Below are 113,488 nucleotides of genomic sequence, written 5' to 3' on the forward strand. Positions count from 1 at the left end.
CCTGGTCCAGCTCGTAGTACAGCGGGATGCCGGTGGGGATGTTCAGGCCGGCGATCTCGTCGTCGGAGATCCCGTCCAGGTGCTTGACCAGGGCGCGCAGCGAGTTGCCGTGCGCGGCCACCAGGACGGTCTTCCCGGCCTTCAGGTCCGGGACGATCTGCTCCTCCCAGTAGGGCAGCAGGCGGTCGATGACCTGCTTGAGGGCCTCGGTGCGCGGCGCCTCGGGGCCGATGTCCGCGTAGCGCTCCTCGCCGGCCTGGGAGAACTCGGAGTCGTCGTCCAGCGCGGGCGGCGGGACGTCGAAGGAGCGGCGCCACACCATGAACTGCTCCTCGCCGAACTCCTCCTTGACCTGGGCCTTGTCCTTGCCCTGGAGGGCGCCGTAGTGGCGCTCGTTCAGGCGCCAGGAGCGCTTGACCGGGATCCACTGGCGGTCCGCGGCCTCGAGGGCGAGGTTCGCGGTGGTGATGGCGCGCTTCAGGAGGGACGTGTGCAGCACGTCCGGCTCCAGGCCCTCGGCGGCCAGCAGCTCGCCGCCGCGGGACGCCTCGGCGCGGCCCTTCTCCGTCAGCGGGACGTCCACCCAGCCGGTGAACAGGTTCTTCTCGTTCCAGTCGCTCTGACCGTGCCGCAACAGGATCAGCTTGTAGGTGTCAGCCATGGCCCCATCCTAGGCGTCGCCCCCGTGGTGGGCGCCACGACGGCGGCCACCACGGCACCCCATGGCTAGGCTGGCACCCATGGTCCAGAAGGCGCGACGGCTCGAGGGGTCCGCGCCGACCGGTCTGCGGGGTCGCGCCCGGGGCGGCCCCCGCGGCCATGTCACCCGCGGCACCACCGCGGCGCAGCGCATGCGGCGCGTGGACCGCTGGCTCGCGGACGTCCACGGCCCGCTGCTGCGGGGCACGGCGGCCCCCCTGGTGGTGGACCTGGGCTTCGGCGCCGAGCCGGTGACCGCCGTCGAGATGTTCACCCGCCTGCGGGCGGTGAACCCGGCACTCGAGCTGCTCGGCCTGGAGATCGACCCGGAGCGCGTGGCCCACGCCCGCGCCACCGCCCCCGCCCTGCCCGGCCTCGGCTGGGCCCACGGAGGCTTCGAGCTGGACGTGCCGCGCCCGCCCACCGTGGTCCGGGCGTTCAACGTCCTCCGCCAGTACCGCGAGGAGGACGTGCCGGAGGTGTGGGACCTGATGTGCTCGCGCCTCGCCCCGGACGGGCTGCTGGTGGAGGGCACGTGCTCGGAGGACGGCCGGCGCGCCGCGTGGGTCGAACTGGACCGCACGGGTCCGGTCTCGCTGACGCTCGCGCTGCGGCTGGGCGCCTTCGAGCGACCCTCCGACGTGGCCGAGCGGCTGCCCAAGGCCCTGATCCACCGACATGTGCCCGGGGAGGCGGTGCATCGCCTCCTGGCCGACGCCGACGCCGCCTGGGCCGTGCACGCGCCGCTGGGGGCCTACGGGACGCGACAGCGGTGGCTCGCCACGGTCAGCTCCCTGCGAGCGGGCGGGTGGCCCGTGCTCGGCCGTGAGCGCCGCTGGCGACGCGGAGAGCTCAGCGTCCTCTGGGACGCCGTGGCGCCCGGCGCGCCCTGAGCGCGGCAGGGCCGGGGGACGTCAGCGGCGCCCGCCGTAGAAGTCGAGGTCCGGTCGGGTGCCGGCGAGGTAGACGGAGGCCACGCACACGGCGGCCAGGCCGAAGAGGCCGAGCCCGCCACGGCTGGTCAGCACGCTCAGCACGCCGACGACGACGGCGATGCCCGTCAGCAGCAGCCAGAAGCTCTTGGGGCGGCCGCCGACGCGCTCGAAGGCCTGGGGGCTGCGGCGCAGCACGTCCGCGAAGGCCCACACCTCCACGAGGAGGGCCAGGACGGCGAGGGCGAGGAACAGCCAGTCACCGGCCATGACGGCGAAGGACATCGGGGCGCTCATGCCCTCCAGTCTAGGGACTCGGGCCGCCGGCCGGATGCGGTGTCCGGGGCGGCGTCTACGCTCGAGGGGTGAGACCCTCCCCCGCCTCCCCGCAGCGTCCCGCCCCCGCCGCCGGACCCGGCGTGTCCGCGCGTCGGGGACTGTTCCTCGCCCTCGAGGGCGCGGACGGCACCGGCAAGTCCACCCAGGCCCGCGCCGTCGCCGCCGCCCTGCGCGCCGCGGGCCACGAGACGCTCCTGACACGCGAGCCGGGCGGGTCGCCGCTCGGCGAGGCCGTGCGCGGGCTGCTGCTGGACCCCGCGCACGGGCCCGTGGACGCGCGCACCGAGGCGCTGCTGTTCGCCGCCGCCCGGGCCGCACACGTGGCGGCCACGGTCCGGCCGGCCCTCGAGGCCGGGACCGTGGTGGTGACCGACCGCTACGTGGACTCCTCGGTGGCGTACCAGGGCGCGGTGCGCGGCCTGGGGACCGCGTGGATCGCCGAGCTGAACGCGTGGGCCACCGAGGGGCTCGTCCCGGACCTGACCGTCCTGCTGGACGCGGATGCGGACACGGCGGGCCGGCGCCGGGCGTCCCGGCACGCGGGGGGCGGGCACGCACCCGACCGCATGGAGCAGGAGACCGCGGCGGCGCACGAGAGCCTGCGGTCGGCCTTCCGGGCGCGCGCCGCCGCCGAGCCGGACCGCTATCTGGTGCTCGACGCCGGGGTCGCCCCCGAGGCGCTCACCCGGACCGTCGTCGAGCACGTCCTCCCGCGGCTGGGGCGCCCGTGAGCGCCCCCGCCGTCCCGCCGCCGGGGCACGACGCCGCCCAGGACACGGACGTCTTCGCGGACCTCGCCGGACAGGACGCCTCCGTGGCCCGTCTGCGCCGCGCCGCCGCCGAGCCCGGCCCCGCCCACGCCTGGCTCTTCACGGGCCCACCCGGCTCCGGGCGGTCCTCCGCGGCCCGGGCCTTCGCCGCGGCCCTGCAGTGCGCGGAGCCCGACCCCGCACGGCGCGGCTGCGGCCGGTGCCACGCGTGCCGCACCGTGCTGGGAGGGACGCACCCGGACGTCACCGTGCTGGCCACGGAGGCCGTGCACTACCGGATCGAGGACGTGCGCGCTCTCGTGGAGGCCGCCCAGTCCACCCCCGCCACCGGCCGTTGGCGGATCTTCGTGATCGAGGATGCCGACCGCATGACCGAGCGCGCCACCAACGTGCTGCTCAAGGCCATCGAGGAGCCGCCTCCGCGGACGGTGTGGATGCTGTGCGCCCCCTCGCCCGCGGACGTGCTGCCCACCATCCGCTCGCGCTGCCGCGTGGAGACCCTGCGCATCCCCGCGGTGGAGGACGTGGCCGCGCTGCTGCGGCGCCGGGACGGCCTGGATGCGGACACCGCACTGCTGACCGCCCGGATCTCGCAGTGCCACGTGGGCGTGGCCCGGCGGCTGGCCCGCGACCCCGAGGCCCTGGCCCGCCGCGAGGACGTCCTGTCCCTGCCCCTGCAGACCACGGCGGTCTCCGACGCCATGGGCATGGCCGCCCGCCTCGCGCAGGTCTCCCACGCGGAGGCGGAGTCCTCGGCGGCCGCCCGCGACGCCGACGAGCTCGCCGCCCTGCATCGGCAGCTCGGCCTCGCCGAGGGGGAGGCGGTGCCGCCCAAGCTGCGCCAGCAGGTCAAGCGGCTCGAGGAGGACCAGGCCCGGCGGCGCAAGCGGGTCACCCGGGACGCCCTGGACCGCTCCATGCTGGACCTGATCGGCCTGTTCCGGGACGTGCTGCGCGTGCAGCTGGGCGCGCCGGGGGAGCTCGTCAACGAGCACCGCCGCGCCGAGGTGGAGCGCTACGCCGCGGGCGCTGCAGGATCGCCGGCGGAGGTGGTCGCGCGCATCGACGCGATCGGCGCCGCCCGCGAGCGCCTGGCCCAGAACGTGCCGGAGCAGCTGGCCCTGGAGGCCATGATGCTCGCCCTCCTGCCGGCCCGCGTCCGCACGCCCCGTCCGCCGCGCTGACCGGCCCGGGATGCGATTGCCGTCTCCGCCCGGGACACGGTAGGGTGGTCAGCCGTGGCCGACATGGCCGCGTGCCTCCTTAGCTCAGCTGGCCAGAGCAGCTCCCTCGTAAAGAGCAGGTCGCCGGTTCGAATCCGGCAGGGGGCTCCCCCGGACCCCGTCGCACCCCGTGCGACGGGGTCCTTCCCTGTGCGGGCCCTGCGGGTCCGGACGCCCCGGCCGCAGCGCTCAGAGCCCCGCGGCCAGCTCGACGGCGCGGTCGACGTGCCGCAGGGTCCGCTCGGCGTGGCGTCCCACGGCCGCCGTCCCCCCGTGGGACCGCCGGGCCATGGCGACCGCCTGTGCGGTGGCGGCCAGCTCGTGCGCGGCACGGGAGAGCTCGCGGTGCACCGCCGCGGTGGTCGGCGGGATGTGCTGGTCGTCGTCGCCGGGATGCGCGGCGTGCAGGCGCACGGCCAGGTCGCGCACCACCGCGAGGCGGTCCGTCAGCTCGTTGCCCGCGTGCACCAGGCCGTTGTGCTCGGCGTCGCTCAGCGATCCCGGGGTGCGCTCGTCCAGCAGGACCTGCCAGTAGCGGTCCAGGGCACGGGCGAACCGGTCGTGGCCGCGGCGCCACAGGCCCGTGCCGAGCTCGCGCTCGTCCGTGCGGCGCTGTCGGAGGCGGGAGAACGGGCCCCTCACCGGTCGACCTCCGGGCGGCGGACGTCGGCGTCGTCGGTGACCAGCAGGACCTTGCCCGTGCGGTCGTCGGCGTCGAAGAACTCCTGCGCCGCGGCGGCCTCCGCCAGCGGGAGGCGGGCCACCACGGAGTGGTGGATCCGGCCGGCGGCCACGAGCGGCCAGACCGCGCGCTCGGTCGCCGCCACGATCCGCGCCTTCTCCGCCACGGGCCGCGGACGCAGCAGCGACCCGGTGATCCAGCCCCGTCGCGCCGCGAGGCGCATGAGGTGGAAGTCCTCGGGGATCGGCCCGCCCTGCACGGCGATCACCACGATCCGCCCGTCCATCGCCAGCGCGCGCACGTTGGGCGCGAGGTAGGGACCCCCGACGACGTCGAGCACCACGTCCGCACCGTGCCCGCCCGTGACGTCCCGCACCCACTCCGCGAACGCGCCCGCCGGCGCGGCACGGTGGTCGAACGCGGCCTCGGCGCCGAGCTCGAGGGCGCGGGCGACCTTGGCCTCCCCGCCGGCGGTGCCGAGCACCCGCACGCCGGTGGCCGCGAGGTATTGGACGGCGAAGGAGCCGATGCCACCGGTGGCGCCGTGCACCAGCGCCCACTCCCCGGCCTGGACACGGGCGGCGGCCACGAGGTTCGAGTGGACCGTGCACGCGACCTCGGGCAGCGCGGCCGCGTCCACGAGGTCCACCCCGTCCGGGACGGCCATCAGCTGTCCGGCCGGGACGACGACGTGCTCGGCGTAGCCCCCGCCCACCAGGAGCGCGCACACCCGGTCGCCGACGCCGAAGCGCCCCTCCCCCGGCATGCCCGCCCCGGGGCCCACGTCCAGGACCGTGCCGGAGACCTCGAGGCCCGGGATCGCGGACGCCCCGGGCGGCACGGGGTAGTCCCCCGCCCGCTGCACCAGGTCCGCCCGGTTGAGGCCTGCGGCGGCCACCGCCACCAGCACCTCGCCGGGCCCGGGGGCGGGCACGGGCTCGCGCGCTGCGCGGATCACCTCCGTGCCCCCGGCGCCGTCGTAACGCACGGCCAGCATGTCCTGCGGGACCTGTCCCATTTACGTCTCCTCTCGCCTCGGGATCCGTCCCGCCCACGCCGGGCGGGGGACCCGCGGTTCCTCGGCGCCCATCCTCCCGCGCGGAGCCCCGAGCGGGCCACCGGCTAGAGTGGAACGGCGGATCCGCGCCGCACCCCGGCGCCGCGGACCCGCGAGGATGGTTGTCCGAGCGGCCGAAGGAGCCGGTCTTGAAAACCGGTGCGCGGTGACCCCGTGCCGCGGGTTCGAATCCCGCACCATCCGCGTCCGACCTGAGGGGATTCCCGGCCTGGCCACCCCGGGCCCGCCCTCCGTTCACCCGGCCGACACCCTGCTGTGGTGGGATGGGACACACGGTCGTCGCCGCCGGTGACGACCCCCGCCGCCCGCACCGTCACCGCCGCGGGACTCCCGGAGCCTCCGGGACCGCCGCGGCGTCGCACCCAGGGGAGTCCCATGTCCAGCCTGTTCCGCCGCCACACCCTCGCCGCCGCCGCGTGCACCACGCTGGTGCTCGCGCCCGCCGCCCCGGCCTTCGCCGTCGAGACCGCCGAGGGCACCCAGACCATCTCGATCCTGTCCTTCAACGACTTCCACGGCGCCCTGTCCGCCGACTACTCGGGCACGCAGTTCGCCGACACGGTGGAGGACTACCGCACCGCCTTCGAGGCGGAGCACGGCGCGGACAGCACGCTGCTGACCAGCGCCGGCGACCTGATCGGCGGCTCCGCCTCCGTGTCCAACGTGCAGCAGGACGAGCCGACCATCCGGATCATGAACGCCCTGGGCCTCGAGACGCTGGCTGCCGGCAACCACGAGTTCGACCGCGGGCTGGACGACCTGCGCGACCGCGTCCTGCCCCTCGCCGACTTCCCGGTGCTCTCCGCGAACTTCGTGGACCCGCAGACCCGGGAGCCCGTGCTCGCCGCCTCCGAGATCGTGGAGGTCGAGGGCGTCCGTGTGGCCGTGATCGGCGCATCGCCCAACGAGCTCTACGCCACCACCACCGGCGCCGGTCTCGAGGGCAACCTGGTCCTGGACATGGTCGAGGCCGTCAACGCCGAGGCCGAGGCCATCGCCGCCGCCGGCACCGCGGACGTCATCGTGGCCTCCTACCACGACGGGGCGGCCGGCTCCGGCGCCCTCGAGGACGAGACCGCCGCCAAGGCCCTGTTCGACCGGATGGTCAACGAGACCAGCCCGCTCGTGGACGTGATCTTCAACGGCCACACCCACCAGCTCTACCAGTTCGAGACGGACAACGACGGCGTCGCGCGCCCCGTGCTGCAGGCCGGCGCCTCCGGCAGCCACCTGGCCGCCGTCGAGCTGACCCTGGACGCGGACGGCACCGTCCTGGCGACGACCTCGAAGCTGCTGGAGCGCTCCACGCAGGACCCGGCCGAGGCCGCCGCCGAGTCGGCCGTGACCGCCGAGGTGTACGCCCTCGAGCAGGAGGCCGTGGCCGTCTTCGAGGACATGCAGTCCCAGGTGATCGCGGACCTCGACGGCTCGATCACCACCGACTACCAGAAGCGCCTCGACGCCGGCGGCACCTGGAAGGCCGGCGGCACGCGCAGCGCGGAGACCACCCTGGGGAACTGGGTGGCGAACTCCATCAAGCACTCCGTCTCCGCGGCCCAGCCCGAGGTGGACGTGGCCGTGGTGAACCCGGGCGGCCTGCGCTCGGAGCTGTTCGTGGACCGGTTCAACAGCAACGGCGTGTTCACCGAGAAGCCCGAGGACCTCGTGGGCCGGCTGACCATGGGCGAGATCATGGACGTCGCCCCGTTCGGCAACACCCTCACCTACTTCGACATCCCCGGCTCCTCCATCAAGCAGGCCCTCGAGCAGAACTGGCGGGACGGCGAGCGCGTCTTCACCCTCGGCTGGTCCGAGGAGCTCACCTGGACCTACGACGACTCCCGCCCGCAGGGGGACAAGGTCACCGGCGTCTGGCTGAACGGCGAGCCGCTCGAGATGGACCGCATGTACACCGTGGCCGCGCAGTCGTTCCTCGCGGACGACACGTGGGTCTCCCTGGGCGACCCGACCAAGGCTCCCGACGGCTACACCGCCTTCGCCGAGGGCCGGGAGAACTTCGTGGACCTGGGCGTCCTGGACACCACCGCAGTGGTCTCCTACGCCCGTGCGCAGGACGCGGCCGAGGGCGCGGTGTCCCCGGACTACGCGAAGAAGGGCGTGCCGGTCACCGGCGCCCCGGCCACTGTGGAGGCCGGCCAGGAGATCGTCCTGACACTCGGCGACCTCGTGATCGACTCCGACGGCGCCCCCGCCGCGACGTCCGTGGCGGTCTCCTTCGTCACCGCGGACGGCGAGACCGTCGAGCTGGGCACCGTGGAGGTCCCGGCGGGCGAGGAGTCCGTCACCCTCTCCGGCATCACGGCCCCGCAGGACGCCGGCACCGGTGAGCTCGTCATGACCGTGTCCTACGAGGACGGCACGACGACGGTGGTCCGCCACGCCCTGGAGGTCACCGCGGCCGCCGGCGAGGAGCCCGCCGAGCCCACCCACCCTGCGCAGCCGACCCACCCGGTCCATCCCACGCACCCGGGCCAGCCGGCCGACCCCGCCGACCCGGCGCACCCGGGCCAGGGCCACGGCCCCGTCAAGGGTGACGACCACCCCGGCCAGGGCCTCGGCCCGGTGAAGGGTGAGGAGAACGCCGACGAGGCGCACCACACGGTGCCCGAGAAGGTCCAGACCGGCGACGATGCCGCCTGGCCCGTGGCCGCCCTCGCCGCGCTCGGTGCCGGCGTCCTCCTGACGGCGCGCCGCCGCCTCACCACCGCGCGCTGACCCCGCACCGCCGGCCGTCCCCACGGCCGGTGTCCGGCGACGGCGGCGGGCCCGCCCAGGCCCGCCGCCGTCGTCGTGCTCCACCCCCGACCTCGCCCAGCCCCCTCCGAGAGGAACCCCATGCACGCGCCCCGCCTGCGCCTCGTCCGCACTGCCGCCACCGCGGCGGCCCTGACGCTGCTCGCCCCCGCCGTCCTGTCCGCCCCCGCCCAGGCCTCCCCGGCCGGGGACTCCCTCGTCATCAACGAGGCCTACACGAACGGCGGCTCCGCCAACGCGGTCTACACGCACAAGTTCGTGGAGCTGTACAACCCCACGGACCAGCCGATCAGCCTGGACGGCTGGTCGCTGCAGTACCGCTCCGCCACCGGCACGTCCTCTCCGACCAACACGGTGGCGCTCTCGGGTGTGATCCCGGCGAAGGGCCACTTCCTCATCTCCGGCGGCTCCAACGGCACCACCAGCGCCGCCCTGCCCGAGGCGGACCTCGTGGCCGGCGGCTCGTTCAACCCGGCCGGGACGAAGGGCACCATCGTGCTCGCCGACCAGGCCGGCACCGTCACGGGCCTGCCCGTCGGCTCGATCCTGACCGACGACGTCGCCGGGGTCGCGGACGTGCTGGGCTACGGCACCTCGAACACCTACGAGACCGCCCCGGCCGCCGCTCCCTCCGCCAACACGGATCCGAAGTCCATGACCCGCACCGACGGGGTGGACACGGACGACAACGCGGCGGACTTCACGCTCACCGACACCCCGACGCCGACCGCCTCCTCCGCCTCGGGCGAGCCGCCGGTGGACCCGGTCGATCCCGTGGACCCGGTGGACCCGGCGCCGACGGCCCCGGTGCTGAGCATCGCCGAGATCCAGGGCACGGGCTCCGCGACCCCCTACGACGGCCAGGCCGTCACCACCACGGGCGTGGTCACGGCGGTCTACTCCACCGGCGGGTTCAACGGCTACTACATCCAGACGCCCGGCTCCGGCGGGGTCGAGGACGCCACCCCCGGCGCCTCCGACGGCGTCTTCGTCTACTCCCCCGAGACCGTCGGCTCCGTGGCGCTGGGCGAGACCGTCACGGTCACCGGCACGGCCGGCGAGTACTACGGCCTGACCCAGATCACGGTGTCCGCCGGCGGCGTGCAGACCTCGGCCGCGGCCGGCACGGTCAGCCCCCGCGCGCTGTCCTTCCCCCTGACCGAGGCGGAGAAGGAGGCCCACGAGGGCGAGCTGCTGGCCCCCGCCGGCGAGTGGACGGTCACGGACAACTACGACGTCAACCGCTACGGGTCCCTGGGCATCGTCCCGGGCACCGACCCGCTGGACAACCCGACCTCGGTGGCCCTGCCTGGCGCCGAGGCCCAGGCCGTCGCCGAGGCGAACGCCCAGAAGCTGATCGTCCTCGACGACGGCGCCGCCACCGACTTCGGCCGCTCGCCGGGCAACCAGGGCACGCTGCCGTACCTCGACCTCGACGACCCGGTGCGTGTCGGCGCCTCGCTCGACTTCCGCACGCCGGTGATCCTGGACTACCGGTACGACGCCTGGTCCTTCCAGCCGCTCGAGCAGCTCACCGACGCGAACGCCGAGCGCGTGGAGCCCGTGTCCGTGGCGGACGACCGCCCGAAGGAGGCGGCGCCCGAGGCCGTGGGCGGCAACGTCAGCGTGGCCAGCTTCAACGTGCTCAACTACTTCACCACCCTGGGCGAGGAGGTCGCCGGCTGCGGCGCCTACCGCGACCGTGACGGCGATCCCGTCACCACGAACGGGTGCCTGCCCCGCGGCGCGTACGAGACCGAGGACTTCCTGCGCCAGCAGGAGAAGATCGCCACCGCGATCAACGGCCTCAACACGTCCGTGGTCGCCCTCGAGGAGATCGAGAACTCCGAGAAGTTCGGCCTCGACCGCGACCATGCGCTCGCGCACCTCGTGGACGCCCTGAACGCGCAGGCCGGTGAGGAGAAGTGGGCCTACGTCGCCTCCCCCACGGACCGCCCCGCGGTCGAGGACGAGGACGTCATCCGCTCGGCGTTCATCTACCAGCCGGCCGAGGTCACCCCGATCGGCGAGTCCGTCCTCCTGGACGACCAGGTGAACTTCGACAACGCCCGCGAGCCGCTGGCCCAGCACTTCCGCGTGGCGGACGGCACCCCCGAGGGCGTCGAGGGCACCGACTTCGTGGCCATCACCAACCACTTCAAGTCCAAGGGCGGGTCCGGCGCCACCGGCGACAACGTGGACTCCGGCGACGGTCAGGGCGCCTACAACGCCGACCGCGTGGCCCAGGCCGAGGCGCTCGTCGCCTTCGCGGAGGAGATGAAGGTGCGGGCCGGCACCGACCGGGTCCTGCTGCTGGGCGACTTCAACGCCTACGAGCAGGAGGACCCGATCCGGGTGATCGAGGCCGCCGGCTACATCTCCCAGGGCGCCAAGACGGACGAGTACTCGTACACGTACGACGGCGCCGTGGGCAGCCTGGACCACGTGTTCGCCTCGCCCGCCGCGGACGCCACGGTGACCGGCCAGGACATCTGGATGATCAACGCCAACGAGTCGATCGCCCTGGAGTACTCGCGGCACAACTACACCGCCGAGGACCTCTACTCGCCCGACCAGTGGCGCTCCTCGGACCACAATCCGATCCTCGTGGGCATGCAGCTCGACGGGCCCGCCACCGACCCGGTGGACCCGGTCGACCCCGTGGACCCGGTGACCCCGGCGCCGGGCGAACAGTGCGACGCCGCCTTCAACGCGGCCGCGTGGATGCGCTGCGCCGGCGTCCATCCGGGCCAGGGGGGCAACGGCAAGCCGGGCGTGCACCCGGGCCAGGGTGACCACGGCAAGCCGGGCGGCCACCCGGGCCGCGGCCGCGCGCACGCGCCCGGTCAGCAGCGCTGACCGGGCGGGGCGGCCGCCCACCCCGGACGACGACGGCGGGCCGTCGGGAGCGCGTCTCCCGGCGGCCCGCCGTCGTGCCCGGGGCCTCAGGCGCCGAGCAGGACCCGCGCGGCGGCGTCGGCGTCGGCCAGGAACAGGGCGCGGTCCCGGGCGTCGGCGCCGGCCTCCGCGGCGATGGCCGTGCCCCACTGCACGCCGGACAGCTGCAGTCCGAGCACCAGGATCCGCTCGTGGACGGCGCCGTCCGCGGACCGCAGGCGATGGGGCCGGGCGGTGACGTCGAAGCCCGTGCTGGGGCGCGGGGCGCCCTCCTCGTCCTCCCACGTGCCGGTGGCGGCGACCCCGTCGGCCAGCATCTGCCGGATCAGCGGGGCGGCCGCCGCGTCCACCCGGTTGGGCGGCATCATGGCCTCCACCAGCCAGGTGCCCTCCGTGACCGCCGGCTCCACGGCGTCCTCCGCGCCGACGCGCGGGCTGCGGACCCGGAACACGCCGGCCTCGGCGTCCGCGTCCACCTGCGGCGAGGGCCCCGCCCAGGTGAGCAGGCCCGCCCGGTGCAGGGCCAGCATCTGCTCGATCCGCACGAGCGGCGGGCCGGAGGCCAGCCCCTCCACCAGCGGCTCGAGCCACCCCTGGACGTCCCGGACGCGGGAGACCTCGGAGACCAGCCCCTGCGCCACCCATGTCTTGATGCGCAGCCGCCCCGCGTGCAGCGCGCCCACCGCCTGCATGAACGGGGAGTCCTCCCCGGCCGCCGCCTCCTCGCAGGCATGGCCCAGCAGCTCGGCGACCGCCCCCTGGTGCTCCGCGGCGCTCGGGAACACGGCGTCCCGGAAGGGTTCGGCCCACGAGCGGATGTCCAGGAGGCGCCGTTCGGGGGCGTAGCCCTGCAGGAGCTCCTCGGCGTGGCGGGCCGTCACGGGGGCGCCGCGGCCGGCGTCCTCGAACATGCCGACCAGCTCCAGCAGGAACCGCCCCGCGGCCACCGGTCCCCCGAGGGCCTCCGGGTGCACGCGAGCGAGCGTCGCGTAGTAGTGGCGCATCACGTCCCGGTGGAGCAGGGGCCACACGTGCTCCGCGACGTCCAGCTCGCCGTGCCGGTCCAGCAGGTCCGCGACCGCCGCGTCCGAGAGGTACTCGAGGCGCACCCGCCGGGGGACGAAGGCGTCCACCTGGGCCTTCGGGAAGTAGGGCACGCCGCGCCGGGACATCAGGTGCAGCCGCGGCTCCCGGCCGGAGGGCGCGTACTCCAGGGCCTCTCCGGCACCGGCCCCGGTGGGACGGAAGACGCCTCCCCGGCCCTCGGTCAGCCGGGCCTGGAGGTCGAACGCGTTCAACCCCATGCCGCGCACCAGCACCGTGTCCTCCGCCCCCACGGCGTCCACGTCCAGCTCCGCGGGCAGGTGCGGCCCCCGGTAGTGCAGGACGCCGGACTCCCGGGCCGTCTCGGCCAGACGCCGCTGGGCAGCGCTGAGCACCGCGTCCTGGTGGCCCAGGCACAGGACGACGGCGTCGGCCGTCAGCTCCTCGACGCCGGCCTCCACCCGCGGGGTTCCGCCCGGGTCGCACGGCCGCAGCGTCAGGCGCGCGTCGCCGTCGTCCGTCGGGTGGAGCGCGACCGTCTCCGCGCGGTGCACGACCACGTCCCGGACCTCCGGGCGTGCTCGCAGGGCGGCCAGGAGGGCGTCCGCCGTGTCCTCCAGATAGCGGCCGTACACGGCGCGGGGCGGGTAGTCCTCCCGCTCGAGGCCCCCCGCGGCGACGGGGTGGGCGCGGCGCCAGTCGTCGAAGGAGGCGGACACGGAGGACGGGCGCAGCCCGGGGTTGTCCGCGGCGCATGCGGTGGGGAAGAAGGCCGGGGTGTTCATGAGCAACAGGGGGTCCTGGTCCGGGCGCCACACGCGCCCGGAGCCGACCCGGTACGGGTCCACGAGGTGCAGGGTCCAGGACCCCGCGCCGGCCTGGTCCGACTCGAGTCGGGCCAGGAACCGGTCCAGCACCATGACGCCCCGTGGCCCGACCCCCACGACGGCGAGGGTGCGATGCGCCACGACGGTCCGGTCCACGGTGTACCTCCTCCGGGCGGCGGGTCCACCCTGGACAGCACAGCCTAGTGGTTCAGGTCAAGGGATGAAGACCTCCTGGGAGGCCGGGCAGCGGACCCGGTACGACGCATCCTGAACCGCGCGATTCCGCGGGTGAATGCAGTTTCCTGACAGCGGCCTGGGAATCGTCGTTCGAGCGCGCCGACGCTGTTGACGCCGCACCCCGCCGTGCGGAATGGTGAGCGATGTGACGGGGCGAAAGCCTCGTGAACGAGTTCAACAATCCCGATTCAAAAGGAGCACTCATCATGGATCGCAACGCTCTCGATCAGCTGCAGAACGGCGACGTCTTCTCCACCGACGGCGAGAAGATCGGCTCCGTCGGCCAGGTCTACCTGGACGACGTGACCAACGAGCCCACGTTCGTGACCGTCAAGACCGGCCTGTTCGGCGCGAAGGAGACCTTCGTCCCGCTGCAGCAGGCTCAGACCACCACCGACGGCATCACCGTTCCCTTCACCAAGGACTTCGTGAAGGACGCCCCGAACGTGGACGCCGACGGCTCCCTCACCCCGGAGGAGGAGCAGCGCATCTACGAGTACTACTCCCTGGAGTACTCGGGCGCTGAGACCGACCGTCACGCCGCCGCCGGCACCGTGACCACCGGCACCGACCGCGTCGAGACCGAGCGTCGCGACGTCGTCGACACCGACCGCCGCGCCGCCGTGGACAACGACGACGACTCGATGGTCCTGCGCGACGAGCACCTGCAGGTCGGCACCGAGCGCAAGGCCTCCGGCCGCGTGCGTCTGCGCAAGCAGTCCTACACCACCACCGAGACCGTCGAGGTCCCCGTGACCCGCGAGGAGGTCGTGGTGGAGCGCGAGTCCATCGACCCCAACTCCGCCGAGGCCCGCGTGGACGGCGACAACGAGGTGTCCGTGACCACCTACGAGGAGGTCCCGGTCGTCAACAAGACCGTGGAGGCCGAGAAGGTCTCCCTGGGCAAGCGTCACGTGCAGGACACCGAGACCGTCACCGAGGAGCTCACCCACGAGGACGTGCAGATCGACGGCGACGTCCGCAACGATCGCGACGGCCTGCGCTGATCGCACTGAGGGACAGCGCGGCTGACGCCGTGTGACCTCCCTTCGAAGGGCCCCGGACCCCTGGTGGATCCGGGGCCCTTCGTCGTTCCCTCCCGCGGGCGCAACGCGCACCCCCTTTGCCCGGGGCACCACGTGCACGGTAGGCTGATCCGGTCCGTCGCGCCTCGCGAGGCCGTGCGGACGGAGGGAGACGTGCCAGAGCGGCCGAATGGACTTCACTGCTAATGAAGGGCTCGCCGAAAGGTGGGCCGGGGGTTCAAATCCCCCCGTCTCCGCGAGAGAGGGCCCCGGATCCATGACGGATCCGGGGCCCTCGACGCGTCCGGGGCTGCGGCTCTGTGAGGCAGCGGGTCCCACTCCGGTCCGGTCGACGTCCTTTCGCGGGGTCGCCCGGAACCAGGGCGACCCCGCGAAAGGACGTCGACCCGGCGGGACTCAGCCCCCGCCGTCCCGACGTTCCTTCATGCGGCGGAGCAGCTCGAACGCCTCTGGGACGGACAGGCTCGAATGGCTCGAGAGCTGCACCGCCGCTGACTCCAGGTTGCCGTCGCGGATCATGGCGGAGAGCTGGTCCCGCAGCCAGGGCGGCAAGTCCTCCGAGGCCAGGCGCACCGACTCGTCCCCGCGCATCACCTCCACCTCGAAGTGCGGCTCCTCCGGGGTCGGCGCCGCGGTCCAGTGGTCGGGGATGGTCAGCGAGGTGAGCTCCTCCCGCTCCGCGGGGACCGGGGGGATGACAGGGCCGCCCGCGACGTCGTCGACCGCCGGCCCCTCCTCGGAGGCCCCGGCGACGGGGTTCGCGGCGTGCGCGCCGTGCGGACGCTCCGGACCGACGGGGCGGTCCTCGCCCACCGACGGGGCCCGGTCCTCGGCCTCGTCGTCCACGGCCGGCCCCTCCTTCGAGGGCGCCACCGACGTGTGCGACGTCGGCTCCTCCTCCGGTGCGGGCAGGGAGTAGACCTGCGGGTGCAGGGTCAGGGACTGGACGTCCAGGAGGGCGTCGCGCACGGAACGGCCCGTGTGCCGGCGGTAGTCGCGCACGGCCTCGAAGGGTCGCCCCTGGGCGATGTGCCCGTACACGGCCCGGTGGGTCTCCTCGTCCAGTCGACGAGCGGCCGCCCGGGCGCGTTCCGGTGTGGCCTCCCGCGAGATCTCCGGGGCGCCGGGGGAGTCCTCCGCGGCCGGGGACGGACGGCCGGAGAGCCAGCGCGTGACGAGCAGGGTGAGGACGCCGATCACCACCACGGCGAGGATCGGGACGAGGTATTCCATGGGTCCGAGTCTAGGGGCGAGTGCACCATCTCACCCCGGTCCGCACGGACGGCCCCGACCCCGCTCGCCCCGGCTGGCGTACAGTGAGAGGACAGGGGACCACCCGGGATCCGCGCCCACCCGTCCCGACGGATCGGCCGTGCCCCCAGGACGTCGGCCTCCTCGGAACCGCCTCGATACGACGCACACGAGCCGCAGACCTCGCAGACCTGACAGCGGAAGGACACCATGCCGCACCTCGCACGCCCCGCCCGCCCCGTCCCCGGATCCTCCCGGACCGGACGCCGGCTCGCGCTGACAACGGGCCTCGCACTGGTGCTGACCGCCTGCTCCGCGCCCGCGGAGGACGGCCTCACCGCGGTCTCGTCCCCCGCAGCGTCCGCGACGTCGGCCCCCACCACCGCGGCCTCGTCCCCGGCCGCGGCCTCTTCCGGTCCCGGCTCGTCGGACGCACCCGCCGCGCCGGACCCGGCCCCCGCCACGCCCTCCTCCTCAGCGGCCGCGGCGCCGTCGTCCGACGTCCCCCTGACGGCCCGCTCCCAGGAGGAGGTGCCCATGCGCGCCTTCACCGCGGACGAGCAGCCCCCGCAGTTCATCCTCTACTCCTTCGACGGCGGCTACCAGAACGACCGCTGGGACTACGTCCAGGACGTCGCGGAGGAGGCGGACGCGAAGTTCACCGTGTTCCAGTCCGGCATCCACCTCTTGGCCGACGAGAACCGGGAGTACTACCAGGCGCCCGGCAACAAGCCCGGCTACGTCAACAAGGAGCTCGGCGGGGACGAGGCCGAGATCGCGGCCCGCGTCACCAACATCAACGAGGCCTACGCGCAGGGCCATGAGATCGGCACCCACATGAACGGGCACCTGTGCGCCACCGCCGACTACGGCGGGGACAAGTGGTCCACCGAGGAGTGGCTGGACGAGCTGGGCCAGTTCCAGGACATGTTCGCGGACCCCCGCGGGGTCAACGGCTACGGCGACGACTTCCCGGAGATGGAGGTGCCGCTCTCCGCGATCCAGGGCACCCGGCTGCCGTGCCTGGACGGCACGTGGAAGGAGCTCGTCCCGGCGTTCGACGAGGTCGGCATCGAGTACGACACCTCCCGCGGCACCGGCAGCGTCGGCGTGTCCTGGCCCTACCAGGACGACGGCATCTGGGAGTTCGAGATGCCGATCGGCTACTCCCCCACCCTCGCGGACAGGGGCCACGACTCCCCCGTGGTGATGGCCATGGACTACAACTTCTGGATCTCCGGCAACGGGGGCGAGGAGGCCGACACGGCGGAGCTGCGGCAGTTCCAGCTGGACACGTACCGGTACATGTACGAGTCGGCGTACCACGGCAACCGTGCCCCGCTCGTGTTCCCCAACCACTTCAACACCTGGGCGGGCAACGCCTTCAACCCCGCCGTGGCCCAGTCCATGCGCGAGTTCTGCGCCGAGGCGGACACCCACTGCGTGACCTACCAGCAGCTGATCGACTGGCTCGAGCTGCAGGACCCCGCGGTCCTCGCGGCCTGGCAGGAGCGCGACGCGTCCGCGACCGGCGAGGACGCCGCCGAGCTCGGCTGGTGACCGGCCGCGCGTCGTGACGACGTGCTCCTCAGTGGCCGGCCTCGGGGTGGCCGCGCAGCACCACGACGGCGACGGCGAGCGCGGTCAGCGCGAGAACGACGACGAGCAGGACGGTGCCGGGCCACCCGAACGTCTCGTGGCCCAGCCCACCGAGCCAGCCGAACAGGCTCGAGCCGGCGTAGTAGGCCAGGGTGTAGAGGGAGGTGGACTGGGCCCGGCCGGTGGTCGCGGCGGTGCCCGCCCAGCCGGAGGCCACCGCGTGGGCCGCGAAGAAGGCTCCCGTGGCCACGACGAGCGCGGGCACCAGGACCGTCGGATGGGGCACCAGGGTGAGGGCCGCCGCGGCCGCCATGAGCCCCGCGGACCCCGCGAGCACGCGCAGCCGGCCCACCCGCATCGCCAGCCTGCCCGCGCGCGAGGAGGACCACGTCCCGGCGAGGTAGGCCAGGAAGACCAGCCCGGCGGCGGTGGGCGACCAGGAGAAGGGCGGAGCCAGGAGCGTGTAGCCCACGTAGTTGTAGAGGGCCACGAACCCGCCCATCAGCAGGGCGCCCTGCAGATAGAGGGCCACGAGCGCGGGCGTGGCCAGGTGGACGCGGACCCGCCGCGCGGTCTGCGCCACGGACGCGCGCACCGGCCGAAAGCGGCGCGCGCGGGGGGTGACCAGGAGGAACCCGAGGGTGCACGCCACGCCCACGGCCGTCACGACCAGCATGCCGGCCTGCCAGCCCGCTGCCTCGGCCACGGGCAGGGCGAGCAGCCGACCGGAGAGCCCGCCCAGCGTGGTCCCGGCGACGTACGTCCCGGCGGCGGCAGGCACGACGCGCGGGGCCACCTCCTCGGCCAGCAGGGTCACCGCGAGCCCGGCCACGCCGCCGTGGGCCATCCCCTCCAGCAGACGCATCCCGAGCAGCAGCTCGAGCGAGGGCATCAGCACGCCGGCGACCGCGAGGGCGGAGGCGGTGACCAGGGAGGCGGCCATCACGGGACGGCGGCCCCAGCGGTCCCCGGCCAGCGACCACGGCACCACGGACACCGCGAGCCCGAGGGTTGCGGCGGCCACGAGCAGCGCTGCCCGGTGCGCCGGGACGCCCAGGTCCGCGCTCACGAGCGGCAGAAGGCCCTGGGGCGAGTACAGCTGGGCGAACGTGGCCACGCCCGCGAGGAACAGGCCCGCCAGCAGGCGCCGGTAGGCGGTCGAGCCCGGCTCGGCGGGAGCGGGCAGGTCGTCGGTCACACGGCCACTGTAGTGAGGTGTCGGTATCATCGACCGGGTGACTACTGCACCCGGCGCCATCGACCTGCACGACTCCTTCAAGGCCTACGACGTCCGCGGGATCGTCGGCGAGACGATCACCGCCGAGACGGTGCGCGCCGTGGGCGCCGCGTTCGTGGACGTGCTCGGCCTCGCCGGACAGACGGTGCTGGTGGGCGGGGACATGCGCCCCTCCTCCCCGGAGTTCATGACCGCCTTCGCCGAGGGCGCCACCCGCCGGGGTGCGGACGTGCTGCGCCTGGGCCTGATCTCCACGGACATGCTCTACTACGCCGCCGGCGTGCAGGACGCCGCCGGCGTGGTGTTCACCGCATCCCACAACCCCGCCGAGTACAACGGCATGAAGATGGCCCAGGCCGGTGCCGTGCCCGTGTCCTCGGACACGGGCCTCTACGAGATCCGCGACGCCGCCCAGGCCTACCTCGACGCCGGGGAGATCCCCGCCGCGGGCGAGCCGGGCGCGGTCGAGGAACGGGACATCCTGCCGGCCTACGCCGAGTACCTGCGGTCCCTCGTGGACCTCTCCGGCATCCGGCTGCTGAAGGTCGTGGTGGACGCCGGCAACGGCATGGCCGGCAAGACCACCCCCGCGGTCCTCGGAGACGCCGCCCTCGAGGCGCTGCCGCTGACCATCGAGCCGCTGTACTTCGAGCTCGACGGCACCTTCCCCAACCATCCGGCCAACCCGCTGGAGTCCGAGAACCTGCGGGACCTCCAGGCGGCCGTGCGGGAGCACGGCGCGGACATCGGCCTGGCCTTCGACGGCGACGCGGACCGCTGCTTCGTGATCGACGAGCGCGGCGAACCCGTCTCCCCGTCCGCCGTGACCGCGCTCGTGGCGCGCCGGGAGATCGCCCGTGCCAAGGCCGACGGCGACGACGTCCCCGTGGTCATCCACAACCTGATCACCTCCCGGGCCGTGCCCGAGCTGGTGGCCGCCGACGGCGGACGCGCCGTGGAGACCCGCGTGGGCCACTCCTTCATCAAGGCCGTCATGGCCGAGGAGGGCGCCGTGTTCGGCGGCGAGCACTCCGCGCACTACTACTTCCGTGACTTCTTCAACGCCGACACCGGCATGCTCGCGGCCATGCACGTGCTGGCCGCCCTCGGCGGGCAGGAGCAGCCGCTCAGCGAGCTCACGGAGGAGTACGAGCCGTACTTCGCCTCCGGGGAGATCAACTCGCAGGTGGCGGACAAGGACGCGGCGGTCGCGGCCGTGCTGTCCCAGTTCGCCCCTGAGGCGGCCGCAGGCGGGACCGGCGCGGCCTCCGCCGCCCACGAGGACTTCGCCGGGGTGGCCACCACGGTGCAGCGCATGGACGGCACCACGGTGGCCGCCGCGGACGGCTCCTGGTGGTTCAACCTGCGCCCGTCCAACACGGAGCCCTTCCTCCGCTACAACGGTGAGGCCCGCACGCCGGAGACCATGGCGGCGATCCGGGACGCCGTGCTGGCGATCGTGCGCGCCGAGCGCTGACCCGCCGCGCGGCTCAGCCGTTCTGGGCGAGGACGAACGGCAGGACGCCCTGCGCTCCGGCTCCGCGCAGGACGCGGGCGGCCTCGGCCAGGGACCACCGTGAGTCCACGAGGTCGTCCACCAGGAGCACCGGGCCGTGCTGCCCGGCCTCGGGCGCGGTGCGGAGCATGTGCTCCATGGCCTCGGGCACCGCGAACCGGCCGTGGACCGAGGCCAGCCGGTAGGCGCTGTTGCCGCCGGGTCCCGCCGTGGGTCCGCCGCCGACCGTCTCCAGCGCACCGAGGAACGGCAGCCGTCCCAGCCGTGCGATTCCGCGGGCGAACGAGTCCACCAGCTGCGGCCGTCCCCGGGAGGGCATGGCGACGACGGCGATGGGACGGGCCTGCCACCCCCACGCGGCGAGCACGGCCACGGCCCCCTGCAGCACCTCCTCGGGCAGGGGGGCGTCCTCTGCGGCGAGCAGCTCCCGCAGGCGGGAGCCCCAGCCGAGGTCGGTGAGACGCGCCAGGGCCCGTCCCTCCTCCGCCTGCTCCCCCTCGGCGATCCGGCCCTTCACCGGCACGCCGAGGCGGTCCATGTTCGAGGGCCACATGCGCCGCGGCTCGATCGGCACGCCCGTGCGCCGCAGCGCCTGGTCCGCGCGCTCCCGCGCGGCCCCGTCCCAGCCCGTGGGGAACCAGGGGCCCGCGCACACGTCGCAGCGCCCGCACGGGGCGGCGGTGGGGTCGTCCAGCGTGCGGGCCAGGAATTCCATGCGGCACGTCTGCGTGGTCTGGTAGTCCAGCATGAGCCGTTCCTCCGCGCGGCGGGCCTCGGCCACGCGGGCGTAGCGTTCGGCGTCGTAGGTCCAGTCACGCCCTGTGGCGCGCCATCCGCCGCCCACGCGCTCCACGGCACCGTCCACGGCGAGGACCTTGAGCAGCAGCTCGAGGACGGTGCGCTTGACGGACACCACCGGCTCGAGGGCCGCCACGGACATCGCACCGCCGGACTGCTGGAGCGCATCCAGCACGGCGCGGGCCTGGGCCTCGTCCGGCATGGAGGCGGTGGCGAAGTACTCCCAGATGGCCCGGTCCTCCTGGCCCGGCAGCAGCAGGACGTCCGCGTGGTCCGTGCCGCGGCCGGCGCGGCCGACCTGCTGGTAGTACGCCACCGGCGAGCTCGGGGCGCCCAGGTGCACCACGAAGGTCAGGTCCGGCTTGTCGAACCCCATGCCCAGGGCCGAGGTGGCCACCACCGCCTTGACCCGGTTGGCCTTGAGGTCCTCCTCGATCCTCTCCCGCTGCTCCGGGTCCGTCCGGCCCGTGTAGGCCACCACCTCAACGCCGGCGTCCCGAAGCGCCCGGGCGGTGTCCTCCGCCGCGGAGACGGTGAGCGCGTAGACGATCCCCGAGCCCGGCAGCTCCTGGAGGTGCTGCAGCAGCCACGCCAGCCGCGCGGCGGGGCTGGGCAGGCGCAGCACGCCCAGGCGGAGGGACGCGCGCGCCAGAGGACCGCGCAGGACGAACACCTCCTGCCGGGACTCGACGTCCAGCTGCTCCACGACGTCCTGCACCACGCGGCCGTTGGCGGTGGCGGTGGTCGCCAGCACCGGCACGGCCCGCGGGCCGGAGGAGGGCAGCTGCCCGATCAGGTCCCGGATCCGCCGGTAGTCCGGCCGGAAGTCGTGCCCCCAGTCGGAGATGCAGTGCGCCTCGTCCACCACCAGCAGGCCCATGCGGGAGACGAGGTCCGGGAGCTGCTCGTCCCGGAAGCGGGGGTTGGTCAGGCGCTCGGGAGAGATCAGCAGCACGTCCACCTCGTCCGCGGCCAGGGCGCGGCGCACGTCCTCCCATTCGGTGGCGTTGGCCGAGCTCACGGACACGGCCCGCACGCCGGCGCGGGCGGCCGCGGCCACCTGGTCCCGCATCAGCGCCAGCAGCGGGGAGACGATCAGCGTGGGCCCGGCGCCCCGGGCCCGCAGCAGCAGGGAGGCCACGAAGTACACCGCGGACTTGCCCCAGCCGGTGCGCTGGACCACGAGCGCGCGGCGCCGGTGGGCCACGAGCGCCTCCACTGCCTCGTACTGGCCCTCCTTGAACTCGGCGTCCGGGCGGCCCACGAGGTCCCGCAGGACCTTCAGCGCCTCGGCGTGCAGGGCCGGGTCCTCGACGGCGGGCGAGGGGCTCGGGGCGGTGGAGGCCTGGGGGGTGCTCATGTCGGCCAGTCTGCCAGCGGGGGCGGACGCGGTACCGGGCCCGGCCGGCCGCAGGGGACGACGCGCGCACCTCGGAGGGCCTGTGCAGGAGCCGTCCGACCTGGTGCGCCGCACCGCGCCCCGCGCGACCGGGAAATGCCATATGGGCGGGTGGGACAATGGGCCCATGAAGCTCAACGCGTTCACCGACGTCTGCCTCCGGGTCCTGATGACCCTGGGTCGGGACGCGGGCACCAAGCTCACCACGCAGCAGATCGCGGACCGGATCGCCGTGCCCTACAACCACGTGGTCAAGGCCGTGGGCGAGCTGCGCCGTCGCGGGCTCGTCGACGTCGCCCGGGGGCGCACGGGCGGCGCCGTCATCACGGAGGCCGGCCTGGACCAGCGCATCGGCCGGCTGGTGCACGAGCTGACCACCCGCCCGGAGATGGTGGACTGCACCGGCCTCGAGAGCGGGGTCCCCTGCCCGCTGCGGGACGGGTGCGGGCTTCGCCTGGCCCTGGCCCGCGCCCGGGACGCGTTCTACGCGGAGCTGGACCAGTATCGGGTCCGGGACCTCACCGCCCACAACGAGACGTTCCTGGGCCTGCCGGCGGTCGGCCGCCCCGCGCCCGGAAGCCCGGCGGACCGACCCGACGCGATTCCCGCATGACCGCCGCGGAGCGCCTGTACTCCCGCCTGGTCCGGCGCGACGCCGACGCCGAGTCCGCCCTCGACCCCACCGTGCGCGCCGAGCTGCCGCCCAACGGCGTCCGGCTGGTCACGGCGCAGGCGCTGCAGTCTGCCGGGGACCAGACCGTCAACGCCTCCACCGTCCTGACCTGGCTCTTCCACGCCCTGGGCGTGCCGGCGGGGCTGGCGGGTCTGCTGGTCCCGATCCGCGAGTCCGGCTCCATGCTCCCCCAGGTGTTCCTCACCCCGCTCGTGATGCGCGTGCGCGGCCGACGGCACGTCTTCGCCGCCGGCGCGTGGGTGCAGGCGGCGGCGGTGGCTGTCATGGCGTTCACCGCGGCGGTCGGCACCGGGCTGACGGCCGGCGTCGTGATCCTGGCGGCGCTCGCCGTGGCGGCGCTGGGACGGTGCCTGTGCTCGATCGCCTCCAAGGACGTCCAGGGGCGCACCGTGCCCAAGGGCGAGCGCGGCCAGATCACGGGCGTGTCCACCATGGTGGCCGGCGCCGTCGCGCTCACGCTGGGCCTGGGCATCCGCCTGCTCGGCGGGGACGCGCCGGGCACCGGGGCCCTGGCGGCCCTGCTGGGCCTGGGCGCCGCGCTCTGGGCGATCTCCGCGATCGTGTACGGCCGGGTCCGCGAGCCGGAGCCGCCCGCCCCCACCACGGACGACGACGGCGCCCCCGGCGTCGCCGCCCGCCTCGCCTCCGCCTGCCGGGACGACCCCCAGTTCCGCCGGTTCGTCACGGCCCGCTCGCTGCTGCTGGTCTCCGCGCTGAGCCCGCCGTTCATCCTCGCGCTGGCCCTGGCCGCGGGAACCTCGGGGCTGTCGGGGCTGGGCGGGTTCATCCTGGCCTCCGGGCTGGCCGCGCTGCTGGGCGGCCGCGTGTTCGGGCGGCTGGCCGACCGCTCCTCCCGCCTGCTCATGACCGGCACGGCCCTCGCGGCCAGCCTCGTCCTCCTGGCCCTGCTGGGCGTGCTCGCCCTCACCGGCGGACCGGAGGCGCTCGGCTCCGGCCCGGCCACGGAGGCGCTGTTCGTGGGCGCGTACTTCCTGATCGCGTTCATCCACACGGGTGTGCGGGTGGGGCGCAAGACCTACGTGCAGGACATGGCGGAGGGAGACCGGCGCACGCTCTACGTGGCCGCCGGCAACACGACCCTCGGCGTCGTGCTCCTGGTGGTGGGCGGGATCAGCTCCGCCCTGGCCGCCGTGGATCCGCAGTGGGCGGTGCTGTTCCTAGCCCTGCTGGGCCTCGCGGGCGTGGTCACGTCGTGGAGCCTGCCGGAGGTCTCCCGGGGCTGAGCCGACGCGCGACGGCGCGCCGCCGTCACGCCGCCCCCGTGGCGCCGGCCCCGGCGCGGGTGTAATCTCGCACTCAGAATGCCACTTATCCCGACCAGGAGGACCCCATGCTGTCCGACAAGTCCCGCCCCGTGATCGAGGCGACCGCCGCCGTCGTCGCCGAGCACATGCCGGAGATCACCCCGAAGTTCTACGCCCACATGTTCGAGGCCCACCCCGAGCTCATGGACGGCACCTTCTCCCGCGCCAACCAGCGCAACGGCGAGCAGGCCCAGGCCCTGGCCGGCTCGATCGTGCACTTCGCCGTGCACCTGCTCGAGCACCCGGACACCCTCCCCGAGACGGTCCTCGCCCGCATCGCGCACAAGCACACGGCGCTGGGCATCACCGAGGACCAGTACCAGATCGTCTACGAGAACCTCTTCTGGGCCATCGCCCAGGTGCTCGGCGACGCCGTCACCCCCGAGGTGGCCGAGGCCTGGACCGAGGTCTACTGGCTCATGGCGGACGCCCTCATCACGCTCGAGAAGGACCTGTACGCGAAGCAGGCCAACGACAAGATGTGGACGGACTGGAGGGTCGCCTCCAAGGAGCCCACCGGCAATGCCGCCGTCACGTTCCGCCTCGAGCCGGCCGACGACACCCCGCAGACCCCCGGCCAGCCCGGCGGGTACGTGTCCGTCCGCATCAAGGTCGCCGACGGCCTGCGCCAGGCCCGCCAGTACTCGCTCTCCGGCGACGCCGCGGCCACCGACCACCGCCTCATCACGGTGAAGCTGGACGAGGCCGGCGAGGTCTCGCCCGTGCTCATCCAGAGCGTGGAGGTCGGCGACGTCGTGGAGGTGTCCAACCCCTACGGCGACATCACCCTGCAGGACTCCGCCGCCCCGCTGGTGCTCATGACCGCCGGCATCGGCATCACCCCGGCCGCCGCGATCCTCTCCGCCCTGGCCGAGCAGCGCTCCGACCGCGCTGTGCGTCTGCTGCACGGCGACGCGTCCTGGGACTCCGTGGCCCTGCGCGACCAGGTCCTCGAGGCCGTCCAGGCCCTGCCGGACGCGCAGGCCGACCTGTGGCTGGGCGTAGTCCCGGAGCAGGCCCCGGAGGGCGTCACCGTCCACGAGGGTCAGGTGGACGCCTCCCAGGTGGAGCTGCCCGCCGGCGCCGAGTACATCCTCTGCGGCCCGCTGGCCTTCATGCAGTCCGCGCGCTCCTCCCTGATCGACGCCGGCGTGCCCGCCACCTCCATCCGGTACGAGATCTTCGGCCCGGACCTCTGGCTGGCCGCCTGAGCGGCCTTCGCGCCCGCTGACGGCACGACGACGTCGGCCCCCGCCTCCTCGAGGGAGGCGGGGGCCGACGTCGTCCGCGGTTCAGGCCACCGGATCAGGCCTGCGCGAAGCGCTCCTTCTGGGCGGCGAAGCGGTCCCGGATGGACTGCGGCAGGGACTCACCGAACTGGCCGAGCCACTCCTCGATCAGCTCGTTCTCCTTCTCCCACTCCGCCGGGTCCACCTTCAGGGCGTCCTCGAGGTCCTCGTCCTTCACGGTGATGCCGGTCAGGTCCAGGGACGCCTTCGTGGGGATCACGCCGATGGGGGTCTCGACGCCCTCGCCGGTGCCCTCGATCCGCTCCACGACCCACTTCAGCACGCGGGAGTTCTCACCGAAGCCCGGCCACGCGAAGCCGCCGTCGCGATTGCGGCGGAACCAGTTGACCAGATAGATCTTCGGCAGCTTCTCCGGGTCGGCCTTGCCGGACTCCCTGACCCAGTGGGCCAGGTAGTCGCCGGCGTCGTAGCCGAGGAAGGGGAGCATGGCCATCGGGTCGCGGCGCACCACGCCCACGGCGCCGGCGGCGGCCGCGGTGGTCTCGGAGGAGAGGGTGGCGCCCTTGAGGATGCCGTCCTCCCAGTCCAGGGCCTCGGTCACGAGCGGCACGGTGGTCTTGCGGCGGCCGCCGAAGAGGATGGCGTCCAGCTTCACGCCCTCGGGGGCGAAGTACTCCTCCGCGAGCATGTCCGTCTGGTCGATCGGGGTGCAGAAGCGGGAGTTCGGGTGGGCGGCCTTCATCTCGGACTCGGGGGTCCAGTCGTTGCCCCGCCAGTCGATCAGGTGGTCCGGGGTGTCGTCCGTCATGCCCTCCCACCAGACGCCGCCCTCGTCCGTGAGCGCCACGTTCGTGAAGATCGAGTTGCCCTTGGAGATCGCGCGCATGGCGTTGGGGTTGGTGGACCAACCGGTGCCGGGGGCCACGCCGAAGTAGCCGGTCTCCGGGTTGATGACGCGGAACTCGCCGTCTTTGCCGGCGCGGATCCAGGTGATGTCGTCGCCCAGGGTCTCGGCCTTCCAGCCCTCCACCGTGGGGTCGATCAGCGCGAGGTTGGTCTTGCCGCAGGCCGAGGGGAACGCGCCGGCGATGTGGTACGCCTTGCCCTCCGGGGAGGTCAGCTTGAGGATCAGCATGTGCTCGGCCAGCCAGCCCTCGTCCCGCGCCATCACGGAGGCGATGCGCAGTGCGTAGCACTTCTTGCCGAGCAGGGCGTTGCCGCCGTAGCCGGAGCCGTAGGACCAGATGGAGCGGTCCTCGGGGAAGTGCACGATCCACTTGGTGGGGTTGCACGGCCACGGCACGTCCTCCTGGCCGGGCTCGAGCGGCGCGCCCACGGAGTGCACGGCGGGGACGTAGAAGGCCTGCTCACGGGACATCTTGTCCAGGACCTCGGTGCCGATGCGCGCCATGATGCGCATGGACATCACCACGTAGGCGGAGTCGGTGACCTCGACGCCGTACTTCGGGTCCTCGGCGTCGAGGTGGCCCATCACGAAGGGGATGACGTACATGGTGCGGCCGCGCATGGACCCGGCGAAGGCGTCGTCGAGGATGCCGTGCATCTGGCGCGGGTCCATCCAGTTGTTGGTGAACCCGGCGTCCTCCTCCTTCTCGGAGCAGATGAAGGTGCGGTCCTCGACGCGGGCCACGTCGGCCGGGTCGGAGAACGCGGCGTAGGAGTTGGGGAACTTCTTCTCGTTCAGCTTGGTCAGCGTGCCGGCCTCGACGAGCTCGGCGGCGAGACGGTCGTACTCCTCCTGGGACCCGTCCACCCAGTGCACGGCGTCCGGCTGGGTGAGCTCGGCGATCCCGGCGACCCAGTCGCGCAGCTGGGCGTAGTCCGTGGGCGCGTCCTGCGTGGCGAGGTCCGCGAACGGGGTGGTGGCGTTGTCGTCAGCCATGGTGGGGTGTCCTCCCATTGGGGTCCTGGGCCGTCCCGTACCCACCACGGGCGCGCACACCCGCAACGGGTGCACCACGTCCTTGTGGTCGCACGGTCTGGGGCCAGACTACCTGAGGCAGGCGTAGAATCCCCGGCCCAGCCGGGCCCGACGGCGGCGCCCGCCGGCCGATTTGCATCCCCCTGGGGACCGTATGTAGAGTTCTACGAGTTCGAGCCGCTCCGGCGGGTCGGCATCAGCGCCCATAGCTCAGCTGGATAGAGCGTCTGTCTACGGAACAGAAGGTCAGGGGTTCGAATCCCTTTGGGCGCACCACAGCGAAGGCCCCGCTCCTCACGGAGCGGGGCCTTCGTCGTCGGGAGCGGCCTCCGCCCCCGGGCGCGGTCAGCCGTGGGAGAGGAGCCGCCCCCAGGTGACGGGGCCGATGAAGCCGTCCGCCACGATCCGCTCCGCACGCTGGAAGGCGACGACGGCGGCCCGGGTCCGCGTCGCGAAGGTGCCGGTGTCCGGCACCCGGTGGCCGGCGGCCGTCAGCAGGCGCTGGGCGCGGCGGACGTGCTGGCCGCTGCTGCCCGGGCCCAGCACCGGCAGTGAGGCCGCCTCCTCCGCCGCACCGCGGCGCGCCCCGGCCGGATGCCCGGGGAGTTGGGAGACCGACAGGACGCCGGAGTCCAGGGTCCGAGCGACGTCGCGGCGCAGGGTGTCCAGCTGCGCGTGGAAGGCGTCCCCGGGGCACTGCGTGGCCCGGTGGTCCCGGTGGCCGCTGATGGCGGAGGGGCGGATCCCGTAGCGGCGGCAGATGTGGGCGGCCAGCTGCACGAGCGCGCGGTACTGCGCCGGGGTCGGCAGGGCCTCCGTGTAGGTGCCCTCGCACTCGACGCCGATCTTCCCGGTGTTGGCACCGCCCACGTGCGCACCCGTGACGTACCCGTCGCCGGCCCGCAGCGCCGCGAGCGAGCCGGTGCGTCCCTCGAGGCAGTGGCCGCCGCGCGTCACGGTGAAGTGCTGGCCGGAGTCGTCGAAGCCGGCCCGGTCCATGTGGTCCGCCTGGCACCGCCGCGCCAGGGCGAACGCGTGGGACAGCGACGTGGCGGACGTGTTCGGCGAGGCCATGTGGTGGATCACCAGCGCGGTGGGCCGCCCCGGGGTCCGCTCGGTGCGGACGCGGCGGGCCCCCCACGCCGCGGTCGTGTGCACCACCGGCCCGGCGAAGGCATGGGCCGGGGCCGCGCCGGCGACGGTCCCGGCGGACGCCACGGCGGCCGCGGCCCCGGCCAGGACGGCGCGGCGGCCGGCCGGCGTGGGACCGGCGGCCCGGTGACGGGGCAGGGGGGCGGGGCCGACGCCGAGGGCATGGCGCGGGCGGTGCGGGGGGCAGGGGGCGTCGGTCATGGTCGGGACTCCCGGTGGGTCGAAGGCCGTCAGCGGCCGGGGACGGCGAAGTGGGTCAGGGCGGCGTCGCGACCGTCCAGCTCGGCCCAGGGCTTGTCCACCCGGAACACCTGGAGGCCGAGGGTGGGCAGGTGCTCGCTCATGCTCAGCGCGGCCTCCTGGTCGGAGTCCAGGCTCATGAGTCGCATGCCCAGGTCCTGGAGCCACGGCATGTGGGCCACCACGATCAGGCTCCGCACGGTCTCCTCGGTCTCGTTGACCACGGCGAGGGCCCGCGCGGCATCGGCGGCGTACAGGCGACCGTCCAGGTAGGGGGTGGGGGCCGACTCGCCCAGCCGCTCGGCCACCCAGACCCACGTCTGGCGGGTGCGGAGGGCGTCGGAGACCACCGCCGCATCGGGCACGATCCCGTGCTCGAGCAGCCATTCGCCGGCGGCGGGCGCCTGTCGATGGCCGCGCTCGGCCAGGGGGCGGTCGTGGTCGTCCACGCCGCCCGGCCACCCCGCCTTGGCATGGCGGAGCAGGACGAGGGTCTTCGCGTCGGGGCCGCTCATGGCTCCCAGGCTACCGACGATGCCCCCGCCCCGGGGACTGAGACGGGGGCGGAGAGGCGGGCGCGACGACGTCGTGCCCGGTCAGCGCGGGACGGACCGGATCAGATGGAGTACTCCGGCGCGGCCCACACCACGACCTCGGGGTGGCGGTAGAAGCGGTAGCCCTGGCCGCGAACGGTGCGCACCGTGTTGGCCAGGCGGCCGAGCTTGGCGCGGAGGCGGCGGATGTGCACGTCGATCGTGCGCTCGTTGGGGACCTCGTCCGAGTTCTTCCAGAGGCTCTCCAGCAGCTCCTCGCGGCCCACCGTGCGCTCGCCGTTCTCCACGAGGTAGTTGAGCAGCTCGAACTCCTTGAAGGTGAGGTTGAGCGACTCGCCGTCCAGCTGCACCTCCCGGCGGGACAGGTCGATCAGCACACCCGGCTGACGCGTGGACACCGGCGCGGGGGCCTGCACGAGGTCGGGGCGGACGGCGCCCTGCACGGTGGGGTCTCCGAGCACCTGGCGGACGACCTCGAGGTCGCGGCCCGCGGCGCCCGCGGGGGCCAGGGCGACGGCGGCGTGGGACTCGGCGCCGGGCACGAGCGACTCGACGTAGTGGCGCAGCTCGTTCGCCAGCCGGGTCAGGGACGTGCCGGCCGCGGAGGCCATGAGCTCGTCCATGCCCACGTAGATCACGAAGCCGCGGGCCTCGTTCTCCCGTGCCACCGCCTGGGGGCCCGGCACGCCGTTGGGGGCCAGGACGGGGGTGGGGGCGGTGTGCGTCGACTCGGGCTCCTGGGCCAGGCGCAGGTCGCCGCGGCGTGCACGGGAGTGGTGGGCCCGGCGCTGCGCATTGCGCACCGAGATGTGGACGTAGCCGGCGGTCTCACCCATGACCCTCACTCCTCCTGTGATGGCTGCCCCGCCCTCGCACCGATCGCCGGGCGGCGGCGTCATGTGACAACAATGTGACGCCGCGCCTTCGGACGCAACCCCGACAGGGGTGGATGTCTCACCATACGGACGGAATGACGCTTTTTATGATGCAAATCACTATGCTCCACCCTGCATGCACTGGCGCATCATCATACGTGCTCATCCGCTCTCCCTTGCGCTGATCGTTCGATGCGGCAAGAGCCCAGCCGAATACTTCGCATATTTATGCCAGCTCGACTGCATACTCGTTCTCACTCGTGCACACAGCAGCCGCCGTCGTCACCGACGGGGACCGCATGTTCCATCAGATGGAACAGACTCTCCACACTGCGGAGAGGGTGGACGTCACTCCGCGAGGCCGTAGAGGCGGTCGCCGGCGTCGCCGAGCCCGGGCACGATGTACGAGCGCTCGTCGAGGCGCTCGTCCACGGCGGCGAGGTAGAGGTCCACGTCGTGCTCGCCGAGCGCCTCCTCGAGCCGGGCGACGCCCTCGGGCGCCCCGAGCAGGCAGATGCAGGTGACGCGCTCGGCGCCGCGCTCGTAGAGGAAGCGGATCGCCTCGATGAGGGTGCCGCCCGTGGCGAGCATCGGGTCCAGGACGAACACGTGCCGGCCGGTGAGGTCGGCGGGCAGACGCTCGGCGTAGGTGACGATGTCCAGGGTCTCCTCGTTGCGCGCCATGCCCAGGAAGCCCACCTCCGCCGAGGGCGCCATCTTGGTCATGCCCTCGAGCATGCCGAGGCCGGCACGCAGGATCGGCACCACCAGCGGACGCGGCCGGGCGAGGGTGGTGCCCGTGGTCGTGGCCACGGGGGTCTCGACCTGCACCGACTCCACGGCCACGTCCCGGGTGGCCTCGTAGGCCAGGAGCATCACGAGCTCCTCGGCCAGCTGGCGGAAGATCATGGACGGGGTCCGGCGGTCGCGCAGGACGGTGAGCTTGTGGGCCACGAGCGGGTGGTCGACGACGTGAAGGCGCATGGCGCCCACGGTACCGCCCGCCACGGCACGTAGCCTGGGCGCGTGCCCGCCGTCCCCTCCCCCGCGCCCACCCCCGAGCAGGAGCACGCCTGGATGGGCCTGGCCCTGGAGGCCGCCCGCGCCGCCGGGGCGGACGGGGACGTCCCGATCGGGGCCGTCTTGGTGGGCGGGGACGGCGAGGTGCTCGCCGTCGTCGCGAACGAGCGGGAGCGGCACCACGACCCGACGGCGCACGCCGAGGTGCTCGCCCTGCGCCGTGGCGCCGAGGCCCGCGCCGCCGCGGGCGCCGGCGACGGCTGGCGACTGTCCGACTGCACCCTCGTGGTGACCCTCGAGCCGTGCCCCATGTGCGCCGGCGCCCTGCTGCTGGCGCGCGTGCCGCGCGTCGTCTTCGGGGCGTGGGACCCCAAGGCCGGGGCGTGCGGGTCCGTGCTGGACGTGGTGCGGGACCCTCGGTTCAACCACGACGTCCATGTGCGCGCGGGCGTGCGCGGCGACGAGTGTGCCGCCCTGCTGCGGGACTTCTTCGCCGCCCACCGGGACTGATCGCCACCGGCCGGCGGCGGGTTTGGGCGCGCCCCGGCGGCTCGGGTAGGGTGTGCCGGTCTGGTGACGTGTCCGAGCGGCCGAAGGTGCAGCACTCGAAATGCTGTGTACGGTAACCCCGTACCGTGGGTTCAAATCCCACCGTCACCGCCAGAAGTGAGGAAGGGCCCGGCAGCACCGCTCCCGGGCCCTTCCTCGTGTTCAGGGGCGCTCGCGGCGGGCCGGAGCGCGCTCAGCCGGGCATGACCGCGTCCAGGAACGCGGCCACCGCCGCCCAGGACACGGTGGCGTGCACCGCGGTGCGCGGCAGGTGCGCGCGCAGCACGTCCGCGGGGCCCATGCGGCGCGTCATCATGCCCAGGTCGTGGCCCGCCCCCTCCACCGAGTAGAGGGCCGTGGGCACGCCGCGCTCGGCGAACACGGAGTAGAGCCCGCGGCTCTGCAGGTAGGGGACCTCGTGGTCGTCCCGGCCGTGGATCAGCAGGGTGGGCGGGGAGTCCGGCGTCACGTGCACCGCCGGCCGGGCGAGGCGGGCCAGCTCGGGGCGAGCCATGACGGGCGCGCCCAGCATGCGGGACTTGGTGCTGGCCTCGTCCAGGTGGCAGTGCTCCAGCCTCTGCCGCCGGTTGAGGGCGGCGCACGCCCCACGGGGCATCTGGACGTTCATCTGCAGGAAGTCGACGGGCGCGGCGCACTCCACGATCGCCTGCACCGCGTCCTCGGGCGGGATCGCGTGGCCGCCCGCGGGGACCTCGGAGCCGGGGAAGGGGACGCGGGCGCGGTCCAGGTCCCGGCCGCCGGTGAGCCCGGCCATGAGCGCGTTCCAGCCGCCCGAGGAGTTCCCGCCCACCGCGATCCGGCCGGGGTCCAGGCCGAGCTCGGCGGCGTGGGCGCGCACCCAGCGCACCGCCGCCGTCGCGTCCAGGACCTGGGCGGGGAAGGTGCCCTGGGAGGAGCTGCGCACGGAGAAGGCCGCCACCGCGTAGCCGGCCGGGACCATGCCGCGGGCCACGTCCCGGCCGCCCTGGAAGCCGCGGTCGGAGCGCCACCCGGAGCCGTCGTTCCACACGAGCACGGGGAACGGGCCGGGGCCGGGCGGGGTGTGGACGTCCACGCGGCCGGCCGCGCCGGGCAGGTCCGCGTACGTGTGCCCCAGGCTCGAGCGCATCCCGAACAGGGCGGCCGCACGGTCCTCCACCGGCGCGGGGACCAGGGACGTGTCCCGCTCCACCAGCGCCGCCGTCAGGGCCACGCCCGCGGCCCCGAGCCCCAGGCCCAGGGCGGTGCGCCGACCGAGGCGGCCGCCGTCGTCGTGCGTCCCCGCGTCCATGCCCACCCCCTCGATGCCGGTGCGGCCGAGCCTAGTGGAGCAGAAGGGGGCGTATCCCGTCCGCCCCCGGTGCCATGATGGTCCGCATGTCAGTGCGGGTGTTGGCCATCGGCAAGAAGCACGAGTCCTGGGTGTCCGAGGGGATCACCCGCTACGAGCGGCGCCTCAAGCGGCCGTACGACCTCACGTGGCAGCTGCTGCCGCACTCCTCCCGTCAGGAGGAGGCCGCGCGGGCCGAGGAGTCCGAGCGGATCCTCGCCAAGGTGGGCGCGGACGAGCACCTGATGCTGCTGGACGAGCGCGGGAAGGGCTTCGACTCCCCCGGCCTGGCCGCGCATCTGCAGGGCCGGTTCGACGTCGGCACGCCCGTCACCGTGGTGATCGGCGGGGCCTACGGGGTGGACGAGCGCGTGCACGCCCGCGCGGACCGCGTGTGGTCCCTCTCCGGGCTGGTGTTCCCCCACCAGCTGGTGCGCCTGATCCTGGCCGAGCAGGTCTACCGCGCCCAGGAGATCTCCGCCGGACGGCCGTACCACCATGCCTGAGGCGGGCGGCGGGGCCCCGCAGACCACCCCCACGCCCGAGGCCGAGACCGTGCTGGCCCGGTTCAGCGAGCCCACGCGCCGCTGGTTCACGGGCGCGTTCGCGGGGCCGACCGCCGCGCAGCTGGGCGCGTGGGACGCCGTGTCCTCGGGGCGGCACGCCCTGGTGATCGCCCCCACCGGCTCCGGCAAGACCCTCTCCTCCTTCCTGTGGGCCCTGGACTCGTTCGTCCGCGAACCCGCGGACCCGGAGACCTCCGCCACGCGCGTGCTCTACGTGTCCCCGCTCAAGGCGCTCGGCGTGGACGTGGAGCGGAACCTGCGCGCCCCGCTGATCGGCATCACCCAGACCGCGAAGCTGCTCGGTTCCCCGGTGCCGGAGGTGCGGGTGGGCGTGCGCTCGGGCGACACGCCCGCGGCGGAGCGCCGGCGCCTGCTGCAGGACCCGCCGGACATCCTCATCACCACGCCCGAGTCGCTGTACCTCATGCTCACCTCGAAGGCCCGGTCCGCCCTGAAGGGCGTGCGGACGGTGATCGTGGACGAGGTCCACGCGGTGGCCGGCACCAAGCGCGGGGCGCACCTCGCCGTCTCGCTCGAGCGCCTGGACGCGATCCTGGACGCCCCGGTGCAGCGCATCGGCCTGTCCGCCACGGTGGAGCCGGCCTCCGAGGTGGCCCGGTTCCTGGGCGGCGTGCAGCCGGTGAGCGTGGTCCGCCCCGTCTCCGCCAAGCGCTGGGACCTCACCGTGACCGTGCCCCTGCCGGACATGACGGACCTCGCGGCACCGCCCGCGGGCGCGGCGCAGGCGGGTGGGGAGCCGGCCACGGGCGGGTCCATCTGGCCCCACGTGGAGGAGCGGATCGTGGACCTCGTGTCCGAGCGCCGCTCCACGCTGGTGTTCGCCAACTCGCGCCGCCTGGCGGAACGGCTCACGGGCCGGCTCAACGAGATCTGGGAGGCCCGCCGGGAGGCCGCCGAGGCCGCGTGGGACCCGGACCTGGCCCCCGGGTTCCGGGACGCCCCGGACGCCCCACGGGACGGGGCTCCACAGGACCTCGGGCCCGACGACGTCGCCACGCCCCCCACCGCGGGCGACCTCGTCTCGGCGTGGCTGGGCTCGGCCACCGGAGAGACCCCCGCCGGCGCGCCCGAGGAGCGAGGGCGCTCCGGCGGCCGCGGTGACGAGCGCGGGCCGGGGCGCGGGCCGGCGTCGTCCCCGGTCCAGGTGGCCGGGCAGACGGGCACGGGCTCCGGCACGGTGTCCGACTTCGCGCGCGCCCACCACGGCTCGGTCTCCAAGGACCAGCGGGCGATTGTGGAGGAGGCCCTGAAGACGGGTCAGATCCGCTGCGTGGTGGCCACGAGCTCGCTCGAGCTGGGCATCGACATGGGCGCGGTGGACCAGGTGATCCAGGTGGAGTCCCCGCCGTCCGTGGCCAGCGCCCTGCAGCGCGTGGGCCGCGCCGGCCACCAGGTGGGCGAGGTCTCCCGCGGTGTGTTCTTCCCCAAGCACCGCGGGGACCTCGTGGACACCGCGGTGGTGGCCGAGCGCATGGCCGCCGGGCGGATCGAGTCCCTGCGCATCCCCCAGAACCCGCTGGACATCCTGGCCCAGCAGACCGTGGCCGCCGTCGCCCTCGAGGACGTGGACGCCGAGGAGTGGTTCGACCTCGTGCGCCGCGCCGCCCCGTTCTCGGCGCTGCCGCACAGCGCGTACGAGTCCGTGCTGGACCTGCTGGCCGGGCGCTACCCCTCGGACGAGTTCGCCGAGCTGCGCCCGCGCATCCTGTGGGACCGAGAGCTCGGGGAGCTCTCCGGCCGGCCCGGGGCCCAGCGGCTGGCCGTGACCAGCGGCGGCACCATCCCGGACCGCGGCCTGTTCGGCGTGTTCCTGGCCACCGAGTCCGCCGGGGAGTCCGGCGGGACGGCCTCCGCCGGGGACACCGGCGAGTCCGCCGCCGGCGCCGGGTCGAAGCGCTCGGGCGGGCGGCGCGTGGGCGAGCTGGACGAGGAGATGGTCTACGAGTCCCGCGTGGGGGATGTGATCCTGCTAGGCGCCACGAGCTGGCGGATCGTGGACATCACCGCCGACCGCGTCCTCGTGCTGCCCGCCTACGGCCAGCCCGGCAAGCTGCCGTTCTGGCGCGGGGACGCGGCGGGCCGACCCGCCGAGCTGGGCGACGCCGTCGGTCGCTTCCGGCGCGAGCTGGACGCGGACCCCGAGGCCGCCCGCGACCGTCTGGCCGCCGCCGGCCTGGACGAGTGGGCGCGGGACAACCTGCTGAAGTACCTGGCGGACCAACGGGAGTCCACGGGCCGGCTGCCCACCGAGCTGACCCTCGTGGTGGAGCGGTTCACGGACGAGCTCGGCGACTGGCGCGTGGTGCTCCACTCGCCGTACGGCATGGCCGTGCACGCGCCGTGGGCGCTCGCGGTGGGCGCCCGCCTGGCGCAGCGGTACGGGCTGGAGACCGGCTCGGGGGCGGCGATGGCGGCCGACGACGGGATCGTCCTGCGCATCCCCCTGATGGACGCCGAGCCGCCCGGCGCGGAGCTGTTCGAGTTCACGGCGGAGGAGCTGGACGAGATCGTCACGGCGGAGGTCGGGGGGTCGGCGCTGTTCGCCGCCCGGTTCCGCGAGAACGCCGCGCGCTCGCTGCTGCTGCCGCGGCGCAACCCGGGCAAGCGCACGCCCCTGTGGCAGCAGCGGCAGCGCTCGGCCCAGCTGCTGGACGTGGCCCGCAAGCACCCGCAGTTCCCGGTGATCCTGGAGACCGTCCGCGAGGTGCTGCAGGACGTCTACGACCTGCCGGCGCTCAAGGATGTGGCCGGGCGGATCGCCTCGCGGGCCATCGGCATGGTGGAGGTCACCACCTCCGCCCCGTCCCCGTTCGCGCAGTCCATCCTCTTCGGGTACGTGGCACAGTTCATCTACGAGGGCGACTCCCCGCTGGCCGAGCGCCGCGCCGCCGCGCTCTCCCTCGACCCCGCGCTGCTGAGCGAGCTGCTGGGCACCGAGGAGCTGCGCGAGCTGCTGGACCCGGCCGTGATCGCCCATGTGGAGGAGGAGCTGCAGCGCCTGGCTCCGGACCGGCGCGTGCGCGGTGCCGAGGGGCTCGCGGACCTGCTGCGGATCGTCGGGCCGCTCACCGTGGCCGAGGCGGCCCGCCGCACCGAGCGGACGCCGGGCGCCGGGCAGGACGGCGCGGACGGCGCCGGAGGCGACGCCGACGACGACGCCCACCGGGACGCCGTCGCCGCCCACCTCACGGAGCTGGAGCGCTCGGGCCGGGCGTTCCGGTTCCGGCGCGAGGGCGAGGAGGCGTTCGCCGCCGTCGAGGACGCGGCCCGCCTGAGGGACGCGCTCGGCGTGCCGATCCCCATGGGCGTGCCCGTGGCGTTCCACGAGCCCGTCGAGGACCCCGTGGGGGACCTCGTCTCCCGGTACGCCCGCACGCACGGTCCCTTCACCGCCGCCGAGGCGGGCACGGCGCTGGGACTGGGCGGCGCCGTCGTGCTCCCGGTGCTGCAGCGCCTGGCCGCCGAGCGGCGCGTGTCCCAGGGCGCGTACCGGCCGGACGGGACGCCCGGGGCCACGGGCCTGGAGGCGGAGTGGATCGAGGCGGACGTGCTGCGCAAGGTGCGGCGGCGCTCGCTGGCCGCGCTCCGCGCCGAGGTGGAGCCGGTGGAGCAGGCCGCCTACGCCCGGTTTCTCGCGGACTGGCAGCACCTGCGCCCGCGGCCCGGCCGGCCGTCCCCGGCCACGCTCGAGGGCGTGGACGGCGTGGCCACCGTGCTGGACCAGCTGGCCGGGATGCCCCTGCCCGCGAGCGCATGGGAGTCCCTCGTGCTGCCCGCGCGCGTGAAGGACTACCGACCGGGCCTGCTGGACGAGCTGCTGGCCACGGGCGAGTACCTGTGGTCGGGCACGGCCGAGGGCTCCGGCAACGACGGCTGGGTGGCCCTGCACCCCGCCGACGCCGTGGACCTCACCCTCCGCGTGCCCGAGCCGCGCACCGAGGACGTCTCCGCCGCGCGCCTGGCCACGCGGGCGCACGTGCTGGCCGTCCTCTCCGCGGGCGGGGCGTGGTTCTTCCCACAGCTCGTGGAGCGGGTGCGCGCCGAGGCGGCCCGGGCGGCCGAGGCCGGTGCCGGCAGCGGCGGGACGGAGGGCGACGACGGCGCGCGCGCCTCCCGCGTGGACCTGCCGCGCGCCCCGGAGATCCTCGAGGCCCTGTGGGACCTGGTGTGGGCCGGGCGCGTGGGCAACGACACGTTCGCGCCCCTGCGCGGGCTGCTCTCCCTGGGCAAGACGGCCCACCGGACCGGGCGGCAGACCCCCCGCGCCCGCACCGCGCGCACGGGCGGGGCCGGACGCGCAGGCGGGGGCCGCGGGCTCGGCGGTCGGCTGGCCGGGGTGCGCGGCCGGGGCCGGTACGCGGGCCTGAGCGCGTCCGACGGCAGCACGTCCGCCGCTCTCGGCGCCCCCGCCCCCGGCATGGGCGGGCTCTCCGCCGCGGAGGAGGCCCGTGCGGCCGGGCGCTGGACCCTGCTGCCCGCCCCCGAGCCGGACCCGACCATCCGCGCGCACGCCGCCGCCGAGGTCCTGCTGGACCGGTACGGCGTGATCACCCGCGGCTCCGTGGTGGCCGAGGAGATCCCCGGCGGGTTCGCGGGCCAGTACCAGCTGCTCACCCGTATGGAGGACGCCGGGCAGGTCCGGCGCGGGCACTTCGTGGACCGGCTCGGCGGCGCCCAGTTCTCCACGGGCGCCGTGGTGGACCGGCTGCGGTCCTTCCAGCGGGACGAGGACGCCGACACCGACGGCACGACTACGGACGGAGCGCCCGACGACGGCGCGACCGAGGCCACCCCTCACCTCGACGCGTTCGGCCTGCCGATCGCCGAGGGGCCGCGCACCGACTGGTCCACGTGGACCCCCGAGGGCGGCGCCGCCCCGGAGGCCTGGCCGCCGCCCGTGCACGACGCCTCCCCGGGCCGCGGCGTGAGTCCGAGCCGGCCCGGCGCGCCCGGCGGCCCCCGGGAGGACCCACCGCCGCCCGCACTCGCGCTCGCGGCCACGGACCCGGCCAACCCGTACGGCGCGGCCCTGGACTGGCCGGACGTGCCGCCGGGCCCGGACGGCGTGCCCCCCACGGGGCACCGGCCCGGCAGGAAGGCGGGCGCCGTCGTCGTGCTGGTGCACGGCGAGCTGACCCTCTACATGGAGCGCGGCGGCAAGACGCTGCTGTGCTTCACGTCCGATGCGCTGCGGCTGCGCGCCGCGGCCGAGGCGCTCGTGTGGGCGCTGCGCGCCGCGCGGACGGAGCGACTGAGCCTGGAGAAGGTCAACGGCGCCCCGCTGCTGGGCACGCCCCTGGCCGAGGCGATGCTCGCCGCCGGGTTCTACTCGAGCCCCTCGGGGATCCGGTTCCGCAGCTGAGGCCCCCGCCGGACGGCGCGGGGTAGGTTCGGGCGCATGAACGCGTCCGAGACCCCCGCCCCGCAGCCCGCCGCCGTCCCGCACCTGATGTTCGAGGGCGACGCCGGTGCCGCGATGGACCTCTACCTCGCCGCGTTCGCGGACCGGGTCCCCGTGCGGGAGGTGCTCCGCGAGCGCTTCGACGCGTCGACCCCGCGGGGCGAGGAGTGGGCCGGGAAGGTGGCGCACGGGCGGATCGAGGTGGCCGGTCAGCCGCTGCGGTTCTTCGACTCGTTCGTCTCCCACGGCTTCTCCCGCCGCTTCGCGTGGGTCGGGGACCGCTTCGGCGTGACCTGGCAGCTCAACGCAGCCTGAGCGGGGTCCGGATCCCATGCCCGAAGGCGACTCCCTGGTCCGCGCCGGCCACCGCCTGCGCCCCGTCCTGGCCGGCCGTGTCCTGACGCATGCGGACCTGCGCGTGCCGCAGCACGCCACCGCGCGCCTCGAGGGGTGGACGGTGGCGGAGGTGGTGCCGCGCGGCAAGTGGCTGCTCATGCGCCTGACCCCGCCCGCGGACCGGCCGGACGCGCGGCCGCACACCCTGGTCTCCCATCTGAAGATGGAGGGCCGCTGGCTGGTCACGGACCTCGACGCGCGGTGGGGCGCCCCCGGCTGGCAGGTCCGCTGCGTGCTGGAGACCGCCGAGCACCGGGTGCTGGGGGCACAGCTGGGACGCCTGGACCTCGTCCCGACAGCCGAGGAGGACCGCCTCCTGGGATACCTCGGCCCGGACCTGCTGGACCCGTCCTGGAACGACCCCGCCCGGGGCGCGGAGCTGCTGGCCGAGGGCGTCCGCCGCCTCACCGCTCGGCCGGAGCGGCCCGTGGGCCTGGCGCTGCTGGACCAGCGCACCACGTGCGGGATCGGGAACGTCTACCGGTGCGAGGTGCTGCTGCTGGCGAGTCTGGACCCGCACCGGCCGGTGGGGGCGGTCCCGGACGTGCCGGGGCTGCTGACGATCGCCCGGGACCTGTTGCGCGCCAACGTCCCGCCGTCCGCGCCGTACACGGGCTGGGCCCGCACCACCACGGGGGTCAGAGGGAACTCGGGGCGCCCGTACGGGATCGAGGTGCTCGTCCCGGACCGCGGCTTCCCCGGCGGGCTGCCCCGCCCGCTCGGCACGGGCGCGGTGGACGGCGGCGCCGACGTCGACGCCGCGGCCCCCGACCCCTCCGACGCGCACGGCCGTGCCAGCACCTCCGGCGCCGGGCCGCGACGGCCCGGGGATGCGCCCCGCCCGCGCGGTCCGCATTACTGGGTCTACGGGCACCGGACCACCCCGTGCCTGCGGTGCGGCGGCCCCGTGACGTTCGAGGAGTACGGCTCCCCCGAGGACGACGAGCGCCAGCTGTGGTGGTGCCGCACCTGCCAGCGGTGAAGCTCACGCACCCCACCCCTGACACGCAGGCCACCGGGCCGGATAGATTCACCCCACTCCGCCCCTGACCTGGGAGCGGGAGCCGACCTCGAAGGAGACCACACCATGGCCGATCCGTTCCCCAAGGACCCGGAGGGCGACGTCGTCGCCCTCGTGCTCGCCGGCGGCCGAGGCAGCCGCCTCGACCCGCTCACCGCCGCCCGCTCGAAGCCGGCGATCCCGTTCGCGGGCCAGTACCGGCTGATCGACGTGGTCCTGTCCAACCTGGCCCACTCGGGGCTGCGGGACGTGTGGATCGCCGAGCAGTACCGCCCGTTCACGCTCAACCAGCACCTGGCCGGCGGTCGGCCGTGGGACATGGACGGCACCCGCCACGGGTTGCGGATCCTGCCCCCGGCCCAGGGCCGCGAGGAGGAGGGCTTCTCCCAGGGCAACGGCCACGCCCTGGCCCAGCAGGTGCCGATCCTGCGCTCGTTCGGCGCGAAGACCGTGATCGTGCTCTCCGCCGACCACCTCTACCAGCTGGACCTGCGCCGGGTGCTCGCCGCGCACGAGGAGTCCGGCGCCGAGCTGACCATGGTCACCACCGTGACGGACGAGGACCCCTCGCGCTTCGGCGTCGTGCAGGTGGACGACGACGGCGCCGTCACCGGGTACGACTACAAGCCCGAAGATCCGGAGGGCGACCTCGTGGCCACGGAGATCTTCGTGTTCGACGTCGAGGCGCTCTCGGAGGTCGTCGTGGAGCTCGTCGAGACCGAGGAGGACGCCGACCGGGACGCGGAGGACACCGACGAGGACGGCGACCCGCTGGCCAGCTCCCTGGGCGACTACGGGGAGACGATCATCCCGGCCTTCGTGGACCGGGGCACGGTGCGCGAGTACCGCCATGACGGCTACTGGCGGGACATCGGGACGATCGAGGCGTTCCACCTCGCCCACCGCGAGATCCTCGCCGGCGAGGGCCTCCGTCTGGACGAGCCGGGCTGGCCACTGCTGACCAACCCGCCGGTCGAGCCGCCGGCCCGGATCGACGACGGCGCCCGCGTCTCCGCCTCGCTGATCGCGCCGGGCACGCGGATCGCCGGCACAGTCGCGGACTCGGTGATCGGCCCGGGCGTGACCGTGGAGGCCGGGGCCGAGGTGCGCAACGCGATCCTGTTCGGGAACGTCACCGTGCCCGCCGGCGCCGTGCTGGACACCGTGATCGCGGACGTGGGCGCCACGATCCCCGAGGGGGAGACGACCGGCACGCTGGACGAGGAGGACGGGATCGTCATCCTCACCCCGGACACGCGCGCGCCCAGCTCGGAGGACGAGACCACCGGCGGCGGCGTCCCGGCCGTGGCCGGCTGAGCTGCGGGGATGGACGGTCCGGGCCTGCAAGGATGGGCTTGTGGCCGTCCCCTCCCCGCTCCCCCCGCGCGACGGCGTCAACGCCACCCGCCTGCGCCTGCCGCCCGCGGGCGCGGCGGCCTCCGGCGGGCCGGCGACCGTGCAGGACCACGTCCTCCACCGCTTCGGCCACGTGGACCCGGACGGCATCCGCGAGCGCTTCGCCCGCGGCGAGGTGGTGGACCGCCACGGCCGGCCCATCCCGGCGGACACCCCGCTCGGCGTGCACGAGGACCTCTGGTACTACCGGGACGTCCCCGACGAGCGGCCCCTGCCCGTGCGCCACACGCTCCTGCACCGGGACGAGCGCCTCGTGGTCATCCACAAGCCGCACTTCCTGCCCACCACCCCCGGCGGGCGGTACGTGCAGGAGACGGCGCTGGTCCGCCTGCGCAACGAGCTGGGCATCGACGACCTCGTCCCCCTGCACCGGCTGGACCGGGCGACGGCCGGCGTCGTGATGTTCTCTTGCGACCCGGCGACCCGCGGCGCCTACCACCTGCTCTTCGAGCGGCGCGCGGTGACCAAGCGCTACGAGGCGGTCTGCGCGCTCCCCGAGGCCCCGGACGGCGTCGGCGACGACACCCCCGACGCCGCCCGGGCCGCCGGCCTGCTCGCCCGGTTCCCGCTGGTGATGCGCAGCCGCATCCGCAAAGACAAGGGCGTGCTGCGCTCCGTCACGGAGGAGATCCCCGCGGCCGCTTCCGGGCGCGCCGCCGGGGCGCGGGTGCGGACGAAGAAGTCGAACCTCTCCCACGCCGGGGCCAACGCGGAGACGCGGATCGAGGTGCTCGACGTCGGCACGTCCGCGGGCACGCTCGCCGGCCGCCCCGTGGTGCGCTTCGGCCTGAGCCCGCGCACGGGGCGCACCCACCAGCTGCGGATCCACCTGGCCGCGCTCGGTCTGGGGATCGCGTTCGACCCCTTCTACCCGGACCTGCGGGACATCGCCCCGGACGACCTCGCCCGCCCGCTCCAGCTGCTCTCCCGCTCGCTGGCGTTCACGGACCCGGTCACGGGAGAGGCGCGGGAGTTCGTCTCCCCCGCCCAGTTGCAGGAGCGTCCAGCGTGACGGACCTGACGGACCTCGCCGACGCCGACGGCCTGCTCTCCTCCCTGGGCTCCTGGTTCCACCCCCTCACCGCCCTGCTCGTGGCCCTCGACGCCCCCATCCCTCCCGTGCCCTCCGAGGTGTTCGTGATCGGCTCCGGCGCGCTCGCCGCGGCCGGCCGCGCCTCGCTCCCGCTGTCCGTGGTCACGGCCTGGCTGGGCTGCTGGCTCGGCGACGTGGGCCTGTACGCGCTGTTCCGGTTCCGCCTCACCGGCCTCCTGGACCGGTGGGCGTGGGGCCGCGCGGTGCACCGCGGGATCCGCCGCGTGCTCGCGACGGCGGGCCCGGCGTCGTCGCTGGCGGGGCTGTTCGTGCTGCGCTTCGTCTCCGGGGGACGCACGGCGTCGATGGCCGCGGCGGGGGTCGCGGGCCTGCGGTGGCGGCCGTTCCTGTGGCTCTCCGGCACGGGTTCGCTGACGTGGAGCGGGTACCTGGTGGGGCTGGGCTGGGCCACCGGGAGCACCACCGGTCTGCCGTGGTGGGCGTCGGCGGTGGTGGGCCTCGTGTTCGGTACGCTTCTGGGGTTGGCGGTGGCGGCGGCCATCGCGTGGAAGCGGCGCGGAAAGGGGCGGGCATGAGCGAGCGGGACTCCGACTCCTCGGCCGCGCTGACGCGTCTGCGCGGGGACGCCGCGGACGAGCACCCCCCACGCACCGGCGATGCCGACGTCACCCCCGACGGCGCCCCCGCCTCCCCCCGTCCGCGGCGGGCCGCACGCCCCCGGCGCGCCCTCGCCGCCCCCGGCCGGCTCACCGCCGAGCAGATCGCCCGTCACGCCCGCGCCCTGCGCGGCGAGGCGGACGCCGCCGACGCCTCGGTGGCCGCCCCCGACGCCGAGCCCCACGCCCGGGCCGACCTCAGCGACCTGCTGGACCGGCTCGGCAGCCCGCACCTGGGCCGCGTCACGGCCCCCCTGGCCGGCACGCTCGGCCGCCTGCTGCCCGCCCGTTCCTCGGACGAGCGCCGCGAGGCGGTGCACCGCCGCCGTCGGGAACGGGAGGAGCGACGTCGTCGGGAACGGGAGGAGGGCCGCCGTCGGGCTGCGGAGGCCGCGCGCCGACGTGCCGAGGAGACCGCCCTGCGGGAGCGCGAGTACGCCGAGCGCCTGCAGGCCGCCCGCAGTGCCGAGGAGGTCGAGGCCGAACGCGCCCGCGCCGAGGACGCCCGCCGCGCGGAGCGCGAACGTCACCGGCAGGAACGGCTCCGCGAGCGCCGGGCGGAGTCGCAGGCGGCCGCCCTGGACCGCGCCCGCCGGCTCGCGGAGGCGCGCGACCTGGCCCGTGCGGCCGAGCTGCGGGCCGCGGAGCACGAGGTCCACGCGCACGAGCGCGAGGTCGTTGCCGCCCAGGCGCGCCTCGACGAGGAGGAGCGGCGCCGTCAGGAGCGCGCCGAGGCCGCGGAGCGGCGCCGCCAGGCCGCCCTCCTGACCCGACGCCGCCGCCAGGAGGAGCGCCGACGTCGACACCGGGAGGCCGAGCGGGCCCGCCGGGAGGCCGCGGAGGCGAAGGAGCGGCGCGCGCGCGAGGAGGCCGAGCGCCGGGAGGCGGAGCGGGCCCGCCGGGAGCGCGAGGCCTCGGTGGCCGCCGAGCGCGCCCGTGTGCAGGCCGAGCGCCGCGCCCGGGAGGAGGCGGAGGCCGCCGAGCGGGAGCGGGCACGCGCCGCCGCCGAGGCCGAGCGCCGCCGGGTGGCGGCCGAGGAGGAGGCCCGCCGACTCCGCGAGGAGGCCGAGCGTCGCCGCGCCCAGCAGGAGGCCGCGGAGGCCGAATGCCGCCGGCGGGCCGAGGAGGAGGAGCGCCGCCGGCGGGCCGAGGAGCTCGCCCGGCAGGAGGTCGAGCGTGCGCGCCGGGAGGAGCTGGTCCGCCGCCGTCGGCTGCCGGCCGCGGCGGCGGAGCGTCAGCTGGCCGTGGGCGTGGCGGTCGCGCACCGTCGCCGCGCCGAGGCCGACCGCGTGGCCGCCGCCGAGGCGGAGGCCCTGCGCGCCCACCAGGCCCGGGAGACCCGCGCCCTCATGCTCGCCGCCCGGGAGCTGGACGGACCGGAGCTGGTCCCCTCCCCGGAGCGCCGTCCTGCGCTCGCCTCCCCCGAGGAGGGGCTCGACGACGACGCCCTCCTCGCCCGCGCCCGTCAGGCGCTGCCGGAGTGGCGGCGCCGCGAGCGCCTGGCCACCAAGGCCGCGGCCGTGCAGGCCCTGTCCGCGGACGCGCGGCGAGCGCCGTCGTCGGGCCCCGCGACCGGTGCGTTCCCCCTGGTGCCCGGCTACACGCCGCCGTCCGGGCCGGCCGAGCAGGTCGGCCGCGCCACGGCCCGAGACCGCCTGGCCCAGCTCGGCGTGACCGCCGCGTTCGCCCTGTTCGTGCTGGCGAGCGCCTGGGGCCTGGGCCTGGCCGGGCTCGTGCCCGGCCTGGAGGCCCTCGACGCCGGCTCCTACCGCACCGCCCAGGAAGGCCGGTACCGGGCGGACGCCACCGTGCTCTCCCTGTTCTTCCTGCACCCGGCGGTGTGGCCCGTGCTGTGGGCGCTGCTGGGGCTGTACGCGCTCCACCAATGGGCGCCGCGACAGGGTGCGGCCGCCCGCCAGCGGAGCACCCGGTGGCCGGTGGCCGCCGTGCTCGTCCTGACGGCCGCGTGGTTCCCCCTCGCCGTCCTGGTGCCGTGGGGCCTGGACAGCCTCGTGTGGCTGGCCGCCCTCGCGCTGATGGTGGTGGTGCTGCGCCGGCTGACCGCCGCGCCGGCCCGCACCGGCGCGGCCCGGTTCTGCACCGACGGCACCCTCGGGACGCTCGCCGGCCTGCTGCTGGCCGCCGCCCCCACCACCGTGGCGACGGCGTTCGCGGGCCTCGGGGCGGCCCTGCCGTGGCTGCCGACGGCCCTGCTGGGCACGCTCGCCGTGTGGGCGGTCCTGCTGGCCGGCTTCCGTCTGGCGCTGGAGGACCGCGGTCGCGTGGGTCTCGCCCTGGGGATGTCCTGGACCCTGCTGTGCCTGGCCCTGCCGCGCCTGCTGCCGGCCCCCGTGGGCTCGCACACGAGCGCCGGGGTGGGGCTGTCCGCCGCCTTCGGCGCGCTCGCCCTGCTGCTGGCCGTGATGCTCCGGCGCACGTGGGTGCGCGAGCTCGAGGAGGACGCGGCCGGCCCCCGACCGACCGCCTGAGCCCGGTCCGCCGTCAGCGGTCGACGGGCACCGGCAGCCATCGGCCGCCCTCGCGCCGCAGCACGTCCAGCCGCCCGGTGGTGGCGACGCCGCCCACCGCCTCCGCCATGCGCGCCCCCACCGCGGCGGCCTCCTCGTCCTCGGCGCGGCGGTGCGAGGCCGGGACGGTGAAGCGCACCACGATCCGCGGCACGCGGGCCACGACCTCCACGTCCTTGGCCGCGACCTCGTGGGTGGCCCCGACGGCGGCCTCGGCCGTGTCCAGGACGTCCTCCGGGCGGTGGCCCGGGAGGACGTCGCCGATCTGCAGGCGCGCGCGGAAGGAGGGCATGGTCTCCAGGGTAGGCGGGGGCGCCGTCGTCGGTGCGGCGGGGCGTCGTCGTCGGACGGCGGTGCGCGGTGGGCGGAGCGGCGCGCACCGGACGTGCCCCGGGCGGGTTTCTCCGGTAGAACAGAGGGCATGAGCGTGCGCACCCCCGACCCGAATCCGGGCTGGCTGTCCGAGGAGGACCTCTACGAGGCCCGCCGGCGGCTGCCCATGGTCTACGTGGAGGCCATCCCGGTGCGGCTCGACGCCCTCGGGTACGTCTCCGAGATCGGCCTGCTGTACGTGGCGGACGAGACGGGGCAGTTCCAGCGCACGTTCGTGTCCGGGCGCGTGATGTACCGGGAGACCATCCGGGCGGCGCTGATGCGCCACCTCGAGAAGGACCTCGGGCCGCTCGCGTTTCCGCAGCTGCCGCCGTCGATCGTGCCGTGCGCGGTGGCGGAGTACTTCCCGGCCCCCTCGGAGACCGGGCTGACGGACGACCGGCAGCACGCCGTGTCCCTCGTGTACGTGATGCCGGTGACGGGCGAGTGCAGCCCGCGCCAGGACGCGCTCGAGCTGACGTGGCTGACGCCGGAGGAGGCCCTGGGCGAGGACGTCCAAGCGGAGTTCATCGGAGGCCGCGGGAACCTGGTGCGCCAGGCCCTGGCCCACGTGGGATGGGGACGCTGACATGGCACCGATCGCGGGCGGGTACCTCCGCCATCTCAAGGCCCAGGACGTGCAGCCGGGCGACTCGTTCCTCACGCGCCGCGGCGAGCCCGCCCCGGCCGTGGCGTCCACGCGGGTGGTGCGGGACGACTTCGGCACGCCCGCGCTCGTGATCGCCACGCTGCACGGCGGGCGCGAGGTGCGGATCGCGCACGGCTCCGTGATCCGCGTGCGCACGGACCGGCCGGAGGAGGTCAAGGCCGCCGCGGACGCCTCCTTCTCCCCCGTGGACGCCGGCTCGCCCGAGTCCCGCGTGGTGGCCGTGGGCCAGCGCCACCTCGACGACGTCGAGCTCACCGCCACCGCCGCGCGCCTGTCCCACGGGCTGAACCTGCGCTCCGGCTCCCAGCTCGAGGACCTGTTCGGGATGGCCGAGCGGATGTACCTGCTCCACGAGGACACGGAGGGCACGCTGAGCACGCTCGGCCTGCTGACCAACCTCCCGTGGGACGGGGCCGTGGGCCGCTGGAAGTCCATCCAGGCCGCGCTCGGGCTGGCGTCCCAGATCCTGCGCGAGGAGGGCGACCCCATCACGGCCGCGAACCTCGGTGCCCGGCTCAGGGAGGCGGACGAGGTCCCCTCCGAGCCCGGCCGCGCCGCCCGGGTGCTCGAGGTGCGCCAGCGCCAGCTCGACGCCCCGCAGCTGTACGAGCGGGAGATCTCCAAGGCCCTGCAGTCCCGCGACCAGGAGGCCGAGTACCGCTGGCGCCGCGCCCGCTTCGCGCAGCTGCTGTACCTGCGCGGCCGCGGCGGCTCGCAGACCTTGACCGACGCCGACCTCGACTCGCGGATCGCCCGCGAGCTCGGGACCCTGCGCCAGCTGGCCCAGGAGCTGGACGCGAAGGCCGGGCAGGCCGCCCAGCGCTGACCGCCGGACCGCGCCCCGCCGCCCGCGCCCGGCCGTCGCCGCCCGGCCGTCGCCGCCCGGCCGTCGGCGCGAACTGGTGAGGACACGCCGTCATCCGGTCTCGTCGGAGCACCTTTAGGGTGTGTCCTCACCAGTAACGCCGGGGCCTGGAGGGGGTCGAGTCCTCGGCGTCCGTGCAGGTTGTCCACAGCATCGACGATGGCCGGGCGGGCGCACCGCCGTCGGGAGCAGGGTGGCCCCATGGCCAGACCGCCCCTCCCCCTGCCGCCCCACCTGCACGGCGTCGTCTTCACCCTGGACGACCTCGACGACGTCGGCGTCTCCCGCCATCGCGTGCGCGCCGCAGACGTCGAGCGGGTGGGACGCGGGCTGTTCCGCCTCCGTCCGCAGGGCGGGCCCGCGCCTGCCCGCGCGGTCGACGTCCCCTGGGACGCCGGCGTCGCCGCCGCCCTGCTCCGGGACCGCCTGGACGCGGCGGTCTCCGACGTGTCCGCCGCCCAGCTGCACGGCCTGCCCCTGCCCCCGTGGGCGGAGGCGGACGCTCGCCTGCACGTGACGGCCGCCCGGGGACACCGGATCGACCGGCCGGGGGTGCGCACCCGGCGGCGCCCGGTGGATCGCCGACACCTGGTCACACGGCGCGGTCTGCGCTGCACGTCGCCGGTCCGGACGCTGTGGGACCTGTGCGCGCCGTCGTCGGGGCTGACCCTCGAGGATCTCGTGGTGGTCGCCGACGCGCTGATGCCGCAGGAGTGGGTGGAGGGGTTCGGGCTAGGGGAGGTGCGCGTCGGAAGACGGGACCTGACGGCGGTGCTCGAGCAGATGGGGCGGTTCCGCGGCGTGCGGCGGGCCCGCGAGGTCGCCGCGCTGATGCGGGAGGGCGTGGGCTCGCCGCAGGAGACGCGCACCCGGCTCGCCCTGCTCGACGCGGGACTGCCCGTCCCGGAGGTGGCGGCGGTGCTCACCGACGACGACGGCGTGGCCGGCCCGACCGTCGACCTCGCCTACCCGCAGTGGCGGATCGTGATCCAGTACGAGGGCGCCCGCCACCGCTCCGTCCGGCAGCAGGAGCGGGACGTCGAGCGGGACCGGTGGTGCGAGCGGCACGGCTGGCTGGTGGTGAAGGTGACGGCCCGCGACCTGCGGGACGGCCTGCGGCACGTGCTGCCGATCCTCCACGCCCGCATCGCGGGGTGCGGGTGACCCCCCGTTACCTTTCTCGTGGCTCCTCCATCGATCAGGATGAGCAGGTGCCGGCCAGCCGGTCCTCGGCATGATCGTTGCCCCCAGTCGACTGCATGATCCGGGGGGTGTTGTCACCGAGGACCGGTCTGGTGACCACGGATCGCTAATAGAGGCGCGAGCCCCTCACCGGGGCCCTTCGTAACGTGGATGCCGAGCGTGATCACCACTGGAGCTGGCCAGCACACTCATGGCCCCCGCAAGCCCAGGAGGACGACCGCGATGACAGTCCAGCCCCCAGCCGTGTTCATCGGCCTTGACGTCGGCAAGGCCGAGCACCACGCCGTGGCCCTCACCGCGGCCGGGAAGAAGGTCTACGACAAGGCCCTGCCCAACGACGAGACCCGCCTACGCGGCATCCTCGCCGAGCTCACCACCACCTACGGGCCGGTGCTGCTCGTGGTGGACCAGCCGGCCACGATTGGGGCCCTGCCCGTGGCCGTGGCCCAGGCCTGCGAGGGCGTTGAGGTGGCGTACCTGCCCGGGCTGGCGATGCGACGGATCGCTGACCTGCACCCCGGCTCGGCCAAGACCGACGCCAAGGACGCGGCGATCATCGCTGAAGCAGCCCGCACGATGCCCCATACGCTGCGCTCCATCCGAGTCGATGAGGAACAGATCGCAGAGCTGGCCATGCTCGCCGGTTTCGATGACGACCTCGCCGCGCAGATCACCGCGACCTCGAACCGGCTGCGCGGACTCCTCACCCAGATCCACCCGGCGCTCGAGCGCGTGCTCGGGCCCAGGATCACCCACCCCGCCGTGGCAGACCTTCTCGGCCGGTACCCCACCCCGGCGCAGCTGAAGACCGCCGGGGCGGGGAATGTGCGTGCCCGGCTGCGCAAGCACGCCCCACGACTGGCGGGCTCGCTCACGGAGCAGATCTTCCAAGCCCTGGACGAGCAGTCCGTGGTCGTGGCTGGCACGCAGGCCGCGGCCACCGTGGTGCCCATCCTGGCCGAACAACTCGCCGGACTGACCCGTCAGCGGGCCGGACTGGCCTCCCAGGTGGAGGCTGTGGTGGAGGCCCACCCTCTTCACCCGGTCCTGATCTCGATGCCCGGAGTAGGGATCAGGACCGCCGCACGCATCCTCACTGAAGTTGTGGGCAAGGACTTCGTCGATGCCGGGCATCTGGCCTCATACGCCGGGATCGCCCCGGTCACCCGACGCTCAGGGACCTCGATCCGCGGAGAGCACGTAGCCCGGGGAGGAAACAAGCGCCTGAAGCGGGCCCTGTTCCTCTCAGCGTTCGCTTCGCTGTCACACCCGCCTTCCAGGGCGTACTACGACCGCAAACGAGCCCAGGGCAAACGCCACAACCAGGCGCTGATTGCGCTGGCCCGGCGCCGCACCGACGTGCTCTACGCGATGCTCCGCGATGGCACCCTGTATCAAGATCCGACCGCCCCGCCAGCACCATCATCAGTCGCTCTCGCGGCTTGACGAAAACCATAGAGGCACCCCCCCCCCCCCCCCCGACCCGTCGCGCCACCCTGCCGTCCCGCCCCCGCCCCCCCCCGCCGCATTTCTTGGTGAGGACACACCCTCACGAGGCCGTTGCGGCTCCGGATGAGGGCGTGTCCTCACCAGTTCGCACGGGTGGGGGCGGCCTGGACGCCCCGGCGACACGCGGCGCCGCGGACGGTGATCCACGTTTCCTCACGCTCTACTCTGGCGCGATGACCAGCACCGCCCCCGCCCGCTCCGACGACGACGCGCCCCGCCCCTTCCTCCTCGTCCAGACCCGGCCCGAGGAGGACGCGGCCACGGCCGAGGAGGAGTCGGTCCGCCGCCTCGGCGGCTACGCGGGAGGCCGGCTGAGCGTGCTGCGCCTGGACCGCCGCGTGGCCGAGGCCGGCACGGACCGGGTGGTCGCGGACGCCACGGACGGCGCCGCCGCCCTGGCGGGAGAGGGCACCGAGGCGGGGGGCGGCGTCGTCGACTGGGAGGCCGAGCTGGACGCCGTGGCCGGAGTGATCCTGCCGGGCAGTCCGTTCACGGGTTCGGACCCGGAGGAGTCGAAGTCGGACCTGCAGAAGGCGGTGGAGGCGGAGCTGGGACGGCTGATGGCGCTCGTGATCGAGCGGCAGACCCCGTTCCTGGGCTGCTGCTACGGCGTGGGCACGCTGGGGCGCGCGGCGGGCGGCGTCGTCGACACCACGTACCGGGAGCTGCCCGGGCCCATCCCCGTGACCCTCACCGAGGCGGGCGCCGTCGACCCGCTGCTGGAGGGCATGCCCGGCGAGTTCACCGCGTACGTGGGGCACAAGGAGGCCGTCCGCGAGCTGCCCCCGAAGGCCGTGCTCCTGGCGAGCGGGCAGGCCTGCCCCGTCCAGATGTTCCGCGTGGGCGAGCACCTCTACGCCACCCAGTTCCACCCCGAGCTGGACCAGGCCGGGCTGCTGGAGCGCCTGGCCATCTACTCGCACCACGGCTACTTCTCCGAGGACGAGGCCGAGGGGATGTTCTCGGCCATCCGGAGCCGGGAGGCCCCGATTCCGCCACGGATCCTGGAGAACTTCCGCCGCGTGTACGGGTGAGGGGCGGCTCTACATTGGACCCATGAGTCCTCCCTCGGCGCTGCTCTCCTCCTTCCGCGCGTGGCTCCCCGCCATGCGGCCTGAACTCGACCCGGACGACACCGTGGCCACGGTGGAGACCCTGCTCCGCCTCAAAGCCGAATACCTGGACTCCCCGTCGCCGAACCTCTGGACGGAGCCACTGCTGCGCACGCTCCTGACGGAGGTGCACCCCCGCAAGGCCATCGCGGCCCGCGAGGAACGCATGCTCCTCGTCCCCCAGTTCGCCGCCTTCTGCGACTTCCTGATCGTGGAACGGCTCTGGGACAGCTCCTCGTTGCGCCCCGCAGAGCTGCGCCGGGCGCTGGCGGGACTGGAGTTCGACGTCGTGGAGGCCGCCGACGACGCCTCGCGCCGCTCCGCCGGCGGCAACATCCTGCACTATGGCCTGGAGCACGGACTGGACCTGTCCTCGCAGGAGGGCGTCGCCGCTCTCATGGAATGGCACAACGGCCTCACGCATGCCGAGCGGATCGAGCTCACGGACACCGGTCGGTTGAGCGCGCCGCCGTCGCGCCCACTGCCGATACCGGGCCGAGGTGGGGCGGACGGGAGAGCCTCCGGGGCCCGGCCTGACGATGTCGGACCGGAGGGCAGCCCCGGCGGTCCCGGCAGCCAGTACACGCCGTGGTTCCTTCCGCCGCTCCGCGCTCCCGAGCCCGGTGCATGCACCGCTGCTGACGAGGAGGCGGCCGCCGAGCGCGAAGCGAAGGCCCTGCCGTTCATCCAGGCCGCCCGGGCGCTGCTCACAGCGCTTGCCGAGGGCCCGCTGCCGGTGACGGACACGGAGGCGCTTCGGCGGAAGGATGTCAGCGGCGTCCTCACCGCGCTGGGGCGGCCGGCGTGGGTGCGCAGCATGTGGGACGACCCCCTGCTGGAGGCCGCGTGGACCGCCCTGCTGTTCTCGCATCGGGTGGAGATCGCCGGGCGGCGCGCACGGCTCGGCGAGCCCGCCGACCTCGATGACATGGACGACATCTACCAGCTCGTGCTGTTCGGCGTCTCCACGTGGCTGGTCGGCCGCGGTGAGGTGACGCATCCGGAGGTCGGCCCCGACGCGGTGGCCGCCCTGATCGCCGGCCACCAGAACGGCGCGCTCACCCTGCCCAGTGTCCGGCAGGCCTTCGAGCGGTTTCCCACCCCGCAGCGTCCGGCTGCCGCCCCCCGGGCCGAGCTGAGGGAGTTCCTGGCGGTGAGAGAGGCGCTGCACCGCCTGCACCACGCCGGTCTGCTGGAGGGCGCGCCCGCCGAAGGCCCGGACGGGCAGGCGACCTACCGCTGCACCTCGGTGGTGCTGTTCGCGGCCATAGCCGCGTCGGAGCGGCTCCACCGGTCTTGAGGTGGGTGACGCTCGTGGCCGCAGCATGGTCCGCCGTGGAGTCCTGGCCATTCCGTCAGGTGGAGAAGCGCCGGAACGTGCGGCAGGGCACCCGTGAGAAGCAGGAACAGGCGTGGCAGCTCGCCGCGTGGATGTGTGTCGCTGGACAGCATCCCTCAGCATTCCTACGTCTGGACACCTTGACCGTCGAACACACGAGACCCCCGCACATCGGCGGGGGGTCCGGTTGGCCGGAAGACGCCGTAGCGCGTCCGGTGGTCTCCAGTGGACTCATCTCGGAGGCCACCCGACAGGGACGTCCCGTCCGCACCCACATCGCTCCCCTCTGCGCCTCTCGCCGGGCGCCCCCACTACCCTGGACCCCATGCCAGACACCCCCCAGCCCCCCGCCGCCCCCGCGCACCCGGACCACTTCGGCTTCGAGGTCACGCACCGCCTGGAGACCTCCGGGCACGACGGCGCCGGGCTCGGCCGCACGGGCGTCATCACCACGCCGCACGGGACGATCCAGACGCCGGCGTTCATCCCCGTCGCCACGCAGGCCACGGTCAAGGCGGTGCTGCCCGAGTCCATGGCGGACCTCGGCGCGCAGGCCCTCCTGGCCAACGCCTACCACCTGTACCTCCAGCCCGGCGACGACCTCCTCGACGAGGCGGGCGGGCTCGGCGCGTTCATGAACTGGCCCGGCCCCACCTTCACGGACTCCGGCGGCTTCCAGGTCATGTCCCTCGGCTCGGGCTTCAAGAAGGTCATCGACATGCAGGGCCCCGCCGCGCCGGAGGGTGCGGGCGCGGACGACGCCGTCGCCCCCGGCAAGGAGCGCCTGGCCAACGTGGACGACGACGGCGTCTGGTTCAAGTCCCACCTCACCGGGGATCGGCACCGGTTCACCCCCGAGCGCTCCCTGCAGATCCAGCACAACCTGGGCGCGGACGTGATGTTCGCGTTCGACGAGCTGACCACCCTGCACAACTCGCGCGGCTACCAGGAGGAGGCGCTCGAGCGCACGCGCCGGTGGGCGCAGCGCTGCCTCGACGAGCACGCCCGCCTCACCGCCGCCCGGGCGCACCGGCCGTACCAGGCGCTGTTCGGCGTCGTGCAGGGGGCGCAGTACGAGGACCTGCGCCGGAAGGCGTGCCGGGACCTGGCCGCCATGGACACGGAGTTCGCGGGCGACGACGCCGTGCGCCGCGGCTTCGACGGCTACGGGATCGGCGGGGCGATCGAGAAGGCGAACCTCGGGACGATCGTGGGCTGGTGCGCGCAGGAGCTGCCCGAGGACCGGCCGCGGCACCTGCTGGGGATCTCCGAGCCGGACGACCTGTTCCTGGCCGTGGAGAACGGCGCGGACACGTTCGACTGCGTCTCCCCCACCCGCGTGGCCCGCACCGGAGCGTTCTACACCCGCGATGGTCGGTTCAACCTGCCCGGCGCGAAGTACAAGCGCGACTTCGGGCCGCTGGACCCCGAGTGCGACTGCTACACGTGCGCCCACTACTCCCGCGCCTACATCCGCCACCTCTACAAGGCGAAGGAGATGGTGTCCCACACGCTGATCTCCATCCACAACGAGCGGTTCACGGTGTCGCTCGTCGACCGCATCCGCGCGGCAATGCAGGACGGCACGTACGCCGAACTCAAGGCCGAGACCCTGGGTCGGTACTACGCACCGAAGGGCTGAGGCGGCCGGCACCTGCCAACCGGCCTCAGCCCCGGCCGGGGCCGTCCGCTCAGGCGAACGCGCCGGTTCCGGTGATGTCGCGGCCCACGATCAGGGCCTGGACGGTCTCGGTGCCCTCGTAGGTGTGGATCGCCTCGAGGTCGGCGAAGTGCTTGCCCACCTCGTTCTCGATCAGGATGCCGTTGCCGCCGAGCAGGTCACGGGCGTTCGCGGCGATCGAGCGGGCGGTGCGGGTGGCCGAGTACTTGGCCAGGGAGGCCTGCGGACCGGTGAGGCGGCCGGCGTCCTCGAGCTGGGCGGCGCGGAGGACCAGCAGCTGGATCTGGGTCAGCTCGGAGAGCATGCGGGCCAGACGCTCCTGGACGATCTGCGACTCGGCCAGCGGACGGCCGAACTGCACGCGCTGCTGCGCGTACTGCACGGCGGCCTCGTAGCAGCCGACCGCATGGCCCACGGCGGACCAGGCGACGCCAAGGCGAGTGGCGAACAGCACCGCGGCGGTGCTCTTGAAGGAGGTCGCCTCCGGCAGGACGTCCGCCTCCGGGACGAACACGCCGTCGTAGGTGATGAGGGCCTGGTGGATCGCCCGCAGCGCCATCTTGCCGCGGATGACCTCGGCGCTGTAGCCCTCGGCGTCCTGCTGGACGATGAAGCCCTTGACCTGGCCGTCCTCGGTGGAGCGGGCCCAGGTGACGGTGACGCCGCCGGCGGCGCCGTTGCCGATCCACTTCTTGTGTCCGTCGATCCGCCAGCCGCCGTCCACGGGGGTCGCGGTGGTCTGCAGGGAGACGGAGTCGGAGCCGTGGGTGGGCTCGGTCAGCGCGAACGCGCCGAACAGCTCGCCCGCCGCCATCGCGGGCAGGTACTTCTGCTTCTGCCCCGCGGAGCCGCACATCTGGATGGAGCGCATGGCCAGCCCGCCCTGCACGCCGACGATCGTGGCCAGGGAGCCGTCCACGCGGGACAGCTCCATGGAGGCCAGGCCCGAGGCCAGGCGGGACGGGGTCGCGCGGCCGTCGATCTCGACGCCGTCGCGCAGCAGGTCGGCCTCGGCCAACCCGGCGATGAGCTGGGTCGGGTACTCGCCCGTGTCCCACGCGTCCTGCAGGGTCTTCTGCACCTCGGGGGTTAGGAACGCCCGGGCGGCCCTCTGCAGGGCGAGGTCCTCCTCGGAGAGGTCGGCGAAGACGGCGTAGGCGTCGGTGTCCAGGGGACCAATGACGTCGTAGGCGGGCTCGGCGGTGGGCAGCTGCTCGGTCATGGTGGCCTCCGGGTCGCGGCGGGAGAGGGGTCGTGACCCAGGCTACACGAGAGCTGACACCGCGTCTCACCTCTGTCGCACCCCGTCTCATCCCATCCCGGCGGCGTGACACCATGGCCCGCATGACCCCCGCCGAGGACACGCTCACCGCGCTCATCCACCTGCTGGACCGGGAGGGCTACGACGCCGTCACGGTGGACCAGCTCGCCCGGGAGGCGGGGATGAGCCGCGCCACCTTCTTCCGCCACGTCGGCGGCAAGGAGGAGGTGGTCTTCGCGGACCACGCGGCCCTGCTCGAGCGCCTCGACGCGTTCTTGCGCGGCACGGCGCTGCCCGTGGACGAGGTGCTCGCCGAGGCGGTGCTGCAGGTCTTCCGCCACCACGTCCAGGACCCCGAGCGCGCCCGGGCCCGCGCCCGTCTGCTGCGCGGCTCCCAGGCCCTGCGCACGCGCGAGCTCCTGACCTCGCACCGCTACGAGGTGCTCTTCTCCGACTGGCTCTCCCGCACCCTCCCGGACGCCCCGGAGCGGGGCGGGGTGGCGGCGGGGCTGGCGGCCGCCGTCGTCGCGGTGCACAACCGGGCCCTGCGCGCCTGGCTGCGCACCCCCGACGACGACGCCGAGGCCGCCCTGCGCGCCGACGTCACCACGGTGGTCACCCGGCTCACGCACGCCCCCGGCGAGGCGGAGCGGACCCTGGCCGCGGTGCGCCGGCTGCTCGCCTGACCGGCGCTCAGGAGCGGCCGGCCACCTGGGCGTTCTCCGCGCCGAAGGCCGGCGGGTAGCGGAACTCGCCGGAGGGGGCCTCGACGCCCTCCTGCAGCACGAGGACCTGGAGCGCCTCGGGCTGCGTCGCGAAGGACGCGGTGATCCCGGCCTCGGCGGCGGGGCGGAAGCCGAACCGGGAGTAGTACTCCGGCCAGCCGTAGACCACCACGACCTTCTCGCCGTCGTCGCGCGCGGCCTGCAGCAGGCTCTCCACGATCGCCGTGCCGGCGCCCTGGCCCTGGTGCTCCGGGAGCACGGCGTGCGGGGCGAGGGCGAGCACGGGATCGGTGCCCACGTGGGCGCGGACCAGGAGGCCGTGGCCCTCGGGTTCGGAGTGCAGGTCGGTGCCGGGCACGGCACCGATCATGACCACGTGGGAGTACTGCGGCAGCCAGCCCTCGCCGCCGGCGGCGAGCTCCTCCACCAGGTCCGCCTCCGCGGACGAGCTGAAGGCCAGCTCCGAGAGCACGCGGATCGCGCGGCGATCCCCCGGGTCGGTGTGGTCGGCCGTGCGGGTGGCCCAGCGCGGACCGAGGTCCTGGCCGGACGGGATGGACGGGGTGGGGGTGTTCTGGCACTCGGTGCTCATGGCCCCACGCTAGCCCCGGATGTGACGCGCACGACAGAGACCGATCCCCGCGAGTCCGGACATGACGGGGCCGGGCCCGCGTCCCGGACCCGGCCCCCGCCGTCGTCGCGGCGGCGTCAGTCGATCTGGATCTCGCCCATCGGGCCGAAGCCCTCGGCGCCGATCTGCTCGGAGATGATCTGCGGGGTCTTCGCCAGCAGCGGGCGCATCGCGTCGATGCCCTCCTGGAAGTGCGGGGACTCCACGTGGGCCTTCGCGCCCTCGTCGGTGAAGCCCTCGAGCAGGAAGTACTCGTTCTCCCCGCCCTCGACCGGCCGGTACCACTCGAAGAACAGGTTGCCCTCCTCGGACCGGACGTCCGCGGTGTACTGCGCGACGGCGTCCATCCACTGGTCGGCGAGCTCGGGCTTCACGGTGAACTTGAGATTGATCAGGATCATCTCCCCATCATGACGCCCCGACTCCGGCCTGCGCACGTGTCTGCCGCCGCCCTCGGGTGGGGGTGCCCCGGCCATGGTGTCCGCGGGAGGGGAGCATTAGCGTGACCGGGCCGCTGGATCCCGCCGGTGACGACACCGTCCGGCGTCCGAAGAAGATGAAGGAGCAGTCATGAGCACCACGGTCGAGAAGGACATCGTCGTCGACGTCCCCGTGCGCACCGTCTATGACCAGTGGGCCCAGTTCGAGGAGTTCCCCCGGTTCATGGGCGGCGTCCAGCAGGTGACCCAGCTGGCCGACGACCGCCTGGAGTGGGTGGCCGAGATCGGCGGCGTCCGTCGCCAGTGGGTGGCCCGGATCCTCGAGCAGACGCCGGACCGCAAGGTGGCATGGGCCGCCACCGAGGGCGCCACCAACGCCGGCGCCGTGACGTTCCAGGACCTGGGCGACGGCCGCACCTCCGTGCGCCTCGAGCTGGAGTACGAGCCGGAGGGCTTCGTGGAGCAGGTCGGCGACACGCTGAACGTGGTGGAGAACCAGGCGGAGAAGGACCTGGAGCGCTTCAAGGAGTTCATCGAGTCCGAGGGCCGGGCCCCCGGCTCGTGGCGCGGCTCCGTGGGAGAGGGCACCACCGTGGGCACCCCCGGCGTGGAGGACGCCGCGGCCTCCCGCGCGGACCGGCGACTCCGACGCCGACGCGGAGCAGACGACCGCCGACCGCACCGTCGAGACGGTCCGCAGCGGGGACACCACCCCGCCGAAGGTCGTCTACGCCGACCGCACGGAGGACTCCACGGTGGAGGACGCCGACGCCCGCGAGCCGCGGGACCAGGACCGCGACGCCCGCGGTCTCTGACCCTGCTCCCGCGTCGGCGGGGCATGGCCCCGCCGTCCATGGCGTGGGTTCGCGGCGAGGCCCGTCGGCCGGGACACTCCGTCCCGGTCGGCGGGCCTCGTCCTACGATGGCCCCATGACCCACACCCAGCACACCCCCCGCGCCGCCTCTCCCGCCCTCGCCCTGACGGTGGCCGGCTCGGAGGCCACCGGCGGCGCCGGCGCCCAGGCGGACCTCAAGACCCTCCAGGAGCTGGGCGTCTTCGGGATCGTCTCCCTGACCTGCATCGTCTCCTTCGACCCGGCGGCCGACTGGGACCACCGGTTCTTCGCGGTCCCCCAGGACGTCCAGCGGGCGCAGCTCGAGGCGATCCTGGGCGACTACCCGGACGCGCTGCGCACCGTGAAGCTCGGCATGCAGGGCTCCCCGGAGACCATTCGCACCACGGCCGAGGCCCTGCGCGGCCACACGTGGGACCACGTGGTCCTGGACCCGGTGCTGATCTGCAAGGGCCAGGAGCCCGGCCACGCCCTGGACACGGACCAGGCCCTCAAGGCCGAGCTGCTGCCGCTGGCGACCTTCACCACCCCGAACCACTTCGAGACCGAGCAGCTCTCCGGCATGAGCGTGGAGACCGTGGGGGACCTGATCGCCGCGGCGCAGCGGATCCACGAGATCTCCGGCGCCGCCGTGCTGGCCAAGGGAGGCATGCACCTCGAGGGCCCCGACGCCGTCGACGTGTTCGTGGACGGGGACACCGTGGAGGTGCTCTCCGAGCCGAAGATCGGCGAGTCCGGCGTCTCCGGCGCCGGCTGCTCGCTGGCCGCCGCCGTGACCGCCGAGCTGGCCAAGGGCGCCACGCCGCTCGAGGCCGCGCGGCGCGCCAAGGAGTTCGTGACCGCCGGCATCCACCAGGCCGTGTCCGGGCAGACCCCGTTCGCCGCGCTGTGGCAGGGCGGCCTGCGCGCGTGAACGCCGCCCGACCGGCCCGCCGCGGCGCCTGAGGGACGCCGTCGTGAACCCCGCCCCGCCGCCGCCCCTCGAGGGGCTGGACCTCGCCGTCGCCACCGCACTGCAGGTGGACCCTCGGGCCAGTTGGCGCAGGATCGCCCAGGTGCTGGCAGCGCCCGAGCGCACCGTGGCCCGCCACGGCGCCGCCCTGCTGGAGTCGGGGGTGGTCCAGGTGGCCGGGATGCCGACGAAGGCGGAGACGGCGCTGCTGACCGTCCGGTGCGCTCCGGGGACCGCCCGGGTGGCCGTGGAGGCGCTCTCCCAGCGGGCCGACACCACGTTCGCGTACGCCGTCACCGGCGCGGGGGACGCGGTGGCCGAGCTGCTGTTCGACGCCGGCCGCATGACGCCCGTGCTGCTGCAGGAGATCCCCACGGTCGTGGGGCTGACCCAGGTGCACACCGCGCCGATCCTGCGGTACTTCCGCACCATCCGGCGGTGGACCTCGGGGGCGCTGACCGCCGCGCAGGTGGCCGCCCTGCGCACGGCGGACGGGCCGGAGATGGCCACGATGGGCCATACGGAGCCCCTGGGGCCGTTGGACCGGCGCCTCGTCGAGGCGCTCGTGGCGGACGGCCGGGCCACGGTCGAGGCCCTCGCCCGGGCGGCGGACGTCTCCGAGTCGACGGCGGCCCGCCGCCTCACCGCGCTGCTCTCCTCGGCCCGGGTGCAGGTGCGCGCCCTGGTGGAGCCCGCCCTGCTCGGCCTGCCGGTGGAGGCGATGCTCTGGATCAGCGCCGCGCCGTCCCAGATGGACCGGTTGGGCGCACTGCTGGCCGAGGACCCCCGGGTCCGGTACGCGGCCGCGGTGGCCGGGCCGCACCAGGTCGTGGCCGACGTGACCTGCCGGACCACCGCGGAGCTGTACGAGCTGACCACGGCCTCCCCGTGGGTCGAGCACACCTCCGCCGTGGAGACCTCCCTGGTGCTGCACGCCCGCAAGCGCGGCGGACGGCTCCTCCCCTGGACGGAATGATCCGGCCGAGTCCCTCACCGGTGGGGGTATGTCCCACTTCTGCACCCCCGGAATGATGGAATCAGCCACATTCATGTCAACTTCCGGCGATGGTTGCCAACATCCGTGATCCGCGTCACGCTGGAGGGCAGTCGCAACCGCGGCGTCCCACTCCGCACCGGGAGGCCCCCATGCCCATCCCCGCCCTCGCCGGCACCGTCGACCCGGAGTCGACGGACATCCTCGCCGTCGCGAACCACCCCCTCCTCTGGACCTTCGCCCTGGGGGTGTTCGCGATCATCCTCGTCCAGTCCTTCCTGTACGTCCGCGCCGCCCGCACGGCCGCCCCGGACCTGGACATCCCCGCCTCCGAGCTGAAGACCGCCTTCCGGTCCGGCGCCATCGCCTCGGTGGGTCCGTCCCTGGCCGTGGTCATCGTGGCGATCTCCCTGCTCGCCCTGTTCGGCACCCCCGCCGTCCTCGTGCGCATCGGCCTGATCGGCTCCGCCGCCTTCGAGACCGGCGCGGCCACGATCGCCGTGGGCTCCACGGGCGCCCCGCTCGGCGGCGCCGGGTACGACCAGCAGGTCTTCGCCCTGGCGTTCATCACCATGTCCCTGGGCGGCGCGGGCTGGATCCTCGCGACCCTCCTGTTCACTCCGATCCTGCGCCGCGGCTCCGCGAAGCTCTCCGAGGTCAACCCGGTGGTCCTCACGGTGATCCCGGCCGCCGCCGTCCTCGGCGCGTTCGCCGGCCTCACCTTCGGCGAGCTCGCCAAGACCACGCCGAACGCCCCGGTCATCTGGATCACCACGGGCGTCTCCGCCGCCGTCATGCTGCTGCTCCTGTCCACGGCCCGGGCCCTGCGGGCCGACTGGCTCAAGGAGTGGGCCCTCGGCCTCGCCATCCTCGTGGGGCTCGTCGCGGCGTACCTCGCCCACATCGCCCTGGTCCCGGCCGCCTGACGCGCCCCCCTCCCCCGCACCCCGCAGCACCTCAGGAGCCCCCATGAGCACCGCAGCCACCACCACCGCCGCTCCCGGCCCGGCCCACCAGGCCGCCCTGGACGGATTCGTCCGCAGCACCTCCCGCACCGGCACCTGGACCATGCTGGTCGGACTGCTCCTGTCCCTTGCCGGCCCCGCCTGGCTCTACTTCTTCACCGATCTCGGCGTCACGGGTCAGCAGATCCTCACCGCCTGGCTCCTCGTGGCCACCACCTTCGGCGTCCTGTGGATCGTCGAGCCCATCGCCTACTTCCCCGTCCTGGGATCCTCCGCGATGTACCAGGCGTTCCTGATCGGCAACATCTCCTCGAAGCTGCTGCCGGCCGCCGTCGTCGCCCAGGACGCCGTCAAGGCCAAGCCGGGCACCGCCCGCGGGGACATCGCCGCCGTCATGGCCATCTGCGGCGCCGCCATCGTGCACCTGACCAGCCTGTTCGTGTTCGTGGGCCTGCTGGGCACCTGGCTCGTCTCTCTCCTGCCGGCGGACGTCATGCTCGTGGTGAGCACGTACATCCTGCCCGCCGTGCTCGGCGCCGTGCTCGTCCAGGCCATCTGGTCCTACAAGGCCCCGCGCACCACGATCGTGGCGCTCGTGATCGGCGCCGCGGTCGCGTTCCTGCTGGTGCCGGCCCTCGCCCCGCTGTGGAAGCCCCTGGCGTTCCTGGGCACCCCGATCACGGTGATCCTCACCGTGGTGATCGCCTACCTCGTGCGGAGCCGGTCCGTGGCCGCCGAGCCCGAGACCGGCGAGCTCCACTACTGAGACCCTCGTAAGACCATCCCCGACCGATCGGAGGACCCGATGACCGACGTCCGCACCGCCCCCGCCCCCCTGCCCGCGTCCCTGCGCCTGGACGAGGCGCTCACCCAGACGCTCCACGAGGACTACGTCCACCTGCACCGCAACCCGGAGCTGTCCATGCAGGAGCATCGGACCGCCGCATGGATCGAGGCCCGGCTGGACGAGCTGGGGATCGAGCACGAGCGCGTCGGCGGGACCGGCGTCGTCGGGATCCTGCGCCATCCCGAGGGCGCCGAGGGGCGCACCGTGGCCTACCGTGCCGACTCGGACGCGCTGCCCGTGAAGGAGGACTCCGGCCTGGACTACGCCTCCACCGCCCGCGGCACCCTCCCGGACGGCACCGAGGTGCCCGTGATGCACGCGTGCGGCCACGACACCCACGTGGCCATGGGCCTGAGCGCCGCCCGCGTCCTGGCCCGCCACCCCGAGGCGTGGGCGGGCACCGTGGTGTTCGTCTTCCAGCCGGGCGAGGAGACCGCCGCGGGAGCGAGGGCCATGCTGGAGGACGGCCTGTGGGACCGGGTGCCGCGGCCCGAGGCCGTGATCGGTCAGCACGTGATGCCGGCCCAGGCCGGCACCGTGACGTACGTGCCCGGGGACGCCATGAGCCTGGCCGACTCGTTCAAGGTCGTCTTCACCGGCAAGGGCGCGCACGGCTCCATGCCGGACCGCTCGATCGACCCGATCCTGCTGGCCTCGCACGCCGTGACTCGCCTCCAGGGGATCGTCTCCCGCGAGGTGGCCCCCTCCGACCGCGCCGTGGTCACCGTGGGCACCTTCCATGCGGGCCTCAAGGAGAACGTCATCCCGGACACCGCGGAGATCGCCCTCAACGTGCGCACGCCCACCCCGGAGGCCCGGGAGAAGGTGTCGGCGGCCATCCACCGGATCCTGACGGCCGAGGCCCTCGCCTCGGGCGCGCCGGAGCCCGTGATCCAGCGCTACAACTCCTTCCCGCGCACCCACAACGACGTGGCGGCCACCGGCGCGGTCATGGCGGCCCTCGCCGCGGAGCTGGGCGAGGAGAACGTCACGGAGACGGCACCGCTGATGGGCTCCGAGGACGTGGGCGCCCTCGCCGACGCGCTCGGGGTCCCGCTCGTGTACTGGTTCCTCGGCGGGTTCGAGGGGGAGGGCTTGGCGGACAACCCCGCGAACCACACCCCGCAGTTCGCCCCGCTGATGGAGCCGACCCTGACCACGGGCGTGCACGCCGCGCTGGCGGGGCTGCTGCACTTCGTGGCCGCTGACCCCGGGGCGGGCCCCGTGGGAGCATGACGGCATGACGACGTCCTTCTTGCCGACCGCCCCCCTCACCCGCTCCCAGGAGCGGGCGCTGGGCCTGCGGCCCTCCGCCCTGGCCCCCGGCGGCCGGGTCTACGGTCCCGTCATGGCGGCCGCGCTGGCCGCCTCGACCCTGCCCGACCCGAACGGCGGGTCCCGCGCCCGCCGGGACCGGGTGCAGCGCGTGCTCGCGGCCGCCTCCGGCCTCTACGGCGCCGCCGAGGCCGGGGCCGCCGTGCGCTGCGCGCGGCTCGCGGCGGGCCGCCCGACCCGCGGCCGCGCCCGCCTCGCCGCCGCCGGGCTCGGCGCGGCGGGCGGCGCGGCCCTCGCCGGCCTCTCCCTGGCCGCCGCCCCGGTCAACCGCCGGGTGGACGCGTGGCTGGTCCGCGGCCTCGAGGCCGTCGGTGTGACCAGGCCCCGGTGGACCCTGGCCGGGCTGACCGCCGCGGCGGTCCTGGCCGGCAACGCCGCCGACCGCGCGGCCCGGCGCGAGGCGGTCGAGACGGCCCTGGGCCTGGCGGAGCCGGCCGCGGAGGGGGCGGACGGCGGGCTGGCCCTGGTGGACGTCCCCGTCGGCGCCCGCGCCGTCCTCGAGACGCTGCTGGACGCCGCTCCGGCCGGCCGGGCCGCACTGCCCGGCGGGGACGCCCTGCGCGCTCAGCTGCCGCACGTCCGCGCCGCCGACCTCGGCGAGGGCGTCACCTTCACGGACTGGCTGCCGCTCGTGGTCGCCGACGACGCCACCGTGGAGCGGGCCGTGCCCCACGACTTCACGTGGCCCGTGCGCGCCCGGTTCGAGCACGGCGGGGCGGAGTTCGAGCTGACCCTGCGCGTGGTGGACGGCGAGCTCGGCGCGCTCGCGGTCGAGCCTGTGGACGAGACGCGTGACGAGTCCTGGGAGGCCCGCGCCACGCTCGAGCGCTGGCCGCGGGTGGACGAGGTGCGTCTCGTGGTCGACGGCGCCGCCCGCACCTCCGCCTGAGCCCCGCCCCGGCGCGGGCCGGACGCGGCCCGGAGGGCGCTGACTAGACTGGGGACGCCCCGTCGGCCGTGCGCGCTCGGCGCGGACCCCGGGGCGTCCCCCGCCCTCGTCCCCCGGAGCCCCGCCATGACCACCCCTGCCCCGGTCACGTCCACCGCCCGCGCCCGCCGCAAGGCCGCCCGCGCGGCCGCCGGGCCCCGCCCGCGGCTGCGCATGGGCCTGAACGGGTTCCTCGTGGCGTGGCTGCTGCCGAACCTGCTGATGGCAGCGCTCGTGCTCGTGATGACGCTCATTCCGTCCCTGCAGGAGCTGGGCTCCCTGACGCCGCTGCTGACGGTGGTGGGCGTCGCCGGTCTGGTGATCGGCCTGCCGCTGTGCCTGCTGGTCAACTGGGCGTTCCGCCACGTGCTCAACCAGTGGGTGCATGTGCTCGCGTACGCGCTGGTGGGCATGCTGTACGGGCTCGTGGTGCTCACCCAGGGCGCCGGCGGCATCCTGCCGATGCTCATCCCCGTGATCGGCTTCCCGGCGGCGGTGCTCATGGGCCTGGGCCGGCTCGCCGCCCGGCCACTGGTGCGTGTGGAGCACCCGGACGACGACGCGACCCCCGCCTGACCCGGAGCCCTCCTGCCCCTGGACACAACGAGAGGGACGATGATCCGTGGATCATCGTCCCTCTCTCAGAGCTGACGTCCGGGGCCCGCATCCCCTCAGGCATGTATCCCGGCTCGTGAGGCTCATCATGTGCACCGTCTCATGGGGCGTGTCCCAGTCTAGAAAGGGCAGGAGGATCACGACACTGGCCGAAGGTGCAGACTTCCGGTTGTCAATGTGATGTACATCACACTGTGTTTGCCGCCCTCCTGCATCGTCGGCCCGCCCGGTTCAGGAGGGGCGGTGGTGGGGGACGCTCGCACGGACCCGCCAGCCGCCCGGTGCGGGTCCGGCCTCGAGCCGTCCGCCGAACGCCTCGATGCGGTCGCGCATGGAGGCCAGGCCGATCCGGGAGGAGTTGCCGTCGGGGTCCCGAGGACCGCCCTCCGGCACGGAGTTGAGCACCTCGAGCACCACGTCCGGCCCCTCGACCGCGATGCACACGCTGCACCGCTGACCGGGCCCGGCGTGCTTGGCCACGTTGGTGACGGCCTCCTGCATCACGCGGTACAGCGCGGCGCGGACGCCCAGGTTGAGGTCCAGACTGCCGATGTCCACGCTGGCCTCGGCGTCGACCCCCGCGAGCCGCAGCTCCTCGGCCATGCGACGCGCGCCGGCGCCCAGCTGCGCGACCGTGGCGGCCTCGTCCGTCTCCCCGGTGCCGGGGGCCGGGACGGGCTCGATCACCCCCTCCTGCTGCAGCACGGACAGCATCCGTCGCAGGTCCACGAGCGCCTCCCGCGCCGAGTCGCCGACCACGCGCAGTACATCCTGCGCGGCCTCGGCCGTGCCGAGGTAGGCCGCCGCGCCCGTCTGCATGGAGATGATCGTGAGGTTGTGGGCGACGATGTCGTGCAGGTCGCGTGCTAGGATCCGGCGCTCGCGCTCCGCCGCCTCGCGCGCCCGGCGCTCCGCCTCCGCGAGCCGCTGCCGGTGGAGCCGACGCTGGTGGTGCATGTGACGGATGTAGCCGCCGATCCCCGCTCCGCCCAGGGTCAGGGGGGCGGAGACCCACAGGACCCGCATGCCGTCCCCCGCGGTCCAGGGCAGGATGAGGAGCCAGCCTGCACCGAGGGCGACCGCACCCCAGGCGAACGCGGCGGAGCGCGCGGTGGCCAGCACGGCCGCCAGGAGCACGGGCAGCATGAGCATCGGCAGGACCGGATCCGCCCCGGCCGCCACCATCAGCACCACGGGCAGGAGGAGGGCGAAGGCCACGGTGGTGCGCCACCACTGGGCCAGGAACGCGACCGCCACGAGCAGCAGGGCGGCGGAGTCGAGGACGGAGCCCTGCCCGCCCGCGCGCTGGGCGATCAGCAGATCGGACACGGTGGACGCCACCGCGACCACGGAGCCGAGCACCAGGTAGAGGCGGCCCGCCGGGAGCGCATCCCAGAACTCGACGCGGGCTCCGTCGTCCTTCGGCAACGAGGCGAGGGCCGCCGATCCGGTCGACCGACGGCCCCGTGGGAGGGTGGCGCTCAGCCGCAGAACAGGCCCCAGCGCTCGCAGAACAGGCGCTTGGCGGAGTCGCTGATGCCCGCCGGCAAGGCCTCGAGCTCGGTCGACGCGCTCTCGGCCGTCACGGCCACGGCGCCGGCGGTCGGCGAGGGGGAGGCGGCGGCACCGGGGGCGCCGACCAGGGAGGCCGCGGCGAGGACGATGGCGGCGGAGGCGAGGCGGGTGCGATGGCGAGTGACCATGGACACAGCGTAACCCGCGCACAGAGCCCCCTGAGGTGCGACGGGGCCGGCCCTTCCGTCTCCTCCCCCTCGCCGGGCCGATCGGCCTACCCTGGGGTCATGTCCCAGAGTCCCGGAACCGCCACCGAGGACATCCGCGTCCTCATCGCCGACGACCAGCCCCTGATGAGCGGCGCCCTGCGCATCATGGTCGACTCCACGCCCGGCCTCACGTGCGTGGGCGTCGCCGCCGACGGGGTGGAGGCCGTCGAGGTGTGCGACGCGACGCCCACCGACGTCGTCCTGATGGACATGCAGATGCCCCGCATGGACGGCGTGGAGGCCACCCGGCGCATCGTCGCGGCCCACCCCGAGACGCGGGTGCTGGCCATCACCACGTTCTCCTCGGAGGACTACCTGGTGCCCGCCCTGCGCGCCGGCGCCGCGGGCTACCTGCTCAAGGACGCTCAGCCGGCCACCGTGCTCGGGGCGGTGCGGGCGGTCCGGCGCGGCGAGTCCGTCCTCTCCCCCGCGGTGGCGCAGAAGCTGATCGCCGCCGTCGAGACGGAGCGCCCCGCCGTCGGCGCCCTCGAGGTGCAGCCCGGCGACCCCGACGGCTCGGACCTGACCCCGCGGGAGCGCGAGGTGCTCGGCCTGCTGGCCCGGGGACGCTCCAACCCGGAGATCGCGGCCGAGCTGCACGTCTCGGAGTCCACCGTGAAGGGCAACCTGGGGCGGATCATGGACAAGCTCGAGGTCCGCGACCGCGTCCAGGTGATCATCCGGGCCGCCCAGCTCGGGCTCGTGACGCTCTCCCTGGACTGACGGGCCGCGCGGCAGCGGGGCCGCGCGACGCGTCAGCGGACGGCGAGGGCGTTGCGGCGGGCGTTGAGGTCCCGGAGCACACCCAGGCCCTTCTCCACCGCGGGGTCCGCCGTGGCCAGGAGCTTGTCCTTGGCCGGGGCGTAGGCGATGTCCGTGAACGTGCCGCGGGAGGCGTCCAGGCCCTGGATGGTCTGCTGCACGAGGCGTACGGAGTCCACCGCGTCCGCGTACGCCACGGAGGTGGCGTCGATCTCGGTGAGGGTCTCTGCCTTGGGAGTGGCGGGCGTCTGCTCCAGGGCGGTGGTCGCCTCGTACAGCCGGTAGCCGAGGGTGCACTGCGTGTCCCGGTCGTAGAGGCCCACGCCGTTGTCCTTACTCCCGGCGGTCTGCGCCACCCGGTTGGCCTCGGCGATCTCCTCCTCGGTCTCCCCGTCCACGCCCAGGCCCGTGGGGGCCGCCATGCCCTCCTCGGCCATGGCCACGTTGACCTTGTCCCCGCCGATCTCGAAGACGGCCGCCTCCCGGCCCTCGGGGGCACCCTCCTCGCTCGTGTCCACGCGCACGGTGGCGCCCTGCGGCAGGCGGTCCCGCAGCCACACGTAGGCCTCCTCGCCCATGCAGTGCTCCGGACCCACCCGGTAGCCCTCCGGGTTGCGGATCGCCGACCGCACGCCCGCCATGGTGAGGGTCCGCTCCTGGCCGTCCGCGTTCACCACCACCGTGTTCCCGTCCACCACGTTGACCACCTGGACGGTCCTGCTCTCCAGGACCATGCCGCGCACCACGGTGAGGGCGCCGAGGGTCAGCAGGAGCGCCGCCACGATGAGGAAGGCCAGGAGGGCCTTCTTGGGCACGCGGGCCTGGGCGGCGACGTGGGTCATGGCACTTCCTCGGGACGGACGGCGGGGGACGGACGGCGGCGGGCGGCGCCCGTCGGGGGACGGGGACGGCGAGGCCCGGAGCCCGAGTCTAGCGAAGGGCTCCGGGCCTCCCGCCCGGCGACGGCGCCGGCGGGGAACCCCTCCGGCGCCGCGCCGTCAGCGCGCGCGGGTGTAGAACGGCAGGGCGACCACCGTGAACGGCTCGCCCCTGCCGCGCAGGTCCACCTGGAGGGAGGTGCCCTCGGCGGCGACGTCGCGGCGCACGCGCGCCAGGGCGATCGGGTGGCCGAGGGCCGGGCTCGGTGCGCCCGAGGTGACCTCCCCCACGGTGTTCCCGTCGGCGTCGAGCACGGGGTAGCCGTGGCGGGCCGCGCGGCGGCCCTCCCCGCGCAGGCCCACGAGGACCTCCTCCACGTCGTCCTTGCCGACGAGCGCGTCCCTGCCGACGAAGTCGACCTCCTTGGACGCGGGCACCGCGAAGCTCACGCCCGAGGCGTGCGGCTGGTGGGCGGTGTCCAGCTCGTTGCCGTACAGCGGCATGCCGGCCTCGAGGCGCAGCGAGTCGCGCGCGGCCAGGCCGCAGAGGGTCAGCTCGATCCCGGCGGCCTCGGCCGCGCGCACGACCGCGGTCCACACGGCCGAGCCGCGGTCCCCCGCCTCCGCGGAGGAGGAGGCCGGCAGGAACAGCTCGAAGCCGTCCTCGCCGGTGTAGCCCGTGCGGGCCACGACGGCGGTGACGTCGCCGGCGTCCGTGGGGACCGTCAGCGTGAGGTGGCCGTAGTACGTCAGCTCGGCGAGCTGCTCGGCCGCCTGCGGCATGAGCTGCGCCAGGACCGCCTCCGAGCGGGGGCCCTGCACGGCCACGAGGGACGTGCGGGAGGACTCGTCCTCCACCGTGGCGTCCCAGCCGGAGGCACGCTGCGTCAGCGCGGTGACCACGGCGGAGATGTTGCCCGCGTTGGGCACCACCATGAACTCCTGCTCCCCGCCCGCGGCTCCGTCGTCCATCCGGTAGACGATCAGGTCGTCCAGGATGGTCCCGGCGTCGGTCAGGCAGAGCGCATACTTGGCGCGCCCCGGCTTGAGGGTGGACAGGGTGCTGGACAGCGCGTGGTCCAGCATCTCGCCGGACTGCGGCCCGGACACCCGGACCTCGCCCATGTGGGAGAGGTCGAAGACGCCCGCGGACTCGCGGACGGCCCGGTGCTCGGCCAGCTCGGAGCCGTACTTGAGCGGCATGTTCCAGCCGCCGAAGTCGGTGAACGTGGCACCGGCGGCCTCATGGACGGGGTGGAGCGGGGAGTTGCGTGCGGAACTGGGCATGACGGGATCCTCTCAGTGGCTGGTCGAGGCGGCCGCGGAGGCCGGGATCGGCACCGGGTCCGCGGGGGCCTCGGCCGCGGCCTGCTCGAAGGCCTCCGGCGGCGGGCAGGAGCAGACCAGGTTGCGATCGCCGTACGCGCCGTCGATGCGGCCGACCGGCGGCAGGTACTTGTCCTCCAGGAGGGAGGGCAGCGGGTAGAGCGCCTCCTGCTGCGTGTACGCGCGGTCCCACGTGCCGGTCACGGCGGAGGCCAGGGTGTGCGGCGCACGGCGCAGCACGGACTCCTCCACGGTCTCCGGGGTGGTGGCGGTGATCTCGCCGTGGATGGAGACCATGGCCTCGATGAACCGCTCGATCTCCGCGAGGTCCTCGGACTCGGTGGGCTCCACCATGAGCGTGCCGGCCACCGGGAACGCCAGGGTCGGCGCGTGGAAGCCGTAGTCGATCAGCCGCTTGCACACGTCCTCGGCGGTGACGCCGTGCTTCGCGGTCAGCTCCCGCAGGTCGAGGATGCACTCGTGCGCCACGAGGCCGTCGTTGCCCGTGTAGAGCGTGGGGTAGTGGTCCCGGAGCCGGCGCGCGATGTAGTTCGCGCTGACCAGGGCCTGCGCGGTGGCCTCGCGGAGGCCCTCGCCGCCCATCATGGCGATGTACGCCCACGAGATCGGGAGCACGCCCGCCGAGCCGTGCGGCGCGGCGGTGACCAGGTTCTCGCGGGAGGGCAGGAACGGCACCAGGTGCTCGCCCACCGCCACCGGGCCGACGCCGGGGCCGCCGCCGCCGTGCGGGATGCAGAAGGTCTTGTGCAGGTTCAGGTGGGACACGTCGCCGCCGAACCGGCCGGGCTGGGCCAGGCCGACGAGCGCGTTCAGGTTGGCGCCGTCGATGTACACCTGGCCGCCCGCGGCGTGGACCTTGTCGCACACCTCGCGCACGTCCGCGTCGAACACGCCGTGCGTGGAGGGGTAGGTGATCATGATCGCCGCGACCCTGCCCTCGTTCGCCGCGAGCTTCGCGTCGAGGTCCTCGGCCGAGATCGTGCCGTCGTCGGCGGTGGCGACCACCACGACCTTCAGACCCGCCAGGACGGCGGAGGCCGCATTGGTGCCGTGCGCGGAGGCGGGGATCAGGCACACGTCGCGCGCGCCGTCGTCGTTGGCCAGGTGGTACTGGCGGATCGCCCACAGGCCGGCGAACTCGCCCTGGGAGCCGGCGTTCGGCGCCACGGAGACGCCCGCGTAGCCGGTGATCTCCGCGAGACGCTCCTCGAGGTCCTTGATCAGGAAGCGCCAGCCCTCGGTCTGGTGGTCCGGGGCGAAGGGGTGGATGGCGCAGAACTCCGGCCAGGAGATGGACTCCATCTCCGTGGTGGCGTTGAGCTTCATGGTGCACGAGCCCAGCGGGATCATCGTGCGGTCCAGCGCGAGGTCGCGGTTCGCCAGCTTCGTGACGTAGCGGAGCATCTGGGTCTCGGAGCGGTGGGTGTTGAACACCGGGTGGGTCAGGTACTCCGAGGTGCGGCGCTGGGCCTCCGGCACGCCCGGGGTGGCGACGGCGCCCTCGTGGGCGGCGGCGGGCAGCGAGCCCACGTCCACGCCGAACGCGTCGAGGACGGCGATGAGGTCCTCGTCCACGGTGGTCTCGTCGCACGCGACGCGGACGGTGTCCGCGTCCACGAGGCGCAGGTTCACGCCGTTCTCCTCAGCCGCGCGCACGATCTCCTCCGCGCGGCCCGGGACCTCGAGGGTCAGGGTGTCGAAGTACTCCGCGTGCGCCACGGTGACGCCGCCGTCCGCGAGCGCCGTGGCCAGTCGATGGGCCTGGGCGTGGGCGTGGCGGGCGATCGCGGCGATGCCCTGCGGACCGTGGTAGACGGCGTACATCGAGGCGACGATCGCCAGCAGCGCCTGCGCGGTGCAGATGTTGGAGGTGGCGTTCTCACGGCGGATGTGCTGCTCGCGGGTCTGCAGGGCCAGGCGGTAGGCGGGGCGGCCGGCGTCGTCGTGGGAGACGCCCACGAGGCGGCCGGGGAGCTGGCGCTGGATGCCCTCCTTGACCGCCATGAAGGCGGCGTGGGGGCCGCCGAAGAACAGCGGGACGCCGAAGCGCTGGGACGAGCCGATCGCGATGTCCGCGCCCTGCTCGCCGGGGGGCGTGATCAGGGCGAGCGAGAGGATGTCCGCGGCGATCGTGACGAGGGCGCCGGCCTCCTTGGCGGCGGCGATCGCGGCGGCGTGGTCGCGGATCCGGCCGGAGTCGCCCGGCTGCTGCAGGACGATCCCGCACAGGCCCTTGGCCTCGACGTCGGCGCGCAGGTCCTCGGGGATGCCCGCGGACAGGTCCACCACGCGCACGTCCAGACCCACGGCCTCGGCGCGCATCAGGGCGACGGAGCGGGTCTGCGGGAACAGGTCCGCGTCCAGGAGGGTGATGCCGTCCGCCTTCTTGCGGTTGGCGCGGTGCATCAGGAGCACGGCCTCCGCGGCGGCGGACGCCTCGTCCAGGAGGGACGCGTTGGCGATGGGCAGGGCGGTCAGGTCCTGGACCATCTGCTGGTAGTTCAGCAGGGCCTCGAGGCGGCCCTGGGAGATCTCCGGCTGGTAGGGCGTGTAGGCCGTGTACCAGGCGGGGTTCTCGAGCACCTTGCGCAGGATCACACCGGGGGTCACGGTGTCCGAGAAGCCCTGGCCGATCATCTGGGTCTTCACGACGTTGCGGTCCGCGATCTCGCGCAGCTGCTCGAGGGCGGCGGCCTCCGTGAGCGGGGCCGGCAGGTCGAGGGGCGACTCCTGGCGGATCACGGCCGGCACGGCGGCGTCCACGAGCTCCTCCACCGAGCCGTAGCCCAGGGTCTCGAGCATGTGCTGGACGTCGGCGTCACGGGGGCCGATGTGGCGGGAGACGAACGGGGCCGAGGCGGTGTCCCGCGGCTCCGTGGTGGTCTGGGGGCTGGTCACGAGTACCTCCGGGGTCCTGCCGCGCGTGCGGCGTGGCTCTGCTCCTCCCCGCTCTGTCTGCCGCCGCGGCCGGCCGGGAGGCCCATGCCGCAGGCGGTCCCGGCGGCCTGCGGATGCGGGCGCGTCACGGGACGCGTTCCAGAGCGCCATGTACCCCGCACGGTCCTGGATGCCTGAGAGATTCCCGGGGAGGTCTTGCTCCTTCGGCGGCCGGACGACGGGGGGTGACCCCGGCCCGACGCTCTCCCACGCGGGGCGTTGTGACGTCGCCGACAGTATTCCACACGGGCTCCGGGGCGGGGCCCGGAAGGAGGACGGGCGGGCGGCCACCGGTTGCCCCGGAGCGCGGGGGTCCGCGCCGGGACCTCGTCCCGGCTGCAGTACCGCGACCACCAGGAGGCCTGCTACTGCATCGCCGGCAACGGGTCCGTGGTGGAGCCGGACGGGACCGTCCATGAGATCGCGCCGGGCGTGGTCTACGCCCCCCCCGAGCACGAGGCGCACGACCTGCGTGGTGGGACGGAGGGCCTGCACCTGGTGTCCGCCTTCAACCCGCCCATCACCGGGGACGAGAAGCACACCCTCTCCGAGGACGGCTACTCCAGCTACTGACCGGGGTCCCGCCCTTCCCTGCTCCGCCCGGCCCCCGCTCCACCCGGCACCCGCCTAGGGTGACCGGGTGAGCTCCCACCAGACCCCCGCCCCCGGCCGCGCGCCGCGTCGCCTGCCGGGCGCGGGGGTCTGCGCGCTGCTCGCCTTGGCCTGCCTCGGCCTTGCGACGGCGGTGCACCCCTGGGCCCCCGCGCTCAGCCCGCTGCTGCTGGCCATCCTGGCGGGGGTGGCCTGGCGGAACCTGGCGCCCGTCCCGGCGGTCCTGGCCCCCGGCGTGGCGTTCGCGGCGAAGCCCGTGCTCCGTGCGGGCATCGTCCTGCTCGGCCTCCAGCTGGCGTTGCCGGACGTGCTGGCGCTCGGGCCGGGCGTGCTCGCCCTGGTGGTCGCCGTCGTCGGGCTGACGTTCGCCGCGGCCGTGGCCCTGGGGCGGGCGCTGCGACTCCCCGAGGACCTCACCCTGCTCGTGGCCTCCGGCTTCTCCGTCTGCGGTGCCGCCGCCGTCGCCGGGGCCGACGCCGTGGTGCGCGCCCGGCGCGAGGCGGCCGCCACCGCGATCGGGCTGGTGGTGCTGTTCGGCACCTCGATGATCCCGCTGATGCCCGCGCTCGCAGGGGCGACCGGACTCGGCGAGCGCGCGGCGGGCCTGTGGATCGGCGCGTCCACCCACGAGGTCGCCCAGGTGGTGGCGGCCGGCGGGATCGTGGGTGCCGGTGCGCTGCAGGTGGCGGTCACCGTGAAGCTCGCCCGCGTGCTGATGCTCGCCCCCGTCCTCGCGGGGCTGGGCTGGTGGCGGCGGCGCGCCGACGCACGCGCGGTGGCGGGCCTCGGCACCGGCGACGGCACGGCCCTCGACGCCGGCGCCCCCGCCTCCCCCGGCGTGGCGCGCCCGCCGCTCGTGCCGTGGTTCGTCGTCGGATTCGTGGCGCTGATGCTGGTGCGCTCCACGGGCCTGGTCCCGCCGGGAGTCCTGGACGCGGCGGCGTGGGGACAGCAGCTCCTCCTGGCCACGGCGATGGTGGCGTTGGGACTCGGCGTGGACCTGCGGGAGGTCGCGCGGCTGGGCCCCCGGCCGCTGGTCCTCGGCGCGGGGACGACGGCGGCGGCCCTCGCCGTCGGCGGGGCGGGGGCGGCGCTGCTCGGCTGATCCCCTGCCCCGCTCCGACCGCCCTTCCCCCGCTCCGCGGTCACGTCCTGAGGCATCCGGCTCCCGGATGCCTCAGGACGTGGCCGCGGAGCCCTGGACGGTGGGGCTCAGACGAACGCCGAGATCCCCGTGAGCGCACGCCCCACGATCAGGGCGTTGATGCTGTGGGTGCCCTCGTAGGTGTAGATCGCCTCGACGTCGCCCATGAAGCGGGCCATCTCGTAGGAGGCCACGATCCCGTTGCCGCCCATGGCGTCCCGCGCGACGGCGGCGGACTCCCGCGCCAGGCGGGTGGAGGTGGCCTTGGCCGCGGCGGCGTGGACCATGTCCAGCGTGCCGTCCTCCTGCAGCCGCTGGATCTGCATCATCAGGCCGGTGCTGGCGGCCAGGTTCCCGGCCACCTGGGCGATCGCGGCCTGCACCAGCTGGAACTTCGCCAGGGGCTTGCCGAACTGGGTGCGGCTGAGCGAGTAGTCCCGCAGCACGCGCAGGATGCCCTGCTGCGCGCCCACGCCCTGCCAGCCCACCCAGGCCCGGGAGTCGCGCAGCATCTCGCGGGTCGCGTCGAAGGAGCCGGCCCCGGGGAGCAGGCCGTCGGGGCCGAGGCGGACGTCGTCGAACACCATGTCCGCGTTCTGCATGATGCGCAGGCCGAGCTTGCCCGTGATCTTGGTGGCGGAGAAGCCGGGGGCGTCCGTCGGGACGAGGAAGCACTTGACCTCCCCGTCGGAGGTGTCCTTCGCCCACACGAGCGCGACGGCGGCCACCGTCCCGGCCCCGATCCACCGCTTGGCGCCGCGGAGGACCCAGCCGTCGCCGTCGGGGGTGGCGGTGGTCTCGACGCCGCCGGCGATGTCCGAGCCGTGGTCCGGCTCGGTGAGGCAGAACGCCCCGAGCGCCTCGAACCGGCGCAGGGCGGGGACCCAGCGGTCCTTCTGCTCCTGCGTGCCGAACCGCTCGATCGAGCCGACATTGAGCTCGTTGTGGATGCCCACGAGCGCGGACAGGGAGAGGTCCACCCGGGCGATCGCCACGTGCACGAGGTTCTGGAAGAGCCGGGAGGCGCCCAGGAAGTCGAGCTCGCCGAGCCCCTGGTCCGCGAGACCGGGCAGCAGCTCCATCGGCAGCGTCTCCGTGTTCCACGGCTCAGCCAGGTGCGGGCGGACGTGCCCCTCGAGGTGCGCCTCGATCCCCGCGAGCCGCTCCTGCTCCTCCGGGGACAGGAGGGAGCGCAGGTCGAACAGGTCGACGTCCGGCAGGGACGTCTCGGGGGAGGGGGTCATGCGTCGGCTCCTTGGACGGGTGTTCGGCAGGGGGCGGGACGGGCGGCGCGCTGGGCGCTGCGTGGGCACTGCATCAGAGAATTCCCTTTACCGATTATAGGACTTCCACGTACATTCCAGAGTGTCGCACATCACACCCGGCGCACCATCGAGCATCCGCTCCCCCTCCGCCGGGGCCCCCAGCCAGGAGGACGCCGATGACCACCGCTTCCGTGACCGACCGGTTCCGCGCCGCGCGCGACCTGCTCGTCGAGTGCCAGGAGGACTATGAGCGCGCCCGCGCCGAGTTCGAGTGGCCGCGCTTCGAGCACTTCAACTTCGGCTTCGACTGGTTCGACGACCTCGCCGCCCGCCCGGACCGTGCGGACACCCCGGCACTGATCATCTCCGACGCCGGGGGCGGCCACCTCTCCCGCACGTTCGCCGAGCTCTCGGCCTCCTCCAACCGCGCCGCGAACTGGCTGCGGGAGCAGGGGATCTGCGCCGGGGATCGCGTGATCCTCATGCTGGACAACCAGGTGGAGCTGTGGGAGCTGATGCTCGCGTGCATCAAGCTGCGCGTGGTGATGGTCCCCACCACCACGCAGATGACCGCCACGGACCTCGCGGACCGTGTGGACCGGGCCGAGGCGGCCTGGGTGGTGGCCTCCGCCGAGAACCTCGCCAAGTTCGCCGGGGTGGGCGAGGGCCTGCGCCTCGTGCACGTCCCCGGCGTCGCGTCCGAGGGCGCCGCCCGCATCGCCCTCGAGGTCGCCGGCCACACCGTGCTCTCCTACGACGACGCCGCGGCCGCCTCCCCCGACCTCGCCCCGGACGCCCCCACGCCGGCCGACGAGACCCTGCTGCTGTACTTCACCTCCGGCACCACTTCGAAGCCGAAGCTCGTGGAGCACACCCACACCTCCTACCCCGTGGGCCACCTGACCACCGTGTACTGGATCGGGCTGGAGCCGGGCGACGTCCACCCCAACGTGGCCTCCCCCGGCTGGGCCAAGCACGCGTGGTCCAACTTCTTCGCCCCGTGGATCGCGGAGGCCACGATCTTCGTGCACAACGCCCGCAAGTTCGACCCGGTCGCCCTGATGGCGGACATGGACGAGTTCGGCGTGACCTCGATGTGCGCCCCGCCCACGGTGTGGCGGATGCTCATCAAGGCGGACCTGTCCCTCCTGAAGACCCCGCCGAAGAAGACGATCTCCGCCGGCGAGCCGCTCAACGCCGAGGTGATCGACCAGGTCCACCGGGCATGGGGCACCACCATCCGGGACGGCTTCGGCATGACGGAGACCACCCTGCAGGTGGCCAACACCCCCGGCCAGAAGCTCGTGATCGGCTCGATGGGCCGCGCCCTGCCCGGCATGGACGTGGTGCTGATCGACCCGCTCACCGGCGAGGAGGCGGCCGAGGGCGAGATCTGCCTGCGGCTCGAGCCCCGTCCCGTGGGCTTGCTCACGTCCTCCTTCGGCAACCCGGAGAAGACCGACGAGGTGTTCCGGGACGGGGTGTTCCACACCGGGGACATCGCGTCGCAGGACGCGAACGGCGTGCTCACGTACGTGGGTCGCGCGGAAGACGTCTTCACGTCCTCCGACGACAAGATCAGCCCGTTCGAGCTGGAGTCGGTCCTGGTCCAGCACCCCGCGGTCGTCGAGGCGGCGATCGTCCCGACCCCGGACGAGCTGCGCCTGGCCGTGCCGAAGGCGTTCGTGACCCTCGCGGCCGCCTACGAGCCCACCGCGGAGACGGCGCGGGACATCCTGCAGCACGCCCTCGACCAGCTGCCGCCCTACAAGCGGGTCCGCCGCATCGAGTTCCTGGAGCTGCCGAAGACCATCTCCGGCAAGATCCGCCGGGTGGAGCTGCGTCGGGCGGAGGTCTCCCGGGCCGAGACCGGAGAGGCGCCCGAGGGCTTCGGCACGGAGTTCCTGGAGGAGGACCTGGACCTGAGGCGGTGAGGTCGCGCCCCTTAGGATGAGCCGAATGAGCCCCCGTCAGCCGTTGCCCAAGGACCCCATCGCGGACGCCCGCGGACAGTGGGAGCGCCGCGGCTGGACGGAGGAGGCCGCACCGATGGCCGCCGTCACCTCGATCATGCGCGTCCAGCAGATCCTCCTGGCCCGCACGCAGGCGGCACTCAAACCCTTCGGCCTCACCTTCGCGCGCTACGAGCTGCTGGCGCTGCTGAGCTTCTCCCGCGAGGGTCGGCAGCTCATGTCCCGCGTGGGCGCCCTGCTGCAGGTGCACCCCACGTCCGTGACCAACGCGGTGGACCGCCTCGAGGCTGCCGGCCTCGTGGAGCGCCAGCCGCACGAGACGGACCGCCGCGCCCTGGTCCTGGCCCTCACGCCGGAGGGGCGGCGCGTGGCCGCGGAGGCCACCGCCGCCCTCAACGCGGAGGTGTTCGCCCGGACCGGCTTCACGGAGGACGACGTCACCCGCCTCAACGAGATCCTCACGCGGTTCCGGGCGCAGGCCGGCGACTTCGAGGCCGAGGGCGCCTGAGACGTCACGCGGCCCGGCGGCGGGTCAGCGGGGCTCGAGGCGCACGGCGCCGTCGAGCCGGATGGTCTCGCCGTTGAGGAAGGGGTTGGCCACGATCTGCTCCACGAGCAGGGCGTAGTCCTCGGGGGCGCCCAGCCGCGCGGGGTGCGGGGTCTTGGTGGCCAGCGACTCCCGGGCGGCCTCGGGCAGGCCGGCCATCATGGGGGTCTCCATGAGGCCGGGGGCGACGGTCACCACGCGGATCTGCGACGAGGCCAGCTCGCGGGCGGCGGGCAGGGTCACGGAGTGCACCGCACCCTTGGACGCGGCGTACGCGATCTGGCCGATCTGGCCGTCGAACGCGGCCACCGAGGCGGTGTTGACGATGACGCCGCGATCCTCGCCCCACAGTTCCTGCTCCCTCATGGCAGCGGCGGCGCGGCCCATCATGGTCACGGTGCCCACCACGTTGATGGCGAGCACGCGGCTGAGCACCTCGGCGGACAGCGGACCCTCACGACCCACGAGCTTGCCGGGGGTGGCCACGCCGGCGCAGTTCACGAGCACGCGCAGCGGTCCGGCCTCGAGGGCGGCGGCCACGGCCTCCTCGGCGGTCTCCTCCCGGGTCACGTCCCCGGTGACGAACCGGGCGCGGTCCCCCAGGGACGCCACGGCGTCCGCGCGCAGGGTCTCCCCCTCACGGTCCGGCAGGTCCACCACCACGACGGCGGCGCCCGCCTCCGCCAGGCGCCGCGCGGTGGCGTGGCCCAGGCCCGAGGCCCCTCCGGTGACGATCGCGCTGGCGCCTTGCAGATCCATCGACTCGCGACGTGCCATGGGTGTCCCCTTCCTCCGCCGGAGATCCTCCGGCAACAGATAGTTGCATGTCCTACGTTGTGGGCCTACGTTAGCCGAACAGAGACGCGGATCACATCCCCGGGCCGTCGTCGGCCCGGGCACGCTTCGACCGCCCCGCTCGACGAGGAGACGCCATGTCCCAGCAGATCATCCCCCACTTCATCCACGGCGAGCGCACGGCGGGCGACGGCGCCCGCACCGCGGACGTCTTCAAGCCGGCCACGGGCCGGGTGCAGGCCCGGGTGGCCCTCGCCTCGCCCGAGGAGGTGACGCAGGCGGTCGACTCCGCCGAGCGCGCCTTCAGCGAGTGGTCCGCGCTCAACGCGCAGCGCCGCGGCCGCATCCTCCTGAGGTGGGTGGACCTGATCACCGAGCACATGGACGAGCTGGCCACCCTGCTCTCGAAGGAGCACGGCAAGACGTTCCCCGACGCCCAGGGGGACGTGCAGCGCGGCATCGAGGTCGTGGAGTTCGCGGCCGGCGCCCCGCACCTGCTCAAGGGCGAGTTCTCCACCTCGGCCGGCGCCGGGATCGACGTGCACTCGCTGCGCCAGCCGCTCGGCGTGGTCGCCGGCATCACCCCGTTCAACTTCCCCGCCATGATCCCGCTCTGGAAGGCCGGCATCGCCCTGGCCGCGGGCAACACGTTCGTGCTCAAGCCCTCCGAGCGGGACCCCTCCGTGCCGGTGCGCCTGGCCGAGCTGGCCCTCGAGGCCGGCATGCCCCCCGGCGCGCTCAACGTGGTGCACGGGGACAAGACCGCCGTGGACGCGCTGATCGACGACCCGCGCGTGCAGGCCGTGGGCTTCGTGGGCTCCACCCCGATCGCCCAGTCCATCTACGAGCACGCCGCCCGCCGCGGCAAGCGCGCCCAGTGCTTCGGCGGCGCCAAGAACCACGCCGTGATCATGCCGGACGCGGACCTGGAGAGGGCCGCCGACGCCCTGATCGGCGCCGCGTTCGGCTCCGCCGGCGAGCGCTGCATGGCCATCTCCGTGGCGGTGCCCGTGGGCGAGGAGACCGCCGACCGTCTCGTGGCCCTGCTCCGCGAGCGCATGGCCGACCTCACGGTCGGGCCCTCGCTCGAGGAGTCCTCCGACTTCGGCCCCGTGGTCTCGCGGGACGCGAAGGAGCGGATCGAGGGCCTCATCCAGGTGGGCGTGGACGAGGGCGCCGAGCTCGTCGTCGACGGCCGCGGCGTGCAGGTGCCCGGCCACGAGGAGGGCTTCTACGTGGGCGCCACCCTCTTCGACCGCGTGGCCCCGGACATGCGGATCCACCGCGAGGAGATCTTCGGCCCCGTGCTGTGCGTGGTCCGCGCGGCGGACTACGAGGCGGCGCTCGCGCTGCCCAACCACCACCAGTACGGCAACGGCGTGGCGATCTTCACCCGCGACGGGGACACGGCCCGCGACTTCACCACCCGCGTGCAGTGCGGGATGGTCGGCGTCAACGTGCCGATCCCCGTGCCGATCGCGTACTACACGTTCGGCGGGTGGAAGGCCTCCGGGTTCGGCGACCTGAACCAGCACGGCACGGACGGGCTGACGTTCTACACGAAGACGAAGACCGTCACCACGCGCTGGCCCTCCGGGGTGCGCGAGGGCGCCAGCTTCGTGATGCCCGCCGGCTCCTGACCCGCCGACCCACCCTCCAGGAGGAGACCATGACCACCGTCCTGTTCCTCGGCCTCGGCCACATGGGCGGCCCGATGGCCGCCAACCTCGCCGCCGCCGGCCACCGCGTGCTCGGCTTCGACCTCGTCCCCGCGGCCCTGGAGGCGGCCCGTGCCGCCGGGGTGGAGGTCGTCTCGGACACCGCCGTGGCGGCGGCCGAGGCCGACGTCGTCCTCACCATGCTGCCGAACGGCCGCCTCGTGCTGGACGTCTACCGCGGCGATGACGGCGCGCCGGGGCTGCTGGCCGCCGCGCGTCCGGGCACCGTGTTCCTGGACTGCTCCACGATCGAGGTGGCCCAGGCGCGGGAGGCCGCCCAGGCGGCCGAGGCGGCGGGGATGCGCGCCGCCGACGCCCCGGTCTCCGGCGGGCAGGTGGGCGCCGAGGCCGGCACCCTGGCGTTCATGGTGGGCGCGTCCGAGGAGGTCTTCGAGGAGATCCGCCCGCTGCTGGAGGTCATGGGACGACGGATCGTGCACTGCGGCGGTCCCGGCCTGGGCCAGGCCGCGAAGGTCTGCAACAACATGGTGCTCGGCATCAGCCAGATCGCGGTGGCCGAGGCGTTCGTGCTCGGTGAGCGTCTCGGGCTGGACCACCAGGCGCTGTACGACGTGATGAGCGAGGCCTCCGGCCAGTGCTGGGCCCTCACCACGAACTGCCCCGTGCCCGGCCCGGTGCCGACCTCCCCTGCCAACCGGGACTACGCCCCGGGATTCGCCGGCGCGCTCATGCACAAGGACCTGACCCTTGCCCTGCACGCGCTGGACGACCAGGGTGTGCAGGGAGGCCTGGGCCGCGCGGCCCAGGAGATCTACGAGCGCTACGCGGCGGGCGACGGCGCGTCCCGGGACTTCTCCGGGATCGTCGAGACCCTCCGCGCCGCAGGGAAGGACGCCTGAGCCATGACCGAGCAGAGCACCCCGCAGGAGACCGCCGCCGAGTCCCCCGTGATCGTCAGCCGAGAGGGCCGAGTGGGCCGCATCCGGCTGAACCGTCCGAAGGCGCTGAACGCGCTCGACGCGGCGACCATGGAGGCCGTGGTGGCCGCCGCCGTCGCCTTCGACGCCGATCCGGAGGTGGGCGCGATCCTGCTGCTGGGCTCGGAGAAGGCCTTCGCCGCCGGCGCGGACATCAAGGAGATGAAGGACAAGGACGGGTCCGAGATGTACGCGGCGGACTGGTTCCGCCGCTGGGAGGACCTCACCCGCCTGCGCATCCCGATCGTGGCGTGCGTGCAGGGCTACGCCCTCGGCGGCGGCTGCGAGCTGGCCATGATGGCCGACGTGCTCGTGGCCGGGCGATCCGCGAAGTTCGGCCAGCCGGAGATCACCCTCGGCGTGCTGCCGGGCATGGGCGGCTCCCAGCGCCTGACCAAGTCCGTGGGCAAGGCCAAGGCCATGGACATGGTGCTCACCGGCCGCATGGTGGAGGCCGAGGAGGCCGAGCGCATGGGCCTGGTGTCCCGCCTGGTGGCGGACGAGGACGCCGTGGCCACCGCCGAGGAGGTCGCCGCGACGATCGCCGGGTTCTCCAAGCCCGCCGCCATGATGAACAAGGAGGCCGTGCTCAACGCCTTCGAGACCCCGCTCACCCAGGGCCTCGTGTTCGAGCGGCGCGTGTTCCACGGCCTGTTCTCCTCGGCGGACCAGGCCGAGGGCATGGCCGCCTTCGCGGAGAAGCGCCCCGCGGAGTGGACGCACCGCTGACCCGCGCGCACCCCGCCGCCCGCATCGAGACCCCAGGAGGACGCATGACCGAGCAGACCGCACCCGAGCAGGAGATCCTGACGGAGGTGGCCGACGGCGTCGGCCTCATCACCCTGAACCGTCCGAAGGCCATGAACGCGCTCTCCCGCGGCATGGTGGTGGCGATCCGCGAGCAGCTCGAGGCGTGGTCCGAGGACGACGCGGTGCGCGCCGTCGTGCTGCGCGGGGCGGGTGAGCGCGGCCTGTGCGCCGGCGGGGACGTGAAGACCCTGCACGGGATGATGACGCAGGGCCGGGCCGCCGAGGCCATGGGCTACTTCCACGACGAGTACCGGATGAACCACGCGATCGCCGCGTACCCCAAGCCGTACGTGGCGCTCATGGACGGGTTCGTGCTGGGCGGCGGCGTGGGCGTGTCCGCGCACGGCTCGCACCGCGTGGTCACCGAGACCACGAAGCTCGGCATGCCGGAGACCGGCATCGGCTTCACGCCCGACGTCGGCGGGTCCTGGCTGCTGGCCCGCGCGCCGCACCGCCTGGGCCGCCACCTGGGCCTGACCTCGGAGTTCGCCACGGGGGCGGACGCGATCGCCCTGGGGTTCGCGGACACCCTGGTGGCCTCCTCCGACCTGGACGCCGTGGTCGCGGACCTGCGCGCCGCGCTGCGCGGAGCCGACGCTGCGGAGGCCGAGGCGGCGGTGGACGCGGTGCTGGCCCGGCACGCCCAGGAGCCCGGCGAGGCGCCGCTGATCAAGGCCGCCGCGTGGCTCGAGCCGGCCTACGCGCACGACACCGTGGAGGAAGTCCTCGCGGAGCTGCAGCGGGTGGCCGCCGAGCACGACGACGCCGCGGTGCGCGAGCACGCGGCCGGGATCGTGCAGACGATCCGCGCCAAGTCCCCCACGTCCGTGAAGGTCACACTCGAGGCGCTGCGCCGGCTCGAGCAGATCGAGGACGGGGACGTGCGGGACGGCCTGCGCCAGGAGTACCGGATCGCCTCCCACATGGTCCGCCGGCACGACATGGCCGAGGGCATCCGCGCCCAGCTGGTGGACAAGGACCGGAACCCGCAGTGGGACCCGGCCACCGTGGAGGAGGTGGGCGACGACGTCGTGCAGGCCCACTTCGCCGAGCCGGCCGACGGCGAGCTCGCCCTGCACTGACCCTCCCTCTCGCTTTCGCACGCGGAACAGGCCCTGTTCCGCGTGCAAAAGCGCCGATTCGCCCGACTCCACGTGCGAAAACACGCCGCCCCGGTAGGCTCGGCCCGTGCCGACCACGACCCCCGCGACCCGACCCGACCCCGCCACCGACCCGCGCCTCAACGGGCCCCGCCGCCTGCCGCTGGGCCGTCCCGAGCAGCTGTCGGGCCTGCGCCGTCGGGAGACGGTCCGGCTGACCCCGGAGGGGGACCTGCACCCCGCGGACTGGGAGATCGGCCCGTGGACCCGGGACCTGGACGGCCGCCCCACCGGCGCGGCCACGTGCGTGGCCGTGGACAACCTCACCGCGGTGACCCTGCACTGGGCCGCCGAGAACGCCATGACCGCGGTGGTCACCACGCAGCTGCAGATCAACGTCCTGCGCCCCCTGCCGGCCTTCGACCCGGCCGACCCCGCCGACCGGCCCCGCCTGGCCATGCTCGGCGTCCCCCTGATGCACGACTCCCTGGGCGGCGCGGCCCGCGGCCTGCTCGTGGACGACGCCGGCACCCCCTATGTGGAGGCCACCGGCTGGTTCCAGGCCGTGGACGGCATCCAGTCGGCCGGCCGGGAGGCGTTCATCGAGCGGGCCGCCCGGCCGATCGCCGAGGCGGACCGGGACTCGATGGCCACGGTGACCGCCGTCGTCGCGGAGACCGTCCCCGCGCCGCGCCCGGGCGAGCGTCCCGCGGTGACCGAGGACGCGGTGGAGGGGCTGCGGTTCCGGCACGAGCCCGCCCTGGACAATCCCGGGGCCATGACGCACGGCGGCATCCAGACCATGCGGGCCGTGCTGGCCGCGCAGGCCGCCCTGCCGGACCGGCAGGAGTACGACGTGCAGGCCGTGCAGGTGGTGTTCGCCCGCCCCGGGCTCGGCGAGCAGGTGGCCCTGACGCGCGTGCGGCACGCCGGCCGGAGCCTGCGGATCGTGGAGGTGGAGCTGGTGGGCATGGACCCGGGGACCGGCGCGCCGCTGGCCGGCAGGCCGTCCATCCAGGCCCAGGTCAGCTTCCGCGCCGCGCAGCGCTGACCCCGCCCGGCTCCTCGGGCGGGGTCTGCCTGCTCAGCGCCCAACGCGCCCGAACCGCTCGGCCACCGGGGAGACGATCGCGGGCTTCAGCAGCACCCACGCCGCCGCCGTCACGGCGCAGGCCCCGAGGAACGCCACGAGGCCCCACGCGTCCGCGGCGTCCCGTGCCAGGAACATCGTGTTGAGGTTGTGCAGGACGCCGGAGAGCAGTATGAGCGTCACGTGCACGACGATGAACGCGACGAACAGCACCATCACCGGGAAGTGCACCCGACGGGCGAGCTCCATGGGGAACGCCCGGTTCAGGCCCGCGTTCTCGGCGGGCCACCAGCTGGACATGCGGAACCCGGTCACGGCGGCCAGCGGCGCCAGGACGAAGACCACGCCGGCGTAGGCCGTCATCTGGAGGGCGTTGTAGTGCACCCAGCCGTCGTGGGCGGGCCAGTCCAGGGTGGCGTACTGCAGCGCGGTGGAGGCCATGTGCATCGGGGTGGCCGGATCCGTGGGGATCAGCCGCATCCAGTGCCCGGTGGCGAAGACCAGCACCACGAACACCAGGCCGTTGAGCAGCCACAGCGCGTCCAGGGCCTGGTGGATCCAGATGGTCAGGGAGAACTTCTTGCCCGTGCTGCCGGGCGGGGCGAACAGGCCGGGCTTCGTCGGGGTGAAGTTGGCCGGCGGCCGCGTCTCCTGCCGCACCTGCAGACCCGTGCGGATGATGAGCACCATCAGGAACGCGTTCAGGAAGTGCTGCCAGGCCAGCCACGCCGGGATGCCGACGGGCGTGGCCTCCGGGTGCACGGGAACGCCCGGGTACCGGGCCACGAACTCGGCCACCGCGGGCACGGTGATCAGCCAGCGCGCGCCGAGCACGGCCAGCAGGCCCAGCACGACGACGCCGCCCACCGCCACGCCGAGGCGTCGCCGCAGCGACGGGGCGGGCTTGTCCTTCTCGCCCCGGGATGTGCGTGCAGACGCGGGCGGGGAGGGGACGGACGAGGCCGGCGGGGCCTCGCGGGTGGCCGCGGCCGTGGCGGCGGAGGCGCCGGAGGCGGCCGGATCGGATGCGGGTGCCGGGGCCTCAGCCGCGGGTGCCGGGGCCTCAGCCGCAGCTGGGGCCGGCGTCACGGGTTCGGCCGACACCGCCTGCGCGACAGGCTCGACCGTCACGGTCGGGGCGGCTGGCGCCGCCTCGGGGACGGGGGCGACGGGCGGCTCCACGGCCATCGGCTCCGCGGCCGCCGGAGGCCAGGGGATGCCGCGGAAGGCGGTGTACCCGGCCATGCGGCGGCCCGGTTCGCGGGCTGGGGAAGTCATGGACGCCGCCGCGTCCGACGATGTGGGGACGGACGGCGCGACGGGGGCGGCCTCCGGCGCGGGTGCGGGTGCGGTCGCGACAGGCGCCTCCTCCGCGGCGAGGGCGCTCGCCGGGACCACGTCCGGCACGGCGGACGCGACCGGCGCCGCCGTCGTCCGCGGCGGCCACGGCGTCCCACGGAACGCGGTGTAGCCGGCCATGCGCTGGCCCGGCCCATGGGCGGCGACGGGCTCGGCCGCAGACGCCGGGGCCACCGTCGCCGCAGGGGCAGCGTCCACGACCGCCGTGCGGTCGGCCTCGACCGGCGCGGCCGGCACACGGGCGGGCGCGGACGCCGTCGTCGTCGTCACCGGCTCGGCCGGGACGGCCCCGGCGGGAGGCCAGGGCGCGCCTCGGAACTCGGTGTACCCCTGCATGCGCTGCGGCACGGTGCGGTCCCCTTCCCGGGAGAGGCGGCTCAGCCGCGGCGGGCGTCGAGCCGGGCGATCAGCTGCGGGACGACCTCGAACACGTCGCCCACCACGCCGAAGTCGGCGTGGTCGAAGATCTCGGCGTCCTCGTTGGAGTCGATGGCCACGATGGTCTTGGAGGTCTTCATGCCGGCCAGATGCTGGATGGCCCCGGAGATGCCCAGGGAGATGTACAGGTCCGGCGCCACGATCACGCCGGTCTGGCCCACCTGCCGGTCGGCGCTCGTGAAGCCGGAGTCGACGGCGGCGCGGGAGGCGCCCACGGCGGCCCCCAGCGCGTCGGCGAGGGGCTCCACGAGGGTGGTGAACCCCTCCTCCGAGCCCACGCCGCGGCCGCCGGCCACCACCGTCTTGGCGGTGCGCAGCGCGGGGCGGTCCGAGGACATCTCCACCGGATCGGAGGAGCGGATCTGCGCGCCCGCGGCGACGGCCCGCTCCCCCACCTCGAGCGGCCGGACCTCGGGGGCGGCCACGGGCTGCGCCCGCTCCTCCACCGCGCCCGGGCGCAGGGTGACGATGTTGGGCCCGCCCTCCACGGTGGACTCGGCCAGGACATCGCCGCCGAAGACGGAGTGCTGGGCGACGATCTCGCCGTCCTGACGTCGCAGCGCCACGGCGTCCGCGGTGACGGCGCCGTGCGCGCGCACGGCCAGGCGGCCGGCGATCGTGCGGGACTCCGGGGAGTTGGGCAGCACCACGGCCTCGGGCAGCACGGCCTCGATCGCGGCGGCGAGCGCGGCCACCTCGGCCGAGCCCATCGTGGTGCCCACGTGCTCGGACACGGCGGTGTGCACGACGACGGCGCCCAGCTCGCCCAGACGGGCCACGAGGGCGTCCGGGGCGGCGTCGCCGGCGGCGTCCGGGGCGGTCACGAGGACCGCGTGCGGCACGCCCACCTGGGCGGCCGCGCCGAGGGCGTCGGCCACGGCGGCGCGCAGGGTGCCGGCCGCCGTCAGCTCGGCCAGCACCACGACAGGGGTGTTCGGGGTGTCGGTCATGACGTCTCCTGGGGTGAGTCGCGCGGGGTCAGACGAGGCGGCGCTCGGCGAGGAAGGCGACGACCTGCTCGGCCGCCGTGCCGTCGTCGACGATCTTCGGCCCGGCCTGGCGCTCGGGGCGCGCGGCGGCCGAGACCATCACGGAGCGGCGGTCCGCCTCGAGCGGGCCGGCGGTCAGGCCCAGGTCCGCGAGGGTGAGGGTCTCGAGCGGCTTCTTCTTGGCCGCCATGATGTTCTTGAAGTTCGGGAACCGCGGCTCGGCCGTCTTCTCGGTCAGCGCCACCACGGCGGGCACCGGCACGGCGGCCTGCAGGCGGGCGTCCTCCGTCACGACGGTGCCGGTGATCTCCTCGGCCGTGATGGCGATCGCCTCGGCGTGGGGCAGGATCGGCCGGTCCAGGGTCTCGGCCACCATGGCCGGGACCACACCGGAGCTGCCGTCCGTCGAGAGGTTGCCGGCCAGGACCACGTCCGCCCCGATCCGCTCCACCGCCGCCGCGAGCACGCGGGCCGTCTGCCACGCGTCGGACCACGCGAGGGCCTCGTCGGTGACGTGCACTGCGGCGTCGGCACCCATGGCCAGCATCTTGCGCAGCGTCTTGGTGGCGTCCGCCGGGCCCATGGTCACGGCCACGATCTCGGCGTCCCCGCCGGCGTCGCGGTGGCCCAGGGCCACCTCCATGACGCGCTCGTTGATCTCGTCCGGCACGGGCTCGGCGGCACCGTCACGGACCACCATGCCGGTGTCCATGTCCAGGGTGCGGTCCTGCCAGGTGTCCGGGACCTGCTTGGCCAGAACGGCGATCTTCACGCGCGACTCCTCCTCGAATCGATGGCCGCGGCGCCGGGTGTGGTGGCGGTGCGGCCAGGCCGGTCTTCCCAGGCTACCGGCGCGGCTCGCCCCTGCCCACGCCGGGGACGGGTCCGCTCTGCGCCCTCGGCGGACAAGCACCCCTGGGCTAGCCTGAGGCACCATGCACGCCTCGGACGCCGCCACGCCCGCTCCGGCCCGGGCCGCCGCCTCGCTGCTGCTGCTCCGGGACGGGGTCGCCGGTCTCGAGGTCTTCCACGTGCGGCGCGCGGCCACCATGGCCTTCAGCGCGCACGCCACCGCGTTCCCCGGCGGGCGGGTGGACCCCGCCGACGACGCCGCCCTCGCCCCCGCCGTCACGGGCGCCCCCGGCGCGGCGGACCTCGACGCGTGGGCCCGTCGCCTCGGCCTCGCGGACCGCCCGGTCGAGACCCAGGCCGAGGACGAGCCGGCGACGGTGGCGGCCCGGTTCCTGGCCGCCGTCGTCCGAGAGACCTTCGAGGAGACCGGAGTGCTGCTGGCCCGCAGCGCCGACGGCGCCCCCGCCGGCGCGGAGACGGCCGCCGCGCTGGCGCCGCGGCGGGCGGCGGTGGAGCGGCACGAGCAGGACTTCGTGGCACTGCTCGCCGAGCACGGCCTGGTCCCCGACGCCTCGGGCCTGCGGGCGTGGCAGCGCTGGATCACGCCGATCAGCGTGCCCCGCCGGTACGACACGGCGTTCTTCCTGGTGGCCGTGCCCGAGGGCCAGGAGCCGGACCGACTGACCACGGAGGCGACGGAGCACGGCTGGGCCACGCCCGCGGCGCTGATCGAGGCGTTCCGCGCCGGGGAGGTCAACCTCATGACGCCCACGTGGGCGCAGCTGCGGGCCCTGCGGGACGTCGGGTCCGTGGCCGAGGCCCTCGAGGCCGGCGCGGCGGACACCCCGATCCCCGTGGTCCAGCTGGTGCCGGACCGCTCCCCCGACGAGCGCGGGGACGAGTTCGCCCACGCGGACGAGTACCTCGCCGACCAGTGGTCCTTCCGGGCGCACGCACGTGTGGTCGAGACCCCGGACAACATCCTCTGACCAGGGGCGATGCCGGACGGAGAGGGCTTCGCCGGCCATCGTGGCGCCCTCCTGGGCGCGTCCGTCCGCGACCCCTACGCTTGACCCGGGCGCGATCCGCCCCGACCCCCGGCCGGCACGCCGCCCCGGACACCGCCACACCGCGCCGCACCCGGGGCGCAGAAGGGAGCCCTCCGTGGCACTGAGCATCCTGGACCTGTTCTCCATCGGCATCGGCCCGTCCTCGTCCCACACCGTGGGACCCATGCGCGCGGCGCGCCGCTTCACGTACGTCCTCGAGCGTGAGGGCCTCCTGGAGTCCACCGCCCGCATCAAGGGCGAGCTCTTCGGCTCCCTCTCCGCCACCGGCGTGGGCCACGGCTCGGACATGGCCGTGATCCTGGGCCTGTGCGGCCACGACCCGGAGACCATCGACCCCGACGCGGCCGCGCCGCAGGTCACCCGCTGCGTCGAGGAGCGCACGCTGCCGCTGGCGGGGGTGCGCCAGATCCCCTTCGACCGCCCCAAGGACCTCGTCCTGCACATGCGCAGGAGCCTGCCGGGGCACCCCAACGGCATACGCTTCACCGCGTTCGACGCCGCCGGTGAGGTCCTGGTGACCCGCGAGTACTACTCGGTGGGCGGCGGCTTCGTGGTCACCGACGAGGAGCTGAACGCGGAGCTGGACGAGACCCAGGACGTCACCCGCCATGGCGAGGACCCCGAACCCCACCCCTTCTCCACCGGCGTCGAGCTGCTCTCCCAGTGCGAGATCCACGGCAAGTCCATCGCGGACGTGATGCGGGCCAACGAGGCCTCCCGCGGCGACCTCGCGGAGATCGAGGCGAAGGTCCTGGAGATCTGGGACGTCATGCAGCAGTGCGTGGACAACGGCCTGCGCCGCACCGAGCCGATCCTGCCGGGAGGGCTCAAGGTGAAGCGCCGCGCCCCCGGCCTGCACGCGCAGCTGGCGCAGAAGGGGAAGGACGGCAAGGACAAGGACCCCATGTGGGCCATGGAGTGGGTCAACCTCTTCGCTCTCGCGGTGAACGAGGAGAACGCCTCCTTCGGCCGCATCGTCACGGCCCCCACCAACGGCGCCGCCGGCATCATCCCGGCCGTCCTCCACTACTACGACCGCTTCGTGCTGGCCGAGGACACCCCGGACGAGGAGCGCCGCACGAAGATCCTGGACTTCCTGTTCACGGCTGCGGCCATCGGCATCCTCTACAAGCGCAACGCGTCCATCTCGGGTGCCGAGGTCGGCTGCCAGGGCGAGGTCGGCTCGGCCTGCTCGATGGCGGCCGGCGCCCTGTGCGCCGTCCTCGGCGGAACCCCGCTGCAGGTGGAGAACGCCGCGGAGATCGGGATCGAGCACAACCTCGGCCTGACCTGCGATCCCGTCGGCGGCCTGGTGCAGGTCCCCTGCATCGAGCGCAACGCGATCGCCTCCGTGAAGGCCATCAACGCGGCCCGCCTGGCCCTGGTCGGCGACGGCGACCACCGCGTCACCCTCGACCAGGCCATCCGGACGATGCGCGACACCGGCGCGGACATGAAGTCCAAGTACAAGGAGACCTCGCGCGGCGGCCTCGCCGTGAACGTCCCCGCGTGCTGAGCCGCAGCCGAGGGGCGGGGCCCGGTCGGGACGGGGCACGGCCCCGCGACCGGGGCCCTGCCCTCCGATAGGCTGGTCGGGATCCCCACCCGACGTCTCCGAGAGGAACACCCGTGGCCACACATCCCGTCGACGCGACCCTGGAGGCCGCGAAGATCGATCCGGAGGAGCGCACCGAGCGCCTGAAGGGCGTCAAGCTGGACGGCGCCGGCTGGAAGTACGCGGCGACCCGGGCGTTCAAGGAGTTCCTGAACGACGGCGGCACGGACCTCGCCGCGAAGCTCACGTACTTCATGGTGCTCTCGCTGGCACCGGCCCTGCTGGCCGTGTTCTCCATCCTCACGCTCGTGCTGGCCTCGAACCGCTCGGCGGTCGACGACCTGGTCACCCAGCTGACCACCATGGTCCCGTCCGACTACCAGTCGGTGGTGCAGAGCGTGGTGGAGAACCTGATGCAGCAGTCCACGGGCGGCATCATCGCCCTGGTGATCGGCATCCTGACCGCGGTGTGGTCCGCCTCCGCCTACGTGAAGGCCTTCAACCGGGCCTCGAACCAGGTGTACAACTTCGCCGAGGGCCGCGGCTTCGTCCGTCTGCTCCTGAGCAACCTGCTCACCACCGTGGTGATGCTGCTGGGCATTGTGCTGGTGCTGATCTCCCTGGCGCTCAACCGCTCGCTCGTCGACGGCCTGCTCGCCCCGATCGCGCAGCCGCTGGGCCTGACCTCCGCAGTGAACTTCCTCTCGGACACGTTCCTGCCCATCTGGGCGTGGGTGAAGTGGCCGGTGGTGATCCTCCTGGTGCTCGTGCTGATCGCCACCCTGTACTACATGACCCCGAACGTGAAGAAGCCCAGCTTCCGGATGTTCGGCCCGGGCAACATCTTCGCCCTCGTGGGCATGGTGCTGGCCTCGGTGGGCCTGTACTTCTACTTCACGACGCTGGCCGGCTACTCGGCCTACGGCGCGATCGGCGGCGTCATGGCCCTGCTCTTCGCGCTGTGGATCTTCAACATCGTCCTGCTGCTGGGCCTCGAGCTGGACACGGAGGTGGAGCGCGCCAAGCAGCTCATCGCCGGCATGCCCGCCGAGGAGGCCGTGAAGCTGCCCCCGAAGGACGCCGACGCCCTCGTGAAGAAGGCGGAGAAGCAGGAGGAGCTCGAGCAGAAGGGCTACGAGCTGCGCGCCACGCACGACGACGGCACCTCCGGCTCCGCGAAGGGCCCCCGCGACGGCGTCGCCCACGCCGCCGAGAAGGACTGACCTGCGCGCGGCGTCTGCGCTGCCGGTATGACGACGCCGGACCCTCCCCGATCGGGGAGGGTCCGGCGTCGTTCCGGGCGGCGGGGCCTCAGCCCTTGGCGGCCACGGCCCCGTCGGCCACGGCGGCCGCCGCGGAGGAGTAGCAGCGCTTCGCGCCGGTGTCGTCGTACGACCGGCCGCCGGGGAGGTGGTACTTGCCGGAGCCGCTGACCTTCACCGGGTAGCCGTCCGGGCAGACGCCGCCGGAGCCGGACACCGGGCCGCCCGCGCCGCCGGCGGCGGACGGGGCGTCGTCGGACTCCTCGCCGGAGCCGGTGCCGCCGCCCGACGAGGACGAGCCCTGCTCGTCGCAGTACACGAAGGTCTCGCCGCCGGGCGCGTAGCACCGGTTGGGCGCCTTCTGCGAGGTGCTGCCCGAGGAGGAGGAGTCGTCGTCCGACGAGGACTCGGACTCCTCCGCGGCCTCGCGGGCCGCCCGTTCCTCCGCCGCCTCGCGCTCGGCGCGCTCCTCGGCCTCCCGCTCAGCCGCGGCCTCCTGCTCCGCTCGCTCCGCGGCGGCGCGCTCCCGAGCCTTCTCCTCTGCCCGCTTCGCCGCAGCCTCCTGCTCCGCTCGCTCCGCGGCGGCGCGCTCCCGAGCCGCCTCCTTCTCGGCCCGCTCCTGCGCCGCCCGCTGCTCGGCCTCGGCCGCCTCGCGCTCAGCCCGCTCCTGCGCGGCAGACGCCTCCTGCTGCAGTCGCGTCCGCGCCTCCCGGAGCCGGGTGACGTGGGCGTCCGAGCCCGCGTACCGGCTCAACGTGTCCTTCACCCGGGGAAGGTCCGACGCATAGGCCACGCCCATCCACGCGTGGTCCGCCTCGGCGGACGCGCGCACCGCCCCCTCGACCAGGTCCACGGCTGACGCGGTGGCCTGCGCCGAGGCGATCATCCCGCCGAGGGCCGCGAGGTCGGCGACGGGCGCGGGGTCCACCGGCGGCTGCTCCCCCAGGTTCCCCGGATCGGCGAGCACGCGGAGGGAGCACGCGAGGTCAGTCTGGTGCAGTCCGGCCCCCGCACGCTCCGCCTGCTCCCACGCCGCCAGCACCTCCGGGTAGAACCGCCGATTGGGCTCGAAGACCACCGGCGCGCCCAACCCGGCCCGGGCGATCTCCGCATTGACGAGCTCGCCCCCCTCGAAGACGCCGGCCAGGGTGCGACCGTAGGGGTCGATGCGTTCCTCGTCGTACCGGAGCACCACCTCGTCCCCCGGCTCGAGGAGCGACTCGAGCAGCATCGTGGCCTCCGGACCGAGGCACTGGACGGCCTTGTTGGGGTGCTTGGTCTCAGGGGTGTCGATGTTCAGCAGGCGTACACGAACGCGGTCACCGCTGAGCCGCACGTCCACCGTGTCGCCATCGATCACGCGGTCCACCGTGGCGCGGTCGCCCTCCACTGCGGGAGAGGCCGAGGCCCGGGGGGAGCCCACGGCGGCGGCCGCGGAGGAGGACGGGACGGTGGACGACGGCTCCGTCGGAGCCGGATCGGCGGTGGCGGTGCAGCCGGTCAGGACGAGACCGGCCAGGGACGCACCGGCGACAGCGGTGCGCAGGGAGGGGCGGAGGGACACTCTGACTCCTGGGTCGGGGAACGGGCACACGAAAGGGGCCCCACCGCAGGGCGGGGCCCCCTCCCGGAGAGCATCCTCGCACCGAGTCCGCTCAGCTCCGAATCAGGCGATGCTCGGGTTTTTCTGCCGTGGGCGTCGGGTCAACGGATCCCGTCCACCGGATCGTCTCCGCCGTCGAGCGCGTCCAGCACCAGGTCGCGGGCCTCGCCCGTGGCGGAGCGGCGGGACAGCAGCAGCGCGGCCAGCCAGCACAGCATCACGACGCCGGCGCAGCCCCACGCGGTGAGGGCCACGCCGCCGGACTGCAGACCGGTGCCGTCGGTGCGGCCGACACCCACCCAGACCAGGCCCCAGGCCAGGGCGGCGGCGGGGGCGAAGCGGCCGCCGTCGTACACGGCGGTGAAGGCGGCGACCACGGTGGCCACCACGATCATGATCAGCGCCCACGTGGTGGGCAGCAGCGGGGCACCGAACCAGCCGAGGGAGCCCAGCCAGGCGGCCACGTTGGTCACGGCGGCGATCGTGACCCAGCCCAGGTGCAGGCCCTGCACGCCGTCCAAGAGGACCCGCTCGGCCCAGCCGCGCGCGCGTCCGGTCTCGAGCAGCACGAGGATCCGGCACAGGCTGGCCAGGAGCAGGAGGATCACCAGGACGCTCAGGCCCAGGGCGCCGAGCTGGACGGTCCAGATCCACGCCGCGTTCAGCAGCAGGGAGGCCAGGATCCAGGGGCGCAGGCGGTCGTGCCGCCGGGACTGGGCGGACGGGAGGAACTGCCACACCGCGTACGCCAGCACACCCGTGTAGATCACGGACCAGATGCTGAACGCGGGGGACGCCGGCGCGATCCACGTGCCGTCCTCGGACAGCCAGCCGCCCGCCGCCTCCTGGATGGGGGTGCCGCCGAGCACGCCCGAGCCCACGAACGCCGTGACGATCGCGAACAGGACGACCAGCAGGGTGGCGACCTGCCCGCCGCGCGAGGCCAGGCCGCGGCCCGAGCTGGGCTCGGCGTGAGGGGTGGTCGGAGCCGGGCCCTGCGGGCCGACGTCGATGGCGGTGCTCATGGGTCCTCCCGGACGGGGTCGAGGCGATCCGCCCCAGCGGGCGGGCGGCAGGGCGGCGAGTCTGCTGGTCAGCGTAGCGGCCCGCCCCCTTACCCTGGGAGCATGACCCCCGCACCCCTCGGACTCCTGCTCGACGTCGACGGCCCCTTGGCCTCCACCGAGACCCGCCGCGTCCCCGACGAGGTCCTCGACCGCCTGGCCGCCCTCGGCCGGCGTGGGATCCCCGTGGGGTTCAACACGGGCCGCTCGGTCGAGTTCCTCCTGCGCAACGTCGTCGAGCCGCTGCGCGCGGCCGGAGGCCTCGACGACGCCCCGTTCTACGGGATCTGCGAGAAGGGCGCGGTGTGGTTCCCGTTCGCCGCGGTGCCCGCGGGGGAGGTCCCGCCCGTGGACGACCGTGACCAGGTGCCGGGCTGGCTCCGCCGGGACGAGGACATGGTGATCGAACCGGATCTGGCGCGGGCGATCGTGCAGGCCAACGACGATCACGCCCGGCACCTGCAGCCGGAGGACCGCACGAAGCTCGCCATGGTCTCCTTCGAGATGGAGGTGGACGCGGACCGCGAGGAGTACGAGCCGGCGCGCGACGCCGCCGCGCACGCGATCGAGGAGATGCTCGCCGAGCGCGGGGAGGACGGGCGGATCCGCGTGGACCCCACCGTCATCTCCGTGGACGTGGAGCACGTCCGCTCCGGCAAGGACCTCGGCCTCGAGCGGTGCCGCGCGCTGATGGCGGAGGCCGGCGTCGCCTTCCCGGACCGCTGGTTCACGGCCGGCGACTCCCGGACGGACTACGCCATGGCGGACGCCCTCCACGATCAGGGCGCGCAGGTGGCCCACGTGGACGTGCGCCCCGCGGACGGCGTCCCGGAGAGGCCCTATCCGGTGATCACCGCCGAGGACCTCGCCGAGCGCGGCTTCGGTGACGCCGACGACGTCCACGAGCGGGTGGGCGCCTCGCTGCTGGCCTGGGTCCTGGCCTCCCTCGACGGCGACGGCGACGCGCTCCGCAACTGACGCGTCACCGGACGTCACGGGACTCAACCCGGCGACGCGGGAAGTGGCGGCACGGCGGCTCCACGGGTCGACTGGGGGCATGACCACCCCGACCCCCGTCCTCGACGTCCCCGTGCTGGACGTCTCCGCGCTACGCCGTCCGGACGGCTCCTTCGACCCGGACTTCCTCGACCGCCTGCGCCACGCCGCCCACCACGTGGGCTTCTTCCAGATCGTCGGCTACGGGGCCCAGCCGGGCCAGGTGGACGAGCTGTTCCGTGTGACGGCGGAGTTCTTCGCCCGTCCCGAGGAGGAGAAGCGGGCCCTGCACAACCAGGAGTCCCCGCACTGGCGCGGCTGGTCGGCGATCGCCGCGGAGCGCACGCAGGGCCGCCCGGACTCCCGCGAGCAGATCGACTTCGCCCCGGACCGCGCGCCGGTCCCCCCGGAGCGGATCCGCGAGGGCCAGGAGTACTGGCACCTGCAGGGCCGCAACCGCTGGCCGGCGGACATGCCGGAGCTCGAGCGGGCCGCCATGGCCTGGGCCGCGCTCATGGACCACGTGGGCGAGGAGCTGCTCCGCGCCCTCTGCGTGGCGATCGGCCTGCGGGAGGACCACTTCGCGGACGCGTTCGACGGCGACCGGGCCTGGATGGCCAAGCTCGCCCACTACGTGGGAGGGGTGGCCGAGGCCGGCGCCCAGGGGGTGGGCTCGCACGCGGACTACGGCTTCATCACGCTGCTGCTGCAGGACGAGGTCGGCGGCCTGGAGGTGCGCCCCCACGGCCAGGACGCGTGGCTCCCGGTGGAGCCGATCCCGGGCGCGCTCGTGGTGAACCTGGGCGAGATGCTCGAGGTGGCCACGGACGGGTACCTCATGGCCACCATCCACCGCGTGCAGTCGCCGCCGGAGGGTGTGGACCGCTACTCGGTGCCGTTCTTCCACTCCCCGCGTCTGGACGCCGTGATCGAGCCGGTGGAGCTGCCCGCGGCGTACGCCGCCCGGGCCCGCGGCGCCTCCGACGACCCGGACAACCCGATGCTCGCCTCCTTCGGCGCCAACATGCTCAAGGGCTTCGCGCGGGCGCACCCGCGCGTCACCGAGCGCTTCCACCCGGAGCTGCTGGTCGACTGAGCCGGTCCCTGCCGCGCCGCCCCGCACACGCCGACGGCGCCCCTCACCGCGAGGTGGGGGGCGCCGTCGCCGTTCGGTGGGCCGTGCCCGGATCAGGCGCGGTGCGAGCCGCCGTCCCGGTGCACGTCCGTGGAGAGGGAGCCGGTCTCCGCGGCGGCGGCCTCGGCGTGGACCTCGGCGCCGGTCATGCCCTGCCGGGCGAAGCCGTCGGCGCGCAGCTCCCAGAACTCCGCGTTGCGGATGCCCACGGTGCGCGGGTCGAACTGCGGGTCCAGGCCCCGCTTCTTCTGGGCCTGGTAGTCCTTCAGGGCCTTGAGGGCAGGACCCTGGACGATCAGGATGCCCACGATGTTCAGCCACGCCATGGCGCCCACGCCGATGTCGCCGAGGCCCCAGGCCGCACCGGTGGTGGTGACGGCGCCGTAGGCGACCGAGACCAGGATCAGGCCCTGGAGGGCGCGGAGAGCGGCGCGGCGCAGCGTGGTGTTGTGGATCCCGCGCACCAGGTAGGAGAGGTTGACCTCGGCCATGTAGTAGTAGGCCACGATCGTGGTGAAGGCGAAGAACGCCAGCGCCACGGCCACGAAGGTCGGACCGAAGCCGGTGAACACGGTGTCGAAGCCGTTCTGCACGAAGGTCGGGCCCACGCGCACGTCCGTGCCGAGGTTGCCCTCGAAGAGCACCGGCGTGTCGGTCGACCCGCCCTCGTACACGCGGTACATGCCGGTGGACAGCACGATGAACGCGGTGGCGGAGCAGACGAACAGGGTGTCGATGTAGACGGCGAACGCCTGGGCGTAGCCCTGCTTGGCCGGGTGGGAGACCTCGGCGGCGGCGGCGGCGTGGGGGCCGGTGCCCTGGCCCGCCTCGTTGGAGTAGATGCCGCGCTTCACACCCATCTGGACGGCGAGGCCCAGGATGGCGCCGAACACGGAGTGCATGCCGAACGCGCTCGAGAAGATCAGGCCGAAGACCTCGGGGATCTGCCGGAAGTTCACGAAGAACACGACCAGCGCGAGGATGATGTAGAGGACGGCCATGACCGGCACCACGATCACCGCGAAGGTGGCGATGCGCTTCACGCCGCCGATCACGATGAACGCCAGCAGGATGACGGCGCCCACGGCGACGCCCCACGTTGGGAAGCCCCAGGCCTCCTCCATGGACACGGCCATGCCGTTGGCCTGCACGCCCGGCAGGAAGAAGCTCATGGCGAAGACGGTGACGATCGCGAAGACGATCGCGTACACCTTCATGAACCCGGCGGCGCCGGTGTGGCGGTAGGCCTTCTCGAAGTAGTAGGCCGGGCCGCCGCGGTACTCGCCGGTGTCCTTGTCCTTCTCCTTGTAGATCTGGCCGAGGGTGCACTCGATGAAGGAGGTGGCCGCGCCCAGGAAGGCGACGGTCCACATCCAGAACACGGCACCCGGGCCGCCGAACGCGATGGCCGTGGCCACGCCGCCGATGTTGCCCATGCCGACGCGGCCGGCGAGGGACATCATCAGGGACTGGAAGGAGGAGGTGCCGTCGGGCGACTTCTCGCCGTTCTTCAGCTGGGCCAGCATGTCGGGGATGCCGCGGACCTGCAGAAGCCCGGTGCGGAGGGTGAAGTACAGGCCGGCGAGCAGGCACAGCCCCACGAGGGGCAGCGACCAGATGTACTCGTTGGCCAGACCGATCAGGTCTTCGAAGGTCATGAGGTCTCCAGAGCGAGGATGAGGATGACACGGCCGGGCGGTGCGGGACCCCGGCGACTGGTGGAACAGTACCCGCGGTGGTGACCCCTGTCACCTTGGCGGGTGACCCGCGCCTCGCCGGCCTGTCCGCCCTGGGGGACCGCCCGGCCCTCCTGCGGGCACCTCCGGCCCCGCGCGCACCTCCCCCCGGACACGAGGAAGCCCCGGGACCGAACCGGTCCCGGGGCTTCGTGCTCCGCGGAGGATGGGGGATTCTCCCTTATTGCCTGTCTGACATGGAAAGTTGCCGGAACACCGCCGCGCATGACAGATATGTGACAGTTCTGGCCCGCCATGGCCCCGCCGCGCCCCGGGGGTGCGCCCGCGGAGCATTGGGGCCGTCCCAGCCCCACCCGTGCGCTAATCATGCACCTCCGGGACCGCCAGCCTGCCACCCGCCAGCCCGGCCATGTTGTCCCGGCCCATGAGTCGTCCCATTTGATGGGCCCCCGAGTTGCTGCCCTTGCCGAGCGCCCTACCTACCCCATCTCAGCCCGGCTACTGTCCCACCATGAGCGACGACACACCGCCCACCAACGAAACCCCTGAGCTGCCACCGACTTTGCCCTTTGACGACTTTGCGCAGAAGATCTACCTAGAAGAAATCCAGCGGCACAGCATGCGGGGTATACGCGCTGCGCGCCGGCTGGGCAAGGCTGTGGGCATTTTGATGCAACTACACAGCCCCGGAGGTCCGGTGCTTACTGCGGACGAGCAGGAGGGCACCCACCAATATGCGTTCGATAACGCCGAGACTCTGGTCAGCGAGGCAGCGATGGTTGCCCAGTTGCTCTGGCCGGACACTCGGAAGGGGCCTGGAGAAACAAGAGAGGCCTGCAAGCGCAGAAAGGCCTACGCCAATGAGCGCGGATCGAAACTACGTCAGATTCTCGACGTTAGGAACGACAGTCCCATCAACGCGAAAGCGCTGCGCAATAGTATTCAACATTTTGATGAGAGGCTCGACGCGGTCACGATGGACCTGCCGCGAATCATTCTTCGCGACAACATAGGGCCGATCAACATGATTAGCGGCATGGAGGGTTTAGAAAATATGCACCTACATCACTTCAACCCTGAGGATGGTCGCTACACGATCCTTGGCGACTCAGCTTCTCTGCCAGACGTTGCCCAGGAACTTCAGACAATTCTCCAGCGGATTGAGACGGCTTTCCGCGAGCGCGGTCAATCCCTCTGATTTTTAACCCCTTAGCCCGACGCGGTCCCGCTCCAGTTGGTGCGGGACCGCTGCGTCAGGAAGTAGGACGTCAGGGGTAGGGCGTCAGGGGTAGGGCGTTACGCGCTCGCGGACCACTCTCCCATGCCCAGCTGTTCGGGCGTCGGGAGGTCCAAGGCGTAGAGGGCCAGGGCCTCCCGTCCGGTGTCCGAGCTGTCCGGTGCGTCGTGCTCGGCGTGGTGTGCGGGGTGCCGCTGTCCCTGCCCTTCCTGATGTGTCTCCTGAAGTGTCTCCTTGGGGGGACTCTGGCAGTCCCCCAGCGCGGGACTCTGGGAGTCCCGCATTCCGGACTCCGGGAGTCCTCCATTGGCCGGGCTAGGCCGACTCTCCACAAGGCGGGGATCAGCGCGGGGCACGCGGGTCCAGGTGACCGCCTTCCCCTTCCCGGTCGGCTCGAATCGGTGCAGCGGGTCCACATTCAGCGCGTACTCCGCCCGGACGCGCGGCCGCGCCTGTCCGCTGGAGGTGATGAGGCCCTTCCTGCCCAGCTTGGTCACGACGCGCTGCGTCTGCCGGCGCACGGACTCATGCTCAGCCCCGGGCGTCCGGTAACCCAGGGCCTCGGCGATGTCCTCCCAGCCGCCGTAATACAGCGGGGGTGCCCCATCATCCCGGGCGGTCAGGGCCATGCGTACGGCCGCGTTCATCTCCAGCGGGGTCAGGTGTAGGGACCACTCGGCATAGAGGGTCAGGGCCAATCGTGCGCCCATGCGTCAGCACCTCCCCGCGGCCGGGCCGCCGCCGTAGCCGCGAGCGCGCAGGTCCGCGGCGGCCGCCCGGTAGTCCCCGGCGTAGTGCAACAGCGCGTGGGCCTGGAACTTGCTGTAGGGCTGGCCCGGCTCGAACGGGGCCGCGGACGTGCTGAACACGAACAGCCGGTCCGCGCCGGCGGCGTGGCCCGTGGTGGCCGAGTGGCCCAGGGACCGCTTGCCGGGGCGAGACCATCGGCGCTCGCGGCCGTGCGTGCTGAACAGCTGCCAGCCGACGGGGATCAGAATGTCCCCCCAGTCAGCCCGGGCGTTGAAGTCGTCCCCGGGGCGCAGCTGGCCCGCGGGCGCGGGGCGGACGCTCGCGGGCGTCCGGGGCACCTCGGCCGGGCGGGGGCGGTGCGCGTCCAGGACGGTGCGGAACAACGCATGGACGATGCCCCGCTCCCGTTCGGTGAGCGTGGGCGCGGTGCCGGGGCCGCCGGTCATGCGTTCCCAGGGGCGGCCGGAGGGGTGCGCGGTGCCGCCGGTTGGCGCGAGGATCACCTGTCCGCCGGTGCCGCGCGTCTCGGCGATCAGTCCGCCGCCCTCAGCCCGGGCTAGGACGGTGTTCCCCGGCACGGGGACGCCGGTCACGCGGTAGAGAAGGTGCCAGCCGCCGGAGGGCGAGAGTTCGGCCCAGCCGTTCAGCCGGCGCAGCAGGGGCAGGTGTCCGCCGGCCTCGGCGGTGGCGTACACCTCGGCCAGCCGGTGTGCGTGGGGGCCTTCGATCTCCAGCAGCTCCAGCCCGCCGGAGAGTTCGCCCGTGGCGACGCCCAGGGCGGCGTAGCGGGGCCGGGGGCCGGCGAACCATGCGGCCAGGTCCGCGGGCGTCGTGCGGCGGCGCTGCCAGGCCTTCAGGGCCGGAGCCTTCGAGCCGTTGCAACGAACGGGGATCACGTTCAGGCCGGCCCGGTGCAGCTCACGCGCGGCGGGGTACAGGCTGACCGGCCCGGGTACGCTGGCGAGGTCGTCCGCATTCGACATCAGCGCCGCCCTGGTTCCCACGCCGGGGCGGCGTTCGTTGTGGAGCGTGTTCACCGGGCAGCACCTCCCCTGCCGCGAGCGCTCGCGGCAGGTCGGGCCGTGCAGGGGCCCTGGGGGCGGCTCTCGCACTCGCGGGGCCGGCCGGAGTGCTGGCAGGCGTCCGGGCGGTTCATCGGGCGTCCTCGTCGCGCAGGGCGGCCAGGGAGGTCACGGGTTCCCGGGCGGCGAGGATGTCCGCGGGGTCGATCCGGATCAGGCGGGGGCCGTAGCGGTAGGCCTTCAGGTCACCGGCGGCAATCATGCGGCGCACGGTGTTGGGCGAGACGTTAAGCCGTTTGGCGGTCTCGGCGATGGTGAGCTGATTCGACAGCGCAGCGGGCATTCGGGGGCCTCTTTCGGACGCAAAGAATCCCGGTCCGTCCGGATGGGAGACCGTTGCGTCCGGAGTGCTGCGCGACCCGGCGGCGTGGGGCACACGTTAGCACCTATGGCCCCTAGGGCGTGTCTGAGAATGGATCCAGGGGGCCAGCTGACACCCTGGGGACATGTCCCGCTTCCAGATGCTCTCCGATGCTCAGTGGACGCTGATCGCCCCGATGCTCCCAGCCCGCACGGGCCGACAGGGCCGACCCTTCGCCGATGCCCGCACGATGGTCGAGGCCATCATCTACCGGTACAGGTGCGGGATTCCGTGGCGTGATCTGCCCGAGGTCTACAGTCCCTGGCAGACCGTGTGGACCTGGCATCGGCGCATGGCCGAAGAGGGCACCTGGGACACGGTGTTGGCGACCCTCACAGCGGCTGCTGACGCTGAAGGCCTTATCGACTGGTCGGTGGCGGTGGACTCCACGATCGCCCGCGCCCACCAGCACGCGACGAACATCACCCGCCTCACAGGGGGCTGGATCGAACTACAGGAATCTGCGTGAAGAGCCCGCCGATCACGGTATCGGGCGCTCACGGGGCGGGTTGAGCACGAAGATCCACCAGCTCGTCGACGGTGCAGGGCTGCCACTGGTCAGCCTGATCACCCCCGGCCAGGCAGGGGACTCGCCCATGCTGCTGCCGCTGCTGGAACAGCTGCGTGTGACCCGGCCGGCAGGCCGGCCCCGGACCCGCCCCGAGGCCGTGCTGGGCGACAAGGCCTACTCATCCAGGGCGATCCGCACCCACCTGCGCTCCCGCCGGATCAGGGCCGTCATCCCCGAGCCTGCAGATCAGCGAGGCCACCGCAGACGCCGCGGCCCCCGCGGCGGGCGCCCCGTCGGCCTCGACGCGGACGCCTACAAGGGCCGCAACGTCATCGAGCGCCAGTACGCGCACCTGAAGCAATGGCGGGGCCTGGCGACCCGGTACGACAAGTACGCGATCGTCTACCGGGCCGCCGTGGTGTTGAACGCTGTGCTCGCGTGGTCCAAACGATTGTCAGACATGCCCTAGCTCTCGTTCCGTCTTCGGGAGAGGCTGGCGAGATACTCGTTGTAAGAGTCGAGTTCGGCGTCCTCGGCTTTCTGTCGCTGTCTCGAGGTGCGCACGTCGCGGGCTCGCCAGCGGGACAGGCAGACGATGAGCACTACGAACATCGGCAGCTCCGCGTAGGTCCATACCAGCGTGCCGGCGATCGCCTGGTCGATGACGGGGTCATGGCTGCCTGTGGGGGTGGCGTATGCGCTGAACAGCGGTGTGGCGGTACGGAGCAGGATCAGGCCGAAAATGGCGTGGATCTGGATCTCGACGGCGATATCGACGAATCGTGCGGCGAAGGAGGGTTGGCGCGGTAGCGGATCGGAGGACCATAGCGGTGTTGCCGAGACGATGCCGAGGACGAGGATGACGAAGAGCAAGGCGTCCTGGCCGAAGGGGATGCGCATGATGACGCTGATCGCGTCGGTCAGGTAGAGGACCGGGTACAGCAGTATCGCAATGACGATGGCGACCACAGGGTGCAGTGCGGCGCTCCAGAATCGTGAGCGCAGTCCCCCGTGCGCGGCACGGAGCACGAGACGCCCGAGGCCGGTGTGCGGTGTGCTGCGCAGGAGCAGCAGCCCGGGTGACCCTGCGATGAGGAGCGGCGGAACGACGGTCAGCAGGGTGATCTGCTGGAACACCAGCGCTGTGATGGATTCCGTCGCGAGACGGTTCACACCGAACATCGTGATAGCGAAGATCAGGGCGCACCCGATCAGGAACGATGCTGTGCGGGCGATCGCCCAACGGCGCCTGTTTCGCCACATCCAGATCGCTCCTCGCAGATACAGTGCCGCGAACAGCAGAGCGGCGATGCCGACGGGTGAGCCGGTGAGGGGTTCGAACGTGACCCACTGGTCGATCGGCGGCATAGCGAATTTCCCTTCATCGAGGCGATCAAACGTCGGCGACTTCGGCCGCGGTGGTGGTGCCGGAGCGGGGTCAGGTGAGGCCGGAGTAGGAGTGGGGGCCTTGGCCCTTGATCGTGGACACGGTGTCGGTTCGGTTATGCCGCTTCCGCAAGCGTAGCGGAGCGTGCGGCTTCGTAGGCGTTCGGGCTGATGTTGCCGATCGCGGAGTGGCGCCGGCGAGTGTTGTAGCGGTTCGCCCACCGGAACACGGCCCGGTAGGCGGTGGCCTGGTCCGGGTGTCGCGCGTCAGACTTAGTGGCAGGGCCGTTATGTAGGTCCTGAAGGAGAGTCAGACATGGGTAGACCACCTTCGATTCCGGCGGAGAAGAAGACCCGGATAGTGCTGAGCGTGCTGGCCGGCGAGATGTCCATCGCCGAAGCGGCACGCAAGGAGAAAGTCAGTGAGCAGTCCATCGGACGGTGGAAGGCCGAGTTCCTGGAAGCCGGCAAGACCGCCCTGGTGGCCGGCAGGTCCGGACCATCCTCCCGAGAGGAACAGCTGGAGGCCGAGGTCGCCGAGCTGACCCAGGCCTTGGGCGAGGCACACCTGGAAGCCAGGGTGTGGAAGAAGTCCGCGGAGGGCCGGCTGGGCCCTTCGAGGACCTCGAGGTGATCCGCGTGGAAGCGGGCATGTCGACCGCGAGGTTCTGCCAGCTCTTCGACATGCCCGAGCGGACCTGGCGCCGCTGGCAGGCCAAGGCCCGCACCGGGACGGCGGTGAAGGGACCATGGCCGCAACCGGGACGGCAGGCCGCCAGGGAACTGGTGGTCAAGCACGCGCTGGCCCATCCGGCGTGGGGGCATCGGAAGATCTGGGCAATGGTCCGCCACGACGGGCATGTGGTTTCCGAGGCGACCGTGCTGCGGATCCTGCGCGACGAAGGGCTGATTCTGCCCGCGCAGTACCAACGGGAGCGACGGAAGCTGGCCGAGCGGCGCAAGGCCGCGTTCGCCACCAAGCCCTCAGGCCCGAACCAAGTCTGGCAGCTGGACTTCAGTGAGTTCGAGACCACCACCGGAGGGACCTGGCGGCTGGCCGGGTGCCGGGACTACTGGTCCAAGTACGAGCACCCCTTCCACGTTTCGCCCACCGGGAACCAGCACGACGCGATCGACGCGATCGAGTTGGCCCTGGCCGACTACGAGGCCATGTTCGGTCACCCGCTGGTCGAGGCCTGCCCGGTCGATCCCGAGACCGGTGAGCTGTTGGCCGTGGTGACCATCGTGACGGACAACGGCGGGCCGTTCCGGTCCTTCCGCTTCGAGTCCTTCATCGCCGCCCACCCCGAGCTACACCACGTGCGCACCCGAGTGAAGACCCCGGGGCAGAACGGGTCCCGTGAGCGCGGCTTCGGCACGCTGAAGTACGAGCGGCTCTACCTGGACGAGATTGACGACGCGATCGTGCTGGCCGAGCGGGCCGAGGACTACCGGATCGAGTACAACGAGCTCCGGCCCCACGAGGCCGTCTCATGGAACCGGCCCAAGGAGGTGCACCTGGGCCTGGCCGACCCCACCACCCCGACATTCAAAACCAAAGAAATCCTGCCAACTACTTGACGCGGGACAGTCGTCGAGGTCGCCCGCTCGTCGTTCTACGCCTGGCTGGACTCCGCCGGGCGGCGAGCCGCGAAGGCGACAGACGACGCGGTGTTGGCGGCGCGGATCCGGGTGCTGCAAGACCCCGCTCAGGGTGGCGACCGCGCCTACGGGGCGCCCAGGATCACCGCCGACCTCAACGACGGTGTGCCCGTGGCGGAGCGGGTGAATCACAAGCGCGTCGCGCGGGTAATGCGTGAGCACCGTCTCGCGGGGATCCGGTTGCGACGACGGGTGAAGACCACGATCCCGGACCAGTCCGCCAGGCGCTTCCCCGACCTGATCGGACGGGACTTCTCCGTCGGCGACCCCGGCCGCCGCTACGTGGGCGACATCACCTACCTGCCTATCGCCGACGGCACGAACCTCTACCTCGCGTCCTGCATCGATCTCGGCTCCCGGAAGCTCGCGGGCTGGCAAGTCGCCGACCACATGCGCACCGAACTCGTCGAAGACGCCCTCCGTGCCGCGCACCACGACCGCGGGTCGCTGGTCGGCGCGATCTTCCACTCCGACCACGGCAGCGTCTACACCTCGAAGGCCTACGCCGCGCTCTGCGAGCAGCTGGGCGTGAACCAGTCCACGGGCGCGGTCGGCACGAGTGCCGACAACTCACTCGCGGAAAGCTTCAACGCCACGCTCAAGCGCGAACTCCTCGCCGGCCGGTCAGCGTTCCCGGACCAGGCCACCGCCTACCGGGCCGTGTTCCGGTGGGCGAACCGCTACAACACTCGCCGGCGCCACTCCGCGATCGGCAACATCAGCCCGAACGCCTACGAAGCCGCACGCTCCGCTACGCTTGCGGAAGCGGCATAACCGAACCGACACCGTGTCCACGATCAAGGGCCAAGGCCCCCACCCTGAGCGGGGTCTTGCAGCACCCGGATCCGCGCCGCCAACACCGCGTCGTCTGTCGCCTTCGCGGCTCGCCGCCCGGCGGAGTCCAGCCAGGCGTAGAACGACGAGCGGGCGACCTCGACGACCTCACACAACCGCTTCACGCCGTAGGCGTCCTTGTGATCCTCAACAAACTGGAAGCGGTTCACCAGTTCGTCTCCCCGGCGAAATACTTCGCCGCCTGACGGAGGATGTCCCGCTCCGTCTCGAGCTTGCGGGCCTCGGCCTGCAAGGCCGCGAGGTCGGCCTCCAACCGGAGGACCTTCGCCGCCTGCGACTCCGGTCGCCCCGTCGCCCCCGGCGGCGACGCAGCGGCAACCGTGACCCCGGAGCCGAACTTGTCGACCCACTCTTTCAGCGCACCCCGAGAGATCCCGAGATCCCCGGCGATGCCCTTGAGCGTCGAACCCGGCGTGGACTCATACAAGTCCACCGCGCGCTGCCGGAACTCGTCCGTGTAGTTCTTCCTAGCCATCCCTTGGATTCTCGCTTCCCCAGCATCGTGCTGGAATCAGCGTGTCCAAGATCAGGGGTCAAGCGCCCGGCCACCGCTCCAGCCAGCCGATCATGTACTTCCTTTCCGGGCGAGGACCTTGCCTCCATCCTCACGGAGCTGCCCGGTTGTCGCGACGTGGCGGTAGAGGGCCTGTTGGACAAGGAACCTACTGCCTGCCCTTCTCGGTTTCCCAACCTGTGTCCGGCTTTGCCGACAGCTGGGCTCCTCACGCCTCAGGTAGTGCCCGAGCGCCAGCCCTGCTTGGCGGGCGCCGATCACTAGCACGTCGGTCTCGGCCATGGTGTGGTTTCTCCTCGTTGCGGGCGCGTGGGCGGGCCGTAGTGCGGCTGGTGTGTCAGTAACCGGTGAGGGCCGGGAAGAAGGTCCAGAACACCGAGGCGGCCACGGCCACATAGGCGATGGCCACCAGGGTTCCGGCCCAGCCGGCGGAGAACCGCACCACCGCGGCGTGCGCGGGGATCACGCCGTGGGCGAGGTTGCGCACGGTGAGCAGGATGAACAGCGGGATCATCGCCGCCCACACGATCATGCAGTACAGGCACAGGATGTGGATCTCGAACAACGCCTGGGACCACAGCCAGATGGTGAACACCGTGCCGGCGGTGACCCCGGCCTGCAGGCCGGCCCAGTACCAGCGCCCGGGGCTCGCCCCGGAGAGGGTCACCATGGCGGTGGTGATGACCACGGCGAACGCCACGATGCCGATCAACGGGTTGGGGAAGCCGAACAGCTCGGACTGCCAGGTCCCCATCACCTTCCCGCAAGACACCCAGGGGTTGATGTCACAGCTGGTGATGTACCCGGCATCCTCGTACAGCTCCAGGCGTTCGAGCACCAGGATCGCCGAGGCCACCCAGCCGACCACCCCGGTGATCAACAGCACCAGGCCGAACGGACGGTGCCGGGCGACAGTCGGTATCCCCGCTACGTCGGAGGCCTGCCCGGTACCGGCAGGGCGGTCGGTGGTGGTCGTGGGGATCGTCACGGGTGAATTGGTGTCGGTGTCGGGGACACTCATGGGCCCGGTCAGTCCGTCGTGGCGGCGGCGTCGACCTCGGCGCGGAACTGCTCGAGGGTGTTCAGAGTGAGCATCTGTCCGTCCAGGAAGAAGGTCGGGGTGCCCTGCACGCCCAGCGCGGTCCCGTCGGCCACGTCGGCCTCGATGCGGTCGCGGGTGGCCGGGTCAGCCACCGCGGCATCGTAGGCGGCCATGTCCAGGCCGAGATCCTCGGCGTAACCGCGGAACACCGGGCTCCGGTCCTCAGTGGTATGGCTCCACTGCTCCTGGGTGTCGAACATCTGCTGATACATCGCCTCGTACTGTCCCTGCTGGCCGGCGGCTTCCACGGCTACGGCGGCGGTCATCGAGTTGGGATGTCCGGGCAGCGGGAAGTAGCGGTGCACAAAGGTCACCGTGTCGGCGTACTCGGCGCGCAGTTCTTCCACGACCGGGTAGGCGGCCTTGCAGCCCTCGCACTCGAAGTCCAGGAACTCCACCAGCACGGCCTGCTCGTTCGGGGCCTTGGACAGTACCCGGCTGTCTGGGCGCATCACCGGCGTGGCCTCCGAGGGGGCGCTCTGCCCGGTCCCGGAGGAGGCAGTTTGCCCGGAGCCCTGGGGGGCGGCGTCGCGGGGGCCGCTGGCGGCCACCACTCCGACGATCAGCCCGGCCAGCACCACAGCGGCCAGTACGACCCAGACGATGGTCTTGGCCTTGCGGGATGTGGTGCCCGGTGTTGACGGATCAGAGGGGGTCGGATTGCGGGTCGGTGTGCTCACGAAGGGATCCGTTTCGGTCGGTGGCGACGGCACCGTGCCGTCGGGGTGGGAATGAGCTGGGGCTGGGATGCAGAGGTGGGTCAGGGGTGGAGGGTCTCAGTGTGGGGGTGGGTGGCCGGTTCGATTTGGAAGGTGGAGTGTTCGATGGGTACTTGGAAATCCTGGGCCACGCACCGTTGCAGGTCGGTCAGCACAGTGCCCAGGTGCGCGGCGGTCAGGCAGCCGTTGTGCACGGTGACGTGCGCGGAGAGCACGGGGGTGTCGGAGTCGATGCGTGAAGCGTGCAGGTCATGGACCTCCAGCACGTGCGGCAGCTCCGATAGCCGGATGCGGACCGCCTCCAGGTCCAAGCCCTTGGGGGTGGTCTCCATGAGTACGTCGATGGTGTCGCGAAGCAGGATCAGGGCTCTGGGCACGATCAGTGCGGCGATCAACAGGGACACCACCGCATCGGCGCGATTCCAGCCGGTGGTGGCGATCACGATCGCCGAAACGATCACTGCGACCGATCCCAGGGCGTCGTTGAGTACCTCCAGGAACGCGGCCTTCATGTTCAGGTTCTCACCTCGGGAAGAGGCCAGGATCGCCAGACCGATGAGGTTGCCAGCCAAACCGATCACCCCGAACCAGAGCATCGCGGTGGATTCGACCTCGGGGGGTTCGATGAGCCGGCGTACGCCCTCCACGGCTACGAAGCCGCCCACGGCCAGCAGCACCGCGGCCTGCGCGGCCGCGGCGATGATCTCGGCGCGCTTGTACCCCCAGGTGCGCTTGTCCGTGGCCGGGCGCAGCGCCAGGGTCGTGGCGGTCAGGGCGATCAGCAACCCGGCTGAGTCAGTAAACATGTGCCCGGCGTCGGCCAGCAGGGCCAGACTGCCCGAAGCCAGCGCGCCGATGACCTCGGCGACCATGATCGTCGCGGTGATGGAGAAGACCACGGCCAGCCGGCCCCGCCGGCCCGCCGCCGGAAGAGCATGGGAATGATCGTGTCCGCTCATACCAGGGTCTCTTCCACTCGATGAATCATCAGCTGAACGTCACCATCCTGTCCGGCGATACTGAAGGCACGCTCAATGCGCACAGCAGGCGCAATCCGCCCCGCAGCCATCGCCGTCCTTCCGTTCTGGTCCCCGGCGATCAGCGCGGAGGCGGGGGTGCAGCAGGCATCCCCGCGCCAGGCCTCCACCCCTTCCTTGAGGGCGACGGCGGCGATCACCAGGGCCGCGACTGGGTCGGCCCAGGTCCAGCCCAGGGTGCTGTTGAGGACCAGGCCCACCAGCAGGACCGCCGAGAGGTAGGTGCAGATCAGGGTCTGTTTGGAGTCGGCCACCGCGGAGGCGGACCCGAGTTCGCGGCCAGTGCGCCGCTCGAACCAGGACAGGAACGGCATGATGGCCAAGCTCACGGCGGCCAGCACGATCCCCACCGTGGAATGCTCCGGTTGCCCGGCCCCGAACAGGGTGCGCACGGCGTCGACGGTGATGAAGGCGGCCAAGCCGAAGAAGGAGAAGGCGATCAGGCGCAGCGCCACCTTCTCCCGGCGGTGCGGGTCCGGGGTGGCGAACTGCCAGGCCACCGCGGCGGCGGAGAGGACCTCCACGATGGAGTCCAAGCCGAAGCCGATCAACGCGGAGGACGAGGCCACGGTGCCGGCGGCCAGGGCGATGGCCGCCTCGATCACGTTGTAGGTGATGGTTCCTGCCACGATCCAGCGGATCCGGCGGTGCAGGACCGCACGGCGGTCGTCCGTGAGGGGCTTGGAGCTCAGCGTGAGGGTGCTCATGCGCAGGTGCATCCCGCAGCGGAGCAGCAATCCGGGTCGATGGTCAGCGTCAACTCCAGCAGCTCCCCAAGGGTCTGGCCCAGCCGGGGGTCGGCCAGGGCGTACCAGACGTTGCGGCCCTCGGCGGTAGTGGTCACCAGCCCGCAGCCGCGCAGGCAGGCCAACTGGTTGGACATCACCTGCTTGGACACCCCCAGCTCCCCGGCCAGCGCCGACGGGCGGGCCGGCCCATCACGCAGGGCCAGCAGGATCCGGGTCCGGGTGTCATCAGAGAGGGCATGGCCCAGTCGGGACAACGCCGAGACATGAGTGAGGGTCGTGGTGCTCATGCCTAGAACGGTACAGCATAACGTGTACCCTTGTCGGGGTGCCGCCCGGCAAGCGGCCGGCACCATGGCCCGATCCCAGGAGGTCCGCGCAATCGTGCCCCACTCTGATGTCCCGCTGACCGAACCATCCCGGCTCCTGCCCGTCCCATTGTCGGACGGCAGGAGAAGGGGCTCGGTGTGAGCATCGGGAACTACTTCGCCGAGACCGTCAACTCCGGGGCTCTGCTCATTGCCGCACCGCTGGCGATGATCGCAGGGATCGTCTCGTTTCTGTCCCCGTGCATCCTGCCGCTGGTGCCCGGCTACCTCGGTTACGTCTCCGGGCTGGCCAACCCCACACATCCGGACAACCGCCGCCGGGTGCTGACCGGGGTCGGGCTGTTCATCCTGGGCTTCGCCGCGGTCTTCACCCTCTACGGGGCCGCCTTCGGCACGATCGGTCACTGGCTGGTGCGCTGGCAGGACCCGATGATCCGCGTCCTGGGCGTCCTGGTGATCGTTATGGGCCTGGCCATGGTTGGCAAGTTGCCCTTTTTCCAGCGCACGATCAAACCCACCCTGGCCCCCCGGACGGGCCTGGCCGGGGCCCCGGTGCTCGGGGTCGTCTTTGGGCTGGGCTGGACTCCCTGCATCGGCCCGACACTCAGCGCCGTGCTGGCATTGAGCACCACCACCGGCGATCCCTGGCGCGGGGCCCTGCTGGGCTTCCTCTACTGCCTGGGACTGGGCATCCCATTCCTGCTGGCCGCGGCGGGGATCAGCTGGGTCACCAACGCCCTGTCCTACGTCCGCCGCAACATCCGGGTATTCAACATCATCGGCGGATCCCTGCTGGTGGGGGTCGGGATTCTGATGGTCTCCGGGCTCTGGATGCTGTGGATGTACCAGCTGCAGAGCCTCGCCGGCACCTTCACCACCCCCGTCTAAAACCAGAAACCCCGCCCCACCGGACCGGTTACTGAGGAGTGACCGGGCCGATGGGACGGGGACGAGGGCCCTGAGTGGTCGGTGACGGGTGTGCTCAGAGGCCGAAGGCTCCGCCGCTGATCAGGATGAAGACGCCTAGGGCATGTCTGACAATCGTTTGGACCACGCGAGCACAGCGTTCAACACCACGGCGGCCCGGTAGACGATCGCGTACTTGTCGTACCGGGTCGCCAGGCCCCGCCATTGCTTCAGGTGCGCGTACTGGCGCTCGATCACGTTCCGGCCCTTGTAAGCCTGCGAGTCCAGGCCCACGGGACGGCCACCGGCCGAGCCGCGGCGCCTGCGGTGGCCCTGCTGATCCGCCGGCTCGGGGATCACGGCTTTGATCCGGCGGGCACGCAGGTGGGTGCGGATCGCCCGGGAGGAGTACGCCTTGTCGCCCAGCACCGCCTCGGGGCGGGTCCGGGGCCGCCCTACCGGCCGTGCCACGCGCAGCCGCCCCAGCAGCGGCAGCAGCATCGGGGAGTCCCCGGCTTGGCCGGGGGTGATCAGGCTGACCAGCGGCAGCCCGGTCCCATCGACGAGCTGATGGATCTTCGTGCTCAGCCCTCCCCGGGAGCGCCCGATGCCGTGATCGGCCGGCTCCTCATGCAGATTCCTGTAGTTCGATCCATCCCCCTGTGTGGCGGGTGATGTTCGTCGCGTGCTGGTGGGCGCGGGCGATCGTGGAGTCCACCGAGACCGACCAATCGATCAGGCCTTCGGCGTCCGCGGCAGTTGTCAGCCTCGCCAGCACCGCATCCCAGGTGCCCTCTTCGGCCATGCGCCGATGCCACGTCCATACGGTCTGCCAGGGCCCGTAGACCTCGGGCAGGTCCCTCCATGCAATCCCGCACCGATATCGGTAGATGATCGCCTCCACCATCGTGCGGGCGTCCGAGAACGGCCTGC

Annotated in this window: 99 protein-coding genes, 5 tRNA genes, 1 pseudogene and 1 riboswitch (2 of these 106 running past the window's edge); of the genes and pseudogenes, 62 read left to right on the forward strand and 43 right to left on the reverse strand. The window is 73.5% G+C overall.

Going from position 1 to position 113,488, the window contains the following annotated elements; genetic code table 11:
• Positions 1–661 carry the 5' portion of a phosphoglyceromutase gene (locus tag BJ976_RS09175; RefSeq protein WP_135030323.1) on the reverse strand. Its footprint begins 95 nt before the window's first position, so the window shows 661 of its 756 coding nt (coding positions 1–661); its start codon is at positions 659–661; the stop codon falls past the left edge of the window.
• 79 nt (positions 662–740) lie between these two features.
• On the opposite strand from BJ976_RS09175, the gene BJ976_RS09180 reads away from it, so the two are divergent.
• Positions 741–1,592 carry a class I SAM-dependent methyltransferase gene (locus BJ976_RS09180; protein ID WP_135030322.1) on the forward strand — a complete coding sequence of 284 codons (852 nt, stop codon included), beginning with the start codon at positions 741–743 and terminating at the stop codon, positions 1,590–1,592.
• A gap of 21 nt (positions 1,593–1,613) precedes the next feature.
• Here the strand turns inward: BJ976_RS09180 and BJ976_RS09185 are convergent, their stop codons facing one another.
• Complete coding sequence (locus tag BJ976_RS09185) at positions 1,614–1,928, reverse strand: DUF2516 family protein (RefSeq protein WP_229667458.1); 315 nt, start codon at positions 1,926–1,928, stop codon at positions 1,614–1,616.
• 122 nt (positions 1,929–2,050) lie between these two features.
• Between BJ976_RS09185 and tmk the strand changes: the two genes are divergently transcribed.
• The 3 genes from tmk (at position 2,051) to BJ976_RS09200 (ending at position 4,071) form a co-directional block, all read left to right on the forward strand.
• Positions 2,051–2,701: a dTMP kinase gene (gene tmk, locus BJ976_RS09190; RefSeq protein ID WP_229667460.1), complete on the forward strand. Its 651-nt coding sequence runs from the start codon at positions 2,051–2,053 to the stop codon at positions 2,699–2,701.
• Complete coding sequence (locus BJ976_RS09195) at positions 2,698–3,924, forward strand: DNA polymerase III subunit delta' (RefSeq protein ID WP_135030321.1); 1,227 nt, start codon at positions 2,698–2,700, stop codon at positions 3,922–3,924. Before tmk ends, BJ976_RS09195 begins: the two co-directional genes overlap by 4 nt.
• Positions 3,925–3,997: 73 nt before the next feature.
• Positions 3,998–4,071 (forward strand) — tRNA-Thr (locus BJ976_RS09200).
• 81 nt (positions 4,072–4,152) lie between these two features.
• Here the strand turns inward: BJ976_RS09200 and BJ976_RS09205 are convergent.
• Positions 4,153–4,605, reverse strand: a complete 453-nt coding sequence (locus tag BJ976_RS09205) for a hypothetical protein (RefSeq protein WP_135030320.1) — start codon at positions 4,603–4,605, stop codon at positions 4,153–4,155.
• Complete coding sequence (locus BJ976_RS09210; protein ID WP_135030340.1) at positions 4,602–5,642, reverse strand: NAD(P)H-quinone oxidoreductase; 1,041 nt, start codon at positions 5,640–5,642, stop codon at positions 4,602–4,604. Before BJ976_RS09210 ends, BJ976_RS09205 begins: the two co-directional genes overlap by 4 nt.
• 176 nt (positions 5,643–5,818) lie before the next feature.
• Here BJ976_RS09210 and BJ976_RS09215 point away from each other — a divergent pair.
• The 3 genes from BJ976_RS09215 (at position 5,819) to BJ976_RS09225 (ending at position 11,357) form a co-directional block, all read left to right on the forward strand.
• Positions 5,819–5,906: transfer RNA gene (locus tag BJ976_RS09215), tRNA-Ser, on the forward strand.
• 192 nt (positions 5,907–6,098) lie between these two features.
• Positions 6,099–8,459 carry a bifunctional metallophosphatase/5'-nucleotidase gene (locus tag BJ976_RS09220; protein WP_135030319.1) on the forward strand — a complete coding sequence of 787 codons (2,361 nt, stop codon included), beginning with the start codon at positions 6,099–6,101 and terminating at the stop codon, positions 8,457–8,459.
• Positions 8,460–8,579: 120 nt separating this feature from the next.
• Positions 8,580–11,357 (forward strand): ExeM/NucH family extracellular endonuclease, encoded by a 2,778-nt coding sequence (locus BJ976_RS09225; RefSeq protein WP_135030318.1) that lies wholly within the window; start codon positions 8,580–8,582, stop codon positions 11,355–11,357.
• An 86-nt stretch (positions 11,358–11,443) separates the two neighbouring features.
• On the opposite strand, the gene BJ976_RS09230 is transcribed toward BJ976_RS09225, so the two are convergent.
• A complete protein-coding gene (locus BJ976_RS09230) occupies positions 11,444–13,423 on the reverse strand; it encodes an FAD/NAD(P)-binding protein (RefSeq protein ID WP_135030317.1) in 1,980 nt (659 codons plus the stop codon).
• A 287-nt stretch (positions 13,424–13,710) separates the two neighbouring features.
• Here BJ976_RS09230 and BJ976_RS09235 point away from each other — a divergent pair, with 287 nt between their 5' ends.
• Together BJ976_RS09235 and BJ976_RS09240 are read left to right on the forward strand one after the other, a co-directional pair.
• Positions 13,711–14,511, forward strand: a complete 801-nt coding sequence (locus BJ976_RS09235; RefSeq protein ID WP_135030316.1) for a PRC and DUF2382 domain-containing protein — start codon at positions 13,711–13,713, stop codon at positions 14,509–14,511.
• A 186-nt stretch (positions 14,512–14,697) separates the two neighbouring features.
• Positions 14,698–14,786 (forward strand) — tRNA-Ser (locus tag BJ976_RS09240).
• 160 nt (positions 14,787–14,946) lie between these two features.
• Here BJ976_RS09240 and BJ976_RS09245 read toward each other — a convergent pair.
• Complete coding sequence (locus BJ976_RS09245) at positions 14,947–15,783, reverse strand: hypothetical protein (protein WP_135030315.1); 837 nt, start codon at positions 15,781–15,783, stop codon at positions 14,947–14,949.
• Between the two features lie 228 nt (positions 15,784–16,011).
• On the opposite strand from BJ976_RS09245, the gene BJ976_RS09250 reads away from it, so the two are divergent.
• Entirely contained in the window at positions 16,012–17,361 is a 1,350-nt protein-coding gene (locus tag BJ976_RS09250) for a polysaccharide deacetylase family protein (protein WP_135030314.1), read from the forward strand.
• A 28-nt stretch (positions 17,362–17,389) separates the two neighbouring features.
• Here the strand turns inward: BJ976_RS09250 and BJ976_RS09255 are convergent, their stop codons facing one another.
• On the reverse strand, positions 17,390–18,598 hold the full coding sequence (locus tag BJ976_RS09255) for an MFS transporter (RefSeq protein ID WP_376698717.1): 1,209 nt from the start codon (positions 18,596–18,598) through the stop codon (positions 17,390–17,392).
• 37 nt (positions 18,599–18,635) lie between these two features.
• Here BJ976_RS09255 and BJ976_RS09260 point away from each other — a divergent pair, with 37 nt between their 5' ends.
• Complete coding sequence (locus BJ976_RS09260; protein ID WP_135030313.1) at positions 18,636–20,114, forward strand: phosphomannomutase/phosphoglucomutase; 1,479 nt, start codon at positions 18,636–18,638, stop codon at positions 20,112–20,114.
• A gap of 13 nt (positions 20,115–20,127) precedes the next feature.
• Here the strand turns inward: BJ976_RS09260 and BJ976_RS09265 are convergent, their stop codons facing one another.
• Positions 20,128–22,311, reverse strand: a complete 2,184-nt coding sequence (locus BJ976_RS09265; protein ID WP_135030312.1) for a RecQ family ATP-dependent DNA helicase — start codon at positions 22,309–22,311, stop codon at positions 20,128–20,130.
• A gap of 166 nt (positions 22,312–22,477) precedes the next feature.
• Between BJ976_RS09265 and BJ976_RS09270 the strand changes: the two genes are divergently transcribed.
• From BJ976_RS09270 to BJ976_RS09280, 3 genes are all read left to right on the forward strand, one after another.
• Entirely contained in the window at positions 22,478–22,963 is a 486-nt protein-coding gene (locus BJ976_RS09270) for an RrF2 family transcriptional regulator (RefSeq protein WP_135030311.1), read from the forward strand.
• Positions 22,960–24,288 carry an MFS transporter gene (locus BJ976_RS09275; protein WP_135030310.1) on the forward strand — a complete coding sequence of 443 codons (1,329 nt, stop codon included), beginning with the start codon at positions 22,960–22,962 and terminating at the stop codon, positions 24,286–24,288. Before BJ976_RS09270 ends, BJ976_RS09275 begins: the two co-directional genes overlap by 4 nt.
• Positions 24,289–24,395: 107 nt before the next feature.
• Positions 24,396–25,580, forward strand: a complete 1,185-nt coding sequence (locus BJ976_RS09280; RefSeq protein ID WP_135030309.1) for a globin domain-containing protein — start codon at positions 24,396–24,398, stop codon at positions 25,578–25,580.
• Positions 25,581–25,674: 94 nt separating this feature from the next.
• On the opposite strand, the gene BJ976_RS09285 is transcribed toward BJ976_RS09280, so the two are convergent.
• A complete protein-coding gene (locus BJ976_RS09285; RefSeq protein ID WP_135030308.1) occupies positions 25,675–27,522 on the reverse strand; it encodes a phosphoenolpyruvate carboxykinase (GTP) in 1,848 nt (615 codons plus the stop codon).
• A gap of 238 nt (positions 27,523–27,760) precedes the next feature.
• Between BJ976_RS09285 and BJ976_RS09290 the strand changes: the two genes are divergently transcribed.
• Positions 27,761–27,837 (forward strand) — tRNA-Arg (locus BJ976_RS09290).
• A gap of 69 nt (positions 27,838–27,906) precedes the next feature.
• Here BJ976_RS09290 and BJ976_RS09295 read toward each other — a convergent pair.
• The 4 genes from BJ976_RS09295 to upp form a co-directional block, all read right to left on the reverse strand.
• Entirely contained in the window at positions 27,907–28,914 is a 1,008-nt protein-coding gene (locus BJ976_RS09295; RefSeq protein ID WP_135030307.1) for a peptidoglycan recognition protein family protein, read from the reverse strand.
• A gap of 29 nt (positions 28,915–28,943) precedes the next feature.
• The gene (locus tag BJ976_RS09300) at positions 28,944–29,468 is read right to left on the reverse strand and encodes a SixA phosphatase family protein (protein WP_135030306.1); all 525 of its coding nucleotides are present in this window, start codon (positions 29,466–29,468) and stop codon (positions 28,944–28,946) included.
• A gap of 101 nt (positions 29,469–29,569) precedes the next feature.
• Entirely contained in the window at positions 29,570–30,343 is a 774-nt protein-coding gene (locus BJ976_RS09305) for a winged helix-turn-helix domain-containing protein (RefSeq protein ID WP_135030305.1), read from the reverse strand.
• Positions 30,344–30,730: 387 nt separating this feature from the next.
• Positions 30,731–31,366: a uracil phosphoribosyltransferase gene (gene upp, locus BJ976_RS09310; RefSeq protein ID WP_135030304.1), complete on the reverse strand. Its 636-nt coding sequence runs from the start codon at positions 31,364–31,366 to the stop codon at positions 30,731–30,733.
• 42 nt (positions 31,367–31,408) lie between these two features.
• On the opposite strand from upp, the gene tadA reads away from it, so the two are divergent.
• Together tadA and BJ976_RS09320 are read left to right on the forward strand one after the other, a co-directional pair.
• Complete coding sequence (tadA, locus tag BJ976_RS09315) at positions 31,409–31,912, forward strand: tRNA adenosine(34) deaminase TadA (protein ID WP_268236497.1); 504 nt, start codon at positions 31,409–31,411, stop codon at positions 31,910–31,912.
• 62 nt (positions 31,913–31,974) lie between these two features.
• Positions 31,975–32,065: transfer RNA gene (locus BJ976_RS09320), tRNA-Ser, on the forward strand.
• Positions 32,066–32,144: 79 nt separating this feature from the next.
• Here the strand turns inward: BJ976_RS09320 and BJ976_RS09325 are convergent.
• The gene (locus BJ976_RS09325; RefSeq protein ID WP_135030303.1) at positions 32,145–33,242 is read right to left on the reverse strand and encodes an alpha/beta hydrolase; all 1,098 of its coding nucleotides are present in this window, start codon (positions 33,240–33,242) and stop codon (positions 32,145–32,147) included.
• An 86-nt stretch (positions 33,243–33,328) separates the two neighbouring features.
• Between BJ976_RS09325 and BJ976_RS09330 the strand changes: the two genes are divergently transcribed.
• The 8 genes from BJ976_RS09330 to BJ976_RS09365 all read left to right on the forward strand — a co-directional run bounded on the left by BJ976_RS09330 (position 33,329) and on the right by BJ976_RS09365 (position 46,301).
• The gene (locus tag BJ976_RS09330) at positions 33,329–33,787 is read left to right on the forward strand and encodes a 23S rRNA (pseudouridine(1915)-N(3))-methyltransferase RlmH (protein ID WP_184231848.1); all 459 of its coding nucleotides are present in this window, start codon (positions 33,329–33,331) and stop codon (positions 33,785–33,787) included.
• Entirely contained in the window at positions 33,780–39,230 is a 5,451-nt protein-coding gene (locus tag BJ976_RS09335) for an Lhr family ATP-dependent helicase (protein WP_135030302.1), read from the forward strand. Before BJ976_RS09330 ends, BJ976_RS09335 begins: the two co-directional genes overlap by 8 nt.
• A 36-nt stretch (positions 39,231–39,266) precedes the next feature.
• Complete coding sequence (locus BJ976_RS09340; RefSeq protein WP_135030301.1) at positions 39,267–39,584, forward strand: VOC family protein; 318 nt, start codon at positions 39,267–39,269, stop codon at positions 39,582–39,584.
• A gap of 16 nt (positions 39,585–39,600) precedes the next feature.
• A complete protein-coding gene (locus BJ976_RS09345) occupies positions 39,601–40,647 on the forward strand; it encodes a DNA-formamidopyrimidine glycosylase family protein (RefSeq protein WP_135030300.1) in 1,047 nt (348 codons plus the stop codon).
• A gap of 105 nt (positions 40,648–40,752) precedes the next feature.
• Positions 40,753–42,003, forward strand: a complete 1,251-nt coding sequence (locus tag BJ976_RS09350) for a glucose-1-phosphate adenylyltransferase family protein (RefSeq protein WP_135030299.1) — start codon at positions 40,753–40,755, stop codon at positions 42,001–42,003.
• Between the two features lie 40 nt (positions 42,004–42,043).
• Entirely contained in the window at positions 42,044–43,114 is a 1,071-nt protein-coding gene (locus BJ976_RS09355; protein ID WP_135030298.1) for a pseudouridine synthase, read from the forward strand.
• A complete protein-coding gene (locus BJ976_RS09360) occupies positions 43,111–43,731 on the forward strand; it encodes a DedA family protein (RefSeq protein WP_229667459.1) in 621 nt (206 codons plus the stop codon). Before BJ976_RS09355 ends, BJ976_RS09360 begins: the two co-directional genes overlap by 4 nt.
• Positions 43,728–46,301, forward strand: coding sequence for a hypothetical protein (locus tag BJ976_RS09365; RefSeq protein ID WP_135030297.1), 2,574 nt, complete (start codon positions 43,728–43,730; stop codon positions 46,299–46,301). Before BJ976_RS09360 ends, BJ976_RS09365 begins: the two co-directional genes overlap by 4 nt.
• 13 nt (positions 46,302–46,314) lie before the next feature.
• Here BJ976_RS09365 and BJ976_RS09370 read toward each other — a convergent pair whose 3' ends face one another.
• The gene (locus BJ976_RS09370; protein ID WP_135030296.1) at positions 46,315–46,632 is read right to left on the reverse strand and encodes a hypothetical protein; all 318 of its coding nucleotides are present in this window, start codon (positions 46,630–46,632) and stop codon (positions 46,315–46,317) included.
• Between the two features lie 129 nt (positions 46,633–46,761).
• Here BJ976_RS09370 and BJ976_RS09375 point away from each other — a divergent pair, with 129 nt between their 5' ends.
• From BJ976_RS09375 to tgt, 7 genes are all read left to right on the forward strand, one after another.
• The gene (locus tag BJ976_RS09375) at positions 46,762–47,301 is read left to right on the forward strand and encodes an NUDIX hydrolase family protein (RefSeq protein WP_135030295.1); all 540 of its coding nucleotides are present in this window, start codon (positions 46,762–46,764) and stop codon (positions 47,299–47,301) included.
• A 1-nt stretch (position 47,302) separates the two neighbouring features.
• Complete coding sequence (locus BJ976_RS09380; RefSeq protein ID WP_135030294.1) at positions 47,303–48,208, forward strand: DUF6707 family protein; 906 nt, start codon at positions 47,303–47,305, stop codon at positions 48,206–48,208.
• A gap of 240 nt (positions 48,209–48,448) precedes the next feature.
• Positions 48,449–49,411 (forward strand): DUF559 domain-containing protein, encoded by a 963-nt coding sequence (locus BJ976_RS09385; protein WP_135030293.1) that lies wholly within the window; start codon positions 48,449–48,451, stop codon positions 49,409–49,411.
• Between the two features lie 261 nt (positions 49,412–49,672).
• Positions 49,673–50,896, forward strand: coding sequence for an IS110 family RNA-guided transposase (locus BJ976_RS09390; protein ID WP_184231788.1), 1,224 nt, complete (start codon positions 49,673–49,675; stop codon positions 50,894–50,896).
• Positions 50,897–51,132: 236 nt separating this feature from the next.
• Positions 51,133–51,993 (forward strand): glutamine amidotransferase, encoded by an 861-nt coding sequence (locus tag BJ976_RS09395; protein WP_135030926.1) that lies wholly within the window; start codon positions 51,133–51,135, stop codon positions 51,991–51,993.
• Between the two features lie 22 nt (positions 51,994–52,015).
• Positions 52,016–53,371 (forward strand): hypothetical protein, encoded by a 1,356-nt coding sequence (locus BJ976_RS09400; protein ID WP_135030927.1) that lies wholly within the window; start codon positions 52,016–52,018, stop codon positions 53,369–53,371.
• A 364-nt stretch (positions 53,372–53,735) separates the two neighbouring features.
• On the forward strand, positions 53,736–55,052 hold the full coding sequence (tgt, locus tag BJ976_RS09405) for a tRNA guanosine(34) transglycosylase Tgt (protein ID WP_135030928.1): 1,317 nt from the start codon (positions 53,736–53,738) through the stop codon (positions 55,050–55,052).
• A 49-nt stretch (positions 55,053–55,101) separates the two neighbouring features.
• Here the strand turns inward: tgt and BJ976_RS09410 are convergent, their stop codons facing one another.
• Positions 55,102–56,313 (reverse strand): acyl-CoA dehydrogenase family protein, encoded by a 1,212-nt coding sequence (locus BJ976_RS09410; protein ID WP_135030929.1) that lies wholly within the window; start codon positions 56,311–56,313, stop codon positions 55,102–55,104.
• Between the two features lie 122 nt (positions 56,314–56,435).
• Here BJ976_RS09410 and BJ976_RS09415 point away from each other — a divergent pair, with 122 nt between their 5' ends.
• Complete coding sequence (locus BJ976_RS09415; protein WP_135030930.1) at positions 56,436–57,038, forward strand: TetR/AcrR family transcriptional regulator; 603 nt, start codon at positions 56,436–56,438, stop codon at positions 57,036–57,038.
• Positions 57,039–57,045: 7 nt separating this feature from the next.
• Here the strand turns inward: BJ976_RS09415 and BJ976_RS09420 are convergent, their stop codons facing one another.
• The gene (locus BJ976_RS09420) at positions 57,046–57,669 is read right to left on the reverse strand and encodes a GNAT family N-acetyltransferase (RefSeq protein WP_135030931.1); all 624 of its coding nucleotides are present in this window, start codon (positions 57,667–57,669) and stop codon (positions 57,046–57,048) included.
• 116 nt (positions 57,670–57,785) lie between these two features.
• Positions 57,786–58,109, reverse strand: a complete 324-nt coding sequence (locus BJ976_RS09425) for a putative quinol monooxygenase (RefSeq protein WP_135030932.1) — start codon at positions 58,107–58,109, stop codon at positions 57,786–57,788.
• A 169-nt stretch (positions 58,110–58,278) separates the two neighbouring features.
• Between BJ976_RS09425 and BJ976_RS09430 the strand changes: the two genes are divergently transcribed.
• The 8 genes from BJ976_RS09430 (at position 58,279) to BJ976_RS09465 (ending at position 65,599) form a co-directional block, all read left to right on the forward strand.
• Positions 58,279–59,082 (forward strand): SRPBCC family protein, encoded by an 804-nt coding sequence (locus BJ976_RS09430; protein ID WP_135030933.1) that lies wholly within the window; start codon positions 58,279–58,281, stop codon positions 59,080–59,082.
• Positions 59,079–59,915: a hydroxymethylpyrimidine/phosphomethylpyrimidine kinase gene (locus BJ976_RS09435; protein WP_135030934.1), complete on the forward strand. Its 837-nt coding sequence runs from the start codon at positions 59,079–59,081 to the stop codon at positions 59,913–59,915. The genes BJ976_RS09430 and BJ976_RS09435 overlap by 4 nt, the downstream gene beginning before the upstream one ends.
• A gap of 43 nt (positions 59,916–59,958) precedes the next feature.
• A complete protein-coding gene (locus BJ976_RS09440) occupies positions 59,959–60,930 on the forward strand; it encodes an Lrp/AsnC family transcriptional regulator (RefSeq protein WP_135030935.1) in 972 nt (323 codons plus the stop codon).
• Positions 60,931–61,100: 170 nt separating this feature from the next.
• Positions 61,101–61,874 carry a DUF5058 family protein gene (locus tag BJ976_RS09445; RefSeq protein ID WP_135030936.1) on the forward strand — a complete coding sequence of 258 codons (774 nt, stop codon included), beginning with the start codon at positions 61,101–61,103 and terminating at the stop codon, positions 61,872–61,874.
• A gap of 43 nt (positions 61,875–61,917) precedes the next feature.
• Complete coding sequence (locus BJ976_RS09450; RefSeq protein ID WP_135030937.1) at positions 61,918–62,679, forward strand: hypothetical protein; 762 nt, start codon at positions 61,918–61,920, stop codon at positions 62,677–62,679.
• 39 nt (positions 62,680–62,718) lie between these two features.
• On the forward strand, positions 62,719–63,996 hold the full coding sequence (locus tag BJ976_RS09455) for an amidohydrolase (protein ID WP_135030938.1): 1,278 nt from the start codon (positions 62,719–62,721) through the stop codon (positions 63,994–63,996).
• Positions 63,997–64,000: 4 nt separating this feature from the next.
• Positions 64,001–64,984, forward strand: coding sequence for a hypothetical protein (locus BJ976_RS09460; protein ID WP_184231849.1), 984 nt, complete (start codon positions 64,001–64,003; stop codon positions 64,982–64,984).
• Between the two features lie 126 nt (positions 64,985–65,110).
• Positions 65,111–65,599: a hypothetical protein gene (locus BJ976_RS09465; protein WP_135030707.1), complete on the forward strand. Its 489-nt coding sequence runs from the start codon at positions 65,111–65,113 to the stop codon at positions 65,597–65,599.
• A 270-nt stretch (positions 65,600–65,869) separates the two neighbouring features.
• Here the strand turns inward: BJ976_RS09465 and BJ976_RS09470 are convergent, their stop codons facing one another.
• Both BJ976_RS09470 and BJ976_RS09475 read right to left on the reverse strand, forming a co-directional pair.
• The gene (locus BJ976_RS09470; RefSeq protein ID WP_135030706.1) at positions 65,870–67,066 is read right to left on the reverse strand and encodes a sensor histidine kinase; all 1,197 of its coding nucleotides are present in this window, start codon (positions 67,064–67,066) and stop codon (positions 65,870–65,872) included.
• A gap of 53 nt (positions 67,067–67,119) precedes the next feature.
• Positions 67,120–67,341, reverse strand: a complete 222-nt coding sequence (locus BJ976_RS09475) for a hypothetical protein (RefSeq protein WP_167736961.1) — start codon at positions 67,339–67,341, stop codon at positions 67,120–67,122.
• A gap of 99 nt (positions 67,342–67,440) precedes the next feature.
• Here BJ976_RS09475 and BJ976_RS09480 point away from each other — a divergent pair, with 99 nt between their 5' ends.
• Positions 67,441–68,145 carry a response regulator gene (locus BJ976_RS09480; protein WP_135030711.1) on the forward strand — a complete coding sequence of 235 codons (705 nt, stop codon included), beginning with the start codon at positions 67,441–67,443 and terminating at the stop codon, positions 68,143–68,145.
• A 32-nt stretch (positions 68,146–68,177) separates the two neighbouring features.
• Here the strand turns inward: BJ976_RS09480 and BJ976_RS09485 are convergent, their stop codons facing one another.
• From BJ976_RS09485 to gcvP, 3 genes are all read right to left on the reverse strand, one after another.
• Positions 68,178–69,026, reverse strand: coding sequence for a thermonuclease family protein (locus tag BJ976_RS09485; protein ID WP_135030705.1), 849 nt, complete (start codon positions 69,024–69,026; stop codon positions 68,178–68,180).
• A gap of 156 nt (positions 69,027–69,182) precedes the next feature.
• Complete coding sequence (gene gcvT, locus BJ976_RS09490) at positions 69,183–70,349, reverse strand: glycine cleavage system aminomethyltransferase GcvT (RefSeq protein ID WP_135030704.1); 1,167 nt, start codon at positions 70,347–70,349, stop codon at positions 69,183–69,185.
• Between the two features lie 12 nt (positions 70,350–70,361).
• Positions 70,362–73,307, reverse strand: a complete 2,946-nt coding sequence (gcvP, locus tag BJ976_RS09495) for an aminomethyl-transferring glycine dehydrogenase (protein ID WP_184231850.1) — start codon at positions 73,305–73,307, stop codon at positions 70,362–70,364.
• 150 nt (positions 73,308–73,457) lie between these two features.
• Positions 73,458–73,566, reverse strand: a riboswitch (glycine riboswitch).
• Positions 73,567–73,640: 74 nt separating this feature from the next.
• Here gcvP and BJ976_RS09500 point away from each other — a divergent pair.
• Together BJ976_RS09500 and BJ976_RS09505 are read left to right on the forward strand one after the other, a co-directional pair.
• Positions 73,641–73,919 (forward strand): ectoine synthase, encoded by a 279-nt coding sequence (locus BJ976_RS09500; protein ID WP_135030702.1) that lies wholly within the window; start codon positions 73,641–73,643, stop codon positions 73,917–73,919.
• A 67-nt stretch (positions 73,920–73,986) separates the two neighbouring features.
• Positions 73,987–75,063 carry a YeiH family protein gene (locus BJ976_RS09505; RefSeq protein ID WP_135030701.1) on the forward strand — a complete coding sequence of 359 codons (1,077 nt, stop codon included), beginning with the start codon at positions 73,987–73,989 and terminating at the stop codon, positions 75,061–75,063.
• Between the two features lie 107 nt (positions 75,064–75,170).
• Here BJ976_RS09505 and BJ976_RS09510 read toward each other — a convergent pair whose 3' ends face one another.
• Positions 75,171–76,346, reverse strand: a complete 1,176-nt coding sequence (locus tag BJ976_RS09510) for an acyl-CoA dehydrogenase family protein (protein WP_135030700.1) — start codon at positions 76,344–76,346, stop codon at positions 75,171–75,173.
• A gap of 197 nt (positions 76,347–76,543) precedes the next feature.
• Between BJ976_RS09510 and BJ976_RS09515 the strand changes: the two genes are divergently transcribed.
• Together BJ976_RS09515 and BJ976_RS09520 are read left to right on the forward strand one after the other, a co-directional pair.
• Positions 76,544–78,301, forward strand: coding sequence for an AMP-binding protein (locus BJ976_RS09515; protein ID WP_135030699.1), 1,758 nt, complete (start codon positions 76,544–76,546; stop codon positions 78,299–78,301).
• Between the two features lie 25 nt (positions 78,302–78,326).
• The gene (locus BJ976_RS09520; protein ID WP_135030698.1) at positions 78,327–78,848 is read left to right on the forward strand and encodes a MarR family winged helix-turn-helix transcriptional regulator; all 522 of its coding nucleotides are present in this window, start codon (positions 78,327–78,329) and stop codon (positions 78,846–78,848) included.
• A 24-nt stretch (positions 78,849–78,872) separates the two neighbouring features.
• Here BJ976_RS09520 and BJ976_RS09525 read toward each other — a convergent pair whose 3' ends face one another.
• Entirely contained in the window at positions 78,873–79,646 is a 774-nt protein-coding gene (locus BJ976_RS09525) for an SDR family NAD(P)-dependent oxidoreductase (RefSeq protein WP_135030710.1), read from the reverse strand.
• Positions 79,647–79,819: 173 nt separating this feature from the next.
• Here BJ976_RS09525 and BJ976_RS09530 point away from each other — a divergent pair, with 173 nt between their 5' ends.
• The 5 genes from BJ976_RS09530 (at position 79,820) to BJ976_RS09550 (ending at position 85,299) form a co-directional block, all read left to right on the forward strand.
• On the forward strand, positions 79,820–81,322 hold the full coding sequence (locus BJ976_RS09530) for a CoA-acylating methylmalonate-semialdehyde dehydrogenase (protein ID WP_135030697.1): 1,503 nt from the start codon (positions 79,820–79,822) through the stop codon (positions 81,320–81,322).
• A gap of 29 nt (positions 81,323–81,351) precedes the next feature.
• Positions 81,352–82,260, forward strand: coding sequence for a 3-hydroxyisobutyrate dehydrogenase (mmsB, locus tag BJ976_RS09535; protein ID WP_135030696.1), 909 nt, complete (start codon positions 81,352–81,354; stop codon positions 82,258–82,260).
• 3 nt (positions 82,261–82,263) lie between these two features.
• The gene (locus tag BJ976_RS09540; protein ID WP_135030695.1) at positions 82,264–83,067 is read left to right on the forward strand and encodes an enoyl-CoA hydratase-related protein; all 804 of its coding nucleotides are present in this window, start codon (positions 82,264–82,266) and stop codon (positions 83,065–83,067) included.
• Positions 83,068–83,111: 44 nt separating this feature from the next.
• Positions 83,112–84,230 (forward strand): enoyl-CoA hydratase/isomerase family protein, encoded by a 1,119-nt coding sequence (locus BJ976_RS09545; protein ID WP_135030694.1) that lies wholly within the window; start codon positions 83,112–83,114, stop codon positions 84,228–84,230.
• 106 nt (positions 84,231–84,336) lie between these two features.
• A complete protein-coding gene (locus tag BJ976_RS09550) occupies positions 84,337–85,299 on the forward strand; it encodes a hypothetical protein (RefSeq protein ID WP_229667484.1) in 963 nt (320 codons plus the stop codon).
• 33 nt (positions 85,300–85,332) lie between these two features.
• Here the strand turns inward: BJ976_RS09550 and BJ976_RS09555 are convergent, their stop codons facing one another.
• From BJ976_RS09555 to BJ976_RS09565, 3 genes are read right to left on the reverse strand one after another with little or no spacing between them, the layout of a single operon-like run.
• On the reverse strand, positions 85,333–87,045 hold the full coding sequence (locus BJ976_RS09555) for a cytochrome b/b6 domain-containing protein (protein ID WP_229667487.1): 1,713 nt from the start codon (positions 87,043–87,045) through the stop codon (positions 85,333–85,335).
• A gap of 29 nt (positions 87,046–87,074) precedes the next feature.
• Complete coding sequence (locus BJ976_RS09560; RefSeq protein ID WP_135030693.1) at positions 87,075–88,085, reverse strand: electron transfer flavoprotein subunit alpha/FixB family protein; 1,011 nt, start codon at positions 88,083–88,085, stop codon at positions 87,075–87,077.
• A gap of 28 nt (positions 88,086–88,113) precedes the next feature.
• Positions 88,114–88,896: an electron transfer flavoprotein subunit beta/FixA family protein gene (locus tag BJ976_RS09565; RefSeq protein ID WP_135030692.1), complete on the reverse strand. Its 783-nt coding sequence runs from the start codon at positions 88,894–88,896 to the stop codon at positions 88,114–88,116.
• 163 nt (positions 88,897–89,059) lie between these two features.
• Here BJ976_RS09565 and BJ976_RS09570 point away from each other — a divergent pair, with 163 nt between their 5' ends.
• From BJ976_RS09570 to BJ976_RS09580, 3 genes are all read left to right on the forward strand, one after another.
• The gene (locus BJ976_RS09570; RefSeq protein WP_135030691.1) at positions 89,060–89,965 is read left to right on the forward strand and encodes an NUDIX hydrolase; all 906 of its coding nucleotides are present in this window, start codon (positions 89,060–89,062) and stop codon (positions 89,963–89,965) included.
• Between the two features lie 175 nt (positions 89,966–90,140).
• On the forward strand, positions 90,141–91,562 hold the full coding sequence (locus tag BJ976_RS09575; RefSeq protein WP_135030690.1) for an L-serine ammonia-lyase: 1,422 nt from the start codon (positions 90,141–90,143) through the stop codon (positions 91,560–91,562).
• 113 nt (positions 91,563–91,675) lie between these two features.
• Entirely contained in the window at positions 91,676–92,824 is a 1,149-nt protein-coding gene (locus BJ976_RS09580) for a YihY/virulence factor BrkB family protein (RefSeq protein ID WP_229667488.1), read from the forward strand.
• 88 nt (positions 92,825–92,912) lie between these two features.
• On the opposite strand, the gene BJ976_RS09585 is transcribed toward BJ976_RS09580, so the two are convergent.
• Both BJ976_RS09585 and BJ976_RS09590 read right to left on the reverse strand, forming a co-directional pair.
• The gene (locus BJ976_RS09585; RefSeq protein ID WP_135030689.1) at positions 92,913–94,427 is read right to left on the reverse strand and encodes a thermonuclease family protein; all 1,515 of its coding nucleotides are present in this window, start codon (positions 94,425–94,427) and stop codon (positions 92,913–92,915) included.
• Between the two features lie 140 nt (positions 94,428–94,567).
• A complete protein-coding gene (locus tag BJ976_RS09590) occupies positions 94,568–95,491 on the reverse strand; it encodes a TspO-related membrane protein (protein WP_135030688.1) in 924 nt (307 codons plus the stop codon).
• A 102-nt stretch (positions 95,492–95,593) separates the two neighbouring features.
• On the opposite strand from BJ976_RS09590, the gene BJ976_RS09595 reads away from it, so the two are divergent.
• Positions 95,594–96,508: an HAD family hydrolase gene (locus BJ976_RS09595; protein ID WP_135030687.1), complete on the forward strand. Its 915-nt coding sequence runs from the start codon at positions 95,594–95,596 to the stop codon at positions 96,506–96,508.
• 79 nt (positions 96,509–96,587) lie between these two features.
• A complete protein-coding gene (locus BJ976_RS09600) occupies positions 96,588–97,622 on the forward strand; it encodes an isopenicillin N synthase family dioxygenase (protein WP_135030686.1) in 1,035 nt (344 codons plus the stop codon).
• Between the two features lie 92 nt (positions 97,623–97,714).
• On the opposite strand, the gene BJ976_RS09605 is transcribed toward BJ976_RS09600, so the two are convergent.
• Positions 97,715–99,319, reverse strand: a complete 1,605-nt coding sequence (locus tag BJ976_RS09605) for an alanine/glycine:cation symporter family protein (protein WP_135030685.1) — start codon at positions 99,317–99,319, stop codon at positions 97,715–97,717.
• Positions 99,320–99,869: 550 nt separating this feature from the next.
• Here BJ976_RS09605 and BJ976_RS09610 point away from each other — a divergent pair.
• Positions 99,870–100,556, forward strand: coding sequence for a hypothetical protein (locus tag BJ976_RS09610; RefSeq protein ID WP_135030684.1), 687 nt, complete (start codon positions 99,870–99,872; stop codon positions 100,554–100,556).
• Positions 100,557–100,654: 98 nt separating this feature from the next.
• Here BJ976_RS09610 and BJ976_RS09615 read toward each other — a convergent pair whose 3' ends face one another.
• The 3 genes from BJ976_RS09615 to BJ976_RS09625 form a co-directional block, all read right to left on the reverse strand.
• Positions 100,655–101,305: a hypothetical protein gene (locus tag BJ976_RS09615; protein WP_135030683.1), complete on the reverse strand. Its 651-nt coding sequence runs from the start codon at positions 101,303–101,305 to the stop codon at positions 100,655–100,657.
• Positions 101,306–101,308: 3 nt separating this feature from the next.
• Positions 101,309–102,328: a bifunctional DNA primase/polymerase gene (locus tag BJ976_RS09620; RefSeq protein ID WP_135030682.1), complete on the reverse strand. Its 1,020-nt coding sequence runs from the start codon at positions 102,326–102,328 to the stop codon at positions 101,309–101,311.
• 169 nt (positions 102,329–102,497) lie between these two features.
• Positions 102,498–102,710 carry a helix-turn-helix domain-containing protein gene (locus BJ976_RS09625; protein ID WP_184231851.1) on the reverse strand — a complete coding sequence of 71 codons (213 nt, stop codon included), beginning with the start codon at positions 102,708–102,710 and terminating at the stop codon, positions 102,498–102,500.
• A gap of 163 nt (positions 102,711–102,873) precedes the next feature.
• On the opposite strand from BJ976_RS09625, the gene BJ976_RS09630 reads away from it, so the two are divergent.
• A protein-coding gene (locus BJ976_RS09630; RefSeq protein ID WP_184231852.1) for an IS5 family transposase occupies positions 102,874–103,768 on the forward strand; the annotation gives its coding sequence in 2 pieces (ribosomal slippage) (positions 102,874–103,224 and positions 103,226–103,768; 894 coding nt in all).
• Here the strand turns inward: BJ976_RS09630 and BJ976_RS09635 are convergent.
• Positions 103,765–104,667 (reverse strand): cytochrome c oxidase assembly protein, encoded by a 903-nt coding sequence (locus BJ976_RS09635; protein ID WP_036317477.1) that lies wholly within the window; start codon positions 104,665–104,667, stop codon positions 103,765–103,767. The two genes, BJ976_RS09630 and BJ976_RS09635, sit on opposite strands and share 4 nt — an antisense overlap.
• A 334-nt stretch (positions 104,668–105,001) precedes the next feature.
• Here BJ976_RS09635 and BJ976_RS09640 point away from each other — a divergent pair, with 334 nt between their 5' ends.
• The 3 genes and pseudogenes from BJ976_RS09640 to BJ976_RS09650 form a co-directional block, all read left to right on the forward strand.
• The gene (locus BJ976_RS09640) at positions 105,002–105,319 is read left to right on the forward strand and encodes a transposase (protein ID WP_010080477.1); all 318 of its coding nucleotides are present in this window, start codon (positions 105,002–105,004) and stop codon (positions 105,317–105,319) included.
• A gap of 17 nt (positions 105,320–105,336) precedes the next feature.
• Complete coding sequence (locus BJ976_RS09645; RefSeq protein ID WP_221419414.1) at positions 105,337–106,266, forward strand: IS3 family transposase; 930 nt, start codon at positions 105,337–105,339, stop codon at positions 106,264–106,266.
• A 9-nt stretch (positions 106,267–106,275) separates the two neighbouring features.
• Positions 106,276–107,121 (forward strand): annotated as a pseudogene (locus tag BJ976_RS09650) (IS3 family transposase); the annotation flags it as partial.
• Between the two features lie 23 nt (positions 107,122–107,144).
• Here the strand turns inward: BJ976_RS09650 and BJ976_RS09655 are convergent.
• From BJ976_RS09655 to BJ976_RS09685, 7 genes are all read right to left on the reverse strand, one after another.
• Entirely contained in the window at positions 107,145–107,351 is a 207-nt protein-coding gene (locus BJ976_RS09655; RefSeq protein WP_184231854.1) for a hypothetical protein, read from the reverse strand.
• Positions 107,348–107,677: an IS3 family transposase gene (locus tag BJ976_RS09660; protein ID WP_031943831.1), complete on the reverse strand. Its 330-nt coding sequence runs from the start codon at positions 107,675–107,677 to the stop codon at positions 107,348–107,350. Before BJ976_RS09660 ends, BJ976_RS09655 begins: the two co-directional genes overlap by 4 nt.
• Positions 107,678–108,053: 376 nt before the next feature.
• Positions 108,054–108,737 (reverse strand): vitamin K epoxide reductase family protein, encoded by a 684-nt coding sequence (locus BJ976_RS09665; protein ID WP_080695921.1) that lies wholly within the window; start codon positions 108,735–108,737, stop codon positions 108,054–108,056.
• Positions 108,738–108,745: 8 nt separating this feature from the next.
• Positions 108,746–109,498: a DsbA family protein gene (locus BJ976_RS09670; RefSeq protein WP_036317487.1), complete on the reverse strand. Its 753-nt coding sequence runs from the start codon at positions 109,496–109,498 to the stop codon at positions 108,746–108,748.
• Between the two features lie 80 nt (positions 109,499–109,578).
• Positions 109,579–110,496 (reverse strand): cation diffusion facilitator family transporter, encoded by a 918-nt coding sequence (locus BJ976_RS09675; protein WP_036317488.1) that lies wholly within the window; start codon positions 110,494–110,496, stop codon positions 109,579–109,581.
• Positions 110,493–111,281, reverse strand: coding sequence for a cation efflux transmembrane domain-containing protein (locus BJ976_RS09680; protein WP_080696038.1), 789 nt, complete (start codon positions 111,279–111,281; stop codon positions 110,493–110,495). The genes BJ976_RS09675 and BJ976_RS09680 overlap by 4 nt, the downstream gene beginning before the upstream one ends.
• Entirely contained in the window at positions 111,278–111,610 is a 333-nt protein-coding gene (locus BJ976_RS09685; protein ID WP_020628509.1) for an ArsR/SmtB family transcription factor, read from the reverse strand. The genes BJ976_RS09680 and BJ976_RS09685 overlap by 4 nt, the downstream gene beginning before the upstream one ends.
• Positions 111,611–111,787: 177 nt before the next feature.
• On the opposite strand from BJ976_RS09685, the gene BJ976_RS09690 reads away from it, so the two are divergent.
• Positions 111,788–112,537 (forward strand): cytochrome c biogenesis CcdA family protein, encoded by a 750-nt coding sequence (locus tag BJ976_RS09690; RefSeq protein WP_135030997.1) that lies wholly within the window; start codon positions 111,788–111,790, stop codon positions 112,535–112,537.
• A gap of 135 nt (positions 112,538–112,672) precedes the next feature.
• Here the strand turns inward: BJ976_RS09690 and BJ976_RS09695 are convergent.
• Positions 112,673–113,488, reverse strand: a protein-coding gene (locus BJ976_RS09695) for an IS5 family transposase (RefSeq protein WP_184231855.1) whose coding sequence is annotated in 2 segments (ribosomal slippage) — positions 112,673–113,209 and positions 113,211–113,488 — 894 coding nt in all; it runs 79 nt beyond the window's last position. Because the reading frame shifts where the segments join, the coding sequence is not laid out codon by codon here.

The sequence above is a fragment of the Micrococcus flavus genome, assembly GCF_014204815.1.
GTDB classification, from domain to species: domain Bacteria; phylum Actinomycetota; class Actinomycetes; order Actinomycetales; family Micrococcaceae; genus Micrococcus; species Micrococcus flavus.

Bases quoted from the DNA above. Each gene is read 5' to 3' on its own strand.
- BJ976_RS09270 (WP_135030311.1), top strand. From the start codon at position 22,478: ATGAAGCTCAACGCGTTCACCGACGTCTGCCTCCGGGTCCTGATGACC.
- BJ976_RS09385 (WP_135030293.1), top strand. From the start codon at position 48,449: ATGGCCAGACCGCCCCTCCCCCTGCCGCCCCACCTGCACGGCGTCGTC.
- BJ976_RS09245 (WP_135030315.1), bottom strand. From the start codon at position 15,783: ATGGAATACCTCGTCCCGATCCTCGCCGTGGTGGTGATCGGCGTCCTC.
- BJ976_RS09220 (WP_135030319.1), top strand. From the start codon at position 6,099: ATGTCCAGCCTGTTCCGCCGCCACACCCTCGCCGCCGCCGCGTGCACC.
- BJ976_RS09685 (WP_020628509.1), bottom strand. From the start codon at position 111,610: ATGAGCACCACGACCCTCACTCATGTCTCGGCGTTGTCCCGACTGGGC.
- BJ976_RS09420 (WP_135030931.1), bottom strand. From the start codon at position 57,669: ATGAGCACCGAGTGCCAGAACACCCCCACCCCGTCCATCCCGTCCGGC.
- BJ976_RS09530 (WP_135030697.1), top strand. From the start codon at position 79,820: ATGTCCCAGCAGATCATCCCCCACTTCATCCACGGCGAGCGCACGGCG.
- BJ976_RS09515 (WP_135030699.1), top strand. From the start codon at position 76,544: ATGACCACCGCTTCCGTGACCGACCGGTTCCGCGCCGCGCGCGACCTG.
- BJ976_RS09665 (WP_080695921.1), bottom strand. From the start codon at position 108,737: ATGAGTGTCCCCGACACCGACACCAATTCACCCGTGACGATCCCCACG.
- BJ976_RS09540 (WP_135030695.1), top strand. From the start codon at position 82,264: ATGACCGAGCAGAGCACCCCGCAGGAGACCGCCGCCGAGTCCCCCGTG.
- BJ976_RS09380 (WP_135030294.1), top strand. From the start codon at position 47,303: ATGGCACCGATCGCGGGCGGGTACCTCCGCCATCTCAAGGCCCAGGAC.
- BJ976_RS09305 (WP_135030305.1), bottom strand. From the start codon at position 30,343: ATGGGTGAGACCGCCGGCTACGTCCACATCTCGGTGCGCAATGCGCAG.
- BJ976_RS09275 (WP_135030310.1), top strand. From the start codon at position 22,960: ATGACCGCCGCGGAGCGCCTGTACTCCCGCCTGGTCCGGCGCGACGCC.
- BJ976_RS09295 (WP_135030307.1), bottom strand. From the start codon at position 28,914: ATGACCGACGCCCCCTGCCCCCCGCACCGCCCGCGCCATGCCCTCGGC.
- BJ976_RS09590 (WP_135030688.1), bottom strand. From the start codon at position 95,491: ATGAGCACCGCCATCGACGTCGGCCCGCAGGGCCCGGCTCCGACCACC.
- BJ976_RS09345 (WP_135030300.1), top strand. From the start codon at position 39,601: ATGCCCGAAGGCGACTCCCTGGTCCGCGCCGGCCACCGCCTGCGCCCC.
- BJ976_RS09465 (WP_135030707.1), top strand. From the start codon at position 65,111: ATGACCACCCCTGCCCCGGTCACGTCCACCGCCCGCGCCCGCCGCAAG.
- BJ976_RS09520 (WP_135030698.1), top strand. From the start codon at position 78,327: ATGAGCCCCCGTCAGCCGTTGCCCAAGGACCCCATCGCGGACGCCCGC.
- BJ976_RS09180 (WP_135030322.1), top strand. From the start codon at position 741: ATGGTCCAGAAGGCGCGACGGCTCGAGGGGTCCGCGCCGACCGGTCTG.
- BJ976_RS09450 (WP_135030937.1), top strand. From the start codon at position 61,918: ATGAGCACCGCAGCCACCACCACCGCCGCTCCCGGCCCGGCCCACCAG.
- BJ976_RS09410 (WP_135030929.1), bottom strand. From the start codon at position 56,313: ATGACCGAGCAGCTGCCCACCGCCGAGCCCGCCTACGACGTCATTGGT.
- BJ976_RS09300 (WP_135030306.1), bottom strand. From the start codon at position 29,468: ATGAGCGGCCCCGACGCGAAGACCCTCGTCCTGCTCCGCCATGCCAAG.
- BJ976_RS09525 (WP_135030710.1), bottom strand. From the start codon at position 79,646: ATGGATCTGCAAGGCGCCAGCGCGATCGTCACCGGAGGGGCCTCGGGC.
- BJ976_RS09640 (WP_010080477.1), top strand. From the start codon at position 105,002: ATGGGTAGACCACCTTCGATTCCGGCGGAGAAGAAGACCCGGATAGTG.
- BJ976_RS09350 (WP_135030299.1), top strand. From the start codon at position 40,753: ATGGCCGATCCGTTCCCCAAGGACCCGGAGGGCGACGTCGTCGCCCTC.
- BJ976_RS09460 (WP_184231849.1), top strand. From the start codon at position 64,001: ATGACGACGTCCTTCTTGCCGACCGCCCCCCTCACCCGCTCCCAGGAG.
- BJ976_RS09395 (WP_135030926.1), top strand. From the start codon at position 51,133: ATGACCAGCACCGCCCCCGCCCGCTCCGACGACGACGCGCCCCGCCCC.
- gcvT (WP_135030704.1), bottom strand. From the start codon at position 70,349: ATGCCCAGTTCCGCACGCAACTCCCCGCTCCACCCCGTCCATGAGGCC.
- BJ976_RS09370 (WP_135030296.1), bottom strand. From the start codon at position 46,632: ATGCCCTCCTTCCGCGCGCGCCTGCAGATCGGCGACGTCCTCCCGGGC.
- BJ976_RS09605 (WP_135030685.1), bottom strand. From the start codon at position 99,319: ATGACCTTCGAAGACCTGATCGGTCTGGCCAACGAGTACATCTGGTCG.
- BJ976_RS09625 (WP_184231851.1), bottom strand. From the start codon at position 102,710: ATGCCCGCTGCGCTGTCGAATCAGCTCACCATCGCCGAGACCGCCAAA.
- BJ976_RS09615 (WP_135030683.1), bottom strand. From the start codon at position 101,305: ATGGGCGCACGATTGGCCCTGACCCTCTATGCCGAGTGGTCCCTACAC.
- BJ976_RS09435 (WP_135030934.1), top strand. From the start codon at position 59,079: ATGACCCACACCCAGCACACCCCCCGCGCCGCCTCTCCCGCCCTCGCC.
- BJ976_RS09225 (WP_135030318.1), top strand. From the start codon at position 8,580: ATGCACGCGCCCCGCCTGCGCCTCGTCCGCACTGCCGCCACCGCGGCG.
- BJ976_RS09185 (WP_229667458.1), bottom strand. From the start codon at position 1,928: ATGAGCGCCCCGATGTCCTTCGCCGTCATGGCCGGTGACTGGCTGTTC.
- BJ976_RS09545 (WP_135030694.1), top strand. From the start codon at position 83,112: ATGACCGAGCAGACCGCACCCGAGCAGGAGATCCTGACGGAGGTGGCC.
- BJ976_RS09430 (WP_135030933.1), top strand. From the start codon at position 58,279: ATGAGCACCACGGTCGAGAAGGACATCGTCGTCGACGTCCCCGTGCGC.
- BJ976_RS09415 (WP_135030930.1), top strand. From the start codon at position 56,436: ATGACCCCCGCCGAGGACACGCTCACCGCGCTCATCCACCTGCTGGAC.
- BJ976_RS09610 (WP_135030684.1), top strand. From the start codon at position 99,870: ATGAGCGACGACACACCGCCCACCAACGAAACCCCTGAGCTGCCACCG.
- BJ976_RS09620 (WP_135030682.1), bottom strand. From the start codon at position 102,328: ATGTCGAATGCGGACGACCTCGCCAGCGTACCCGGGCCGGTCAGCCTG.
- BJ976_RS09390 (WP_184231788.1), top strand. From the start codon at position 49,673: ATGACAGTCCAGCCCCCAGCCGTGTTCATCGGCCTTGACGTCGGCAAG.
- BJ976_RS09235 (WP_135030316.1), top strand. From the start codon at position 13,711: ATGGATCGCAACGCTCTCGATCAGCTGCAGAACGGCGACGTCTTCTCC.
- BJ976_RS09485 (WP_135030705.1), bottom strand. From the start codon at position 69,026: ATGACCCACGTCGCCGCCCAGGCCCGCGTGCCCAAGAAGGCCCTCCTG.
- BJ976_RS09595 (WP_135030687.1), top strand. From the start codon at position 95,594: ATGACCCCCGCACCCCTCGGACTCCTGCTCGACGTCGACGGCCCCTTG.
- BJ976_RS09660 (WP_031943831.1), bottom strand. From the start codon at position 107,677: ATGGCTAGGAAGAACTACACGGACGAGTTCCGGCAGCGCGCGGTGGAC.
- BJ976_RS09475 (WP_167736961.1), bottom strand. From the start codon at position 67,341: ATGGTCACTCGCCATCGCACCCGCCTCGCCTCCGCCGCCATCGTCCTC.
- BJ976_RS09330 (WP_184231848.1), top strand. From the start codon at position 33,329: ATGTCAGTGCGGGTGTTGGCCATCGGCAAGAAGCACGAGTCCTGGGTG.
- BJ976_RS09285 (WP_135030308.1), bottom strand. From the start codon at position 27,522: ATGGCTGACGACAACGCCACCACCCCGTTCGCGGACCTCGCCACGCAG.
- tgt (WP_135030928.1), top strand. From the start codon at position 53,736: ATGCCAGACACCCCCCAGCCCCCCGCCGCCCCCGCGCACCCGGACCAC.
- BJ976_RS09375 (WP_135030295.1), top strand. From the start codon at position 46,762: ATGAGCGTGCGCACCCCCGACCCGAATCCGGGCTGGCTGTCCGAGGAG.
- BJ976_RS09675 (WP_036317488.1), bottom strand. From the start codon at position 110,496: ATGAGCGGACACGATCATTCCCATGCTCTTCCGGCGGCGGGCCGGCGG.
- BJ976_RS09645 (WP_221419414.1), top strand. From the start codon at position 105,337: ATGTCGACCGCGAGGTTCTGCCAGCTCTTCGACATGCCCGAGCGGACC.
- upp (WP_135030304.1), bottom strand. From the start codon at position 31,366: ATGCGCCTTCACGTCGTCGACCACCCGCTCGTGGCCCACAAGCTCACC.
- mmsB (WP_135030696.1), top strand. From the start codon at position 81,352: ATGACCACCGTCCTGTTCCTCGGCCTCGGCCACATGGGCGGCCCGATG.
- BJ976_RS09445 (WP_135030936.1), top strand. From the start codon at position 61,101: ATGCCCATCCCCGCCCTCGCCGGCACCGTCGACCCGGAGTCGACGGAC.
- BJ976_RS09560 (WP_135030693.1), bottom strand. From the start codon at position 88,085: ATGACCGACACCCCGAACACCCCTGTCGTGGTGCTGGCCGAGCTGACG.
- BJ976_RS09510 (WP_135030700.1), bottom strand. From the start codon at position 76,346: ATGACCCCCTCCCCCGAGACGTCCCTGCCGGACGTCGACCTGTTCGAC.
- BJ976_RS09280 (WP_135030309.1), top strand. From the start codon at position 24,396: ATGCTGTCCGACAAGTCCCGCCCCGTGATCGAGGCGACCGCCGCCGTC.
- BJ976_RS09635 (WP_036317477.1), bottom strand. From the start codon at position 104,667: ATGCCGCCGATCGACCAGTGGGTCACGTTCGAACCCCTCACCGGCTCA.
- BJ976_RS09400 (WP_135030927.1), top strand. From the start codon at position 52,016: ATGAGTCCTCCCTCGGCGCTGCTCTCCTCCTTCCGCGCGTGGCTCCCC.
- BJ976_RS09365 (WP_135030297.1), top strand. From the start codon at position 43,728: ATGAGCGAGCGGGACTCCGACTCCTCGGCCGCGCTGACGCGTCTGCGC.
- BJ976_RS09210 (WP_135030340.1), bottom strand. From the start codon at position 5,642: ATGCTGGCCGTGCGTTACGACGGCGCCGGGGGCACGGAGGTGATCCGC.
- BJ976_RS09480 (WP_135030711.1), top strand. From the start codon at position 67,441: ATGTCCCAGAGTCCCGGAACCGCCACCGAGGACATCCGCGTCCTCATC.
- BJ976_RS09265 (WP_135030312.1), bottom strand. From the start codon at position 22,311: ATGAGCACCCCCCAGGCCTCCACCGCCCCGAGCCCCTCGCCCGCCGTC.
- BJ976_RS09600 (WP_135030686.1), top strand. From the start codon at position 96,588: ATGACCACCCCGACCCCCGTCCTCGACGTCCCCGTGCTGGACGTCTCC.
- BJ976_RS09680 (WP_080696038.1), bottom strand. From the start codon at position 111,281: ATGAGCACCCTCACGCTGAGCTCCAAGCCCCTCACGGACGACCGCCGT.
- BJ976_RS09335 (WP_135030302.1), top strand. From the start codon at position 33,780: ATGCCTGAGGCGGGCGGCGGGGCCCCGCAGACCACCCCCACGCCCGAG.
- BJ976_RS09425 (WP_135030932.1), bottom strand. From the start codon at position 58,109: ATGATCCTGATCAATCTCAAGTTCACCGTGAAGCCCGAGCTCGCCGAC.
- BJ976_RS09570 (WP_135030691.1), top strand. From the start codon at position 89,060: ATGCACGCCTCGGACGCCGCCACGCCCGCTCCGGCCCGGGCCGCCGCC.
- BJ976_RS09250 (WP_135030314.1), top strand. From the start codon at position 16,012: ATGCCGCACCTCGCACGCCCCGCCCGCCCCGTCCCCGGATCCTCCCGG.
- BJ976_RS09455 (WP_135030938.1), top strand. From the start codon at position 62,719: ATGACCGACGTCCGCACCGCCCCCGCCCCCCTGCCCGCGTCCCTGCGC.
- BJ976_RS09325 (WP_135030303.1), bottom strand. From the start codon at position 33,242: ATGGACGCGGGGACGCACGACGACGGCGGCCGCCTCGGTCGGCGCACC.
- BJ976_RS09340 (WP_135030301.1), top strand. From the start codon at position 39,267: ATGAACGCGTCCGAGACCCCCGCCCCGCAGCCCGCCGCCGTCCCGCAC.